Source organism: Pseudomonas kilonensis (genome assembly GCF_001269885.1).
Classification (GTDB): domain Bacteria; phylum Pseudomonadota; class Gammaproteobacteria; order Pseudomonadales; family Pseudomonadaceae; genus Aquipseudomonas; species Aquipseudomonas kilonensis.
In genome coordinates this window covers 55,522-158,577 of record NZ_LHVH01000026.1, presented here as the reverse complement: position 1 = coordinate 158,577, position 103,056 = coordinate 55,522, and the positions used below count along the sequence as shown (strand labels likewise).

Genomic DNA, 103,056 nt, shown 5'->3' with positions numbered 1-103,056 from the left:
GTGCCTCGCCTAGGCTCGGCATGCCCTCACTCCGGCATTGCTCCGTGGGCCCGCCGCGAAGGGCCATCCATGGCCCAGCGCGGCTACCTCGGCATCCATGCCGAGGTGCCCACTGCGCAATGCCTGCGTTCGGCCATCGTGGTTAACGGGGCGCCGAGATCAACGTCCACCGCGAGGCGGCCTAGTAGCCGACCTGGCTCTCCCGGTTGTACACCTCATCAGATCTGTGGGGACCATCAGATATGTGGGAGCAAAGCTTGCTCGCGAGGCGGCCTAGTAGCCGACCTGGCTCTCCCGGTTGTACACCTCATCAGATCTGTGGGGACCATCAGATATGTGGGAGCAAAGCTTGCTCGCGAGGCGGCCTRGTAGCCGACCTGGCTCTCCCGGTTGTACACCTCATCAGATCTGTGGGGACCATCAGATATGTGGGAGCAAAGCTTGCTCGCGAGGCGGCCTAGTAGCCGACCTGGCTCTCCCGGTTGTACACCTCATCAGATCTGTGGGGACCATCAGATATGTGGGAGCAAAGCTTGCTCGCGAGGCGGCCTAGTAGCCGACCTGGCTCTCCCGGTTGTACACCTCATCAGATCTGTGGGGACCATCAGATATGTGGGAGCAAAGCTTGCTCGCGAGGCGGCCTAGTAGCCGACCTGGCTCTCCCGGTTGTACACCTCATCAGATCTGTGGGAACCATCAGATATGTGGGAGCAAAGCTTGCTCGCGAGGCGGCCTAGTAGCCGACCTGGCTCTCCCGGTTGTACACCTCATCAGATCTGTGGGGACCATCAGATATGTGGGAGCAAAGCTTGCTCGCGAGGCGGCCTGACAGCCGACCTGGCTCTCCCGGTCGTACCCCGATCCAATTAATGTGGGAGCGAGCTTGCTCGCGATAGCGGTGGGTCAGTTTGCATGGATGTTGGATATGAAGGCCCCTTCGCGAGCAAGCTCGCTCCCACAGGTGATCTTGGGTGTTCATGGGTCTTGTGTTCACCCCAGGCCCATTGTGGGAGCGAGCCTGCTCGCGATAGCGGTGTGACAGTCAATGAAGGTGCTGAGTGTGCGACCGACATCGCGAGCAAGCTTGCTCCCCCAGGTTTTTTCGGCGGTCAGCCAAAAGACCGCAGCCCCCGGCAGTTCCTACATCGGATCAAATGTAGGCGCTGTCGAGGGCTGCGGTCTTTTCGTTTCCAGCGTGCTTCATTTGCTGCTGGTGATTTCTCCTGCCGAGTCCTGGTCAAAGAATTCCGGGATCGGGTAGTTGAAGCTGTTGAGCCAACGCTGCATGGCCATCTCGCGTTCGGCGGCAGAGGCGGTTTGCAGGTTGGTGGAGGCCACTACGCCGCGAATCTGCAGTTGCATCCAGCTCTCGGTGCCTTGCTGTGCTGGCGAAGAGGGGCCAGGCTCAATGGCCCAGGCGCCGCTGGAAAGGCTCACCATGCACACGATCATCAATTGTTTGGTCATCATTTCTTGAACTCCTCGTAACGCTCTACTTGACCGCGCCGGTTGAAGCATCGACGACCTCGGTCAGGCGGTTGGCGGGCGACTTCACTGCGTTAGGAGCCGAACCCCTGATTTTTTCCGCACGGGCTTGGGCATCTGCCACTTGCTGGGGGCTCAGCTTGGCCATGTTGGCGAGCTCGGCGGCCTGCTTCCAGTTGTCCTGGTAGATCAGCAGGGTCACCATGTTGAGCGCGGCCAGCGTGTCTGACTGCTGGAGCTCCATGGCGGTCATGAACTCGAAACGGGCTTCTGAAACGCGTCGTTGATTGAGGTAGACAACCCCCAGGTCATTGCGGATCTTGCCGTCGGTCGGGGCCATTTTCGCTGCGCGTTCGAGGTATTGGGTGGCGGCGGCATTGTCATTTTTGGCAGCCGCCAACTGGCCAAGGCCATGTTCACCGTCTGCGGCCAGGCACGTCCCGAGCAGGCTTTGGTACAACGGAGTGGCCTCGTTGCGCCCCATCAGGCGCAGCACCCGGGCCTTGCGCAGACGGACCTGGACCAAGTCCTCAGGCAAGCGTTCGAGGTTCGCCAGGCTGGCGTACAAACGACCCTCGTTGGCCATGTCTTCCGCCATGTTCAAGGCTAGCTCCTGGTCGGCCCCGGGCTTGGCGCAATCGGCCGAGCGAGAAACCACCACGCCATTGCTGGCACAACCAGCGAGCATCAAGGTTGCCGCTAATGCGATCACTGCTTTCATTGAATACCCCTTGGCAAACCGTTGGACACCGGACGCCTTGCACATCAGGCGCCGGCTCATTGGGAAAGCCCGCTGCGGTTGTCAAACTCGCCATGTTCAAGGAAGTACATGCGGTAGAAATTCGGGTCGTAATTGCGCAGCTGTTCACCCGGCAAGGTCGGCAGTTGCGCGTCGGCCGCCAACGGTTGGACCAGGTGCGGTGTGACGATCATCAGCAGTTCGCGCTCTTCGCGGTTGATGGAATTGTCACGAAAGAACGCGCCGAGAATCGGCACATCGCCCAGCCCAGGAAACTTGTTTACCTGGGAGCTGTTGCGGGTGCTGATCAGGCCACTGATGACAAAACTTTCGCCATCGGCCAGGGCGATGCTGGTATCGGTACGGCGCACCGTGAGTGCTGGCACCAATGTCCCGGCGATGTTCACCGCGTTGGTGAAATCCAGCTCACTGACTTCCGGTGCCACCTTCAAGACGATGCGATTCTTGCCGATGACGGTGGGGGTCAGGGTCAGGCGAATACCGAACTCCTTGTACTCGATGGACACGTTGTCGCTGCCGGCACTGGGCACCGGGATCGGCACTTCGCCCCCGGCCAGGAAACTCGCGCTCTGCCCGCTGAGGGCCACCAGGCTCGGCCGCGCCAGGGTATAGGCAAAACCGCTGCCTTCCAGGGCGTTGATCATCAACAGGGTCTTACCGGTGGCGAAAGACAGGTTGAACATGTCGTTGTTGACCGGCAATGAAGGCCGGACAACACCGCCGATGGTGGGCAAGGTCCTTGGTGAGCCGAACAGGAAATTGCCACGGCTGCCGAAAATCGACGTCGAGGCTTCCTTGAGCTTGGTCCGGCTGACTTCGACGAAACGAATGTCAGTCTGCACCTGGGCGAGCAGCATCGGGTCTTCGGAAGGCATGTTCGCAGCGCCCGTCAGCGCCTCAGTGGCCCGGCCTTTGACAAACACCATGCTCTGGCGCGGTATCTTCGAACAGTCGGTCCAGACCATCAGGCTGGTGGCGCCGGGCGCCAGGCCTGTGAGGATGAAGGCATCGCTGCCACTGGGCTGCACATCGGCAATTTTCGGGTCGCCGACTGCCAACTTCGTCACGGGGGCGAGGATGCGCAGTTCGCTCTGGAGCCCTTGGCCGACCTCGAAGGTTGCCGGCAAACTGTCCAGTTGCGAACAGTTTGCCGCTGCGGCCTGGGCCGCCTCCAAGCCAAGACCCATCCAGAACAGGCCATGAATGAAATGTTTTAAAACGGGTGCAGTGCGCTGGGTCATGAAGTGATCCTCGATGAAGAGACCATCCCTAGGCTTAACTATTTGCCTCGGATCACTTAAGAGGCCCGGGCTGCCCCTTTCCATCTCGCCTGACCGTTCATTGATGCCGGTTTCAGGCCTCGTCGCTATAAGCAAACGGGCGCATTTCACCGGCCTGACTGAACGACAGGCTGCTTGCAAACAACGTTTCGGTACCCGGGATCTCCGGGATTTTCGAAGGCAGTGACGGTGTCGATCAAGTCGCTTCAGGAGCGTTTTACCGACCCCGTCCTTGCTTCTGTTTGACGGTAGTTCAAGCATGGCAAAGCGCCACGCCAGGAATCAAAAAAATGACTAAAAAGTGACGGAAGGAAAAAGTTCGCTCAAGCAGGCGTCAATAATTTGTCTTTTTGTGTTGTGAAGGGGGATTCGCAGGAGCAAATCTGTCTGCGGGAGGCGAGGCCTGCGAGCCATTCCTGGTCGCAGGGGCTGGCGGATATCAGGTCAAGTGGTAGTGCACTGACAGTGTTCCTTTCTTTTGCGAAAGCGAGGTGATGGTGACAGCGCCAAGTTCCTGCAGGCGCGGCACGTGAGTGCCACCGCAACCGTAGGCGGCCAGTTCACCGAAACCGACTTCGCGCAGGCCTTCGCGTAACGTGATCAGGCGCGGCAGGTCGTCGGCAATCCATTCGTCGATGCCTTGCTGAATGATCGAGATGTCCAGTTCCTTAGGATTTTCCCCCGGCTGGAACTGCACGCGGCTTTCGCCGGGCCAATGATGGGCCTTGATCGGCGTCCAGCCACGGGTCTCGGCGAAATGGCCGATCAGGTGCCCAGCCGAATGCAGGCGCGCATTCAACTGTCGGCGCTGCGCCTCCACGCGGATCTCAGCCATGCCCAAGGCCACCGGGCAGTCGACGTAATGAACGATTTGTGGCCCATCCTGGACCACGCGCAGCACTTGGCTTTCACCGATCCATCCGGTGTCGCAGGGCTGCCCGCCACCCTGGGGGTGGAACAGGGTGGCGTGCAGCACCACGGCAAACTCATGTTCCCGGGGGCTGCAATCCAGGACTTCCACGTTGGCCTTGAGGTCATCGCTATGGAAAAAGAGGCGAAGCGTCATGTGCCATATCCACATCAGAAATTGTGACGGGATTATAGGGAGGGCGTAAAAGGGTGATAATCCGTTCAAATTTCAAAGGACTGTTGCGCCATGAGCACAAATCTACCGTTGCCGTTGCTGGCCGAAATGGCCATCTTCGTCAAGGTCGTGGAGACCGGCAGCTTCTCCGAGGCGGCCCGCCAGTCAGGCTCATCCCCGTCGGCCATCAGCCGCAGTATTTCTCGCCTGGAGAAAGCCCTGGCGACCCGCTTGCTGCAACGCACCACCCGCAAGTTGCGTTTGAGCGATGGCGGGGAAGAGGTGTTCAAGCGCTGTCAGGAAATGGTCGCCGCCGCTCGGTCGGTGATGGAAATCAGTGGGCAGTTCACTCAGGAGGCTGAAGGCCGCATCCGCGTCAGCGTGCCCAAGGCGGTGGGGCGTTTCGTGATTCATCCGCACATGCCCGAATTCTTGCGTCGTTATCCGAAGGTCGATGTGGAGTTGTTTCTGGAAGATCGGCAGGTTGACCTGATCGACGATCATGTCGACCTGGCCATCCGGATTACCGATCAACCTCCGGTCGGGCTGGTGGGGCGTCAGTTGCTGACCATTGATCACCTGCTCTGCGCCACGCCGCAATACCTGGCCGAACACGGTACGCCCACGCATCCTCACGACCTGTTGGAACACAGCTGCATTTACCTGGGGGCAACCCCGAACGATGCGCGCTGGAAATTCAAGAAAGGCAGCAAGCCCGTCACTGTCGGCGTGCATGGGCGCTACGCGGCCAATCACACGGGCGTGCGGTTGGGGGCCGTCTTGCAGCACATCGGCATTGGCAGCCTGCCGTACTTCACCGCCCGTCATGCCTTGGAACAAGGCTTGATCGTGCAGGTATTGGCCGACTGGACGTTCCTGGCTTCCTACCACGGTGGCTTGTGGTTGCTGCATTCACCGACCCGCTACCTGCCGCCCAAGCTGCGGGTGTTCATTGATTATCTGGTGGCGTGCCTGGAGAAGGAGCCGACCTTGAGCACGGTGGGCGGCGAGAGTGGCCCCAGCAAGGTCGCGCCAGGTTATGAGTTGCCGGAGAGTGATGGGTTGTTTTGACCGGCCCCATCGCGAGCAAGCTCGCTCCCACAGAAGCCGCTGCGTACATGAATTTTATGATCAACCACAAACCAGTGGGGAGCTTGCTCGCGATGGCGGGGTGTCAGTCGACATGGATTTTGTTGACCAGGTACATATCCGTTGCTGCGGTAACGGCTACTTAGGGTTCCGCCCTTACGGCGGCTCACTTTTTTCAGACGCCAAAAAAGTAAGCAAAAAAGGCTTGCCCCACCACTCGGTGCCTCGCCTAGGCTCGGCATGCCCTCTCTCCGGCATTGCTCCGTGGGCCCGCCGCGAAGGGCCATCCATGGCCCAGCGCGGCTATCCCGGCATCCATGCCGGGTTGCCCACTCCACAATGCCTGCGTTCGGCCATCGTGGTTAACGGGGCCTCCAGATCAAAAGCAAAAGTGAGGCGGCCTGATAGCCGACCTGGCTCTTGCGGTCGTATACCCTTCCGATCTGTGGGAGCAAAGCTTGCTCGCGATGAGGCCCGTCCAGGCGACACACGTTGGCTAGGCAAAAAAAAAGCCCGCCGGGTTAACCGTGCGGGCCTTTGCATGACGGATCGCAATCAGTGCTTGCTGTCCTGCTCCGACATCGCCAGCAATTGTTTTTCCTGGTTCCAGTCGAAAGGCTCGTCGTTTTGCTCGGCTTCGAAACGACGCTCCTCCAGGGCCTGGTACAGGGCGATTTCTTCGTCGGGCATGTAGTGCAGGCAGTCGCCGGCGAAGTACCAGAGCAGGTCGCGAGGCACCAGGTGGGCGATCTGTGGATAACGGACGATCACCTGGCAGAGGAGGTCCTGGCCCAGGTACTGGCTTTCGATCGGGTCGACGGGCAGTTGCGCGCGCAACTCGTCGAAGCGCTCCAGAAACAGGGCATGGCTTTCTTCGGGCACCTGTTCGGCCTCACCCACGGCGACCAGGATGCTGCGCAAGTGGTCAAGCAAGACAAGGTGATCGGCAACGACATTGGACACGAGATAAGTCCTCAAGAGCAAAACGGGCGCAGGAGTATAAAGCCCTTGCGCCTGCTTTTATAGGTGAAGAGCTATAGGTGACCAGCTATAGGTGACCAGCTATAGGTGACGGCGTACCTCGCCGTCACGATCAACGGACCTTGTCCTGCGCCAGCGTCAACTCCTCCTTATCGAAGTCATCCACATCGATGACCTTGCGCCGCGCCGCCTCGGCCGCGCGTAAGGTCTGCGCTTCACCGGCTTGCAGCACACCCGCTTCCAGGGCCGCGTCGATGAGGGGCTCGCCCGGCGCCGGGTTGAGCTGACCCTGCTTGAGCGCGACGTGCAGTTTCTTGTGCAGCGGATGGGCGGCGGCCAGCAGGTCGGCGGCGTGTTGCAGGGCGCCCACCGGGTCGTCGATCGATTGCGGGCGATAGCAGCCCTGCAGCAACTCTTCGAGGGTCGGGTCACCCTTGGGCCGGCCGATGACCGCCGCCACCTCGGCGTCGAGTTTGTCGCTCGGGCCCTTGTGACGACGACCGAAGGGGAACACCACCAGCCGCAACAGGCAACCCAGCACCCGGTTCGGAAAGTTGCTCAGCAGTTCATCCAGCGCACGCTCCGACTGGCCCAGGCTTTCCTCCATGGCCCAGGTGAACAGCGGCTTCATGTGGTCCGGCGAGTCCAGGTCGTGATAGCGCTTGAGCGCGGCGGACGCCAGGTACAGGTTGCTCAAGACGTCGCCCAGGCGGGCCGACAAGCGTTCACGGCGTTTGAGTTCACCCCCCAGCAGCATCATGCTCAAGTCCGCCAGCAGGGCAAATGCCGCTGCCTGCCGGTTGAGGGCGCGGAAATATCCCTGGCTCAAGGCATTGCCGGGGGCCTTCTCGAAATGCCCCAGGCCCAGGTTGAGCACCAGGGTGCTGGCGGCGTTACTCACGGCAAAACCAATGTGCTTGAGCAACAAGGCGTCGAACTCGACCAGCGCCTGGTCCTTGTCTTCACGGCTTGCCAGGGCCATTTCCTTGAGCACGAACGGATGGCAGCGAATGGCGCCCTGGCCAAAGATCATCAGGTTGCGCGACAGGATGTTCGCGCCTTCGACCGTGATGAAGATCGGCGCACCTTGCCAGCTGCGACCCAGGTAATTGTTCGGGCCCATGATGATGCCCTTGCCGCCATGCACGTCCATGGCGTGGCTGATGCATTCGCGGCCGCGTTCGGTCAGGTGGTACTTGAGAATGGCCGACAGCACCGAAGGCTTTTCCCCCAGGTCTACCGCGTTGGCGGTCAGCATGCGTGCAGCATCCATCATCCAGGCGTTGCCACCGATGCGCGCCATGGCCTCCTGGATACCTTCGAACGCCGACAACGGTACATTGAATTGCTCGCGCACCTGGGCGTACTGGCCCGTTACCAGGCTGGTGAACTTCGCGGCACCGGTGCCCACCGCCGGCAGGGAAATCGAGCGCCCGACCGACAGGCAGTTCATCAGCATCATCCAGCCCTTGCCGAGCATGTCCTGGCCGCCAATGAGGAAGTCCAGCGGGATGAATACGTCCTTGCCCCAGTTCGGCCCATTCATGAACGCGGCGCCAAGGGGCAGGTGACGGCGGCCGATATGCACGCCAGGGGTGTCGGTGGGAATCAAGGCGAGGCTGATGCCCAGGTCTTCTTCCTCACCTAGCAGGTGGTCGGGGTCATACGCCTTGAAGGCCAGGCCGAGGAGGGTGGCCACCGGGCCAAGGGTGATGTAGCGCTTTTCCCAGTTCAGGCGCAGGCCCAATGTTTCCTGGCCTTCCCATTCACCCTTGCAGATGATGCCGGTGTCGGGCATCGCCCCGGCGTCGGAGCCGGCCAACGGCCCGGTCAGGGCGAAGCAGGGAATGTCGTCGCCACGGGCCAGTCGCGGCAGGTAATGGTCGCGTTGTTCATCGGTGCCATAGTGCAGCAGCAGTTCTGCCGGGCCGAGGGAGTTGGGGACCATCACGGTGGAGGCCAGGTCGCCGCTGCGCGTGGCCAGTTTCATCGCCACCTGGGAGTGGGCATAGGCGGAGAACCCCTTGCCGCCGTATTCCTTGGGAATGATCAGCGCGAAGAACCCGTGCTCCTTTATATGAGCCCAGGCTTCCGGCGGCAGGTCCATGGCCTGGCCGATCTGCCAGTCGCTGACCATTGCGCAGAGGGCTTCGGTGGGGCCGTCGAGGAACGCCTGCTCTTCCTCGGTCAGTTGCACCTTGGGGTAGGCCAGCAGCAAGTCCCAATCCGGGCGACCGCTAAACAGTTCGCCGTCCCACCACACCGTGCCGGCATCGATGGCGTCGCGCTCGGTCTCGGACATGGGCGGCAGGGTTTTCTGGAACCAGTCGAACATCGGCGCGCTGAAATACTTGCGGCGCAGGTCCGGTAGCAGCAGCGGGGCCGCGACGGCGGCGAGTACCACCCAGAGGATCAGCAGCAGCCAGCCGGGCGCATGGCTGAAAATGCCCATGGCCAACAGATAGACCGAGACGATCCCCAGCGCGGGCAGCGGGTCGGTGCGCCGGTGCGCCAGCCAGGCGATCCCGACGACCAGGACCAGTATCCACAACAACAGCATATGTAATCCTCCGTGAACCAAGGCAAAACCGACCTTCAGAGCTTAGACGGCATCTGCAAAACCGGCGGTCAGCGCGATGTGATTGATTTCGTGGGAAACCCTGGGTGCATTGCGCCAGTCTGGTTGGCAACAGCCGTGGGAAATCGTTCGTTAACAAGGTGAGAAAACGCCATTGTTTGGCCGGAATGCCGTTATCGCTGGCCGGGGGCTGCGGATAAACTCGAGGCAAGCCCCCCGTAGGAGCTGCCGAAGGCTGCGATCTTTTGATCTTGCTCTTTGATCTTGCTCTGTCGGTCTTTCGCTCAGGATGCAATTGTCTGGGGAAAGATCGCAGCCTCGTTGCACTCGACAGCTCCTACACAGCTCCTACATAGCTCCTACGGGTGGTGATGTTTTTTGAGAGGTCTTCCTTTTATGCAGCAATACCTGAACCCCGGCCCCTTCATCGACAGCGATCACCCTGCGGTCATCGCGTTCACCGAAACCCACCGTGGCACCGACCGCGACCCGCTGGCCCAGGCGGTCAGCCTGTATTACGCCGTGCGCGAGGCGGTGCGCTACAACCCCTATACCTTCAGTCGCGACCCGGCGACCCTGCGCGGCAGCTACGCGCTGGCCGCAGGCGAAAGTTACTGCGTGCCCAAGGCTACCTTGCTGGCCGGCTGCGCCCGGCATTGCGGCATCCCGGCGCGCATCGGCCTGGCGGATGTGCGCAATCACCTGTCTACGCCGCGCCTGCTGGAATTGCTCAAGAGCGACGTGTTCGCCATGCACGGTTATACCGAGCTGTACCTGAACGACCGCTGGGTCAAGGCCACGCCGGCATTCAACCAGGGGCTGTGCGAGTTGTTCGACGTGGCCCCGCTGGAATTCGACGGTCGCCACGACAGCGTTTTCCACCCGTTCAATCGACAAGGGGCAAAGCTGATGGAGTACGTTACCGACCACGGCCCATTCGCCGATGTGCCCGAGGCGTTCTTCTTCGAACACCTGGAGAAATGCTACCCGCACCTGTTCGGCGAGCAGGTGCCACTCTTGCTCGGCGACATGCAGGGCGATTTGAGTCGTGCCTGATCCGGCGTATGCTGCTGCGGCATTTATCCATCGAGGACGCCGTGATGCTGAAGATATGGGGCCGGAAAAATTCATCGAATGTGCGCAAGGCGTTGTGGTGCGCAGAAGAGTTGGCGCTGGCCTACGAGGCCATTGATGCGGGCGGGGCATTCGGTGTGGTGGATACGCCCGAGTACCGTGCGAAAAACCCCAATGGCCGAGTCCCGATGATCGAGGATGACGGCTTCGTGCTCTGGGAATCCAACACCATCGTGCGTTACCTGGCAGCTCGCCATGCGTCGGGTTCGGCCTGGTATCCCGCTGACGTACAGGCACGGGCCCAGGCTGAAAAGTGGATGGACTGGACCACTTCCAGTTTTGCCGCACCGTTTCGCACCGTGTTCTGGGGCGTCTTGCGCACCCCGACCGAGCAACAGGACTGGGCGGCCATCAACGCGGCGATCAAGGAGTGCAACGACTTGCTGGCGATGGTCGAGCAGACCTTGAGTGAGCAGCCCTACCTGTCGGGTAATGAAATCGGCATGGGTGACATTCCCCTGGGCAGTTTCATTTATGCCTGGTTCGAGATGCCCATCCAGCGCGCCGAGCTGCCCGCTGTGCAGGCCTGGTACGCGCGGTTGCAGGAGCGTGCGGCCTACCGCAAGGCTGTCATGAGCGCGTTGACTTAATACTTACTATCGACACACTTGACTGTACTTGTGCGGCGACGCCAAGCACCATTGCCTTCGTGCGCCGTGGTTGTATTGCTCGCCGCCCGCCCTTATCTATTCTTTTCTTCCCTCCCTTCTTGGTGCGTAATCCGATATGAGTTCCGCTCTGTCCATCCGGCAGCTAACCAAAACCTACGGCAACGGTTTCCAGGCCTTGAGTGGTATCGATCTGGACGTCGCCGAAGGTGACTTTTTTGCCTTGCTCGGCCCCAATGGCGCCGGCAAATCCACCACCATTGGTATTCTTTCCACGCTGGTGAACAAGACCAGCGGCACGGTGAACATCTTCGGTCATGACCTGGACCGCGAGCCCGCCGCTCTCAAGCGTTGCATCGGCGTGGTGCCCCAGGAATTCAACTTCAACCAGTTCGAAAAGACCTTCGACATCGTTGTGACCCAGGCGGGTTACTATGGCATCCCGCCGAAGATCGCCAACGAGCGCGCCGAGCAGTACCTGACCCAACTGGGCCTGTGGGACAAGCGCGATGTGCCGTCCCGTTCACTGTCCGGCGGCATGAAGCGGCGCCTGATGATTGCCCGCGCGCTGGTGCATGAGCCGCGCCTGCTGATCCTCGACGAACCGACCGCCGGCGTGGACATCGAACTGCGTCGTTCGATGTGGAGTTTCCTGACCGAGCTGAACCAGAAAGGCATCACCATCATCCTCACCACCCATTACCTGGAAGAGGCTGAGCAGTTGTGCCGCAACATCGGCATCATCGACCACGGCACCATCGTCGAGAACACCAGCATGCGCCAGTTGCTCAGCCAACTGCATGTGGAAACCTTCCTGCTGGATTTGAAAAATGATCTGCAAGTGGTCCCGCAGCTCATTGGCTATCCGGCTCGCCTGGTGGACAGTCACACCCTGGAAGTCCAGGTGGACAAAGCCGTGGGTATCACCGGGCTGTTCGCCCAGTTGGCCCTGCAGAACATTGAAGTGCAGAGCCTGCGCAACAAAACCAATCGCCTCGAGGAGTTGTTCGTGTCCCTGGTGGAGAAAAATCTGGCGAAGGTGGCGGTATGAGCATGAGTTCCGAGCTGCGCCCCAACCTCATCGCCCTCAATACCATCGTTTACCGTGAGGTTCGGCGCTTCATGCGGATCTGGCCGCAGACGCTGCTGCCACCGGCCATCACCATGGTCTTGTACTTCGTGATCTTCGGTAACCTGATCGGCCGGCAGATCGGCGATATGGGCGGCTTCACGTACATGGACTACATCGTGCCGGGGCTGATCATGATGTCCGTGATCACCAACTCCTACGGCAACGTGGTGTCGAGCTTCTTCGGCAGCAAATTCCAGCGCTCGATCGAAGAGCTGATGGTCTCGCCGGTGTCGCCCCATACGATCCTCATCGGCTATACCCTGGGCGGTGTGCTGCGCGGCCTGGCGGTGGGCCTGATCGTGACCCTGCTGTCGTTGTTCTTCACCGATTTGCAGGTGCATCACCTGGGGGTAACGGTATTGGTGGTGGTGTTCACGGCCACGATCTTTTCGCTGCTGGGTTTCATCAACGCCGTGTTTGCGCGCAACTTCGATGACATCTCCATCATCCCGACATTCGTGCTCACGCCGCTGACCTACCTGGGCGGGGTGTTCTACTCGATCTCCTTGCTGCCACCGTTCTGGCAGACCGTGTCCCTGGCCAACCCGGTGCTGCACATGGTCAACGCCTTTCGCTACGGCATCCTCGGGGTATCGGACATCAAGATCAGCATCGCGATTACCTTCATGCTGGTGGCGACCGTGGTGCTTTACCTCGGTTGCGCGCGGTTGCTGGTCAGCGGGCGCGGGATGCGTACCTGACAAGACCGCGTCGCCTTCTTCGCGAGCAAGCCCGCTCCCACACTCGATATTCAGTGAACGCAAGATTAGCGTTCGACATAGATCAGTGTGGGAGCGGGCTTGCTCGCGAAGAGGCCAGTAAGAACACCACAAAAAAAGGCCTCCATTCCCAGGAGGCCTTTTTGCATCTCACATCCGGCTTTTCTTGCGCCGCCTCCACTGTCGGGCTACCCACCAGCGCCAGTAACTCATGGTGACGAAGTAGGCGAGGGCGCCGAGTACCAGGCCGGTTACAACCGAACCGAGCAGGAACGGCTGCCACAAGGTGGACAGTTGGCCGCTGATCCATTCCCAGGTCAGTTCTTCGGGCAGTGTCCGGGCGGGCACGTCCATCAGCCAGGCGCCGGTCTGATAAGTGCAGAAGAACACCGCCGGCATGGTGATCGGATTGGTCAGCCACACCAGGCTCACCGCAATCGGCATGTTGCCGCGCACCGTGATGGCCAGTGCGGCGGCCAGCAGCATTTGCAACGGGATCGGCAAGAACGCGGCAAACAGACCGACGGCCATTGCCCGGGCCACAGAGTGTCGATTGAGGTGCCAAAGGTTGGGGTCGTGCAGCAGGGTGCCGAGAAAACGTAAGGATTTATGTTCCCGAATGCTCTCTGGGTCTGGCATGTAACGTTTGAATAGGCGCCGGGGCATAAGGCTTCTCGGTCGGTTCAACGCAGTAAGGCCGCAAGTATGTCTGGATTCTACGGCTGACAGATTCAGACTTTGTGACAATTGATAACGCCAGCGGTGCCGCTGACCGTCTATGCCTGAACAGGGCACTCTCAAGGACGGGTTATGCGCACAGGATTAGTCGCGTTTGCACTGGGGCTGTTGGCCCCGATTTTTTTACCGGCACTGCCGCCGCTGTGGCTGATTGCAGTCATGCCGGTGCTGGCGCTGATGGCGTTGCCGTTTCGAAGCTACCCGCTGGGTTTTTTCCTGTTCGGGCTGGCCTGGGCCTGCCTGTCGGCGCAGTGTGCGCTGGACGATCGGTTGCCCGCCGCGCTCGACGGCGAAACCCGCTGGGTCGAGGGGCGCGTCGTCGGTTTGCCGCAACAGGGCGATGGCGTGGTGCGCTTCGAACTGGCCGATGCCCATTCACGTCGTACCCGATTACCGACAACGCTGCGCCTCGCCTGGTTCGGTGGCCCGCCCATCAATAGCGGCGAACGCTGGCGATTGGCGGTGAAGCTCAAACGGCCCGCCGGGCTGCTGAACCCACACGGCTTCGACTATGCCGCCTGGTTGTTGAGCCGAGGTATCGGCGCGACCGGTACGATCAAGGACGGTCGTCTCCTGCAAGCGGCCCGGGGCGCCTGGCGCGACGAGGTGCGCCAGGCGCTGGCACAGGTCGATGCCCACGGCCGCTCCGGTGCGCTGGCGGCGCTGGTCCTGGGCGACGGCGGTGGGCTGAGTCGCGAGGATTGGCAGGTGCTGCAAGACACCGGCACCGTCCACTTGCTGGTGATCTCCGGGCAACACATCGGCTTGCTCGCCGGCCTGGTGTACCTGTTGGTGGCCGGTGCGGCGCGTTATGGCCTGTGGCCGGTCGGTCTGGCCTGGTTGCCTTGGGCCTGTGCGCTGGCCTTCTGCGCCGCCCTGGGCTACGGCTTGCTCGCCGGCTTCGAGGTGCCGGTGCGGCGAGCCTGCGCGATGATCGGCCTGGTGCTGTTGTGGCGCTTGCGTTTCAAACAGCCAGATCCGTGGTGGGCCTGGCTGCTGGCCTTCGTCGGGGTGCTGGTGTTCGACCCGCTTGCCAGCCTGCGGCCGGGGTTCTGGTTGTCGTTTGCGGCCGTCGCCATCTTGATGTTCACCTTTGGCGGCCGCCTGGGGCCGTGGCGCTGGTGGCAAACCTGGACCCGTGCCCAGTGGCTGGTCGCGGTCGGCCTGTGTCCGTTGTTGTTGATCGTAGGCTTGCCGGTCAGCCTCAGCGGGCCGCTGGTGAACCTGGTCGCGGTGCCCTGGATCAGCCTGTTGGTCTTGCCGCCGGCGTTGCTCGGCACGGCGTTGTTGCCGGTGCCGCTCTTGGGCGAAGGCCTGTTGTGGATCGCTGGCGGGCTGCTTGATCTGCTGTTCAAGGGGCTGACGCTGGTTGCCGGACGAATGCCGGCCTGGGTCCCTGCTGCGGTCCCGCCCTGGGTCTTGGCTATCGCGGCCTTCGGTGCTTTTTTGCTGCTGCTACCCAAAGGTGTGCCGCTACGTGTACTGGGGTGGCCAATGGTGTTGCTGATGGTGTTTCCACCGCGAGAGCACCTGCCCCAACGGCACGCCGAGATCTGGCAACTGGACGTGGGACAAGGGCTGGCGGTGCTGGTACGGACCCGGCATCACAGCCTGCTTTACGACGCCGGGCCGCGCTTTGGCGAAGCTGATGTGGGCGAACGCGTCGTATTGCCGACGTTGCGCAAACTGGGGGTGCGCGATTTGGACCTGATGCTGCTCAGCCATGCCGACGCCGATCACGCTGGTGGGGCCCGCGCCGTGCGCAATGGGCTGCCGACGATGGAAGTCATCAGCGGCGATCCCGACGCGCTGCCCGCCGAGCTGCTGGCCGGACCTTGTGAAAGCGGTCGGCGTTGGGAATGGGACGGGGTCAGGTTCGAGCTGTGGCGGTGGGCCTCTGCCGTTGAAAGCAACCAGAAGTCCTGCGTCCTGCTGGTGGAGGCCGGCGGCGAACGCCTGCTGCTGACTGGCGATATCGACACCCATGCCGAGCGGGCCTTGCTCGACGAGTCCCTGGCGGTGCCGATCCAGTGGCTGGCCGCGCCGCATCACGGTAGCCGCAGTTCGTCGTCGATGGCGTTGCTGTCACGTCTCCAGCCGCATTCGGTATTGATCTCCCGAGGGCAGGGCAACGCGTTCGGCCACCCTCATCCCCAGGTGATGGCCCGGTATCGACGCTCGGGCCTGGCGGTCTACGACAGCGCCGAGCAGGGCGCCATTCGTCTGCAACTGGGGGCTTTCGAGCTGCCGCGCACCGAGGCCGGGCACCGCCGCTACTGGCGCGATCCGCCAGCCGTCGGGCCACCGGGGCAATATTGACCCAGCGCAACCGGGTGATGCGCTTATCGGTGGGGCGGGTCTGCAAGGCGAGTCTGTGTGATAAAGTGGCGCACTTTTTCGAGGGGGCAGTCACTGTGTGGGAATTGGTCAAATCCGGCGGCTGGATGATGTTGCCGATCATTCTGAGTTCCATCGCGGCACTGGGTATCGTTGCCGAACGCCTGTGGACCCTGCGGGCCAGCCGCGTGACCCCGGAGCATCTGCTCGGGCAGGTCTGGGTCTGGATCAAGGACAAGCAGCTGAACAAGGACAAGCTCAAGGAGCTGCGAGCCAGTTCACCGCTGGGGGAAGTCCTCGCCGCCGGCCTGGCGAACTCCAAGCATGGTCGCGAGATCATGAAGGAGTGCATCGAGGAAGCTGCCGCCCGGGTCATCCATGAGCTGGAGCGCTACATCAATACCCTGGGCACTATCGCCGCCATGTCCCCGCTGCTGGGCCTGCTGGGTACGGTGCTGGGCATGATCGACATCTTCAGTGCGTTTACCGGCTCCGGCATGACCACTAACGCCGCGGTACTGGCAGGGGGCATTTCCAAGGCCCTGATCACCACCGCCGCCGGCCTGATGGTGGGTATTCCGGCCGTGTTCTTCCATCGGTTCCTGCAACGCCGCGTCGACGAGTTGGTGGTGGGCATGGAGCAGGAAGCGATCAAGCTGGTCGAGGTGGTGCAAGGTGACCGTGACGTGGACCTGGCTGGGGGCAAGAAGTGAAATTCCGCCGCAAGCCACGGGAAAACATCGAGATCAACCTCGCGTCGCTGATCGACGTGGTGTTCATCCTGCTGCTGTTTTTCGTCGTGACCACCACGTTCACCCGGGAAACCCAGCTCAAGGTTGAATTACCGCAGGCCATCAGCGGCTCGCCGGCTGAAGACCAGCAACTGAAGAACCTGGAAATCACCATCAGCGCCGAAGGGGCGTTCTCGGTGAATAACCAATTGCTGCCCAAGAGCGACCTGGCGAGCCTGATCGAGGCCCTGCAGAAAGAGTCTGGCGGCGACACCAACCTGCCGCTGTCCATCAGCGCCGACGGCAAGACCCCTCATCAATCAGTGATTACCGCCATGGACGCGGCCGGCAAGCTCGGTTTCAGCCATCTGCGCATGACCACGGTCGAGGCGGCCCCCGCACCCTGATGGCCATGTCCGATCGATTGCTTGCCGCGTGGTACGAAGGCCACCCGGCCCTGACCCTGCTGCGGCCGCTGGAGTGGTTGTACCGCCGGGTGGTGGTGGGCAAGCGCGAGCGTTTCCTGGCGGGTGAGGGCCAGATCTACCAGCCCCCCGTGCCGTTGGTGGTGGTCGGCAATATTACGGTTGGCGGTACCGGCAAGACGCCGTTGATCCTGTGGATGATCCAGCACTGCCAGCGCAGTGGCCTGCGGGTCGGGGTGGTCAGCCGGGGTTACGGCGCCAAGCCGCCGCAACTGCCTTGGCGGGTAACGGCCGAGCAGGGCGCCGACGTCGCGGGTGATGAACCGCTGTTGATCGTCCAGCGCACCGGTGTGCCGTTGATGATCGACCCCGATCGCAGTCGCGCGGTCCAGGCGCTGCTGGAGGCCGAACCGCTGGACCTGATACTGTCCGACGACGGCATGCAGCATTATCGAATGGCCCGGGACCTTGAACTGGTGCTGATCGACAACGCCCGCGGCCTGGGCAACCGCCGTTGCCTGCCCGCCGGGCCGTTGCGCGAGCCGGTCGAGCGCCTGCAATCGGTCGACGCCGTGCTATACAACGGCGCCAGTGCCGACCGCGAAGACGGCTTTGCCTTCCAATTGCGCCCCACCGAGCTGGTGAACCTGGTCAGCGGCGAACGGCGCCCCCTCGACCATTTTCCACCCGGCCAGGCCCTGCATGCCGTGGCCGGCATCGGCAATCCCCAGCGTTTCTTCAAGACCCTCGAAACGCTACACTGGCGGCCAATACCGCACTGGTTTGCCGACCACGCCGAATACAGTGCCCAGGCCTTGAATTTCACGCCATCGCTGCCGGTGGTCATGACGGAAAAAGACGCGGTCAAATGCCGTGCCTTCGCCGCCTCCGACTGGTGGTACCTGGCGGTAGACGCCGCGCCGTCACCGGCCTTCGCGGCCTGGTTCGATACGCAGTTGATGCGCCTGTTGCCGGATCGGCTCTTGTCTTAAAACCTTTTATCCAGGGGAATTCCATGGACACCAAACTGCTCGACATTCTGGCCTGCCCGGTCTGCAAAGGCCCGCTCAAGCTCAGCGCCGACAAGACCGAACTGATCAGCAAGGGCGCCGGCCTGGCCTACCCGATTCGCGACGGCATCCCGGTGATGCTCGAAAGCGAAGCCCGCACCCTGACCACCGACGAGCGCCTGGATAAATGACCGCAGCCTTTACCGTTGTCATTCCGTCGCGTTTCGCTTCGACGCGGCTGCCCGGCAAGCCGTTGCTGTCGATTGCCGGCAAGCCGATGATCCAGCACGTCTGGGAGCAGGCTTGCAAAAGCAGCGCCCAGCGAGTGGTGGTGGCGACTGACGATGCGCGCATCGTCGAGGCCTGCAAAGGCTTTGGCGCCGAAGTCGTCCTGACCCGTGAAGACCATAATTCCGGCACTGACCGCCTGGCGGAGGTCGCGGCGAAACTCGGTCTTGCCGCCGACGCGATCGTCGTCAATGTGCAAGGTGACGAGCCGTTGATCCCGCCGAGCGTGATCGATCAGGTCGCCGCCAACCTCGCGGCCCACACCGAGGCGCGCATGGCCACCCTGGCCGAGCCGATCGAGGATGTGCAGACGCTGTTCAACCCCAACGTGGTCAAGGTGGTCAGCGACCTCAATGGCCTGGCGTTGACCTTCAGTCGCGCGACGTTGCCCTGGGCGCGGGACGCATTCGCCCAAAGCCGTGACGTGATGCCGGAAGGCGTGCCATACCGCCGCCACATCGGCATCTATGCCTACCGCGCCGGCTTCCTCCAGGACTTCGTCGCCTGGGGCCCGTGCTGGCTGGAAAACACTGAAGCCCTGGAACAGCTGCGTGCCCTGTGGCACGGCGTGCGGATCCACGTCGCCGATGCGCTGATCGCCCCGCCGACCGGTGTCGACACCGCCGAAGACCTCGAGCGCGTTCGTCGCCTGCTGGAGGCTTGATGCGGGTCCTGTTCGTCTGCCTCGGCAACATCTGCCGCTCGCCCACCGCCGAAGGCATCCTGCGCCACAAGTTGCGTGAGGCCGGGCTGGCCGGCCAGGTGGAAGTCGCTTCCGCCGGCACTGGTGACTGGCACGTCGGCAAGGCTCCTGACAAGCGCAGCCAGGCGGCGGCCCTGAAGCGTGGCTACGACTTGTCGGCCCAACGCGCGCAACAGGTGACCCGCGCTGATTTCGCCGCCTATGACCTGATCCTGGCGATGGACAGCAGCAATCTGCGTAATCTCAAGGCCCTGCAACCGGCCAATGGCAGGGCCGAGCTGGACCTGTTCCTGCGGCGCTACGAAGCCGAGCTCGACGATGTGCCGGACCCGTACTACGACGGCGAACAAGGCTTCGAGCAAGTGCTGGACCTGATCGAGCGCGCTACCGATCGCCTGGTGATCGAATTGAAGGGGCGGTTATGACCTTGCAGGTGCGGGCGGGCGTCAGCCTCAAGCCCTTCAACAGTTTCGGTGTGGACGTCAGCGCCCGGCTGTTCGCCGAAGCCCACAGCGATGGCGATGTTCGCCAGGCGCTGTCCTATGCCACCGAGCATGCCGTGCCATTGTTGGTCATCGGCGGCGGCAGCAACCTGCTGCTGACCGGCGACATCGACGCGCTGGTGCTGCGCATGGCCAGCCACGGTATTCGCCTGCTCAGCGATGACGGCGAACGCGTAGTGGTCGAAGCCGAAGCAGGGGAGCCGTGGCACCCGTTCGTCCAGCACACACTGGCGCAGGGCTGGTCCGGGTTGGAGAACCTCAGCCTGATCCCCGGCACTGTGGGCGCGGCACCGATGCAAAACATCGGCGCCTACGGTGTGGAGATCAAGGACGTCTTCGCCGGCCTCACCGCGCTGGATCGCCAGACCGGTGAACTGCGCGATTTCAGCCTTGAAGACTGTCGGTTCGCTTATCGTGACAGCCTGTTCAAACAGCAAGCGGGTCGCTGGTTGATCCTGCGGGTGCGTTTTGCCCTCAGCCGCGCCGCGCACTTGCATCTGGAGTACGGTCCGGTTCGCCAGCGATTGACCGAGCAGGGCATCGAGCAGGCAACACCCACCGATGTGAGCCGGGCCATTTGCAGCATCCGCAGCGAAAAACTCCCGGACCCGGCGGTGCTGGGCAATGCCGGCAGCTTCTTCAAGAACCCGCTGGTGCCGGCCACGCATGTGGCGCACTTAAAGCTGCAATACCCTGACCTGGTGGCTTATCCACAGCCTGAAGGGCAGATGAAAATCGCTGCCGGCTGGCTGATCGAACGGGCCGGCTGGAAGGGCTTTCGCGAAGGTGATGCCGGGGTGCACAAGTTGCAGGCGTTGGTGCTGGTCAACTACGGCAACGCCACGGGCCCGCAACTTCTGGACCTGGCCCTGCGCATCCAGAAAGACATTGCCGAACGTTTCCAGGTCGAGCTGGAAATGGAACCCAATCGGTACTGAGCGACTTTCACGCAAGCGCCTGAAAAACGCTCTGCACACCCTGCACACAAGCATTTGTGCAGGATTGTGCAGGGCGTTTTGCGTGATCCTGGGTTAATTTAGCCTCCTAACGATGCGACCATCGCATCCTAAAGGCCCGATGCAGACGCCTGCGTGCGCCGGCATAAGAGAGCCCGATCAGCCTGAGTCAGTCTGCGACAACCGAACCGTCAACCCGGCGGCAGATTGCTCGACCCCATAACTCGATCACTATGCGGGCGTGCCCATGATTACCCTGAAACTCAATGGAAAAGACCATCAACTGGATGTGACAGAGGACATGCCGCTGCTGTGGGCTATCCGGGATGTGGCCGGTTACAACGGCACCAAATTCGGCTGCGGCATGGGCCTGTGCGGCGCCTGCACCATCCACATCGACGGCGCCCCGGCGCGCAGTTGCATCACGCCCATCGGCTCGGTGAAGGGGCAGGACATCAGCACCATCGACGGGCTGCACACTGACCCGGTCGGGCAGGTCGTCCAGAAGGCCTGGCTCGAGACTGCCGTGGCCCAGTGCGGTTACTGCCAGGGCGGGCAGATCATGTCCGCCACCGCTTTGCTCAAGACCAACCCCAACCCCAGCGATGAGCAGATCGAAGAAGCCATGGTCGGCAACCTTTGCCGCTGCGGCACCTACAACCGGATCAAGACCGCGATCCGCCAAGCCTCCACCCACCTGAAGGAGGCCAAGGCATGAGCCGCTTGCCCGATGATTTCGTGCTGAGCAACCTCAGCCGCCGTGGCTTCCTCAAGGGCGCGAGCGCCACCGGTGTGCTGGTGCTGGCGGCCACTTGGGGCCTGCCGGAGGCCTTTGCCGAGGAAAAGAAATTCGGCGCCGAGGGCATGCCCCATGGCGCGGTCGACGACCCGAAGGTGTACGTCAGCATTGCCGCCGATGGCAGCGTGACCGTGATCTGCAACCGTTCGGAAATGGGCCAGGGTGTGCGCACCAGCCTGAGCATGGTCGTGGCCGATGAGCTGGAGGCCGACTGGGCGCGTGTGAAGGTGCAACAGGCGCCGGCCGATGAGGCGCGCTTCGGCAACCAGGACACCGACGGCTCGCGCAGCATGCGTCATTGGTACGAGCCGATGCGCCGTTGCGGTGCCGCTGCGCGGACCCTGCTGGAACTGGCCGCCGCTGCGCAGTGGAAGGTGCCGGTGAGTGAATGCCGTGCGCAACTGCACAAAGTGCTGCACCAGCCTTCGGGGCGTGAACTGGGCTATGGCGAGTTGGCCGCTGCTGCCAGTACCTTGCCGGTGCCGGGGCGTGACAGCTTGCGCCTCAAGTCGCCTTCGGAGTTCCGCTACATCGGCAAGGAGGCGAGCCGGGCCATCGATGGCGCAGACATCGTCAACGGTCGTGCCGTGTTTGGTGCCGATGTGCATTTCGACGGCATGCTCTACGCCGTCATCGCGCGTCCGCCGGTCTATGGTGGCAAGGTCAAGAGCGTGGACAGCAGCGCGGCGCTCAAGGTACCGGGCGTGGTCAAGGTGGTGCAGATCGAAGGGCGCCCGCTGCCCTCGGAATTCCAGCCGTTGGGCGGCGTGGCGGTGGTGGCGAAGAACACCTGGGCGGCGATCAAGGGCCGCGAAGCGTTGAAAATCCAATGGGACGATGGCCCGAATGCCGGTTATGACTCCATTGCCTATCGCAAGGAGCTGGAAGCGGCGGCCCTCAAGCCCGGAAAAGTCGTGCGCAGCAGCGGCGATCTCGACGACGCGCTGGCCAAGGCTGATTCGACGTTGGAAGCATCGTATTACTTGCCGCACCTGTCCCAATCACCGATGGAGCCGATGGTTGCCGTTGCCCGGTTCAAGGACGGCCACTGCGAGGCCTGGGCACCGAGCCAGGCCCCGCAGGTGACCCGTGAACGTGTCGCTGAACGCCTGGGCATTCCTTTCGAGAAGGTCACGGTGAACATCACGTTGCTGGGCGGCGGTTTCGGACGCAAGTCCAAACCCGACTTTGTCGTCGAAGCGGCCGTGCTCGCCAAGGAATTTCCCGGCCAGGCTGTACGGGTGCAATGGACCCGCGAGGACGACATCCATCATTCGTATTTCCACACCGTGTCGGCCGAATACCTCAAGGCCGGCCTGAACCAGGACGGTATGCCGTCCGGCTGGTTGCACCGCACCGTAGCGCCGAGCATCACCGCACTGTTTGCGCCGGGCATGACCCACGAGGCGCCGTTCGAAATAGGCATGGGCGTGACCAACATGGCCTATGCCATCCCGAACCTGCGCTTGGAGAATCCCGAAGCGGTGGCCCATGCCCGGGTGGGTTGGTATCGCTCGGTGTCGAACATCCCCCACGGTTTCGCGATCCAGAGTTTCATCGATGAATTGGCCCACAAGGCCGGCCAGGATCCGCTGAAGTACCAGGTCAAATTGCTCGGGCCGGACCGTAAGATCGATCCGCGTACCTTGAGCGAAGAATGGAACTATGGCGAATCCCCCGAGCGTTATCCGATTGATACCGCGCGGATTCGCACGGTGCTGGAAACCGCTGCCAAGGCCGCCGGTTGGGGGCGGGAGCTGCCCAAGGGCCGTGGTCTGGGGTTGGCGGTGCACTACAGCTTCGTCACTTACGTGGCGGCGGTGATCGAAGTGGAGGTCAAGGACGACGGCACGGTGATCGTGCACAAGGCGGACATCGCCGTGGATTGCGGCCCGCAGATCAACCCCGAACGCATCCGCTCCCAGTTCGAAGGCGCCTGCGTCATGGGCCTGGGCAATGCCATGGTCGGTGAAATCAGCTTCAAGGACGGCAAGGTGCAGCAGGACAATTTCCATATGTACGAAGTGGCGCGCATGTCCCTGGCGCCCAAGGAAGTGGCGGTGCATCTGGTCACGCCGCCAGGTGAGGTGCCGTTGGGCGGTGTTGGCGAGCCAGGCGTGCCGCCGATTGCGCCGGCGCTGTGCAACGCGATTTTCGCCGCCACCGGTAAGCGTATTCGTAGCCTGCCCGTGCGCTATCAGCTGCAGGGCTGGCAGCAGGCGAAGGCCTGATGGACAGCGTTGATCTGAACGTCCTGCGCAGCGTGCTTGAGTGGCGCCGCGCCGGGCAGCGGGTGGTGCTGTTCACTGTGGTCCAGACCTGGGGCACCGCGCCAAGGCCGCCGGGGGCGATGCTGGCCCTGCGCGAAGATGGCGTGGTGATTGGTTCGGTGTCGGGCGGTTGTGTCGAGGATGACCTGATCGCTCGGCTGCACGACGGTCGCATTCCGGCGGACGGTCCGCCGGTGCAACTGATCACCTATGGCGTCACCCGCGAAGAGGCGGCGCGCTTCGGCCTGCCGTGCGGTGGCACCCTGCGTCTGACCGAAGAGCGGGTGGGCGACCCACACTGGGTCGCGCAATTGCTGGAACGCTGCGAGGCCCATGAAATCGTCGCCCGTGAGCTGACAGTCGCCAGCGGCAACGTGGTCCTGACCCGGGCCAGCAAGACCGACGCCCTGGTGTTCGATGGGCAGGTCCTGCGGGCCATATACGGTCCGCGTTGGCGGCTGCTGCTGATCGGCGCCGGGCAACTGTCGCGCTACGTGGCGGAAATGGCCCGGTTGCTGGACTTCGAAGTGCTGATCTGCGATCCGCGCAAGGAGTTTGTCTATGGTTGGGAAGAGCAGCACGGCCGCTTCGTCTCGGGGATGCCCGACGAAGCGGTGTTGAGCATCCAGACCGACGAGCGCACCGCCATTGTGGCCTTGACCCATGACCCACGCCTGGACGACATGGCGCTGCTCACGGCCCTGGATTCCAAGGCTTTTTATGTCGGCGCCCTGGGCTCGCGAGTCAACAGCCAGAAGCGTCGGGATAACCTGGCTCAGCTAGGCTTGTCAGCAGAGGCCATTGAACGCTTGCATGGCCCCATCGGCTTGCACATCGGCAGCCACACCCCGGCGGAAATCGCCTTGTCGCTGCTGGCCGAAATCGTGGCCATCAAGAATGGCGTTGAACTGCGGCAGAAAAAGTCGCTGTAAGCCGTGGGCAAGGAGGGCGTATGAGCGAGTCGATTGGCGTGATCATTCTGGCGGCCGGATCGGGCAGCCGTTTCCGCCGGATTGCAGGCCCGGACAAGGATAAATTGCTGGCTGATTGCACCGGGCGTGACGGTGCCGTGCGGTCGGTGATCGAGCAGGTGCTGGTGAATCTGCCAGCCGCCCTGGAAAAGCGCGTGCTGGTGACGAGCAAGGAGCGGCCGCAAGCCATTCGCATGGCCCAGGCCTATGGCTGCGATTTCGTGGAACTGGACTCACCCGGCCTGGGCGACAGCATTGCCGCAGGCGTCCAGGCCTGCCCGGATCTTGATGGCTGGCTGATGGTGTTGGGCGACATGCCCTTTATCCTGCCGTCGAGCATCGAACAGGTGGTGGCAGGGATCCGTGCGGATGGCATCAGTGTGCCGGTCCTTGCGGGTGAGTACGGGCATCCGGTGGGGTTCGGTCGTGGGTTTGGGCCGAAACTGATGGCATTGACCGGCGATCGGGGGGCCAAGGTATTGTTTGCCGGGGCGCAAGTGGTCGAAGTGCCGGTGGATGACCCAGGCGTGACCTGGGATGTCGATGTGCCAGAGGCACTGGCCTTTAAATAACAAACGACGCCGAACCCTGTGTGGGAGCGAGCTTGCTCGCGAAAGCGGTCTGACATTCACTATCGATGCAAGCTGACCCGGCGCCATCGCGAGCAAGCTCGGCTCCCACATTGGATCTTCAGCGGTGCATAAATCTTGTACCCGACCCCAGTCCCTTGTGGGAGCGGGCTTGCTCGCGATAGCGGCCTGGCATTCAGCATTGAGGCAAGCTGACCCACCGCCATCGCGAGCAAGCTCGGCTCCCACATTGGATCTTCAGTGGTGCATAAATCTTGTACCCGACCCCAGTCCCCTGTGGGAGCGAGCTTGCTCGCGATAGCGGTCTGGCATTCAGCATTAATGCAAGCTGAGCCGACGCCATCGCGAGCAAGCTCGGCTCCCACATTGGATTTTCAGTTGGCATAAGTCTTGTGCCTGGCCCCAGACCCACTGTGGATAAGTATGAAGGCATAAAAAAACCCCGCCTGGCATGACCAGGCGGGGCTTTTTACTGGGCGGTGGAATCAGGCGTGAGGTTTAGGCTCGTGCTCTTTTTCCAGGGCTTCAGTGTGACGCGGCGCGACTTCTTCAGCAGTTTGCTGAGGTTCGTCGAATGCCGGAGCCGATTCAGTCGGGGTCTCGGCGACCGGGGCAGGGGCTGCCTCGGCGACTTCTTCCACGACTGGAGCTGGCTCGGCAGCAGGCGCTTGAGCGGCGGCTTGTTCGGCTTCCTTCTGCAGACGCTCGGCTTCACGCTTGCGACGGCGCACTTCACGCGGATCGTTCGGCGCGCGGCCATTCTCGGTCAGGGCGCTGGCAGGTGCTGGCTCTTCAACCGGGGCAGGTGCTTCGACAACCACTGGAGCAGGTTCGACCACTTCTGGCTCGACCGCTTTCACGGGCTCTGGTGTCGGTTCAGGCTCGACAACAGGTGCCGGTGCGGCTGGCTCGGCGGTCCAGTTGAACGCAGTCTGCTCCTCGCGGGCAGGCTCTGGTGCCTTTTCCTCGGCCGGTGCTTCGAAGGCTGGCTCAGCGGCTACCACTGGCTGCTCGACGACCGGTGCAGGCTCGGCGACCACTTCAGTTTCAGCAACCTGGGCTTCACGGACCGGGGCGACTTCCACTTCTGGCGAAGCAGTGGCTTCTACCGGGGTAGTGGCTTCGACCACAGGCGCTTCAACCGGCGTGCTTTCCACGGCAGCGGTAGCGCGTTCGGCTTGTTCGTGAGCCTCTGCTTCGGCCGGGGCGCTGATCGCGCTGCTGGCTACGGCCGCAGTCACGGCCAGGCCGGCGGCCAGGTCGGCAGCGCTTGGCGCTTCGGCGTTTTCGGAGGACTCGGACTCTTCCGAACCTTCGATCACGTTGCCGTTGGCATCGCGCTGACGCTCACGACGGTTGCTGCGACGACGCTGGCCACGGGAGCGGCGGCGTGGACGATCGCCTTCGGCGGTGTCCTGGCCGTCTTCCTGCAACTGCTCTTCGGTGTTCAGTACTTCTTCTTCACTGGCAGCGGCGGCTGCCTGCTCGGCGCGTGGCTGGCGCTCTTCACGTGGAGGACGCGGTGCACGTTCTTCACGAGGCTGGCGGGCCGGACGCTCTTCAGCGGTGGCGGCGGCAGCAGCCGGGGCGGCATCCAGTGGCTCGCGCAGTTCGCGAACACGTTCTTCACGCTCGCCACGTGGCTTGCGATCTTCACGCGGTGCGCGCGGCTGGCGTTCTTCACGCGGCGGACGCGGTGCGCGTTCTTCGCGGGCTACGGCTGGCGCTTCCTCACGGGCTTCGCGCGGCTGACGCTCTTCACGCGGCTCACGTGGCGCACGCTCTTCACGCGGAGCACGTTCTTCGCGAGGTTTGCGTTCTTCGTCGCGACGACCGTTGCGGTTGCGGGTCTGTTGGCGACCGTTACGGCGTTCTTCGTTGCGGGCAGGACGCTCGGTGGTGGCAGGCTTGGCGACGACGGCTGGGGTAGCAGGTTCTTCCTTGGTGGCGAACAGGCTGACCAGCGACTTCACCAGGCCTTTGAACAGGCTTGGCTCTGGTGCAGCGGCCAGGGCGGCAACCGGAGCGGCCACTTCGGTCGGAACCGGAGCATTGGCGCGGGCCGGAGCGGTCTTGACCGCGGCTTCCTGGCGAACCAGGGTACGAGTGGCGGCGGCGGCCGGCTGGACTTCTTCCACTTCGGCAGCGGCAGCAGCGATTTCGTAGCTGGACTGGTTGGTGTGGGCTTCCGGGCTGTCATCGCGCAGGCGCTGCACTTCGAAGTGCGGCGTCTCGAGGTGATCGTTCGGCAGGATGACGATGCGGGCGCGGGTACGCAGTTCGATCTTGGTGATCGAGTTGCGTTTTTCGTTGAGCAGGAACGCGGCCACCGGGATCGGCACTTGGGCGCGAACTTCGGCGGTGCGGTCTTTCAGGGCTTCTTCTTCGATCAGGCGCAGGATCGCCAGCGACAGCGACTCGACGTCACGGATGATGCCGGTGCCGTTGCAACGCGGGCAAACGATACCGCTGCTTTCGCCCAGGGATGGACGCAGGCGCTGACGGGACATTTCCAGCAGGCCGAAGCGCGAGATGCGACCGACCTGTACGCGGGCGCGGTCGGCTTCCAGGCATTCACGGACCTTTTCTTCCACGGCGCGCTGGTTCTTGGCCGGGGTCATGTCGATGAAGTCGATGACGATCAGGCCGCCGATGTCGCGCAGGCGCAACTGACGGGCAATTTCTTCGGCCGCTTCAAGGTTGGTCTGCAGGGCGGTTTCTTCGATGTCGCTGCCTTTGGTGGCGCGCGCCGAGTTGATGTCGATGGACACCAGGGCTTCGGTCGGGTCGATGACGATGGAGCCGCCGGACGGCAGTTCGACGACGCGCTGGAAAGCGGTCTCGATCTGGCTTTCGATCTGGAAACGGTTGAACAGCGGAACGCTGTCTTCGTAGAGCTTGATCTTGCTGGCGTACTGCGGCATCACCTGGCGAATGAAGGTCAGGGCTTCGTCCTGGGCTTCGACGCTGTCGATCAGCACTTCGCCGATGTCCTGGCGCAGGTAATCGCGGATGGCGCGGATGATCACGTTGCTTTCCTGGTAGATCAGGAACGGCGCGGAGCGATCCAGCGAGGCTTCTTTGATGGCGGTCCACAGTTGCAGCAGGTAATCGAGGTCCCACTGCATTTCTTCGCTGCTGCGGCCCAGGCCGGCAGTGCGCACGATCAGGCCCATGTCGGCAGGTGCGACCAAGCCATTGAGGGCTTCACGCAGTTCGTTGCGCTCTTCGCCTTCGATGCGGCGGGAGATGCCGCCGGCACGCGGGTTGTTCGGCATCAGGACCAGGTAACGGCCAGCCAGGCTGATGAAGGTGGTCAGGGCGGCGCCCTTGTTGCCACGTTCTTCTTTTTCGACCTGAACGATGACTTCCTGGCCTTCGCTCAGGACGTCCTTGATGTTGACGCGGCCTTCAGGGGCCTTCTTGAAGTATTCGCGGGAGATTTCTTTGAGGGGCAGGAAGCCGTGGCGCTCGGAGCCGAAATCGACAAAGGCAGCCTCAAGGCTTGGTTCGATGCGAGTAATCCGGCCTTTATAGATGTTGGCCTTCTTCTGCTCGCGTGCACCGGATTCGATATCCAGGTCGTAGAGGCGCTGGCCATCTACCAGTGCAACACGCAACTCTTCGGGTTGAGTTGCGTTAATCAGCATTCTTTTCATGTAGTACCGTCGGTTTCCGGGCTGCCGGAAACGGCGTTCGGCACACACGACTTCTCACGGTCGGTGTCAGGTGCGTCCTGGAGATGGCAAGGCCACTCCAGTGTCCAGCGAGTTCGACCCAATGATGGCGAAGTCGCGACGGACGCGTCCTGCTTGCTGGTACTCAAGCACTCAGTCAGGAGGAGGAATCAACCGGCGCCTGTGGACGAGATGAAGCGTCTAAATATAAGCCTAGTGCTACACAGTCCGACGGTTGTACATCTCCACCCTACACGTATCCCTGATAATTCGGGTGCTGCCGCGCGCAGAATCCGCAGCGGGTTGGCATTTACCGTGAGCTCCGGAAGGGGAGGTCACGCATCATGGCTAATTTAGGCGTTGTTTCCGAAGCATTCGCTCGGGGTCGTTCGCAGCTGACTGCACTTTGTGAACTGGCCGTGAATGTGGCGCGCAAGGCGAGTCAAAACTCTGCTTTGCGGCGTATTTCAGGCCTCATGTCACCTGCGCTCGTTACACCTGAAAACTCTACCGTTACGTAGCGAAAGCCCCGTAGGACGGCCTCTCGTCCTCGTGAATTGCGTTGGTCAGGGCCGGTTTTTGACCGTTAGTCCACTGTCCAGCCACTTTTGGCGGCGTTCGCGACTATAGCAGCAATGATTAAGTGCTTCAATTCCATAAAAAATTGTTATGATCGCCGCCATGACAACTACTGCCCCTTCGACCCCAGCCGTTCAACTGCTCGAGGTCTCGCCGGAATATGCCGGCCAACGAATCGATAATTTCCTGCTGGCCCGGCTCAAAGGCGTGCCCAAGACCTTGATCTACCGCATTTTGCGCAAAGGCGAAGTGCGGGTGAACAAAGGTCGGATCAAGCCCGAATACAAGCTCCAGGCCGGTGACATCGTGCGCCTGCCGCCGGTTCGCGTGCCCGAGCGCGATGAGCCGGTGCCCCTGGCCCAGGGTCTTCTGCAGCGCCTTGAAGCATCGATTGTCTATGAAGACAAAGCCCTGATCGTGATCAACAAGCCTGCGGGCATTGCGGTTCACGGCGGCAGCGGCCTGAATTTCGGTGTGATCGAAGCCTTTCGTCAGTTGCGTCCGGACGCCAAGGAGCTGGAACTGGTCCATCGCCTCGACCGCGACACCTCCGGCCTGCTGATGATCGCCAAGAAGCGCAGCATGTTGCGTCACCTGCACGAGCAATTGCGCGGCGACGGCGTCGACAAGCGCTACATGGCGCTGGTGCGTGGCCGCTGGGAAACGTCCATCAAGCAAGTCCGGGCGCCGTTGCTCAAGAGCAACCTGCGTTCCGGCGAGCGCATGGTCGAAGTCAACGAGGAGGGCAAGGAGGCGCTGACGGTGTTCAAGGTGCTGCGTCGCTTCGACGACTTTGCCACCCTGATCGAGGCCAAGCCCGTGACTGGGCGTACCCACCAGATCCGTGTCCACACCTTGCACGCCGGGCATTGCATTGCCGGTGACAGTAAATATGGCGATGACGATTTCACCAAGGAAATCCGCGACCTGGGCGGTAAGCGCCTGTTCCTCCATGCTTATATGCTGACCGTGCCGCTGCCCGATGGTGGCGAACTGAAGTTGCAGGCTCCGGTGGATGACATGTGGGCCAAGACCGTGGAGCGGTTGAGTGCATCCTGACTACAAGTTGCTGATCTTCGATTGGGACGGCACTCTGGCCAACTCCATTGGTCGGATCGTGGAGGCGATGCATGTCGCTTCGGACCGCATGGCGTTTGCCCGATGCGACGACTTGGCGGTGAAAGGCATCATCGGTCTCGGATTGCCAGAAGCCATTCGCAGCCTGTACCCGGACATTGACGACAATGAGCTGGTGGTTTTCCGCCAGCATTACGCTGATCACTACATCGCGCTGGACGCCGAGCCTTCACCATTGTTCGATGGCGTGGCGGTTACGCTGGAGGCTCTGCGGGCCGAGGGCTATCACCTGGCTGTCGCGACCGGCAAGGCTCGTCGCGGACTGGATCGAGTGCTCAAGTCCTATGGTTGGGAGGATTATTTCGATATCACCCGTGCCGCAGACGAAACCGCCAGCAAGCCGCATCCGTTGATGCTCAAGCAGATCCTGACGCACTGCAACGTGCGACCGGATCAGGCGCTGATGGTGGGGGATTCGTCATTCGACCTGCAGATGGCGCGCAACGCCGGCATGGGTTCGGTGGCGGTCAGCTACGGGGCGCAAACGATCGAGGCGCTACGGGCGTTCGAGCCGCGACTGGCCATTGATCATTTTCCTGAGTTGCACGCCTGGCTGAGCCGGCGGGCCCTTTAAGTTTCGCTGGGGATTCACGCATGACCGATGAATGGAAAGCACCCGTCAAGGCGAGCGCCGAGAGCGAGGATGGCAAAAGCTGGAAGCTGTTGGAAAAAACCTTGCTCGCCAGCGTGCAGGAACAACGTCGCTCCCGTCGCTGGGGCATCTTCTTCAAGTTGCTGACCTTTACTTATCTCTTTGTTGCGTTGGCGCTGTTCACGCCGCTGATGGATATGGAAAAAAGCGCTGTCGCCGGCTCGGCGTACACCGCCTTGATCAATATCGAAGGCATGATCGCTGACAAAGAGCCTGCCAGTGCCGACAACATTGTCGGTAGCCTGCGGGCCGCCTTCGAGGACTCGAAGGTCAAGGGCGTGGTGCTGCGCATCAACAGTCCAGGCGGTAGCCCGGTGCAGTCGGGGTACGTTTACGACGAGATCGTTCGCTTGCGCGCATTGCACCCCAATACCAAGGTGTATGCGGTCATTTCCGACCTCGGTGCTTCCGGTGCCTATTACATTGCCAGTGCGGCGGACCAGATCTATGCCGACAAGGCCAGCCTGGTGGGCTCCATCGGTGTGACGGCGGCCGGCTATGGCTTTGTCGGGACCATGGAGAAGTTGGGTGTGGAGCGTCGGGTGTATACCTCCGGCGAGCATAAATCCTTCCTTGATCCGTTCCAGCCGCAAAAGCCTGAAGAGGCCGCTTTTTGGCAGAGCGTGCTCGACACGACCCACAAGCAGTTCATTGCCAGCGTCAAGAAGGGGCGGGGCGAGCGCCTGAAGGACAAGGAGCATCCGGAGTTGTTCTCCGGGCTGGTCTGGTCGGGGGAGCAGGCATTGCCGCTGGGCCTGATCGACGGCTTGGGCAGTGCCAGTTCGGTGGCGCGGGATGTGATCGGTCAGAAGGACCTGGTGGACTTCACGATCGAAGAGTCACCGTTCGATCGTTTCTCGAAAAAGCTGGGGGCAAGCATTGCCGAGCATCTGGCGATGTGGATGGGTTTCCAGGGGCCTGCACTGCGCTAGCTCCTTGTTTCGCGCGATCTTCTGTGGCGGGGAAATTTGCTGTGGGAGCAAAGCTTGCTCGCGATGAACGATAACTCGGCTGGCCTGCACCATCGCAGCGCCTGCATCGCGGGCAAGCCTTGCTCCCACAAATAGCCCCCCTCGCCACATGTTGTATGTTGGCTCAGGGAACCTGCACGCCCTCGGCCAGCAACATATCCACAAGACGAATCAGTGGCAGGCCGATCAGGCTGGTGGCGTCCGGCCCTTCGGTGCTCTGGAACAGGCTCACGCCAAGTCCCTCGGCCTTGAAACTGCCGGCGCAGTCGTAAGGTTGCTCGGCCCGCAGGTAGCGCTCGACGCGCTCTGGGTCCAGGGTACGCATGTTGACGGTAAACGGAATGCAGTCGACCTGGCAGGCGCCGGTCTGGCTGTTGAGCAGTGCCAGGCCGGTCAGGAACGTGACCTTGGTGCCGCTGGCAGCCAGCAGTTGCTCGCGAGCGTTCTCGAAGGTGTGAGGCTTGCCCAGGATGCGTTCGCCGAGCACGGCGACCTGGTCTGAACCGATGATCAGGTGTGCCGGGTGGCTGTCGGCCAGTGCCAGGGCTTTTTCCCGGGCCAGGCGCTTGACCAGTTCAAGGGCGGGCTCGCCGGGGCGATGGCTTTCGTCGATGTCGGGTGAGCTGCAGACGAACGGCAGTCCCAATCGGGCAAGCAATTCCCGGCGATAGACCGAGCTTGAGGCAAGTAATAAAGGCAGCATGGGCGGCTCCAAAAGGCAGGGGCGAATTCTAGCGAGGCGCGCAAGTGACGGACAGGGCTGAATTTCCTTTGACATGGCCGGGGGCATCCCTATAATGCTGCGCCTATGTTGAATGACCCGATTCCACCTCACGTTGACCCGCGCAAATTGGCTGACCGTGGCACCACCCTTCAAGGTGAACTGCTGCTGGCCAATTTGAAGAGACTCTGCGACCCGCTTTCCGACGATGTCGGTACGGTCCAGGCCAAATTCGTTTTTGAACGAGATGAACGTAAATCTGTGGTAATCCACAGCTTTATCGACACTGAAGTCAAAATGGTTTGCCAGCGTTGTCTTGAGCTGGTCACCCTGCCGATCCACAGCGAATGCAGTTACGCCGTGGTGAAGGAGGGTGCGAATACCCAGTCGTTGCCGAAAGGTTATGACGTGCTGGAACTGGGCGAAGATCCATTGGATCTGCAGTCACTGATCGAGGAGGAGCTTCTGCTCGCCTTGCCCATTGTGCCTGCTCATCATCCGGAAGAATGCCAGCAGCCGGCGGGAGCAGATGAGCCCGAACCGAGCGAGGACGAGGTAACGCGGTCCAACCCGTTCAGTGTATTGGCGCAGTTAAAGCGTGACCCAAACGTTTAGGAGTTAATCAATTATGGCTGTTCAGCAGAACAAAAAATCCCGCTCTGCCCGTGACATGCGCCGTTCGCACGACGCTCTCGAGGCTAGCACCCTGTCCGTAGAAAAAACCACTGGTGAAGTTCACCTGCGTCACCACGTATCGCCAGAAGGCGTATACCGTGGCCGTAAAGTGATCGACAAGGGCGCCGACGAGTAATCACTTGTCCGCTCAAGTCATCGCGATTGACGCAATGGGCGGGGACTTCGGTCCCCGCAGCATTGTTCAGGCCAGCCTTGCTTGTCTGAATGCTACACCCTCGCTGCACCTGACCCTCGTCGGTCAACCCTCCCTCCTGGAAGAAATGCTCAGCGGCCAATCGGCTGTCGATCGCGCGCGCCTGACGATTGCCCCGGCGTCCGAAATCATCACCATGGACGAAAAACCGGCCCAGGTCCTGCGTGGCAAACCTGACGCCTCGATGCGGGTGGCCCTTGAGCTGCTGCGCGATGGCAAGGTCCAGGCATGTGTCAGTGCCGGCAATACCGGTGCGCTGATGGCGCTGTCGCGCTACGTACTCAAGACCTTGCCGGGGATCGACCGACCCGCGATGGTGGCGGCGATTCCGACTCAGCGTGGGTTTTGCCAGTTGCTCGACCTGGGGGCCAACGTCGATTGCAGTGCCGAGCATTTGCTGCAATTTGCGGTGATGGGCTCGGTCGCGGCGCAAACCCTGGGCATCGTGCGCCCTCGTGTGGCGTTGCTGAACATCGGCACCGAAGACATCAAGGGCAACCAGCAGGTCAAGCTGGCGGCCACGCTGCTGCAGGGCGCGCGCGGCATCAACTACATCGGCTTCGTCGAAGGCGATGGCTTGTACCGTGGCGAGGCCGATGTGGTGGTGTGCGATGGCTTCGTTGGCAATATCCTGCTCAAGTCCAGCGAAGGCCTGGCGACCATGATCGGCCAGCGCATCGAGGCCTTGTTCAAGCAGGGCTTCGCCTCGCGGGTAGTTGGCGCCCTGGCACTGCCGTTGATGCGTCGGTTGCAGGCCGACCTGGCGCCGGCGCGGCACAACGGTGCGAGTTTTCTCGGGTTGCAGGGAATCGTGATCAAGAGCCACGGTTCGGCGGGCGTGCAGGGGTTCCAGAGCGCGATCAACCGGGCAGTGATCGAGATCCAGGAAAACCTGCCGGAGCGCTTGCGTGGTCGCCTCGAGGATTTGTTAACTTAGGCGTTTTCGTCCGACAATGCTTAAATGTGACCGGTCGGTTCAAGCCGCCATCCAACTTTCAGTTTGCTAACGCCCCCAGGGGCGTCAATTTTTGACGACAAGATCATTAGGGGCTTTGTTTTCATGTCTGCTTCCCTCGCATTCGTCTTTCCAGGACAGGGCTCGCAGTCCCTCGGCATGCTGGCCGAGCTGGGCGCGCAATACCCGCTGATCCTCGAAACATTCAAAGAAGCTTCCGCTGCGCTCGGCTATGACCTCTGGGCACTGACCCAGCAAGGGCCGGAAGAGCGCCTCAATCAAACCGATAAAACCCAACCAGCCATTCTGACCGCCTCGATCGCATTGTGGCGCCTGTGGCTGGCTGAAGGCGGCGCGCGCCCGGCATTCGTTGCCGGTCACAGCCTGGGCGAATACAGCGCCCTCGTAGCCGCTGGCAGCCTGAGCCTGGGCGACGCGGTGAAACTGGTGGAGCGTCGTGGCCAGTTGATGCAGGAAGCGGTTCCGGCCGGGCAGGGCGGCATGGCCGCGATCCTCGGCCTGGAAGACGCCGATGTGCTGGCCGCCTGTGCCGAAGCGGCGCAAGGCGATGTGGTCAGTGCGGTGAACTTCAACTCCCCGGGCCAAGTGGTCATCGCCGGCGCCAAGGCCGCTGTCGAGCGTGCCATCGAGGGCTGCAAGGCCCGTGGTGCCAAGCGCGCCATGCCGTTGCCGGTCAGCGTGCCGTCGCACTGCGAGCTGATGCGTCCGGCTGCCGAGCGCTTTGCCGAATCCATCGCCGCCATCGACTGGAAGGCCCCGCAGATCCCTGTGGTGCAGAACGTCAGTGCCAGCGTGGCGCCGGATCTCGAGACCCTCAAGCGTGATCTGCTGGAGCAACTCTACAAGCCGGTTCGCTGGGTCGAATCGGTGCAGACCCTGGCGGCCAAGGGCGCGACCGAGCTGGTCGAATGCGGCCCTGGCAAAGTGCTGGCAGGCCTGAACAAACGCTGCGCCGAAGGCGTGTCGACTTCCAACCTCAACACCCCAGACGCCTTCGCTGCCGCCCGTGCAGCGCAGGCCTGAACAGGAGAAGCTTGCATGAGTCTGCAAGGTAAAGTTGCACTGGTGACCGGTGCAAGCCGTGGCATCGGCCAGGCCATCGCCCTGGAACTGGGTCGTCAAGGCGCCATCGTTATCGGCACCGCGACGTCCGCTTCGGGCGCCGAGCGTATCGCTGCGACCCTGAAGGAAAACGGCATCCAAGGCACCGGCCTTGAGCTGAACGTCACCAGCGACGAATCCGTTGCGGCGGTGCTGGCAAGCATTCAGGAGCAGTTCGGTGCGCCGGCGATCCTGGTCAATAATGCCGGTATCACCCGCGATAACCTGATGATGCGCATGAAAGATGACGAATGGTTCGACGTCGTCGACACCAACCTGAACAGTCTGTATCGGCTGTCCAAGGGCGTTTTGCGTGGCATGACCAAGGCTCGCTGGGGTCGAATTATCAGTATCGGTTCGGTTGTGGGTGCCATGGGCAACGCAGGCCAAGTAAACTATGCTGCGGCGAAGGCCGGTCTGGAAGGTTTCAGCCGTGCGCTGGCGCGTGAAGTGGGTTCGCGCTCGATTACGGTAAACTCGGTTGCACCGGGTTTCATCGACACCGACATGACCCGTGAACTGCCAGAAGCACAGCGTGAAGCCTTGTTGACGCAGATTCCGCTGGGTCGTCTGGGGCAAGCTCAAGAAATCGCGTCCGTGGTCGCTTTTCTTGCGTCGGACGGTGCGGCATACGTGACCGGGGCTACAATCCCGGTAAACGGCGGGATGTACATGAGTTAAATGTGACGGATTGCTTCAAAAAAATGTCATACGAGCTGTCTAAAATCCGTTATAAAGCTGCAATCAATTTATAGACGGCGGGCCGCAGGGTTTGAGGAGTGAAGCTTTCGGTTGAAAAACCGAAAAGTTCTTCTATACACTTACCCACTGGCCAGCTGCCTGAATTTGTCCATTAGGAGTGAAAACAAGGTATGAGCACCATCGAAGAGCGCGTCAAGAAAATCGTTGCCGAGCAACTGGGCGTTAAAGAAGAAGAAGTTGTGAACACCGCTTCCTTCGTTGAAGACCTGGGTGCCGACTCCCTTGACACTGTTGAGCTGGTGATGGCTCTGGAAGAGGAATTCGAGACCGAGATTCCTGACGAAGAAGCTGAGAAGATCACTACTGTACAAGCTGCTATCGACTACGTTACCAGCCACCAGGCGTAATCGTTTTTAGTCGTCGCTAGCTGTCATGGAAAAACCGCACTGCCATCACGGCGTGCGGTTTTTTCTTTAGGCCTGATGCAAAGTCGTCATTAGAAAAAGGAGAGTGCTGTGTCGCGTAGACGCGTCGTAGTCACCGGTATGGGTATGTTGTCGCCACTGGGCACGGATGTGCCGAGCAGTTGGCAGGGCATTCTGGCTGGCCGCAGTGGCATTGGTCTGATCGAACACACCGACCTTTCTGCCTATTCCACCCGTTTTGGCGGCTCGGTAAAGGGCTTCAATGTCGAGGAATACCTGTCGGTCAAGGAAGCTCGCAAGCTTGACCTGTTCATTCAATACGGCTTGGCAGCCGGTTTCCAGGCAGTGCGCAACGCCGGGCTGGAAGTCACCGACGCCAACCGTGAACGCATCGGCGTGGCCATGGGTTCGGGTATTGGCGGCTTGACCAATATCGAAGAAACCAGCCGCACGCTGCACGAATCGGGGCCGCGACGGATTTCTCCGTTCTTCGTGCCGGGCTCGATCATCAACATGATTTCCGGTTTCCTGTCCATCCACCTGGGTGCCCAGGGACCCAACTACGCCATTGCCACGGCGTGCACCACCGGTACCCACTGCATCGGCATGGCCGCGCGCAACATCATGTACGACGAAGCCGACGTGATGATCGCCGGTGGCGCCGAGATGGCGGCTTGCGGCCTGGGCATGGGTGGCTTTGGCGCTTCCCGCGCGCTGTCGACCCGCAACGATGAGCCCGCCCGCGCGAGCCGGCCGTGGGACAAGGGCCGCGATGGCTTCGTACTGTCCGACGGTGCCGGTGCGCTGGTGCTCGAGGAGCTGGAGCACGCCAAGGCGCGCGGCGCGACCATCTATGCCGAGCTGATCGGCTTTGGCACCAGTGGCGATGCGTACCACATGACGTCGCCACCGGCCGATGGCGCCGGTGCTGCCCGTTGCATCGCCAACGCCTTGCGTGATGCGAAACTCAACGGCGAGCAGGTGCAGTACATCAACGCCCACGGCACTTCGACCCCGGCCGGCGACCTGGCCGAAGCCCAGGCGATCAAGACCGTGTTCGGCGAGCACGCGTACAAGCTGGCGGTCAGCTCGACCAAGTCCATGACCGGTCACCTGCTGGGTGCGGCAGGGGCGGTGGAAGCGATCTTCAGCGTCCTGGCGATCAACAGCCAGACAGCGCCGCCGACCATCAACCTCGATGAGCCGGACGAAGGCTGCGACCTGGACTTCGTGCCGCACACTGCCCGCAGCATGGACATCGATGTGGTGCTGTCCAACTCCTTCGGCTTTGGCGGGACCAACGGTTCGCTGGTGTTCCGCCGGTTCGCCGGTTGATGGAAAGCTGGGTCGACGGTCAGCCGGCCGACGTCCTGTCGCTGAAAGATCGCGGCCTGGCTTACGGCGATGGGTTGTTCGAGACCCTCGCCGTGCACGATGGCGCGCCAGTGTTGCTGGAGCGTCACCTGCAACGCCTGGAAACCGGTTGCCGGCGGTTGGCGATCAACGTCGACATGAGCGCGTTGAGCGCCGAGCTGAATACCTATGCCCGGTGCCTGGACGCCGGCGTGCTGAAGCTGATCGTGACCCGTGGCGACAGTCTGCGCGGTTATGCCGCAGATCCCTCGACCCCGGCCCGGCGCATCCTGCAAGGGAACCCACCAGCCGCTTATCCCGCCGCCCATGCCGAACAAGGCGTTCTGCTGTTTCCTTGCAGCGTGCGGTTGTCCGAGCAGCCCTTGCTCGCCGGCCTCAAGCACCTCAATCGCCTGGAACAAGTGCTGGCTCGTGCCGAATGGAGCGATGGGCAGTACGCCGAAGGCCTGATTCTGGATACCTCCGGGCGGGTGATCGAAGGTGTGTTCAGCAACCTGTTCCTGGTGCGCGATGGCGTGTTGTTCACGGCGGACCTGAGCCGTTGCGGCGTGGCCGGCGTGATGCGCGCAGAATTATTGTTTCAAGCCAAGTCCCTGGGCATCGCCACGCAAATCACGGACATCAGTCTCGAACAGCTGCACCAGGCTGATGAAGTCTTCGTCTGCAACAGCGTTTATGGCGTGTGGCCGGTACGCGGATGCGGTTCGGCGCGCTGGTCGGTTGGCCCGCTCACCCGTAAACTGCAAACCCTTGCCCGTGCGCTATTGGATGTTTGATTCGTGAGACGTAAATTCTTGCTGCTGCTGGAGACCGGACTGGTTCTGGCAGGGCTGTTGTTGGGCGCTTCGGCCTGGAAGATTCATTCGGCGCTGCAACAGCCGCTGAACATCACCCAGGAAGAATTGCTGGACGTGCCCAACGGGACCACCCCGACCGGAACCCTCAAGCGCCTCGAAGCCGATGGCCTGATCAAGGACGCTTTCTGGCTGCGGATCTATTGGCGCTTCAATCTCGCTGGCCAGCCGTTGCACTCCGGTGAATATCGGATGGTGCCGGGCATGACCATGGAAGGTCTGATCGGTGTCTGGAAGCGCGGCGAAGTGGTGCAGTACAGCGTAACGCTGGTGGAGGGCTGGAACTTCCGCCAGGTGCGCGCCGCACTGGCCAAGGATGAAAAGCTCCAGCAGACCCTCACCGGCCTGAGCGACAGCCAGGTCATGGACCGTCTTGGTCACTCCGGGATATTTCCCGAAGGCCGGTTCTTCCCGGACACCTATCGCTTCGTGCGCGGCACCTCGGATGTCGACCTGCTGCAAAAAGCCTACGACCGCCTGGAAGACGTGCTCGCCAAAGAGTGGGCGCAACGTGCCGCCGATGTGCCTTACACCCAGCCATATCAGGCGCTGATCATGGCGTCCCTGGTGGAGAAGGAAACCGGTGTGCCCCAGGAACGCGGGCAGATTGCCGGCGTCTTTGTGCGGCGCATGCGCCTGGGCATGCTGCTGCAGACCGACCCCACGGTGATCTATGGCCTGGGCGAGCGCTACACCGGCAAACTCACCCGCGCCCATCTGAAAGAAGAGAACCCCTATAACACCTACTTGATCCCGGGCTTGCCGCCGACGCCGATTGCGATGGTGGGGCGCGAAGCGATTCATGCGGCATTGAACCCGGTGTCGGGCAACAGCCTTTACTTCGTCGCGCGCGGTGACGGCAGCCACGTGTTTTCCGATGACCTGGAGTCGCACAACAACGCGGTGCGTGAATTCCAACTCAAGCGCCGTGCCGATTACCGCTCCAGCCCGGCCCCGGCAACGCCGGACGAACAGGCACCCATTCCCGCGGCGTCACCCGACACGGCGCCCGACGCTGTACCCCAGGTGCCGCCCCAAGTGCCTGCTCCCGAACCGGATGCCAGCGAGCCGCCGAGCCCGTAATGACTTTGATTAAGGATCGCCTGTGACTGGCTTGTTTATAACGCTGGAAGGCCCGGAAGGCGCCGGCAAGAGCACTAACCGCGAATACCTGGCCGAACGCCTGCGGGCTGCCGGCATCGAGGTGGTGTTGACCCGCGAGCCGGGCGGTACGCCGCTGGCCGAGCGAATTCGCGAGGTGCTGCTGGCACCCATTGAAGAGGTCATGAACCCCGACACCGAGCTGTTGCTGGTGTTCGCGGCCAGGGCACAGCATCTGGCCGAGGTGATTCGCCCGGCGCTGGCCCGCGGCGCGGTGGTGCTCTGCGATCGTTTTACCGATTCGACCTATGCCTACCAGGGCGGCGGCCGGGGCTTGTCCGTGGAGCGCATCGCCGCGTTGGAAACCTTCGTCCAGGGTGACCTGCGACCAGACCTGACCCTGGTGTTCGACCTGCCGGTGGAAATCGGCCTGGCCCGCGCCAGTGCCCGTGGCCGGCTGGATCGTTTCGAGCTTGAGGGCCAGGCTTTCTTCAACGCCGTGCGCAGTGCCTTCCTGAGTCGCGCCAAGGCCGCCCCGGCGCGTTACCTGCTGATCGATGCGGCGCAACCGCTGGCTCAGGTCCAACAGTCCCTGGACGGCTTGCTGCCGCGTTTGCTGGAGCGTGTCCGTGGCTGAAGCCTATCCCTGGCAAGACAGCCTCTGGCAGCAACTGGCCGGTCGTGCCCAGCATGCCCATGCCTATCTGTTGCATGGCCCGGCCGGCATCGGCAAGCGGGCACTGGCCGAGCGCCTGATGGCCAGCCTGCTGTGCCAGCGTCCGGGTGTCTCGAACGCCTGTGGCGAGTGCAAGTCCTGCCTGCTGCTCAGGGCCGGCAGCCATCCCGACAATTATGTGCTGGAACCGGAAGAGGCGGACAAGGCGATCAAGGTCGACCAGGTTCGGGACCTGGTCAGCTTCGTGGTCCAGACCTCACAGATGGGCGGGCGCAAGGTGGTGCTGATCGAGCCCGTCGAGTCGATGAACATCAACGCTGCCAACGCCTTGCTTAAAAGTCTCGAAGAACCTTCTGGCGACACCGTGCTGTTGCTGGTCAGCCACCAGCCGAGTCGCTTGCTGCCGACCATCAAGAGTCGCTGCGTGCAACAGGCCTGCCCGCTGCCGAGCGAGGCGATGAGCTTGCAGTGGCTGGCCCAGGCCTTGCCCGACAGCAGCGACGAAGAGCGTGTCGAGCTGCTGACCCTGGCGGCCGGCTCGCCCCTGGCGGCTGTCAGCCTTCAGGCCCAGGGCGTGCGTGAGCAGCGGGCCTTGGTGGTGGACGGGGTCAAGAAACTGCTCAAGCAGCAACAATCCCCCACGCAATTGGCCGAGGGCTGGAACGCCATCCCGTTACTCCTGCTGTTTGACTGGTTCTGCGACTGGTCGAGCCTGATCCTGCGTTACCAGTTGACCGAGGACGAGGCCGGCCTGGGGTTGGCGGACATGCGCAAGGTGATCCAGTACCTGGCGCAAAAAAGCAGCCAGGATAAAATCTTGAACATTCAGGACTGGATTCTTGCCCAACGTCAGAAGGTGTTGGGCAAAGCGAACCTCAATCGGGTGCTGTTGCTCGAGGCGCTGTTGGTGCAGTGGGCGAGTTTGCCTGGTCGAAACTGACAGGTACCGCCTAAACTCAGCTCAATCGCAGCGGAGATCAGCATGAACGAACCTGTCAGTCCCGGGCCACGCAACGGCATCCTGTCCCTGACCATCAAGGACAAATCGGTGCTTTACGCCGCCTACATGCCCTTCATCAAGAACGGCGGCCTGTTCATTCCGACCAACAAAAGTTATCGCTTGGGCGATGAAGTGTTCATGCTCTTGAGCCTGATGGATGAATCGGAAAAGATCCCGGTCGCCGGCAAGGTGATCTGGATAACTCCCAAAGGCGCCCAGGGCAACCGGGCCGCCGGCGTCGGTGTGCAATTCAGCGACGGCGACAATTCCGCCCGCAATCAGATCGAAACCCACTTGGCCGGCTCCCTGAAGTCCGACCGTCCCACCCATACGATGTAGCCCGGCCTTTTATGCTTGTAGATTCCCATTGTCACCTTGACCGTCTCGACCTCGCTGCCCATGGCGGCTCCCTGGATGCTGCGCTGGACGCGGCCCGTGAACGGGGTGTCGGTCATTTCCTGTGCATTGGCGTCAGCGTCGACAACGCCGCCGACGTCAAGGCGCTGGCCGAACGTTATGCCGATGTCGATTGCTCGGTCGGTGTCCACCCGCTGGATGTCCAGCCCGACGCCGCGCCGGCGCTCGATTGGCTGTTGCGTGAGCTGGACCATCCACGGGTAGTCGCCATCGGCGAAACCGGCCTGGACTATCACTACGAACCGGAAGCCGCCGACGTGCAGCAGGCGTCGTTCCGGCTGCACCTGGAGGCCGCCCGGCAAACCGGCAAGCCGGTGATCATCCACACCCGTGGCGCCCGGGCCGACACCCTGGCCTTGCTGCGTGACGCCGCGCTGCCCCAGGCCGGGGTGCTGCATTGCTTCACCGAAGACTGGGACATGGCCAAGGCCGCCCTGGACATGGGCTATTACATTTCCTTGTCCGGGATTGTCACGTTCCGCAATGCCGATGCATTGCGCGACGTTGCCAGCAAGGTGCCGGCTGATCGGCTGTTGGTGGAGACCGACTCGCCTTACCTGGCGCCCATTCCCTATCGTGGCAAGCCGAACCTTCCGCAATACGTACGGGAAGTGGCAGAGTTTCTGGCGATGCTGCGCGGTGAGTCCTACGAACGGTTTGCCGAGCAGACGACGGAAAATTTTAAGCAATTGTTTCCGCTGGCTCATGTGCGTCCGGCGCAAGCCTGAATTCCATGCAAAAAAAACCCGGGTTCTGGGGGGTGAATCCGGGTTAAGACCATTAGGAGTAAAACAAAGGTACGCGGTCCGTTGGTACCTTCATCAGCGCGTCACTTGGGGGAGATGTCGCGCCGACAGTTCAAGTATTGATCAGTATGCCAACCCGTCCAGTCTGGCCGGGGCGGTTTTTAAACAAATTTGGAATACGCTCGCTTCGGATAAGTTCTCACTGTCGCCAAAGCTCGCAGGCGCGGCGCATTGGCGTGAGAAACGGCGAGCCGGGTGGGTACGGTTTTGTGAAGAACAGTGGCCGAGAACGGATGATCCGTGCATTTTTGCGTAAGTTAGGCATAATACCCGGCTTCGAATTTTGACCCTTCAGACCTTTTTCTTATGCACAAAGAACCCCGTAAGGTCCGTGAGTTTCGCCGCCGCGAGCAGGAAATTCTCGACACCGCGCTCAAGTTGTTCCTCGACCAGGGTGAAGACAGTGTCACCGTCGAGATGATTGCGGATGCCGTGGGTATCGGCAAAGGCACGATTTATAAACATTTCAAATCCAAGGCGGAGATCTACCTGCGCCTGATGCTCGACTACGAACGCGATTTGAACGAGCTGCTGCACTCGGCCGATGTGGACAAGGACAAGGAGGCCCTGTCCCGGGCCTACTTCGAGTTCCGCATGCGCGACCCGCAGCGCTACCGCTTGTTCGATCGCCTGGAAGAGAAGGTGGTCAAGGGCAACCAGGTGCCGGAAATGGTCGAGGAGCTGCACAAGATCCGCGCCTCGAACTTCGAACGCCTGACCCTGCTGATCAAGGGCCGGATCAGCGAAGGCAAGCTCGAAGACGTGCCGCCTTATTTCCATTACTGCGCTGCCTGGGCGCTGGTGCACGGTGCGGTGGCGCTGTATCACTCGCCGTTCTGGAGCAACGTGCTGGAAGACCAGGAAGGTTTCTTCCAGTTCCTGATGGACATCGGCGTGCGCATGGGCAACAAGCGCAAGCGCGATACCGACGTCCCGAGCAGCTAAGGCCGCACAGGCCAAGACATTCAGCTGTCTTATTGCGCCATGTCCGCTTACATGGCGCAGTGTCCCAGTAATATACTCAGGCTTGGGTCTTGCGGAATCTTGATTTCTAGGTCAATTTTCGCGAGTCCGATTTTTCTCGTGCCGGAGTGATCCATGATCGTTGACCGTCAAGGCAGGCGTTTCCGTAATCTGCGGATAAGCCTGACCTCCGCCTGCAATTACGCCTGTACCTACTGCGTGCCTGACGGCAAGCGGTTGGTGGCTGCGCAGGATGAACTGTCGGCCGAGGCCATGGCGCGTGGCGTAGCCTATTTGATCGAGGCCGCCGGCATCGAGCGGCTGCGCATCACTGGCGGCGAACCGTTGGTCAGCCCCAAGCTCGAGCGTTTCATGACGGCGGTGGGGCAGATGGGGCTGGAGGACATCAGCCTGACCACCAATGGCCAGTTGCTGGCGAAAAAGCTGCCGTTGCTGGTAGACGCCGGTATCCGTCGTATCAATGTTTCCCTCGACACCCTGGACCCTGCCGCGTTTCGCAGTATCGCCCGTGGCGGCGACCTGGCGACCGTGCTTGATGGTATGGAGCAGGCCCGGGCCACCGGGATGAAGATCAAGGTCAACATGGTGCCGTTGCGCGGGCAGAACCTGGACCAGGTGATGCCTTTGCTCGAATACTGCCTGGAACGTGGCTATGAGTTGCGTTTCATCGAGTTGATGCGCATGGGCCATCTGGCCAGCGATTCCAACGCATTTTTGCAGCAGTTCGTCAGCCTTCAACAGTTGCTGAGCCTGATTGGCGATCAATACGAATACCTGCAAGCCGACGCCCCGGTGGATGCCACGGCGGTGCGCTATGAGATACCGGGGCTGGGTCACTTTGGCGTGATCGCCAACGAAAGCGTGCCGTTTTGCCGTACCTGTTCGCGCCTGCGGTTGTCTTCCACGGGCTGGCTGCACGGCTGCCTGTCGTCGAGTAACCGTCACTTCGTCGGCGACCTGCTGGACAAGCCCCGTCACCAGGCCTTGCCGGCGCTTCAGCGCTTGCTGGTCAAGGCGTTGGGGGACAAGCAGGAAGTGGCATTCTCCGGCGGCGCGACCATCATGAAAATCATCGGCGGCTGATCTATTGCTATCGCGGGCAAGCCTTGCTCCCACAAGTACGACGCTTACCATGTGGGAGCAAGGCTTGCCCGCGATAGCAATTTTCCATTCACTTGGATACATCTGCCCCCCATCTCGATGAGCTGGCGCAAAAGCTGCATCCCACGACCATTCGCCGGTTTTCCGACACCGGTTTTTGGAGGGTAGGATGCGTAGCCTGGTTTTGCTGCTGGCCGTTTTGGCGCTTGGTGGCTGCATGAATGTCAGCGACATGGGAGAGGGTGTTCGTTACCACATGAGCGACGCTGGCCTGCTGGACCATAGCGACAGCCGTCGTGTGAACAACCTGCGTATTCAGCCAGACTCGTTCATCTACATTGCCCAGGGCGCCTTTGCTCCGCCAGGCAGTGCCTATCCGCGTCCCAACGTCGTGGCCGAGGAAGCCTTCAATGGCTTCATCGAATATTTCCCCATGGTCCGTCGCGCCCGTGTTCCCGAAGGCCTCGACCAGGCCATGGGCGAAGCCCGTTCCGCCGGCGCCCATTATTTGCTGTACACCCGCTTCGCCAAGGCCGACAACCGCATTGGCAACACTGACGAATGGCAGGATGAAGAAGCCGTGGATCGTCTGGGCGTCGATACCAGCGTGATTCAAATCATGTTGATCGAGACCAGCACCCAGTATTTGATTGATACTGCACGGATCAAGAGTCGTGGCGGTTTACTGACGTTGCACGACAAGCAGCCACAAGACCTCATCGCCCCGCCTTTGCGTGAATATGCCCGCAGCCTGCTGGGGATGAGCAACGAATAAATGTAAGGAGTCACCATGAGCGGACCGCAAAAAGCCAATGACTTGCTGGGGCAGATCCCCAAGACCAAAGGCCTGCCGCCGGTCCACTTGTGGAACCCCGACTTCTGCGGCGACATCGACATGCGCATCGCCCGGGACGGCACCTGGTATTACCTGGGCACGCCCATCGGGCGCAAGCCGATGGTCAAGCTGTTCTCCACCATCATCCGCCGCGACGGCGATGATTACTTCCTGATTACCCCTGTGGAAAAAGTCGGCATCAAGGTCGATGACGCGCCGTTCGTGGCCGTGACCCTTGAGGTCGAAGGGCAGGGGGAAGGGCAGTTGTTGCGCTTCACCACCAATGTCGAGGAAACCACTGAGGCCGGTGCCGAGCATCCGCTGCGGGTGGTGATCGATCCCCAGACCCAGGAACCCGCGCCCTACGTGCATGTGCGCAGCAATCTCGAAGCACTGATCCATCGTAATGTGTTCTACCAACTGGTGGAGCTGGCGGTCAGCCGCGAGATCGACGGACAGCGCTGGTTGGGCGTGTGGAGCGGCGGCGAGTTTTTCCCTATCGGCCTGGAGCCCTGACCCCTTGCGGGAGTGATGGTTGACCCAACATCTGTGTCGGCTGGACGACTGCTATCGCGAGCAAGCTCGCTCCCACAGGGGTATGCAAAATTCAAATTGACACCCAATCATATGATGATTAGCGTGGGTCTCCAATAAGAGTGGCCCGCGGGGTTTTCATGTCCAGCAGTTTTCATGCATCGACCGTCGATTGGCTGGGGGGCTGGATAGCCGCCGGCCAGGTCAAGCCTGGGCAAACCATCAAGGTCGAAGCGGACTTGGGCGAGCAACTGGGCGTCAGTCGCACGGTGATTCGCGAGGCGATCAAGACCCTGGTGGCCAAAGGCATGCTGGAAGTCGGGCCGAAAGTCGGCACGCGGGTGTTGCCGGTGCGGCGCTGGAACCTGTTCGACCCTCAAGTGGTGGGCTGGCTGTCACGCAGCGGCCTGCCGGAAAACTTTGTCGACGACTTGCTGGACCTGCGTCGCACCATCGAGCCGATGGCGGTGCGCTGGGCCTGCGAGCGGGCCACGGCCGATCAGGTGCAGGCGATTCGCCTGGCCTACCATGCGCTGGAGCGAGCTGTGGACAGCGGCGCCGATTACAACCGTGCCGACCAGTTTTTCCATGAGTGCATCCTCGCTGCCAGCCATAATCAGTTCATCGAGCAAATGGTTCCGGCCCTGGGGGCGCTGCTGGCGGTGTCGTTCGAAGTATCGGCGGCCGACCCGGATGAGCTGCGCCGCACCTTGCCCATCCACAAGGACATCGCCGACGCCATCGCCGCCCGTGACGCGGCGCGGGGCGTCTGGGCCTGCATGACCCTGATCGATAACGCTGACCTGGCCATCAAACGCTTTTACCCCAATGTCATGGCCGGTCGAACAGACGCTGCCGGGCAAGCCGGGAACGGGAGATTTCAATGAAGTGGACGGCTGTGACGGAACACCGGGCGAAGTTGGGCGAGGGGCCCTTCTGGGACGAGCCGACCCAGGCGTTGTATTGGGTCGATATCGCCGGCAAGCAGGCACTGCGGTTGATTGGCGCCAACGTACAGATCTGGCAGATGCCCGAGCATGTGTCCGCTTTCATTCCGACCCAGAGTGGCGACGCCTTGGTGACCCTGAGCAGTGGGGTCTACCGCCTTGATCTCGATTCTCCGGGCCTGGAACCGCGCCTGACGCTGCTGTGCATGGCCGATCCCCAGCCAGGCAATCGTCCCAACGAGGCCCGTTGCGACGCCCAGGGTCAACTCTGGCTCGGCACCATGCAGAACAACATCGGTGACGAAGGCGAGGACTTGCCCATCGAGCGGCGCTCCGGCGGACTGTTTCGCGTCGCCGGTGATGGCCGGGTCATGCCCTTGTTGCGCGGGCTGGGTATTCCGAACACGTTGCTCTGGAGCCCCGACGGCACCACGGTGTATTTCGGCGACAGCCTGGATGGCACGTTGTATCGGCACTTTATCTACCCGGAAGGCAACCTGGCGCCTGCCGAAGTCTGGTTCGGCCCCCATCCCCGTGGCGGCCCGGATGGTTCGGCGATGGATGCCCGGGGCTATATCTGGAACGCCCGCTGGGACGGCAGTTGCTTGTTGCGGCTGAATCCGGACGGGCAGGTCGATCGGGTGATCGAACTGCCCGTCAGCCGCCCGACCAGTTGTGTGTTCGGCGGCGAAGACCTCAAGACGTTGTACATCACCAGCGCGGCGAGCCCATTGGGTCATCCGCTGGACGGTGCCGTGCTGTCGATGCGTGTCGACGTGCCTGGCGTGGCGTGTACAAGGTTTGCAGGCTGAATCCCAAAATATGGGATGTAAATATATATATTGAGATTATTTGGCGGCCGGGTTTATAGTCGGCTCCATCGGCAATACGCACTCACACTAAAAAAACAAAACAGGTGAAGTGATGCAACGATCTTTCCCCGTACGCCCCGGCGGCGTACGCCGGCCACTGTTCTTTCAAGCGCCTTTGCGCCGGTCATCCGTGGATGCCCGGTTTTTCTCGTGCCCGCGCGCAGGAGGCTTGAACCATGGCTGAGCCCTTGGTCTTGCCCCCCGTGCCGGAGCCACCGAAGGGCGAGCGCCTGAAAGACAAGGTCGTGCTGTTGACCGGTGCCGCCCAGGGCATTGGCGAGGCCATCGTCGCGGCGTTCGCGTCGCAACAGGCCCGGTTGGTGATCAGTGATATCCAGGCGCAGAAGGTTGAGGCGGTGGCCGCCCATTGGCGTGAACGCGGGGCCGATGTGCAAGCGCTGCAGGCCGATGTGTCGAAGCAGCAGGACTTGCAGGCCATGGCCCGGCGCGCGGTCGAGCTGCACGGTCGTATCGATGTGTTGGTCAACTGCGCTGGCGTCAATGTCTTCCGTGACCCGCTGGAAATGACCGAGGAGGACTGGCGTCGCTGCTTCGCCATCGATCTGGACGGCGCCTGGTACGGTTGCAAGGCCGTGTTGCCACAGATGATCGAGCAGGGCGTGGGCAGCATTATCAACATTGCCTCGGTCCATTCGTCCCACATCATTCCCGGCTGTTTCCCTTACCCGGTGGCCAAGCATGGCCTGCTCGGCCTGACTCGCGCCCTGGGCATCGAATACGCGCCAAAAGGGGTACGCGTCAACGCCATCGCCCCGGGTTATATCGAAACCCAACTGAACGTCGACTACTGGAACGGCTTTGCCGATCCCCATGCCGAACGCCAGCGTGCGCTGGATCTGCACCCGCCACGGCGCGTCGGGCAACCGATTGAAGTGGCAATGACGGCCGTGTTCCTGGCCAGTGACGAAGCACCGTTTATCAATGCCTCATGTATCACCATCGATGGGGGACGTTCGGTCATGTACCACGACTGAATATTCTTGGATTGCAGTGGGAAACTTCGCCTGTAATTCAATCATCATACGATATGACTATTCAGGCCTATGCTGTGTAGCAACTTGATGTAACCGCCCAGCCTGCGCATTTCCACCGACGGTGGAGCAGAACCCTGGACGTTTGGCTTTCAATAAAAAAAACAAGGAGTCAACTATGAAACATCGTCGTGGGATCCGTTCCCTGTGTCGCGCCGCCCTGGCGGTTACCGCGGTCAGTCTCAGCAGTCACTTGCTGGCGGCCGATGCGGTAAAAATTGGTTTCCTGGTCAAGCAGGCCGAGGAGCCTTGGTTCCAGACCGAATGGGCGTTTGCCGAGAAGGCGGCCAAGGATAAAGGCTTCCAGTTGATCAAGATCGCCGTGCCCGACGGCGAGAAAACCCTCTCGGCCATCGACAGCCTGGCCGCCAACGGGGCCAAGGGCTTCGTGATCTGCCCGCCGGACGTGTCCCTCGGCCCGGCCATCATGGCCAAGGCCAAGCTCAACGATCTCAAGGTGATTGCCGTGGACGACCGTTTCGTCGACGCCAGCGGCAAGTTCATGGAAGACGTGCCGTACCTGGGCATGGCCGCGTTCGAGGTGGGCCAGAAGCAGGGCGCCGCCATGGCCGCTGAAGCGAAAAAACGCGGCTGGGATTGGAAGGACACCTACGCGGTGATCAACACCTACAACGAATTGGACACTGGCAAGAAGCGCACCGACGGTTCGATAAAGTCTCTTGAAGATGCCGGTATGCCGAAAGATCACATCCTTACAGCCGCCCTGAAAACCCTCGACGTACCCGGCAGCATGGACTCCACTAACTCGGCCCTGGTGAAACTGCCAAGCGCCGCGAAAAACCTGATCATCGGTGGCATGAATGACAACACCGTGCTGGGCGGCGTGCGCGCCACCGAAGCCGCCGGGTTCAAGGCGGCCAATGTGATCGGCATCGGCATCAACGGCACTGACGCCATCGGTGAGTTGAAAAAACCCAACAGCGGCTTCTTCGGTTCGATGCTGCCTAGCCCGCACCTCGAAGGCTACAACACCGCCGCGATGATGTACGAGTGGATCACCACCGGCAAGGAGCCGCCGAAGTACACCGCCATGGACGAGGTGACGCTGATCACCCGGGAGAACTTCAAGCAAGAGCTGGAAAAGATCGGCCTGTGGAACTGACGGCCGGTTGATTCAAAAGCGGCCCTGGTCACTTGAGTGGCGGGGTCGCTTGATCTCTGTAAGTTCGAGGTGGTTATGCAAGCGCAAACAGCGACACGGCAACACAACATCGGCGGCAGCTTGCGATTCAACGGGATCGGCAAGTCCTTTCCCGGCGTGCAGGCGCTGGCCAATATCAGTTTCGTTGCCCATCCGGGGCAGGTCCATGCCTTGATGGGTGAAAACGGCGCCGGCAAGTCCACGCTGCTCAAGATTCTGGGCGGTGCCTACATCCCGAGCAGCGGCGACTTGCAGATCGGCGAGCAGACGATGGCGTTCAAGGGCACTGCCGACAGCATCGCCAGCGGTGTGGCGGTGATTCACCAGGAGCTGCACCTGGTGCCGGAAATGACCGTCGCTGAAAACCTGTTTCTCGGCCATTTGCCGGCGCGTTTCGGCCTGGTCAATCGTGGCGTGTTGCGCCAGCAGGCGCTGATGCTGCTCAAGGGCCTGGCCGACGAAATCGACCCGCAGGAAAAAGTCGGTCGCCTGTCCCTCGGCCAGCGCCAATTGGTGGAAATCGCCAAGGCCTTGTCCCGTGGTGCCCACGTCATTGCTTTCGACGAACCCACCAGTAGCCTGTCGGCCCGTGAAATCGACCGTTTGATGGCGATCATCGCCCGCCTGCGGGACGAGGGCAAAGTGGTGCTGTACGTCAGTCACCGCATGGAGGAGGTGTTCCGTATCTGTAACGCGGTGACGGTGTTCAAGGACGGTCGTTACGTGCGGACCTTCGAGAACATGAGCGAGTTGACCCATGATCAACTCGTCACGTGCATGGTCGGTCGCGATATCCAGGACATCTATGACTACCGTCCTCGGGAGCGCGGCGATGTGGCGCTGCAAGTGAAGGGCCTGTTGGGGCCGGGCTTGCGCGAACCAGTGAGTTTCCAGGTGCACAAGGGCGAGATCCTCGGCTTGTTCGGGCTGGTCGGCGCCGGTCGTACCGAGCTTTTTCGCTTGCTCAGTGGCCTGGAGCGTCAGCGCGAGGGCAGTCTCGTCTTGCACGGCAAGGAACTGAAATTGCGTTCACCAAGGGATGCCATCGCCGCGGGCGTGCTGCTCTGCCCGGAAGATCGCAAGAAGGAAGGCATCATTCCGTTGGGCAGCGTGGGCGAGAACATCAACATCAGTGCGCGCTCGTCTCATTCCACGCTCGGCTGCCTGTTGCGTGGCGACTGGGAGCGGGGCAATGCCGACAAGCAGATCAAGTCGCTGAAAGTGAAGACCCCGGCGGCCAGCCAGAAAATCATGTACCTGTCCGGCGGCAACCAGCAGAAGGCGATTCTCGGTCGCTGGCTGTCGATGCCGATGAAAGTCCTGCTGCTGGACGAGCCCACTCGCGGCATCGACATCGGCGCCAAGGCGGAGATCTACCAGATCATCCACAACCTGGCGGCCGACGGCATCGCGGTAATTGTGGTGTCCAGCGACCTGATGGAAGTGATGGGCATTTCCGACCGAATCCTGGTGCTCTGCGAAGGGGCCATGCGCGGCGAGCTGTCGCGTGACCAGGCCAACGAATCCAACCTGCTGCAACTGGCGCTGCCGCGCCAACGCGTTGCCGACGCGGCGAACTGAGAGGTAAATCATGACCATTCAAAACAATGCACTGCCAACGGCACGCAAACCCCTGGACCTGCGCCGTTTCCTGGATGACTGGGTCATGCTGCTGGCGGCCGTCGGCATCTTCGTGCTCTGCACCCTGATGATCGACAACTTCCTGTCGCCGTTGAATATGCGCGGCCTGGGCCTGGCGATTTCCACCACCGGCATCGCGGCCTGCACCATGTTGTATTGCCTGGCGTCCGGGCACTTCGACCTGTCGGTCGGTTCGGTGATTGCCTGTGCCGGCGTCGTCGCGGCGGTGGTGATGCGCGACACCAACAGCGTGTTCCTCGGCGTCAGCGCGGCGCTGGTGATGGGGCTGATCGTTGGCCTGATCAACGGCATCGTCATCGCCAAGCTGCGGGTCAACGCGTTGATCACCACCCTGGCAACGATGCAGATCGTCCGCGGCCTGGCCTACATCTTTGCCAACGGCAAAGCGGTGGGTGTGTCGCAGGAATCGTTCTTCGTGTTCGGCAATGGCCAATTGTTCGGCGTACCGGTGCCGATCCTGATCACCATCGCCTGCTTCCTGTTTTTCGGTTGGCTGCTGAATTACACCACCTACGGGCGCAACACCATGGCCATCGGTGGCAACCAGGAAGCGGCGTTGTTGGCGGGGGTGAACGTTGATCGCACCAAGATCATCATCTTCGCCGTGCATGGCGTGATCGGCGCCCTGGCTGGGGTGATCCTGGCATCGCGCATGACCTCCGGCCAACCGATGATCGGCCAAGGCTTCGAACTGACCGTGATCTCGGCTTGCGTGCTGGGTGGCGTGTCGTTGAGCGGTGGTATCGGCATGATCCGCCACGTCATCGCCGGCGTGCTGATTTTGGCGATCATCGAAAACGCGATGAACCTGAAGAACATCGACACCTTCTACCAATACGTCATCCGCGGCTCGATCCTGCTGCTGGCGGTGGTGATTGACCGCTTGAAACAACGCTAGACGGCAGGATTACTGGCGACTGATCTACCGCCATCGCGAGCAAGCTCGCTCCCACAGGTTTTTGTGCCAGGGCGCAGAACCCCGGCACAGGCACAGAGCCAGTGTGGGAGCGGGCTTGCTCGCGAAGGCGTCGGCACATCCAACACCTCCTTCGCTGACCCACCGCTTTCGCGAGCAAGCCCGCTCCCACAGGTGTCGTGCCAGGCGCAGAAACTTCGGCACGGCGCAGATCCAATGTGGGAGGCTCAGACCCCCTGCACACCGCAGATCCCCTGTGGGAGCGAGCCTGCTCGCGAAGGCGTCCACCCAGACGCCGACAATCACCCCGCCTTGCGCAACGCCTCCACCAACTCCTGCTTACGCATCCTCGAGCGCCCGGGAATGTTTTTCGCCCGGGCCTCCTTCATCAGGCTGTCCACTGTCTGGGTTCCATGGGAGGCTTTGCTGGTGCGCGGGTGACCTTCGCGGGTCTTGGCGGCGCGGCGGGCCGATTCCTTGCGGTCGGTTTTCTTGGCCGCCGCCGGCTTTTCCTGGCCTGAACCACCGGAGCGTTCGCCGCCACCGGACTGCTTGTTCACGGTCGCCCAGGCGCGTGCCTCGGCTTCGTTCTCGGACACACCTTTTTTCTCGTAGCTTTTTTCAATGTGTGCGGCCTTGCGCTTTTGTTCGGCGGTGTATTTGTCTTTGCTTCCACGAGGCATGGGAAGTTCCTCCTCAAATGTCCGGGCAGAGGCTATTGGCTGGCGGCGCCACCTTCGGAGCCCGACCCACCGGTCGTGGTCTTTGAGCCCACCCCGGTCTCGGCGTTATCAGGCGCTGTCGAGTCCGGTGTATTCATCCCACCCTGGCGCCCCGTGTCATTACCCTGCACACGCGGATCGGTGCCGGTGGCGGGTGGCTGGCCATTGTTCAGGCCGCCGCCAGTACCGTCGGTGTTCAATTTGGGCAGGCCTTGGGTTGCGGGAGAGTTGGGTGCTTGCACAGGATCGGTCGGCCCGGTGCCGGAGGTGGAAGCTGCGAAGGCCACCGAGGACAGCAACGCGGCGAAGGTGAATGCGGTCAGCCTTGAAGTGATCATGGGTGTCGCCTCCATTTTTCAGAATGCTTACCTGATCTTGGGCCTCGCTGGATTTGGGTTGGTGCCTCGGGTGCGACGAATGGTCTAGCCGTCGAGTCCGGCTTCTTCGATGAATTGCTCCATGAAGTTTTTTAGTTTTTCGTGACGGGTCAGCGCCATGTGTTGCCCGGTGGCAGTCTGGAAACCGTTGGCCAGGTGCAACAATTTGGTCTGGAAATGATCGAGGCAGAAACGTCGATCATCGTAATCCCGGGACTTGGCCTGCGGATCCTGAGGGTCATAGAGTGCGCTGCCCATGCGTCCGGCCACATAGAATGTGCGCGCCACCCCGAGCAGGCCCAATGAGTCTAGGCGGTCGGCGTCCTGGAGAATTTTGGCTTCGAGTGTGATCGCTGCGATATTGGCCGAAAAACTGTGAGCCTCGATGGCATGGGCAACGGCGCTGATTTTTTCGTTTGGCCAGTTCAGTGTCGACAACAGTGTCGATGCCTTATCCGCTGCCAAGCGGGAGGCCTGGGCGCGCAGCGGTGAATTTTTTTCCACCGCCACGCAGTCATGCAGCAATGTTGCCGCCAGCAGGATAAGCAGGTCACCGCCTTCATGACGGTGGAGCAAGCGTACGTTGTGCCAGACCCGTTGCAGGTGTGACAGATCGTGAGCGCCATCCTCCGATGGCTCCAATGTATGAGGCAGCAACTGGGCTGCGACGGTTTGAAAAGGTGCAAAGGCGGCAGCGGTCATGACAGATCCTTTGTATGTCAGTACTTCGAGGGTTCGTGGATGATGTTCATTTTCATATGTGACGAGCGCCCCGTGGCGGCTTAGTATGGCGCTTTCAATTGGCTACAAGGCCTGTTCATGTCCATCGAGATCCGTCCTGCGCAACCCAGCGATGCGCCTCAAATCCTTGCCTTCATCACTGAGCTTGCCGATTACGAAAAGGCCCGCCACGAAGTCATCGCCAGTGTGGCGGACATCGAGCGCAGCCTGTTCAGCGAAGGCGCAACGGCCCACGGGTTGATCTGCCTGCGTGATGGCGTGCCGATCGGTTTCGCGGTGTTTTTCTTCAGTTATTCCACCTGGCTGGGCAGCAACTGCCTGTACCTCGAAGACTTGTACATCACGCCTGACCAGCGCGGTGGCGGGGCGGGCAAGACGTTGCTGCGCCATTTGGCGAAAGTTGCCTGTGACAACGATTGCGGGCGTTTCGAATGGAGTGTGCTGGACTGGAACACGCCGGCCATCGAGTTCTACAAATCCCTCGGCGCGCAACCCCAGGAAGAGTGGGTGCGCTACCGAATGGACGGCAAGGTGCTACGGGATTTCGCTAACGGCAACTGAGCACTTCATGAGTGCGCGGCGGATGCGTACTCGGCAAACCCCGGTCGCTGTTCGAGGCGTTTGCAGTAGGCTGCCACGGCCGGATAGTCGGGACGCTCCATGGGCGCCTGGCGCCAGCGGTGCACCGACAGGCCGATAAGCACATCCGCAAGGGAAAACGCCGTACCGGCCACGTAGGCGCCGGTGCGGTTCAACTGCTGCTCCAGCAACCCCATCTTCTCGTTCCAGCCTTTGACGCCGGCGGCGATGCGCTGTGGGTCCTGGAAGTCCGGATTCTTGCGTACCAGGGCGTGGAATGCGTAGCCCCATGACGGGTTGAGCTCTGTGGCTTGCCAGTCCATCCACTGTTCAATGCGCGCCCGGGCGGCAGGCTCGACAGGCAGCAGATCGTTGCGCCCATGCTTGCCCACCAGATAGCGGCAAATGGTGTTCGACTCCCAGAGCACACCGTTCTCATCAATGATCACCGGCACCTGGGCATTGGGATTCAAGGCCAGGAAATCCGGGTCTTGGGTCGAAGAAAAACCAATGCCCCAGTCTTCGCGCTCGTAGGCGATTTCCAGTTCCTGGCAGGTCCACAACACTTTCCTGACATTGATCGAGGAAGTGCGGCCGAGGATTTTCAGCTGTTGTCCCATCACTTTTTCCCTGAGTTGTTTGGCGTCCGCTCAGAAACGTAGCAGGGTCTTGGACGGATGGCGATTGGCTTTGTGGTTGACCTATGAAGTCCCAATATATGGGAGTGATATTTATATATTGAGATTTTGTCGCGCCCAGGTTTATAGTCCGTTCCACTCACTGCCAAAAAACAGAACAGGTGAAGCGGATGCAGGCGCAATTGATCGCGCTCGATTGGGGGACCACCTCATTACGGGCTTACAAACTCGCAGCCGATGGCGAGGTGCTCGAGCAGCGTTCGCTGTCATCGGGGATCATGCAGTTGCCTTCCGGGCCGCGAACCGTGGCCGGCCGGGTGTGCATCGACGGTTTCGAACTGGCCTTCGACGAGGCCTGCGGCGACTGGCTCGATGCTCAGCCAGGCTTGCCTGTGATCGCCTGTGGCATGGTCGGCAGTGCTCAGGGCTGGCGTGAAGCGCCTTACTGCGACACACCCGCCAACGTCGCCAATCTCGGACATTCCCTACGAACCGTTCGCAGCCTTCGCGGTGTCGATGTGCACATCGTGCCCGGCGTGATTCAGCGTTCACGCTTGCCCAATGTCATGCGCGGTGAAGAAACCCAGGTGCTCGGCGCCTTGCACAGCCTACCGGACGAAGCGGTGCTGATCGGCTTGCCCGGCAGTCATTCGAAATGGGTGGAAGTGGCCGATGGCTGCATCGTGCATTTCGACACCTTCATGACCGGCGAGATCTTCGCCGTGCTCAGTGACCACAGCATTCTCGGTCGCACCCAGCAACGGAGTACGACCTTCGATGGCGTGGCCTTTGATCGTGGCGTACAGGTGGCGTTGTCGGTGGACGGCCAGATCGGTCCGTTGTCCACGGTGTTCAGCGCTCGCAGCCTGGGCTTGACCGGTGAACTGGAGGCCAGCGCCCAGGCCGATTACCTCTCGGGCCTGCTGATCGGCCATGAGCTGACGGCGCTGGCCGAGGTGCAGCGTCGGCGACGCGACAGCCTCCATCTGCCGACGGTGGTGCTGATCGGCAACTCCCAACTCTGTGTCCGTTATCAACGGGCCCTCGACGCCTGCGGCTTCTCCCGGGTGGTCCTGGCCGAACAGGCCACCGAACGCGGTTTGTGGCAACTGGCCGTAGCGGCCGGGTTGCTCGATTCCACCGCCCCCTGAACCTGACTGGAGGTCTGACATGCTCACACAAGCACTGGCGCACAACGGGCTGATCGCGATCCTGCGTGGTCTGCGTCCCGAAGAGGCAGCAGCCATCGGCGAAGTCCTGTACAGCGCCGGATTTCGCGTCATCGAAGTACCGCTCAATTCCCCCGAGCCGTACGAAAGCATCCGCATCCTGCGCAGTACCTTGCCCGCCGATTGCCTGATCGGTGCCGGTACCGTGCTCACGCCGGAACAGGTCGAGCAGGTGAAAGCCGCTGGCGGCCAAGTGATCGTCATGCCCCACAGCGATCCGAAGGTGCTGCGCGCGGCGAAAGCGGCGGGCTTGTACCTGTCGCCAGGCGTCGCCACGCCCACCGAAGCCTTTGCCGCGCTGGACGAAGGCGCCCATGTACTGAAGATGTTCCCCGCCGAGCAAATGGGCCCGGCGGTGGTCAAGGCCTGGCTTGCGGTACTGCCGGCCGGGACCGTGCTGGTGCCGGTGGGCGGGATTACCCCGGACAACATGGCGGTGTTCCTCGAAGCCGGCGTCAAGGGTTTCGGCCTCGGTTCCGGGCTGTTCAAGCCGGGCCTGACAGCGGATGAAGTGGCGGTGCGCGCCAAGGCCTACGTGGCCGCATGGAACGCCTTGAACTGAAGACTTTTCCAGCGCCCCGTGCGCTGCATCTGACAAGAGAGACAACAAGATGAAAATCACCAAGCTGACCACGTTTATCGTTCCGCCGCGCTGGTGCTTCCTCAAGGTCGAAACCGACGAGGGCGTGACCGGTTGGGGCGAGCCCGTGGTCGAAGGCCGTGCCCACACGGTGGCGGCAGCTGTCGAGGAATTGTCCGACTACCTGATCGGCAAAGACCCACGCAACATCGAAGACATCTGGACCGTGCTCTATCGCGGCGGCTTCTACCGCGGCGGGGCCATTCACATGAGCGCCCTGGCCGGCATCGACCAAGCGTTGTGGGACATCAAGGGCAAGGCCCTGGGCGTGTCGGTCAGCGACCTGCTGGGCGGCCAGGTGCGCGACAAGATCCGTGTGTATTCGTGGATCGGCGGCGACCGGCCGGCGGACACCGCTCGCGCGGCGAAAGAAGCCGTGGCACGGGGCTTCACCGCTGTGAAGATGAACGGCACCGAAGAGCTGCAGTTTCTCGACACCTTTGAAAAAGTCGACCTGGCCCTGGCCAATGTCGCGGCGGTGCGCGATGCGGTAGGACCGAACGTCGGCATTGGCGTGGACTTCCACGGCCGCGTGCACAAGCCGATGGCCAAGGTGTTGATGAAGGAACTCGACCCCTACAAGCTGATGTTCATCGAGGAGCCGGTGCTCAGCGAAAACTACGAAGCCCTCAAGGAATTGGCGCCGCTGACCAGCACCCCGATCGCCCTGGGCGAGCGCTTGTTCTCGCGCTGGGACTTCAAACGTGTACTCAGCGAAGGCTACGTGGACATCATCCAGCCGGATGCATCCCACGCCGGCGGCATCACCGAGACCCGCAAGATCGCCAACATGGCCGAGGCCTATGACGTGGCGCTGGCATTGCACTGCCCGTTGGGCCCGATCGCCCTGGCGGCGTGCCTGCAACTGGACGCGGTCTGCTACAACGCCTTCATCCAGGAACAGAGCCTGGGCATCCACTACAACGAGAGCAACGACCTGCTGGATTACATCAAGGATCCGCAGGTGTTCGACTATGACAAGGGCTTCGTGAAAATCCCCAATGGCCCGGGCCTGGGCATTGAGATCAACGAGGAATACGTCATCGAACGCGCGGCCATCGGCCACCGCTGGCGCAACCCGATCTGGCGGCATGCCGATGGCAGTTTTGCCGAGTGGTGATTTGCGGCTGATCACTGCGCAGGAGCAAAAGAATCTTGTGGGAGCAAGGCCCTGTGGGAGTAAGGGGTTCTGTGGGAGCAAGGCTTGCCCGCGATGAACGATGACGCGGTTTGACTGGAAAACGCATCGTCTGCATCGCGGGCAAGCCTTGCTCCCACAGAACCCCTTGCTCCCACAGGTCTTGCTCCCACAGGGTCTTGCTCAATCCTTGCCGTATTCGACAAACATAAAAAGAGGCACCTCACATGCAAGCGCACACCCTGAGCGCGCAGGCGTCGTTGGTGACGCCCAGCCGCAAGCGTTTTTTCATCATGGTCCTGCTGTTCATCACCGTGGTGATCAATTACCTGGACCGCAGCAACCTCTCGATCGCCGCCCCCGCATTGACCAGCGACCTGGGCATCGATCCGATCCATGTCGGGCTGATTTTCTCGGCGTTCGGCTGGACCTACGCCGCCATGCAGATCCCCGGTGGCTGGCTGGTGGACCGGGTGCCGCCGCGCATTCTGTATAGCGTGGCGTTGCTGTTGTGGTCGGTGGCCACGGTAATGCTGGGTTTTGCCGCCAGTTTCATCGCGCTGTTCGTGCTGCGCATGGCGGTCGGTGCCCTGGAAGCGCCGGCTTATCCGATCAACAGCCGCGTGGTCACCACCTGGTTTCCTGAGCGCGAGCGGGCCACGGCCATCGGTTTCTATACCTCCGGACAATTTGTCGGGCTGGCCTTCCTGACCCCGGTATTGGCCTGGCTGCAACACGCCTTCGGTTGGCACATGGTGTTCGTCGCCACGGGCGCGGTGGGCATTCTCTGGGCGGCGATCTGGTACGCGGTGTATCGCGAGCCACGGGATTTCAAAGGCGCCAACGCCGCTGAAATCGAACTGATCCGCGAAGGCGGTGGGCTGGTGGATATCCAGGCCGATACCGCCAAGGGCAAGGCGAAATTCAGCTGGACCGACCTGGGCATCGTCCTGACGCAACGCAAGTTGTGGGGCATTTACCTGGGGCAGTTCTGCCTCAACTCCACGTTGTGGTTTTTCCTGACGTGGTTCCCGACCTACCTGGTGAAATATCGCGGCATGGACTTCATCAAGTCTGGCCTACTGGCGTCCCTGCCATTTCTCGCGGCGTTTGTCGGCGTGCTGTGCTCCGGGTTCTTCTCCGACTGGCTGATTCGCCGCGGCGCCACCGTGGGGTTTGCGCGCAAGCTGCCGATCATTGGCGGGTTGCTGATCTCGACCTCGATCATCGGCGCCAACTTCGTCGAGTCGACGCCGCTGGTGATCGCCTTCCTGGCCTTGGCGTTCTTCGGCAATGGCCTGGCGTCGATCACCTGGTCGCTGGTCTCCACACTGGCGCCGGCGCGACTGCTCGGGTTGACCGGAGGGGTGTTCAACTTCATCGGCAACCTGGCGGCCATCGCCACGCCGATCGTGATTGGCTTCCTCGCCAGCGGCGATTCGTTTGCCCCGGCCATCACCTATATCTCTGTCCTGGCACTGGCTGGCGCGCTGTCCTACATCCTGCTGGTCGGGAAGGTCGAGCGCATCGAGTTGTAGTCCGACGGGGCGGGCGACCATAATGCCGCCCGTTCCCCGCTCACTGTTGAAGGCCGGCTATGCTGCAAGACGATCCAAAAATCACCAAGGACGCCGCGCCCACAGGCACGCAGACATTGTTGCGTGGCTTGGGTGTGGTCCAGGCGGTCGCCAGCGGCGCCCGTGACTTGAAGGAAATCGCCCGGCTGATCGGCACCACCCGCAGCACCACCCATCGCCTGGCCAGTTGCCTGGTGGATGAACGTTACCTGCGCGTGGTGCCGCAAGTGGGCTACCTGCTGGGGCCGAAATTGATTGAGTTGGGCTTTCAGGCCCGGGAAGAGTTGCCACTGGTGAGCCTGGCGGGGCCTTACCTGGACGAGCTGTCGGCGCTCACCGGGGACACCGTGCACTTGGCGATTCGTGAAGGTGACGAAGTCTTGTACCTGCTGAAGAATCCAGGGCGCAACGGCCCGGAAATGCGCTCGCGCGTAGGCCATCGCATGCCGTTGGCGCGCACTGGGATCGGCAAGGCGCTGATGCTTGATGACTCGCAGGAACAATGGAAGCGGCTGTATGAAATCAGCCTGCCAGCGGGTGGGAAGAATCAGTTCTGGCCCCAGCATCAGGAGCAATCCTGGGAACAGTTCCAGCAACGGATGGTGGAGTATGTGGCGGGAGGCTATGCCTTCGACCTGGAAGACAACGAACCGTCGATTCGCTGTGTGGCGGCGCCGATCCGTGACGCCGGCAAGCGCATTGTTGCCGGTATCAGCATCGCCAGCACCGTGCCGTACATGCCGCTGGAAAAAATGGCCGAGCTGATTCCCCTGGTCAAAGGGGTCACTGCCCGGCTGTCGGCGGAACTGGGCGCCAAGGTTTGACGAACGTCAGGCCTTGAGCGTGGCCATGTCGATGACGAAGCGGTACTTCACATCCCCGGCGATCATGCGGCTGTAGGCCTCGTTGATCTGGCGGATGTCGAGCATTTCAATGTCGCAGCTGATGTGGTGTTCGGCGCAGAAGTCCAGCACCTCTTGGGTTTCTGCGACACCGCCGATCAGCGAGCCGGCGAGGACACGACGACCCATGATCAGTTTTGCCGCGTGTACCGGCGGATCGATCGGCTCGACCAGACCCACGATGATGTGCACGCCGTCGAAACGCAGCGTGTCGAGGTAGGGATTGAGGTCGTGCTGCACCGGAATGGTGTCCAGCAGGAAGTGGAATCGTCCCGCTGCGGCGGCCATCTGTTCGGCGTCGGTGGACACGATCACATGGTCCGCGCCCTGGCGACGGGCTTCTTCGGCCTTGCTCGCCGAGCGGGTGAACAACGTGACTTCTGCGCCCATGGCCTTGGCGAACTTGATGCCCATGTGGCCCAGGCCGCCCATGCCCAGCACGCCAACCTTGTCGCCAGCCTTCACGCCATAGTGCTTGAGGGGCGAGTAGGTGGTGATGCCAGCGCAGAGAAGTGGCGCGGCGCTGGCCGGGTCGAGTGCTGCCGGAATGCGCAGCACAAAGTGCTCGCTGACCACGATGCTGTTGGAGTAACCGCCCATGGTGTGGCCGCCACTCACGCGGTCCGGGCTGGCGTAGGTCTGAGTCATGCCTTCCAGGCAGTATTGCTCCAGGTCAGCGCGGCAAGCTTCGCACTCGCGGCAAGAGTCGACCATGCAGCCGACACCGACCAAATCGCCTGCTTTATAGCGGGTGACATTCGCGCCGACGGCGGTGACTTTGCCGATGATTTCATGGCCGGGCATCAGCGGGTAAACGGCGATGCCCCATTCATTGCGGGCCTGGTGGATGTCGGAGTGGCAGACGCCGCAGTAGAGAATGTCGATCGCCACGTCGTCGGCTCGCGGGCTGCGACGCTCGAACTTCATGGGGGCGAGGGGAGTGGTGGCCGACTGGGCGGCATATCCGATGGCTGTGTACATGATGGACCTCGCTAAGCAGTGAACGGTGAGGGGTTCCATTCTGGGAGTCCTGGCGGCCGGCGGCGATGGCGATTCCTCCGCCTGTCATGCCTAATCCTCCGGTCTTGGCCAGGATCTGATCCTATGTGACGCCAGACCTGCGATGATGGTTTCATCCCATTTTTCGTGAAGTTTTCGCCCATGTTGTTGACCCGCCATCTCGATGCCAACGCCACGCTGGTTTCATTGATAGAACCCCTGGCGACCCGCGACGGCTTCGTCCCGACGCCACTGCCTGGCGTACATGCGCTTCGGGCCAGCCAGGACGTCGCCCGTGGCCCGCAGCTCTACGAGCCGAGCCTGGTGATCATCGCCCAGGGCAGCAAATTGGCGTACCTGGGACCTCGCACGCTGGAATATGGCGCCGGGAATTATCTGATCCAGGCCTTGCCGGTGCCATTCGAATGCGAAACCTACGCCATGCCCAATGCTCCGCTGCTTGGGGTTTCCGTTGCAATCGATCGGGCGATGCTGGGGGAGTTGGTACTGGCCATGGGGCTGGTGCCGGGACGGAACCTGGCGCCGCAGACGCCGGAGTCGATGACCTGCGCCGTGCTCGATGACGCCATGCGTGGGTGCGTCGAACGCTTGTTGCGTTGCTTGCACGACCCACTGGAATGCCAGGTCATGGGCCAGGCGCGGCTGCGGGAGTTGCTGTTCGTCGCGTTGCGCGGGCCCCAGGCCGATGTGCTGCGGGCGCTGGTGGAGCAGCAAGGCCAATTCGCCCGGATTGCCGCGGCCCTGAGCCATTTGCATGCGCACTTCACTGAGCCGCTGAACGTCGAGACCTTGGCCGGTTGCGCGAACATGAGCGCCTCGACCTTCCATGAGCATTTCAAGCGCAGCACGTTGCTGTCGCCCGTGCAGTACCTCAAGCGCTTGCGCCTGCTCAAGGCCCAGCGACTGCTGCTCACCGAGGGCATGGGCGTGGCCCAGGTCGCGCACCAGGTGGGGTATCAGAGCTCGTCGCAGTTCAGTCGGGAGTACAAGCGCTACTTTGAACGCAACCCCGGGGAAGAGCGCGCTGCCTGAGTCTTTGAAAATCCCTTGTGGGAGCGGGCTTGCTCGCGAAAGCGGCATATCTGCCGGTATTTTTGTCGACTGACACACCGCTTTCGCGAGCAAGCCCGCTCCCACATTTGGACTGTTGTGTTGCTTGAATCGGAGGCAACAAAAAGGCCCCCATTACGGGAGCCTTGATGTTCAGCGCAACGGCTTACATGTTCGGGTAAGTCGGTCCGCCAGCGCCTTCCGGCGATACCCAGGTGATGTTCTGCGAAGGGTCCTTGATGTCACAGGTCTTGCAGTGCACGCAGTTCTGGGCGTTGATCTGGAAGCGCTTCTCACCGTCTTCCTTGGTCACCACTTCGTACACGCCGGCCGGGCAGTAGCGCTGGGCCGGTTCGTCGTACAGTGGCAGGTTCTTGCTGATCGGGATGCTCGGGTCGGTCAGCTTCAGGTGGCAGGGCTGTTCTTCCTCGTGGTTGGTACCGGAGATGAACACCGAGCTGAGTTTGTCGAAGCTGATCTTGCCGTCCGGTTTCGGGTAGTCGATTTTCTTGCAATCGGCTGCCAGCTTGAGGCAGGCGTAGTCGGGTTTGGTGTCGTGCAGGGTGAACGGCATTTTGCCGCCAAGGATGTTCTGGTCGAACCAGTTGAAGCCGGCACCGATGATCGGGCCGAACTTGTGCATCGCCGGGCCGAAGTTGCGGCTGGCGAACAGTTCTTCATAGAGCCAGCTGGCTTTGAAGCGGTCGACGTAGCTGGTCAGTTCATCACCGCCTTCGCCGCCGGATAGCAACGCTTCAGCCACCGATTCGGCGGCGAGCATGCCGGATTTCATGGCGGTGTGGCTGCCCTTGATCTTGGCCACGTTCATGGTGCCCAGGTCGCAGCCGATCAATGCGCCACCCTTGAAGACCATTTTCGGCAGCGAATTGATACCACCCTTGGCCAATGCACGGGCGCCATAGCTAATACGCTTGCCACCTTCCAGGTACTGCTTGAGCACCGGGTGATGCTTGAGGCGCTGGAATTCGTCGAACGGCGACAGGAAGGTGTTGCTGTAGGAAAGATCGACGATCAGGCCGACCACCACCTGGTTGTTTTCCAGGTGATAGAGGAAGGAGCCACCGGTGTTCTCGGTGCCCATGATGTCCAGCGGCCAGCCGGCGGTGTGCACCACCAGGCCGGGTTGATGCTTGGCCGGGTCGATTTCCCAGATTTCCTTCAGGCCGATGCCGTAGTGCTGGGCGTCAGCCTCGCTGTCCAGGTTGAAGCGCTTGATCAGTTGCTTGCCGATGTGGCCACGGCAGCCTTCGGCGAACAGCGTGTACTTGCCACGCAGTTCCATGCCAGGGGTGTAGAGGCCTTCCTTCGGATTGCCTTCGCGGTCGACACCCAGATCGCCGGTGATGATCCCGCGCACCACGCCGTTCTCGTCGAACAGCGCTTCCTGGGCGGCGAAACCCGGGTAGATTTCCACGCCCAGGTTCTCGGCCTGCTGGGCCAGCCAGCGGCACAAGTTGCCCAGGGAAATAATATAGTTGCCTTCGTTGTGCATGGTCTTGGGCACAAAGAAGTCAGGGATTTTGCTCGCGGCCTCGGCGTTTCTCAGGACATAAATGTCATCGCGCACGACGGGCGTGTTCAACGGGGCGCCGAGTTCTTTCCAGTCCGGGAACAGTTCGTTCAGGGCGCGGGGCTCGAACACCGCACCGGAGAGGATGTGCGCACCGACCTCGGAGCCTTTTTCGACCACGCAGACGCTGATTTCCTTACCGGCTTCGGCGGCCTTCTGTTTCAGTCGGCAAGCGGCAGACAGGCCAGCGGGGCCGGCACCGACGATGACCACGTCGAATTCCATGTATTCGCGTTCCACAGGGCTATCTCCTACTCAAGGCTCACAGTTTTTTCTAATTGGAGGTTTGGCGTTGCATCCGTTGTTTCCTTCGCGAAAAGCGACGAAAGCGGCAATGGATGAAACGCGTGTCTCTCTTAAGCGGCGCATTATATCTACACCACTCTCAGGGTCCAATACAAACGTTTGTTTGAAATTGCCGCAGCCCAGATAAATCACTGACGTACGGCTTATGACTGACCATTTTGCCGTATTGACCGGAATAGGCGTTCCGGTCAAGATACGGGCGGTTTTGCGCTCGCCGTAGGCTGACTGTTGGTTTCAAGAGCACCTCTAAAGACAGGGCGAAGGCAGCACAAAGTGACGCATTGCGTGGTTCAGACGCGCAGTTTACACGCCGCGATAATGAATGACTCATCGGTCATCACTGACGAATGGTCTTCACTCCCGTGAGCTGGGTCATGTGTGGTTCATGCCGGCGTTTTTAGAGGTGCCCTTGCGCCCATGAGCATCAACCGCCAGGTTCGCCTAGGCGACTTTTTTTCACCGGAGAGTAACGAGGAATCCATGAAGGTTCTTGTAGCTGTCAAACGAGTGGTCGACTATAACGTCAAGGTTCGCGTCAAGGCGGACAACTCCGGCGTCGACCTCGCCAACGTCAAGATGTCGATGAACCCTTTCTGCGAAATCGCCGTAGAAGAAGCCGTACGCCTGAAAGAAAAAGGCGTGGCGACTGAGATCGTCGTCGTCTCCATCGGCCCGACCACCGCCCAGGAACAACTGCGCACCGCGCTGGCACTGGGTGCCGATCGCGCCATCCTCGTCGAATCCGCCGAAGACCTGACCTCGCTGGCCGTGGCCAAGCTGCTCAAGGCCGTTGTCGACAAGGAACAGCCATCGCTGGTGATCCTCGGCAAACAAGCCATCGACAGCGACAACAACCAGACCGGCCAGATGCTCGCGGCATTGAGCGGCTACGGTCAGGGCACCTTCGCGTCCAAGGTCGAAGTGTCCGGTGACAGCGTTGCCGTGACCCGCGAGATCGACGGCGGCGCGCAGACCGTTTCCCTGAAACTGCCGGCCATCGTCACTACCGACCTGCGTTTGAACGAGCCGCGCTATGCGTCGCTGCCAAACATCATGAAAGCCAAGAAGAAGCCGCTTGAAGTGCTGACGCCTGACGCTTTGGGCGTTTCCACCGCCTCCACCAACAAGACCCTCAAGGTCGAAGCGCCGGCTGCACGCAGCGCGGGCATCAAGGTCAAGTCGGTGGCTGAACTGGTCGAGAAACTGAAAAACGAAGCGAAGGTGATCTGATCATGACTCTCCTCGTAATCGCCGAACACGATAACAAGGCGCTGGCTCCGGCCACGCTGAACACCGTTGCTGCCGCTGCCAAAATCGGTGGTGATGTCCACGTCCTGGTGGCCGGGCAGGGCGCTGGCGCCGTGGCCGAAGCCGCTGCGAAAATTGCTGGCGTGGCAAAAGTACTGTTGGCCGACAACGCCGCCTACGCGCATCAGTTGCCGGAAAACGTTGCTCCGCTCGTCGCCGAGCTGGGCAAGGGCTACAGCCACATCCTGGCTGCCGCCACCTCCAACGGCAAAAACATCCTGCCGCGCGTGGCCGCTGCGCTGGACGTCGACCAGATCTCCGAAATCATCTCGGTAGAAAGCGCCGACACCTTCAAGCGTCCGATCTACGCCGGCAACGCCATTGCCACCGTGCAATCGACTGCTGCGGTCAAGGTCATCACCGTTCGCGCCACCGGTTTCGACCCGGTTGCCGCCGAAGGTGGCTCGGCTGCCGTTGAAGCCGTAGGCGCTGCCCACGACGCCGGCATTTCCAGCTTCGTCGGCGAAGAACTGGCCAAGTCCGATCGTCCGGAACTGACCGCTGCCAAGATCGTCGTTTCCGGCGGGCGTGGCATGCAGAACGGTGACAACTTCAAGCACCTGTACGCCCTGGCCGACAAGCTCGGCGCTGCCGTCGGTGCTTCCCGCGCCGCGGTCGACGCCGGTTTCGTACCCAACGACATGCAGGTCGGCCAGACCGGCAAGATCGTTGCGCCACAGCTGTACATCGCCGTCGGTATCTCCGGCGCGATCCAGCACCTGGCGGGCATGAAAGACTCCAAAGTGATCGTTGCGATCAACAAGGACGAAGAAGCACCGATCTTCCAGGTGGCCGACTATGGCCTGGTCGCGGACTTGTTCGAAGCCATCCCTGAGCTGGAGAAGCTGGTCTAATCCGGCGTCTTCACTTATAAAGAGCCCGGCCCTTTGGCCGGGCTTTTTATTTCCGCATCAGAGGAGCGTATTGCCATGGATCTGCGCCGTTTGGCTGGCTGGTCGTTGCTGTGGACGTTGGCGCTCGTGCCAGGCCTGTCTGTCGCCGCCGGCAAATGTGAACGACTGATCGCCACCGGCAGCCCGGATGCGCCGCCCTATCTCTGGCAAGACCCTCAGGACCCCAAGCACTTGATTGGCGCCGGTGCCGACCTGTTGGCGCACGTCGCGCAAGAATTGGGGATCAAGATCGAACTCTTGTATGCCGGCAAGCGCGCCCAGGCGTTGGACGAAGTGCGCAGTGGCCGCATGGACCTGCTCACCGACGCTCCGCTGACCGTTACCGGGCTTGAAGTGCTGGACTACGTTCATCCGCCCTTGCTCGAAAACGATTACCTGGTCTGGACCCGCAACGACTCGACGCTGGTCATCAACCAGCCCGGAGACCTTCACGGTCATCCCGGGGCCTTGTCGGAAAAGGCCTCAATGACCCAGGGATTCGGCGTCTTTGCCGAGCAGCAATTGTCCCTGGTGCGCACGCCCAACCTGACCCAGGCCTTTCAGAAATTGCTGCTGGGCGAGGTGGAATATGTCCTGGCGGGGCGCTACTCGGGCCTGGCAATGGCGCAGACACTGGGAATGGCCAACGACCTGCAAGCCGCACCGCAACCGGTGGACAAACCGGGGTTGTTTCTCGCGATCTCTCATAACTCCGCCTGCAATGACCCATGGTTACGCGGACAGCTGGCGCAAAAGATGACAGAATTGGCCGCGTCCGGTCTGACGGAGGCTGTGTTGCAGCGCAATCTCGAGCGCTGGAGAACACAGTTGCAGCTACCTGTCAGTGCCCCAAAACAGTAGGGAACATTAGTGACTATTCGACCTCTTTTCGCTGCCCTGGCCGTTCTGGCTCTGGCGGGCTGCGCAGCCGATCCGGCGCCGAATGAACAGATCCGCCTGACCGAACAGGCACTGAACCAAGCCCGGGCCGTTGGCGCCACTGCCGACGAAGTGCCCGAATTGAAACTGGCTGAAGAAAAGTTCGCCCGCGCCAAATCCAACATGGCCGACGAATCCTACAAGAAGGCGCGCATGCGGGCCGAACAGGCCGAACTCGACGCCCGCCTGGCCGAAGCGAACGTGCTGACCCTCAAGAGCCAGGAGCAACTGAACGTGCTCGACACCCGCATCAAGCGCTTGCGCAAACAGTTGCGGGAGGATGCACAATGAAGCACTCCCACGTATTGGGCGGTCTGGTCCTCGCCGGCCTGGCCAGCTTGTATGGCTGCGCCGGCCAGCGCAGCGAAGCGGCGCTCGAGCAGGCCAGCACCGACTTTCAGAAGGTCAAGGAGGACGCCAACGTCCTGCGTGCCGCCCCCCGGGACGTGATCCGCGCGGGTGAGTCCCTGGCCCGTGCCGATCGGTTATCCAGCTACTGGGGCAGCGGCGAAGATGTGCAGCATTACGCCTACCTGAGCCAGCGCTACAGTGCCATCGCCCGGGAGCACAGCAACCAGGTGCTCAACGAAGAGCGCGCGGCGAAGCTCGAACTGGAGCGCCAGCGCCTGCAATTGGCCCTGCGTGAATCCAAGTTGTTGAGTGTGCAGCAGCAGGGCAAATGGCTCGAAGAACAGATCATGGCAATGGCGACCACACAAACCGATCGCGGCTTGGTGATGACCCTCGGTGACGTGCTGTTCGACACCGGCGAAGCGGAACTGAAAAACTCGGCCAACCGGGTCGTGCTCAAGATCGTGCAGTTCTTGCAGCTCAACCCCAAGCGCGTGGTGCGTATCGAGGGGTACACCGACAGCACCGGCGGCAAGCAGGAAAACCTCAAGCTGTCTCGTGACCGCGCGCAAGCGGTAGCGGATGTGCTGGTGGACCTGGGGATCGACGAAAAGCGTATCCAGGTCGAAGGCTACGGTGATGGATACCCTGTGGACGTCAACGCTTCCGAGCGTGGCCGGGCACAGAACCGTCGCGTTGAAATTGTGTTCTCCGACGAAAAAGGCCAGCTCGGCGCCGCCCGCTGAGGGCTGCGTCACTGGAAAACCCGGCCCCTGTAAAAGGCGCCGGGTTTTTTTGGCCCTGCAATCGATGCACGATGAGTACAGTTAGAGCTGTCACTCCACTGTACTGTCGAGTAATCTGGCAACTGTCCCAGTACACTTCTAAACTGTTCCGGTATCGTTTCCGACAAGAATAAAATGCCCGTGAAATCGAGTGCTGCGTCATGACCAACCTTCTGCTCTATCAACGTATTGCTCAACAGCTGGCTGAAGACATCCGGCGCGGTGTGTATCAGCCTGGTGAGCGCGTGCCGTCGGTGCGCAAGATGAGCTCGCAGCTCAACGTCAGCCATGCCACGGTGCTGCAGGCCTACGCCAACCTTGAAGACCAGGGGCTGATCCGCGCGCGGCCGCAGTCGGGCTACTACGTGCACCAGACGCCGGCCCTGACGGCACCGACGCCGGACATTGCCCGGGTCGAGCGTCCGGGGCTGGTGACGCGCAGCAGCATCATCCAGCAAGTATTGGTCGAGTCGCGCCGCGAAGGGGTGTTTCCCCTGGGCGCTGCGGTGCCGAGCGTCGACTATCTGCCGGTCCGGGCCCTGCATCAGCAATTGGCCAAGGTCACGCGTTTCCACAGCCCACGGGCGTTCAGCTACATGTTCAGCCCGGGTTTCGAGCCATTGCGCCGTCAAGTGGCGATTCGCATGCGCGATGCCGGCGTCGTGGTAGACCCTTCCGAGGTGGTGATCACCCACGGGTGCGTCGATGCACTGCAAATGTCCTTGCGAGTGCTGACGCGGCCGGGGGACTTGATCGCCGCCGAGTCGCCGACCTATTACGGCTTGCTGCAACTGGCGGATCTGTTGGGCCTCAAGGTCATCGAAATCCCCAGCGACCCGGTCACCGGGATGAGCCTGGAGGCCTTGCAGTTGGCGGCCAACCAATGGTCGATCAAGGCGTTGGTGCTGACCACGCGCCTGAGCAATCCTTTGGGCGGCACCATGCCTGAAGAGCGGCAAAAGCAATTGCTGCGCCTGGCTTCGGACTTCGACATCCAGATCGTCGAGGACGATATCTATGGCGAGTTGATGTTCGAACAGGGGCGCACCAAGGCCCTCAAGGCCTACGACCGGCTGGACCGGGTCATCTACTGTTCGAGTTTTTCCAAGACGTTGTCGCCGGGCGTGCGCATCGGCTGGATGATCGCGGGTAAATTCCAGCAGGAAATCCAGCGACTCCAGACCTTCAGCACCCACTCCGCGTGCAGCGTCACGCAGATGGGCATCGCCGCGTACCTGGAAAACGGCGGCTATGACCGGCACTTGCGCTATATCCGCCAGGAGTACCGCAAGAACCTCAGCGCCTTTCAACTGGCGGTGCAGCAGTACTTCCCCGAAGGCACGCAGATGAGTCGTCCCACTGGAGGCTTCATCCTGTGGGTCAGCCTGCCGGGGCGGGTCAATACCCAGGAGTTGCATGTGCGGGCGTTGCAACAAGGCATCAGCATCGCGCCAGGGCTGATTTTCAGTAACACCGAGCAGTTCAACCACTGCATTCGCTTGAACTGTGGCACTCCCTGGAACCGTGAGGCGGAGCGGGCCTTGATGACACTGGGGATGTTGGCCACTCAATTGTGCCAAGAGACGGCCAACGGATTTCTTTAGGCGCCAGTGGCTTAGCTCGATGTGCTTGTCAGCGCCTCATTATCAGGCGAGCATGGGGGTCCCTGTCGTCAGTGCCGTTGTGTCTATGAAAGCCATTGTTCCTGCTGCCTGGGTTTTGATCGGCCTGTTGAGCGCCTTCCACATGGGAGGCGTCGTCGCGGCAACTCCAGCGCAGGAAAAACCGGCCGCCAGTGCCACGAAAGATACGCCGAAAAAAACGGCAGTGACCAAGAAGCCTTCCACTAAAAAGGCAGCTCCCGCGAAGAAAAAGCGCGCGCCCATCGCTTCCAAGAGCAAATCCGCCCGCGAGGTCGCCAAGACCCCATTGCCGCCGGCCAAGCTCGATCTGAGCCTGCCTCGTGAGATGGTCGAGGAACTGCAACCACCGGGTAAGGTGGTGCAGTCCAAGCGTGAGCCGCTCTTGCCGTCGATGTTCGGCGAGAAACCCGGGCCGTTTCAGCTCAATGGCCGTTTGTTGAGCAATGAAATGCAGCTGCCACTGCGCAACCAGGAGCGCAATGAGGTGGAAGGCGCGGCGCTGGACTTCGAATTCAAGCAATAAACCTTCGACAGGCCTGCAGTTCGTCGTTGACCATTCGGTCATCCCGCCATGGGCAAAAAAACACGCAGACGGTAATTTAAAACGAGTGTTTTAGCCGGTACTCTGTGTTCTGTTACTAACCATTACTGTCGTGAGGATGTCGCCGTCATGAAATGCCGTGAAGGCTGTGGCGCCTGTTGCATCGCCCCTTCCATCAGCTCATCGATCCCTGGCATGCCTCAAGGCAAACCGGCGGGAGAACGTTGCGTGCAATTGTCAGTCGATAACCTGTGCCGGATCTTCGGCCAGCCGGAACGTCCGGCAGTGTGCTCGGCGTTCGACGCCGACATCGAGGTGTGCGGCAGCAGCAGTGAAGAGGCCATCCGGCTGATCGGTTGGTGGGAGCAAGTCACGGCAGCGTAATGATTCCATGAATGGATCCTAACTGAACGAACTTGGACAATAAGGAAAAGAACTATGGGTTCGCTGCATCGTATGGCTGTGTTGTGTGGGTTGACCGTATTGCTGGCAACGGCCACCGCTCAGGCAGAGGACTGGCAGGTTGCCAAGGAGAAGGACGGTATCAAGGTTTCCCTCAGTGAGGTGACGGGCTCCAAATACAAGGCCTACCGTGGCGTGACGGTGATGAAAACCACCATGGCCAAGCTGCGGGCCCTGCAGGAAGACGTTCCCGGTGCTTGCGCATGGATTCATGAATGCAAGAGCCAGAAACTGCTCAAGCACGAAGGCGACAAGAGCTGGACCTATACTCAATTCAACACACCATGGCCGGTCACGCCCCGGGACTCGGTGCTGGAAGTCACCACCGAGGAGGGCGCCGATGGCAGCCTGACCCGCAGGCTCAAGGGGGTGCCGAAATACGCGCCTGACGAGCAAGGTTTTGTGCGAGTAACCCAGGTCGACGGTTTCTGGACGTTCACGCCAAAAGGCGCGGGCCAGATCGAAGTCGTTTATCAGGTCCACACCGAACCGGGTGGTGACGTGCCGTCCTGGTTGGCGAACAAGTTCGTGGTGGATGCGCCGTTCAACACCTTGAAAGCCCTGAAGGAACGCGCCGAAAACTGATCGGCCACGGCTTTACAGCAAGAGACCGCCCCAGAGGCGGTCTTTTCATGTGTGCCGTCCGCCCGCCCAGTGGAACGATTGTCCGGCCCTCAATGTCGAGATAGAGGTAAGCCAGGCCCTGAATTGATCAAGGAGACACTGATGCAAAAGTGGGAAATCACTTTCGTGGATGATCATGGCGAAGCCATCGCCGAGCAGTTCGACTACGAGCAGGAGCCTACGATGGAGCAGGCTGCACAACTGATTCGTAAAAAAATGCTGCCCGTTTCCGACCTACTGGACCTCAACGACCTGGAAGGTCGCACTGAAGATCCCACCGTCAAGAACCTCAAGTCCCAGCACAGCATTGAAATCCTCAGCATTAAACCGATTTCATGAAACGTTGCCTGGTCTCGCTTGGCAGTGGCCACCACTTACGGCTACTCTGCAATTGAGATCAGCGAAAGGATCGCCAAGGTCCGGTCTTGTCAGCTACATGCTTGTGTCCCGACGGCCATTTGATGCCGTACCGCTTGCAGCCTGAGGGCTTCACGCACGGGAAGACGGAAAGTCTATCCATTGGTTTCAGGAGGACGTTTCATGAGCACAGCCTATCAAGAAGACATCAGCACCAGCGTATTGCGCCGCATGAAAGAAGGCGGTTTCGATTTTTCCCGATTCCATCCCATTGAGTTCTACGCCATTTTCCCGGACGAGGAGCGGGCGCGCAGGGCGGCAGGTCATTTTCGGGGAGAGTCGCTGAACGCGCAGATCAGTGCACGGGACGACGGGGCTTGGTCATTGGAACTGAGCCGGGTGATGTACGCCACTTACGATGACATAGGAGACTTCGAGCAAGACTTTGAGGCAGTCGTCGAACCCTTGGGTGGTGTTATCGAGGGCTGGGGCGTCAAGCAAGAGATCCGGCGCCTGCAGGCCTGACAGTTACTCACCGCAACCACAGCAACGGCTGACCTTTGTGTCGGCCGTTTTCATGTCTGTGAACTACCCGAACATTGAACATTACTGTGGGATTTGTGGCGGACGCCGAATAGGTGAGCATGTCCCCTGCCAACACCACAACCGCCAGGTTTTGTACCTAACTGTATCCAGATCAAGCCGCGTCGTTTTTCCAGGGCTATGCTCAGCAGAGCGACGCCCCTGCGTCGCAATGAAGCGGGGGGCAGCGGGGTGGGGGTATTTGCTGCACTAGAAAAGTGCACGGCCTGTCAGAGGAGAATCCAACCCGTTGATCATAAAGCGTTTATGCCGATGGCACGGGGCTTGCGAAGCCTTGCTGCCAGGGTGACAAGGAGTACGGCATGATCCGCAGCGGTTTTGATGAAATGTACGATGCCAACGGCCAGGTCCGTCCGCATTACCAGGCGTTTGCCCGCTGGCTGGCTGAAACGCCTGACGAGCTGCTGGCGCAACGCAGGCGCGAAGCCGACCTGTTGTTTCATCGTGCTGGCATTACGTTCACGCTCTACGGCGACGAGCAGGGGACCGAGCGCCTGATCCCTTTCGACACGATCCCGCGCAGCATCCCGGCCAGTGAATGGCGGGTGGTCGAACGTGGCTGCATCCAGCGGGTCAAGGCGCTGAATATGTTCCTGGCCGACCTCTACCACGAACAACGGATCATCCGCGCCGGCATCATTCCCGCCGAGCAGGTGCTGGCCAACGAGCAATACCAACTGGCGATGCAGGGGCTGGACCTGCACCGTGACATCTATGCCCACATTTGTGGTGTCGATCTGGTGCGCGACGGTGACGGCACGTACTACGTGCTCGAAGACAACCTTCGTACGCCCAGCGGCGTCAGCTACATGCTCGAAGACCGCAAGATGATGATGCGCCTGTTCCCCGAACTGTTCGCCGCCCAGCGCATCGCCCCCATCGACCATTATCCGAACCTGCTGCTCGACACCCTGAAAAGCTCCAGCCCGCTGGACGATCCCAGTGTCGTGGTGCTCACGCCGGGGCGTTTCAACAGCGCGTTCTTCGAGCACGCGTTCCTGGCCCGGGAGATGGGCGTGGAGTTGGTGGAAGGCGCCGACCTGTTCGTACGCGATGACAAAGTGTTCATGCGCACCACCGACGGCCCGAAAGCCGTGGATGTGATCTACCGTCGCCTCGACGACGCGTTCCTCGATCCACTGGCCTTCAATCCGGATTCGATGCTCGGCGTACCGGGCCTGTTGTCGTCCTACCGTTCCGGCAACGTGGTGCTGGCCAATGCCATCGGCACGGGCGTGGCGGACGACAAATCGGTGTACCCGTTCGTCACCGACATGATCCGTTTTTACCTGGACGAAGAGCCGATCCTGAAGAACGTTCCTACATGGCAATGCCGTAATCCCGCCGAGCTTTCCCACGTGCTGGCGAATCTTCCCGATCTGGTGGTCAAGGAAACCCAGGGCTCCGGCGGTTATGGAATGCTGGTGGGGCCGGCCGCGACGACAGCGCAGATCGATGCCTTTCGCGAGCGGATCAAGGCCAAGCCGCACGCCTACATCGCCCAGCCGACGCTGTCGCTCTCGACCTGTCCGACCTTTGTCGAAAACGGCATCGCCCCGCGCCACATCGATTTGCGGCCGTTTGTGCTGTCCGGCCGCGAGACCCGCGTGGTGCCTGGCGGGCTGACACGGGTGGCGCTGCGCGAAGGCTCCCTGGTGGTGAATTCATCCCAGGGCGGTGGGACCAAGGACACTTGGGTGGTCGAGGATTGAGGAGCTGCCATGCTGAGTAGAACCGCCTCGGACCTGTACTGGATGTCGCGCTACCTGGAGCGTGCGGAAAACCTCGCACGGATGCTCGATGTCAGTTATTCATTGTCGCTGATGCCCCAGGACGGGCGTGGCGATGGCCTGCACGAGTTGGCCATGCCATTGCTGATCACCGGCACGCTGGATGATTACCGGGAGCGACACGGCGAGCTGCACGCCGAGCGCCTGCTGCATTTCTTTGCCCTGGAAGCGGCCAACCCGGCCAGCATCTACAGTTGCCTCGGCGCCGCGCGAGCCAGTGCCCACGCGGTACGTGGGCGAATCACCGCCGACATGTGGGAGAACATCAACGCCACCTGGCTGGAAATTCGCGGTATCGCCGAGCAAGGCTTGAATCGCTACGGCATGAGCCGTTTCTGTGAGTGGATCAAGGAGCGATCCCACCTGTTTCGTGGCGCAACCTACGGCACCATCATGCGCAACGACGCATTCCGCTTCATTCGCTTGGGAACCTTCATCGAAAGGGCCGACAACACCCTGCGCTTGCTCGACGCCCGCTACGAAATGGCCGGCGACCAGGCCGACACGGTCAGCGATGGCACGGCCCACGCGTATTACCAATGGAGCGCCTTGTTGCGGGCCTTGTCGTCCTTTGAGGCCTACACCGAGATCTACCGTGACGCCCCGGGCGCTCGCCATGTGGCCGAGTTGCTGCTGTTGCGCGCCGACGTACCGCGTTCGCTGCGCGCCTGTACCGAAGAAATCAACCAGATCCTCGCGAGCCTGCCGGGCACCAACGGCCGGCAGGCACAACGGCTGGCGGCGGAAATGGACGCACGCCTGCGCTACACCGGCATCAACGAAATCCTCGACGGGGGCCTGCATGCCTGGCTCACCGAATTCATCCCACTGGTCCGTGAACTGGGCAATGCCATTCACAGTTCCTACCTGGAGGTCATATGAGACTCTCGATCAGCCACGAAACGGCCTACCACTATGAAGATCAGGTGCGCGCCAGCATCCAGTACCTGCGCCTGACGCCCCACGACAGCGAACGCCAGCATGTGCTGAGCTGGCAACTGGATCTGCCACGGCCGGTGCGGGCGCAGCTGGATCCGTTCGGCAACATCCTTCATGTACTGACCCTGGACGAACCCCACGAAACGGTCATCATCGGCGCCCGCGGACAGGTGGATATCGATCCGTCGCGTGAAGCCGAGCACGAGAGCCAGTCAGCGCTGCCGTTCCTGCGCTTCACCCGGCTGACCGAGGCGGACGAGGCCCTTCGAGCCTTCGCTGCGCAGCAGTGCCAGCAGCGTCGCGATCGCACGGCGCTGATCGACCTGATGCACGGGCTGAACCAGCACATGATCTACACCCCTGGCACCACTGAAGTGGAGACCAGTGCGGCCCAGGCTTTTGCCGGTCGTAGCGGGGTGTGCCAGGATCACACCCACGCCTTCCTGGCCTGCGCCCGCAGCCTGGGAGTGCCGGCGCGGTATGTGTCGGGGTACCTGTTCAGCGAAGCGAGCGAACACCTGGCAAGCCATGCCTGGGCAGAAGCCTGGCTTGACGACGCCTGGTACAGTTTCGACGTGACCAACCAATTGGCCCGTCCGGAGCGCCACCTGAAGCTGGCCGTAGGCCTGGATTACCTGGACGCCTGCCCGGTGCGTGGCATGCGGCGTGGCGGTGGTTGCGAGCAGATGCATGCCAAGCTGGTCGTGCCACCGGCGCCAGTGATCACGGTGCAACAACAATAACCGCTTGGTGAGCGAGCTTTTGTGGCGAGGGAGCTTGCTCCCGCTCGAGTGCGAAGCGCTCGCAAGCTTTATTAAGGGGCTGCTGCGCAGCCCAGCGGGAGCAAGCTCCCTCGCCACAAAAAAAGCAATCTCACGGGGCCAATGGCTGCTTGCGTCCCGCCATATGCTTCAAATAACCCACCAGCAAATCCAGCTCCGAATCCGGCAGCACCGCAGCCGAGAACCCGGGCATCTTGCCCTGGGGCCAGCGACGCAGCGCTTGCGGGTCGCGAATGTAGCGCTTGAGGAAATCCCCGGAGAAGTATTCGGTCGGGTTGAAGGGAATGTTCAGGTCAGGGCCGAACTGCGCGTCGCCTGCGCCATTGAGCCGATGACACGCGAGGCAGTTTTTCTGGAACAGCTCGAAACCTTTATTGATCGGGTCGTCCTTGGTCAGGCTGGGCGCCGGCAGCAGGGCGGGGAAGCGTTCGGCCACGGCCGACAGGCGCTTGATGGTCGCCACCGCGTAGGGCCATTGCTCCGGGCTGATGTGGCCAGCCTGCGGATCGGTCCAGACCAGGTAGAAAGGCCCGGCACTGTGCTTGCCTTCCCCCAGCGACGGCCAGGGCTTGGCCGGGTCCTCGATCGCCAGCCAGGCCCGGGCCCCACTCTTGTTGAGTAACGGCGCCGCAGGCATTTCGGCAGCGAAGCCGTCCAGGGCAACGGCTTGCAGGTGGTCCTCCGCTTGGACGCCCGTCAATAGTGCCGTCAGCGGCACGGCTCGATAGCTCATCGGTTTCTTGTAGGAAACGTCATCAGCGATCTGGACCGTTTGAGCGTCCGGGCGCTTGAGCAGTTCTTCGGTTTGCCAGGTGCGCGTATCCGCGCCCAACTCCAGCACCAGTTGCGCGGCGTAAAGGGGCGTGCTGAGCAGCAACGCCCCGAACACAATAAGAGCTTTCAAGTCGATCGCCTTCCATGTCGAGGGGGGCCGCAAAGGTTGGCACAGCCATCGCGGCTCGAACAGAGAACCCGTCACATTTTTTGGCGACACAACTAATGAATGATGCAGATGCCCTCGCGCAGGATTCAGCCAATCACCTTGGTGATATTCGGCAAAATCAACAGCAGCGTCGTGGCAAAGAGAATGAGTCCGGCTTGGCGAACTTTCGAATGTTTGAACATGGCTGACCCGCCTTTATTGTTATTTCCTAAAAGCCAGCCTGCATATCCATGGCGGCTGGCGTTGCACTTCCTGTCCGACAAGCGCCTCGGCAAAACCCGACGACTTTCTTGTACAAGGATTACATTAGGGGCCGCGGCGGCCTTGGCTTAGATCCAATTCATATCAGCTTGGTACAGGCTGCTCTAAAAAAGGCATGAGGCCTATTGCCACCTTCCTGCCGGCCCTTTTGCTAGACAGCTTGCCCTCCTGAATCGGTTAACCCGATAGCTCGCTACCGTTCGTCTGAGCGTGGCCGTCAACGCCATTGAGCGCTGTGGTCATTGAATCCGGCGCCACTGGGCTTATGGTTGAAGGCATCGCATTACCCCGTGGTTTCGAGGACGTCATGACCCAAGCTTTGATTTTCGACGCATTACGCACGCCCCGTGGCAAGGGCAAGGCCGATGGTGCCTTGCACAGCGTCAAGCCGGTAAATCTGATGGGTGGCCTGCTCAGCGTCTTGCAACAGCGTATGGATCTGGACACCAGCCAAGTCGATGACATCGTGCTCGGTTGCGTGACCCCGGTGGGTGAACAGGGGGCCGATATCGCCAAGACCGCTGCGCTGGTGGCCAATTGGGATGTCAGCGTGGCCGGTGTGCAACTCAATCGGTTTTGCGCCTCGGGCCTGGAGGCGGTGAACCTGGCGGCCATGAAAGTGCGTTCCGGCTTCGAAGACCTGGTGGTGGCCGGCGGCGTCGAATCCATGTCCCGGGTGCCCATGGGCAGCGATGGCGGCGCGTGGGCGCTGGACCCGCAATCCAACCTGCACGGCCACTTCGTTCCCCAGGGCATCGGCGCCGACCTGATCGCCACGCTGGAAGGCTTTAGCCGTGAGGATGTCGACGGCTATGCGCTGCATTCCCAGCAAAAAGCGGCGCGTGCCCGGGCTGACGGTTCGTTCAATAAATCCCTGGTCGCCGTGCGGGACCAGAATGGCATCGTGCTGCTGGACCACGACGAATTCATCCGCGCCGACTCCACGCTCGAAGGCCTGGGCAAGCTCAAGCCAAGCTTCGAGGCCATGGGCCAGATGGGCTTCGATGGCACGGCGCTGCGCGTTTATAGCCATGTCGAACGAATCCATCACGTGCACACGCCGGGCAACAGTTCCGGCATCGTCGACGGTGCGGCACTGATGTTGATCGGTTCCGAAGCCAAGGGGCGCGCCATGGGCCTGCAACCCCGGGCGCGGATCGTCGCCACCGCAGTCACCAGTACCGACCCGACCATCATGCTCACCGGCCCGGCGCCGGCTACCCGCAAGGCCCTGGCCAAGGCCGGGTTGCGGGTGGAGGACATCGACCTGTTCGAAGTCAACGAGGCCTTCGCCTCGGTGGTGCTCAAGTTCATCAAGGACATGGCCATCGACCCGGCCAAGGTCAACGTCAACGGTGGCTCCATCGCCATGGGGCATCCCTTGGGCGCCACGGGGTGCGCGATTCTCGGCACGTTGCTCGACGAATTGGAGGTGCGTCGCCTGCGTTATGGCCTGGCGACCCTCTGTGTCGGCGGCGGTATGGGCATTGCCACCGTCATTGAACGCCTCTGAGCCCCGACTTCAAGGAACACTTTTTCATGACCGATGCCATTCGTTACGAAACTGGCCAGGACCGGATCGTCGTCCTGACCCTGGACATGCCGGGCCAGAGCGCCAATACCATGAACGCGGTGTACCGTGAGGCCATGGCCGCCTGCGTCGCCCGTTTGCAGGCTGAAAAGGACTCGATTGCCGGTGTGATCATCACCTCGGCCAAGCACACCTTCTTCGCCGGCGGTGACCTCAACGAATTGATCAAGGTCGGCAAGCCCGAGGCCAAGGCTTTCTACGACATGGTCCTGCGGCTTAAAGCGCAACTGCGAGCCTTGGAGACCTTGGGCAAACCCGTGGTGGCGGCCATCAATGGCGCGGCCCTCGGCGGTGGTTGGGAAATCTGCCTGGCCTGCCATCATCGCGTGGCCCTGGACCTGCCGTCGGTGCAGCTCGGCTTGCCGGAGGTCACGCTTGGCCTGTTGCCGGGCGGTGGCGGGGTGGTGCGGATGGTGCGCCTGCTCGGTTTGGAAAAGGCCTTGCCGTATCTGCTCGAGGGCAAGAAGGTCAATGCGCAACAAGCGCTGCAGGCCGGTTTGATCGATGAGCTGGCGAAGGATCGTGACGAACTGCTGGCCAAATCCCGAGCCTGGATTCTTGCCAACCCCAGCGTCATCCAACCCTGGGATGCAAAGGACTATCGACTGCCGGGCGGCACGCCGTCTGACCCGAAAGTTGCGCAAATGCTGGCTATCGCCCCTTCGATCCTGCGCAACAAGACCCAGGGTTGCCTGCCAGCACCGGAGAAAATCCTCTGCGCAGCGGTGGAGGGTGCCCAGGTAGATTTCGACACCGCGCACCTGATCGAAACCCGTTACTTCACCGAACTGACCACCGGCCAGGTGGCGAAGAATCTGATGGGTACCTTCTGGTTCCAGCTCAACGAGATCAAGGCCGGTGGTTCTCGCCCACAGGGTTTTGCGCCTTATCTGACGAAAAAAGTCGGCGTGCTCGGCGCGGGCATGATGGGGGCGGGTATCGCCTATGTCAGCGCCGTGGCCGGCATCGCAGTGGTACTCAAGGATGTCGATCTGGCGGCGGCCGAGAAGGGCAAGGCCCGTTCGGCGGCGTTGCTGGATAAAAAGATCGCCCGCGGTCAACTCACCGCCGAGCAGCGCGAAGCCACGCTGGCGCGGATTCACACGACCGACAGCAACGCCGACCTGGCCGGCTGCGACCTGATCATCGAAGCGGTGTTTGAAGATCGCGCCCTGAAAGCCAGAGTGTCGGCCGCCGCCCAGGCGGTGGTGGGCGATGATGCGGTGATCGCTTCCAACACCTCGACCTTGCCCATCACCGGCCTGGCCATGGCTGTGCCAGACCCGACGAAGTTCATCGGCCTGCACTTCTTCAGCCCGGTGGAAAAAATGCCCCTGGTGGAGATCATCAAGGGCGCGCGCACCAGTGACGCGACCCTGGCCCGGGGGTTCGATTTTGTCCTGCAGATCAACAAGACGCCGATTGTGGTCAACGACAGTCGCGGTTTCTTCACGTCGCGGGTATTCGGCACCTTTACCAATGAGGGCATCGCCATGCTCGGCGAGGGCGTGAGTGCGCCGATGATCGAGACCGAAGCGCGCAAGGCCGGCATACCGGTCGGGCCTCTGGCGATCTCTGACGAAGTTTCCCTCAGCTTGATGAGCCATATCCGCGCGCAAACCACCAAGGACCTGCGTGCAGAAGGGAAAGCGCCGATTGAGCACCCGGCGTTCGCTGTGATTGACTTGTTGCTCAACGAATACAAGCGCCCGGGCAAGGCCGCCGGTGCCGGTTTCTATGAATACCCGGCCGATGGGCAAAAGTACCTGTGGCCGGCGCTCAAAAGCCGCTTCGAGAAAGCCGACGGGCAGATTTCCCCGCAGGATATCCGTGATCGCCTGCTGTTCATCCAGGCCCTGGAAACCGTGCGCTGCGTGGAGGAGGGGGTGCTGACTTCGACGGCCGACGCCAACGTCGGCTCGATCTTCGGTATTGGCTTCGCCGCCTGGACCGGTGGTGCGCTGCAGTTCATCAACCAATACGGCCTGCCGGACTTTATAGGTCGCGCCCAGTATCTGGCCGAGCAATATGGCGAGCGCTTCTCACCGCCGGCCTTGTTGTTGGAGAAGGCCGCCCGCCACGAACTGTTCTGACAGACCCGGGAAGGGGCTTGCCTTGGGACGGTGTTTCAGGGCAGGCTCTGGGGTGTGCAATATTCCCATCATCGTGTCAGGTATTTTTTATGTCGCTACGCATCTGCATTCTGGAAACCGATATCCTGCGTCCGGAACTGGTCGACCAATATCAGGGTTACGGGCAGATGTTCCAGCGCCTGTTTTCGCAGCAGCCCATCGCGGCCGAATTCGTCGTGTACAACGTGATGGCGGGGCATTACCCCGGCGCTGAGGAGGCATTCGACGCTTATCTGGTGACCGGCAGCAAGGCTGATTCCTTCGGCACCGACCCCTGGATTCAAACCCTCAAGACTTACCTGCTGGAGCGCTATCAGCGCGGCGATAAATTGCTCGGTGTGTGCTTTGGTCACCAGCTGTTGGCGTTGTTGCTGGGCGGTAAGACTGAACGCGCCACCCAAGGTTGGGGCGTCGGCACCCATCGCTACAAACTCGCCGCCAAGGCGCCTTGGATGAGCCCGGTGATGGAAGAATTGACCTTGCTGATCAGCCATCAAGACCAGGTCACCGAACTGCCCGAAAGCGCGACCGTCATCGCCTCCAGCGATTTCTGCCCATTCGCCGCCTACCACATCAACGACCAGGTGCTGTGCTTCCAGGGGCACCCAGAGTTCATCCACGATTATTCCCGGGCCTTGCTGGAGATTCGCCAGCAGCACCTCGGCGAGCAGATCTATAGCCAGGGTGTGGCGAGCCTTGCCCACGAGCACCACGGCACCACGGTGGCGGAGTGGATGATGCGCTTCGTCGCTCACAAGCCGCAGGCTGAAGCCACCCAAGGCTAAAGTTCACCACTCATGTGGGAGCGAGCTTGCTCCGGGCGGCGTTCCGACGATGAATCTCACACTAATTCCACTGTTCGCCTACAACCACCCCGATCGCTTGAAGCTCCACCACAGCGACGAGCAGCCCACCGCAATAACCCCCAGCACCGCGAAATACCCGTATTGCCAACTCAACTCCGGCATGTCCTGGAAGTTCATCCCATAGATCCCGGCCACGGCTGTGGGAAACGCCAGGATCGCCGCCCAAGCCGCGAACTTGCGCTGCACCACGCTCTGGCGCGACGCTTCGAGCAGCACGCCGACTTCGATGGTCTGGCTGGCGATGTCGGCCAGGGTGGCCAGGTCTTCCATTTGCCGCGTGACATGAATCTGCACATCGCGGAAATACGGGCTCATGTTCTTGTCGATAAAGGGGAAGTCGAGTTTCTGCAACTCTTCACTGATCTCCACCATTGGCGCCGCGTAACGGCGCAGGCGCAATACGTCGCGGCGCAAGCTGTGCAGGTTCTGGATGTCCCGTTCGTTCAGGGAGCTGCACATGACATTGTGTTCCAGCTCATCGATTTCGGCGTGAATGGCCTCACCCATTGGCTGGTAGTTTTCAATCACGAAATCAAGGATGGCGTAGAGGACGAAATCTTCCCCATGTTTCAGCAAAAGCGGACGTGCCTCACAGCGCTGCCGGACGTGGGCGTAGGACGCGGAGTGGCCGTTGCGAGCCGTGATGATGTAGCCCTTGCCAGCAAAGATATGGGTTTCGATGAACAGCAGTTTGCCGTCCTTGCGTATCGGCGAATACGTGACGATAAACAGCGCATCGCCAAAGGTCTCCAGCTTGGGCCGGCTGTGTTTCTCCATGGCGTCTTCGATCGCCAATTCGTGCAGGTTGAATTGACGCTGCAGGTTGGTCAGCTCCAGGGCGCTGGGCTCTTCGAGACCGATCCATACAAAATGACCAGGTTTGGCAGCCCAGGCACTGCCTTCGTCGAGGGTGATATTGGTGACTTTCTTACCGGCGCTGTAGACCGCAGCAGCAACGACTCTACCCATAATGGTGGTTCACTTCTTATTGGAAAATGGCAGTGGCAGGCAGCGTTCAGCTTAGCGCGCCCTGTAGCTTGAGAGTCAGCAAAATCTGCGGAGTTCGGCGGTAAAAGAAAACCCGCCGAGGGGGCGGGTTTTCCATTCAGGCGGTTTGCAGCTGCCGGTCCATTGTCGCGATGCACTCGCGCATCTGCTCACGGCATTGGGCAATGAGCCGGGGCATGTCATCCATGCTCAACCCGGCTGTAGGAATCGCCGGCAATGAGCGTATGAGGATGTCACCGCTGCGCCAGCGATTGAGGCGCATATGCTTGATGTAGCTGCTGACGCACACCGGAACAATCGGCACCCCGGCGGCTATTGCCATCTGGAAGGCGCCTTTCTTGAACGGCAGCAGGTCCTCACCGAGATTGCGCGTGCCCTCCGGGAAAACCCAGATCGAGGTGTCCTCGTGCTGCAAGGTATGGGTGGTGGTCAGCATCGACTGTCGCGCCTTGATCGCATTGCCGCGGTCGATCAACACGTTGCCCGCCAGCCAGAACAATTGCCCGAACAGCGGCACCCATTTCAGGCTCTTCTTGCCGATACACACGGTACGGCGCGGCACCACGTTGCCGAACATGAACAGGTCATAGTTGGATTGGTGGTTGGCGATGATGACGCAGCCGTTGGGCTTATTCACCAGCGTGTCGACTTGCGTCCGGACCCGCAGGCGCAAAATGCACATCGCCGGCAATGCGTAAAATCGTGCGCATAAACGGCTGTTGTCCGGGTTGAACGGCCGGCACAGGCCCAGAATCACCCCGAGCACGCCAGCCAATACAAAATGCAGGCCCATCAACAACATACGCAGTACAAACAGCATCTACAGGCCCCATCGGGACAAAAGGTGGCGCAGTGTACGGATGTGCACTGTTTTCGGCAATTGCCCCTATAGAGGTAGGAAATGGACGATGTTTAAGCGCATGTTTCCACATGGCGTGACAGAAGCGGTGTAGAGCGGTTGCGGACTTTTAAGCGACGCGCGTAGGAAAAAGCCCGACTCCAGGTGAGGGCTCGCTCTCTCTGGGCCCGTAGGAGCTGACGAGCGGAGCGAGGCTGCGATCTTTCCATTACCAATTGAGTCCGGAGCGAAGGATCAAAAGATCGCAGTCTCGCTCCGCTCGACAGCTCCTACAAGCCTCAGCCCATATGCTCCTGATCCAGCAGAATCGCGCTGTCCAGCGTTTCCAGCAGGGCTTTGCGCACTTTCAGCTTGGTGTTCTTGTGGGCGGACATGTTTATCTTCTTCAACTGACGCGCCGCTTCCAGGGCCGCGCCCTGCAGTTCTTCGGCCGACACCACCTTGTCGAGGAAGCCGGCATCCACAGCGCCCTGTGGGTTAAACATCTCGGCATTGATTACCGAGCGGTGGAACGCCGACTTGCGCAGGCGATCACGGGCCAGCTCGATACCGGCGTGGTGCATGGTCATGCCGATCTGCACTTCGTTCAGGCCGATGCTGAACGGCCCTTCCACCCCGATGCGATAATCCGCCGAGAGCAGCAGGAACGCACCCTTGGCCACCGCATGCCCCGGGCAAGCGACAACGACAGGGAAGGGGTGCGACAACAAGCGACGGGCCAGGGTCGAGCCGGCCGTGACCAGGCCCACCGCTTCCTTGGGACCGGCGGTCATCACCTTCAGATCGTAACCACCCGACAAAATCCCCGGTTGCCCGGTAATGATCACCACCGCCCGATCCGCCGTCGCCTGGTCCAGCGCAGCGTTGAACGCGGCAATCACATCCGGCGAGATGGCATTGACCTTGCCGTTGTTCAAGGTCAGGGTCGCGATACCGTCTTCGAGATGGTAGGCAATCAAGTCGCTCATGACGCTATTCCTTGTAAGAGAAGTGACGCAGACGTTACTCACCGCCGCAGGCCAGGTAAAGCGCCGTGACTGACTCACCGGTCAGCTCCAAGCCCCGCAAACAGCCTGTCCCGCCCATCCCGCTTCGCCTTCATCTATAGAGCAGCGCCTGCATAGTCCCGAAGATTGGCCGGTTTGCCATGCCTAAGTGCGTTTGAAATGCCCGACCAAGCTTAACCGCATGAAAATTCTGAAAAAAACCTTTGCCATCGGAAAAGCTTTCGACTACATTAGCGCGCCTCGACAGACTGAACAGTTTGCCGAGATACGGTGAAGTGTCCGAGTGGCTTAAGGAGCACGCCTGGAAAGTGTGTATACAGGAAACTGTATCGAGAGTTCGAATCTCTCCTTCACCGCCACATTCTACAAACGCAAGCCCCTGATTTTCCTAGAGAAAGTCGGGGGTTTGTGGTTTTTGGTGTCCAAGAAACGCTCCCATGGGACCACCGTGGGACTGGATCCCTGGAAACTGGTGCGCGGTGGACGAACCCGGTTGCGCCGTCGATCTGCAATGGATCTCGGAACGGGGCGAGTCGACGGTTTCAGGGGCACATCAAAAGGCTATCGGAGTGGCAACATCAACGTAATAGGCGAAAGCTCAGGACACGGAATAAATCCTGCGTGTTTGGCATAAAAGTCTGACAGACGCTGGTTAAGCGGGTGAACAATCATTGCAGTAGAACCGATGGTTTCAGACGCGATAATTGCTCGTTCAACCGCATCCTGAAGCAAGCCGATAGCGAAGCCCTGGCCCTGTGCTGTTTCAGTGATGCCCATGCGTCCCAACAAGGTCACTGGGTGCACACTCGGAGAATTGCGCTGACGGCTTTTCGGAACGACATTCTCTCGAGCGATCGATCCACTCGACAGGGTGTAATAACCCATGACGACCGATGTGTCCTTGCGACAGACAACGTACACAATGGCTTGCTTGGCGGCTTGAGCTTTACGTGCTGTTTTTTGAAGATAATCGTTGATCGACGCCACGCCTGAATCGAATTCGTCCAGGACGTGGTCGTCGTTCAACTTTTCTGGAGCTCTCAGCTCCACGGTTTGGGCCTTTCGAGAAGTTGAAGTAGACATTTGTTACCTCGAATCGGATTGGCTTCCATGGCCTGTTCAAATGCGTCAAATGCAACGTCGTCGAGAAGGAACAGCCGCTTATCAAGGATGACTTCCTCTGCTTTCTGACAAGCAGCTTCCAAGATAAAGCTGGTTCGATCACGACCGGACATGGCAGCTGCCAGATCGATCAGGTTCCGTTTTTTTTCATCCGCCCTCATGTTGATGGGAACGGGCTTGGATCTTTCAATACTTACGGTCATGTTGATTCCCGCCTTGGAGATGCCTCAGTGCTTCGCTTATGTGATCAGTCGTTGGAAATATCTATCGATTGAGATTCAAGGCCGTTGAGTCGGCTTCGTGATTAACACTATATCAATGTATAGCTGTTGTATATGCGCGTATATCGATTAGCTATACGGTGGCGTCCCCGTCAACCCTAGCCCAACCCAGTCCGGGTGAGCGACGAAAGTGGTACCGCTCATAGCGATCTAGGACCCGGCTTTGTGCCGAAGCGCTCAGGCATGTCGCGCCAGGCAGCGTCAGAACAAAGCCCCCAAATGATGGATGCAGACTCTACTCAATCTCGGCGCGTGTGTAATTCAAATTGGTTTCGGCTGATTTCATAGAACCAAGTGCCCCACAGATTCCATGGAACTGCCATGGGAACGCTTGCGCGCAAACTATCACTCTGATACCCGTGTAAACCGGGACCTTACTCGCCGAAAACGCAATCGGGTGGTTTTTAGTCTCTCCTTCACCGCCAAATTCGATACACACAAAACCCCTGGTTCTCCAAGAAAACCAGGGGTTTTGTGGTTTCTGCCGTCTTAAAAAAATGACGATAGGGGCAATGGCACCCAGGTGATACGCCGTCAGCGCAAAAGGTGCGAATTTCCTAACCTTGACTCCGCCACCCAAATGACTATCCCCGCATGTAGCCGTGCTACAAAAAGACCTGTTCAACGCGTGGAAAAATTCCGATGCCACCGCTCTCCAACGGCAGGCCCTCCAATCGTTTCGACCTGTTTTGTGTAGCCAGTTTTCTGCTGTCCATTTCTTATGGCGCCACTTTCCTGGTCTCGCTGCTGGTGTCCTCCCTGGGGGGAACTGAGCGCGATGCTGGGCAAGTCTTTGCCGTTGCCATGATCAGTACCCTGGTCGCGGTGGTCGCCTCGGGGCATTTGATGCAGCGCGTAGGTGCTGCATCGTGCATGGCCCTAGGCGCTGTATTTCTGGTGATTGCGTCCATGGGGTTTGCGCTGCTATCGGGCCTGGGCATCGGTTTATTGGCCTGCGGTTTGATGCTGGGGATCGGGTGGGGATTGTTTTACACGGTTGGGCCCATCATGGTCGCAGCGATGGTCGAGCCAGCCAGGCGGACTCATTGCTTCGCGCTTTTGTCGGGCAGCATGTTGACGGGGATCGGTAGCGGCCCTCTTTCAGGCAAGTTGGCCAGCTCTGTTGGGTTACCCATCCAGACAGCTTTCTTCGTTGCCGCCGCTGCGGCATTGCTGGGTGGGCTGTATTTTTGGTGGCTGAGAACGGGCTTTGCCGAAGTGGAGCGCCGTTCTGGCGATAAGGCTCGGATGGGGCTGAAATCGGCGGCGGGTGTGCTGCGCTCGCGTTCAGCGTTGTCCATTTTGATGGTGGGGCTGGGAGGCGCGATCTTCGGCGGCTTGGGCAGTTTCCAGACCAGTTATGCAGCCAGTCAGGGGCTTGACTACTCCCTGTTTTTCGTCGGTTTCATGGGGGCGGCTATCGCTTGTCGGTTGCTGATTGCCGGGTGGGTGGTCAGCCGTGACCCTTTCGCGACCTCTTGCCTGTTGACCACCCTGATGTTGGTCGCCGTAACGGGGTTCGGTGTGTGGGTCCATGACAGTCTGAGTTATGGGTTGACCGCCGCCTTGCTTGGGGTCGGTTACGGTCTCAACTATTCGGTCATTAATGGCTTGGCTGCCAACGAGGCGCCACCTGGACTGACCGCCCAGGCACTTTTGCTTTTCAGCCTGTCCTACTTCATTGGCGTGTTCGGTTTTCCCTTTATTGCCGGCAAACTCATCAGCAGCATGGGCGTGAATGGGATGCTGCTTAGTGTCGGATTGATCGCTCTGTTTGCCTGGGCCTTGAGTGTCAGTCGCTGGCTGGCCGGGCGATTCTGGAAACCAGCCTCTCTCTCGGAATGAAAAATTCTCCCCTGGCGGGCGATAGCTTCCCGGTGAGAGTGGGAGTTTGAACACTGGGGCAAGAAGGTCGCTAAGACTGAAGGCAGAAAGGCACGGTAAATTGCTTGATGAACGGCTGCTCGTGGAGCCTCGCCACTGAATAGCATCAGGCAACCTCACAGCAGTATCGGGCAAAGGTTTCTGGGCACATGCCGTTAAGGTTCTCCTGGAAGAGCGTCTTATCAACTGCATTGCTGTGAGAGAACATCATGACCAGATGGGTGAATTTCGCTTGGCGCGTCCAGGCGCTTGCACTGTCTTTAATATTTTTTACGAACAACGTCTGGGCTTCGGAAAACACCCAGCACGCGAATGCGACTCTGGTCCGCCAGGCGTTCACTCACTGGCAGCAGGGCAAAGGCACGGTGTTCGATCTGCTGGCGCCCAATGCGAAATGGACCGTGGCCGGGACGAGTCCTGTTTCCGGTGTCTATAACAGCAAGGCTGAGCTGGCCCAAGTTGTGCGGCCGATTACTGCGCGACTGGCAACACCGATTGTCCCCACGGTGCAGAGCATCGTTGCTCAGAATGATGTCGTGGTTGTTCTGTGGAACGGAACCGCCACGGCGCTTGATCACAAACCCTACAACAACACCTACCTGTGGCACATGACCTTCAAGAATGGTCAGATCATTGAAGTCACAGCCTTCCTGGACACCTACGTGTTGAACGATCTTATGCGGCGCGTAAAACCCCCACAGTAGTGGCTGGGCTATCTTGTTGGCTGTGAAGCAGTTCGCTTTTGCGTAGCGTGCTCTTCAAAAGGTTGACTCGATTCAGAACAAAAACCGGAAATGCGTGGTCTTTGTCAGTACCCCAAGTTCGTCTCTCCCTGAGGTCGCACAATGAGTCTGATCGATTGCCCTGAATGCGCTTCCCGAATTTCCGACAAGGCCTACGCCTGCCCACATTGCGGCAATCCTTTCCGGGAGCCGAGTTTCCGCCTGACCGAAAAGAACGTGGGGCAGATTGCCGGGGTGACCGGCGTCTGGCTCACCGCGCCCTGGATCGCGCGGATGGTCTTTGGTGTTGTGGCCGTGATTGCGGTGGCCGCGGTGTTGATTCTGCGGTGACTGTGTCGATTGGCTAGCTAGCCGGGCCCGTCGTGCCGCTCTGCCGAACATAATAGTTGTCGAACTCGCTGCTTTCGACGAATTGGAAGCCATGGCGGATGTAAAAGCGATTCGACGCGCTTTCCTTAAGGGCGCCGACCCTGAGCGGGAGCGCGGCCGCATCCGCTTCGTTGAAAATATGATCGAGAACAGCAGCGCCTATTCCTGATCCTTGCGCGCAGGGCCTTATATACAAGTGGTCAAGCAAGAGTTCATGGCTGAAAGGCTTGACCACAACGAACCCGACCCTCTTTCCCGACACCTCGATGTGGCGTGTATGGCAGGGTTGGAAACCACCAAGAAACCGCTCGCGCGCCCGCACCGGATCAAATCGCCCCACACGCTCAAGGCTTTCGCGCATGGCCTCGATTCGAATGCCGGCCAGATCCTCCGAGTCGCTTTGTTGAGTGGGGACCAGAATGACGGGAGGGTTTTGCTTGGGGGTGAGGGCCATTGTTCACGCTCTGATTTTCATCCGGGAAGCCAGTATAGATAACCTGACGATGCCGGCTCATCGCGTCGGAAGTACCTAGCCATTGTTCAACGGCAACTGCGGACTGTCCGGATTCAACTGCTGGCGCCTGAACTGCCCCGGCGGCTGTCCATGTATCTGGCGAAAACGCCTGGAAAAATATGCCTCGTCGGCAAACCCGCATAACCTCGCCACTTCGCCCACTGGCCGTGTTCCATTGAGCAAGTAATTTCGCGCCGCATGCATCCGGCGTTCGAGCACCAGTTCGGTGAAGGTCTTGCCGATTTCCTTGCGCAGCCAGTGGGTCAGGTACGTCGGCGACAAGTAAGTCGCCGCGGCCACTTTGATCAGGTTGAGGTCAGGGTCGGCGATGTTCTTGCGCAGGTACTCGGACATCCGGCCCAGCGCATCGCGTCGGCTGACTTCGGCGGCGTTCTCTTCGGCCAAGCGCTTGAGCGGCTCGGCGTACAAGGCGCAAACGCTGCCGATCAGTTGCAGCAACAAGCCCTTGAGCATCTCGCGGGTGCCGAACTGACGGTTCTGGTCCAGGCCACGCATCTGCTCGATCAGCGCGCAGGCTTCGGCGAAATCCTCATCCCCCAGAATGAAGTCCAGGTGTTCCTGGAAACGGAACGGCGACAGTTCCGGCGCCAGCAGAATCGAGACCTCTTCCAGGTCCATCGGATCGCACTGCAGATGCGGCAGCAGGAACGTCTGGGAAAAATTGATCACCATGAAGTTGCTCTCGGCCGGGTGCGGAATCACGTGCACGCGGTGGGGCAGGATGAAGGCCAGGGTGTTGCGCGGAAACGGACGTTCGACGTTGCCAATGTGTTGCACGGTGTCGCCGCCAAGGTTGATCTGGATCTGGAAGTATTCGTGGCGGTGCGGGCTGGTTTCGGCGCGCCGGCCCTTTTTGTCGCGGATGTAGAAATCCGTCAATTCGCTGCGTTGCTGCATGACGTAGGTGGGGACTCGGCTCGGTGATGACATCTCCTGGGAATCCTTTGCGGTGCATGACGGTGATGACGATTGTGACGGTGCATCTGGATGATTTTCAAGAAGTCATACGATGACAAAGCTGTTGGCGTGAATTTTCTGCCTCTCGACAATGGAGGGCGCTTGTCCAAAAAACGATAAGTTCTAGTTTGTTAATTTGTGTTTTAAAAACAAATAGTTAAGTTGATCTTATAAAGATTCTGAAAAAATTCACCAATCTGATTTTTTTGGACAGGTTCCTTGGACGCGGTTTTAAACGGGAAAAATGATCTAACAGTTCAGTTGATTTTGAGTTGTTGTACGACCACTGTTGAGCCACGCAACCCGACCCTCCATCCAAAAACAATCAAAAGGTGCGCACGTCATGAACCTGTTCCTGCTTCACGCTGACCCTCCCGACCGCTCCTGCAACAGATCCTGTTGCAAGGCGTCTTCGAACACCTGACACCGGCTGTTCGTACCTCTCATTCCAGTAGCGATTGTTCTGCCCCGGCATCGAGGGCATTGATTTCGGCTGCTCGTAAACATTTCGACGCTTCTAACAATAACGAGGTCCACTCATGTCGAATTCCCATACCTCCCAGACCGCCGCCGCACCGGTGGTTGCCGGCGCCCGGGACGCCGCAGTGCCAGAGCGTCTGCCGTCGCGGCGGCGTTGGTTCATGCTGTCGTTGCTGTTGATCGCGACGATCATCAACTACATCGACCGGGTGAATATCTCGATTGCCGCGCCGTTCCTCGCCAAGGACCTGGGCCTGGACAAGATCGAGATGGGCCTGATTTTTTCCGCGTTTGCCTGGACTTACGCGATCGCGCTGGTGCCGGCCGGCTTCATCGCCGATCGCTTCGGTTCCCGGTTCACCTACGGGGTATCGCTGATCAGTTGGTCGACTGTCACCGTGTGCCAGGGCTTGGCCACGGGCTTCGCTTCACTGTTCGGTCTGCGCCTGGCCGTCGGCGCGATGGAAGCGCCGGCGTTTCCGGCCAACAGCCGGGCGGTCACGGTGTGGTTCCCGGCGCGGGAGCGGGGCCTGGCCAGTAGCATTTATGTCTGCGGCCAGTACTTGGGCACGGCGCTGTTTACCGGAGCGCTGCTTTGGCTGGCCACCACCTATGACTGGCGCCATGTGTTCTACAGCACCGGCGCACTCGGCATCGTCTTCGGTGTGGCCTGGCTGTTCTTGTATCGCGACCCGATGAACTGCAAGAAAGTCAGCAAGGAAGAACTCAAGTACATCGAAGCCGGGGGAGGGCTGGTCAAGAGCAGTCAGGAGCGCACCCGCTTCAACTGGCGGCAGATCGCCGAGCTGTTCAGCTATCGGCAGGTCTGGGCGATTTGCATCGGCAAGTTCGCCAGCACGTCGGCGCTGTACTTCTTTCTCACCTGGTTCCCCACGTACCTGATCGAAGAGCGTCAACTGACCATGATCAAGGCCGGGATCTTCGCCGTGCTGCCGTTCGTGGGTGCGACGGTGGGCATCCTGCTCGCCGGGATCGTGTCCGACCTGCTGATCCGTCGCGGCTACTCGCTGTCCTTCGCCCGCAAGTTGCCGTTGGTGGTCGGGTCGATGCTGGGCATGTCCATCGTCCTGGTGAATTTCACCGATTCGAACGTGATCTGCATCGCCGTGCTGACGATTGCCTTTTTCGCCCAGGGCATCGCTTCGTCCTCGTGGGCGGCGGTATCGGAAGTGGCGCCAAAGGAGCTGATCGGACTGACCGGCGGGATCACCAGCCTGGCGGCCAACATCGGCGGGATTGTCACCCCCATCGTGATTGGCGCAATCGTCCACAAGACCGGTTCATTCGCCTTGGCCTTCTGGTTCATCGGCGGCGTGGCGCTGATCGGCACCTTGTCCTATTCGTTGCTGCTTGGCCGTTTGTATCGCATTGAACTCAAGGTGCGCTGAACTCGGAAAAAACCGTTTTTCTCCAACACGAGGCGGCATTCCTCCAACTTCGCCAGGGATTGCCGCCGTACGCTGACGCTTCCAACAGGACTTTTACCAGGATGAACATGCCCGAGTATGTCTTTACCCCGGACCTGCCAGTGACCTTGCCGGTTGTCGGCACCCCGCAGCGTTTTCCCGTCGGCCGGGTCTTTTGCGTGGGTCGCAACTATCCCTGGCCCGATACCCAGGGTGAATCCCGAGTGCCACCGGTGTTTTTCATGAAGCCTGCCAACTGCGTGGTGGAAGCGGCCGGTGAGGTGACGTTTCCATCGGTGACCGAGGAGTTCGCCCACGAAATCGAATTGGTCGTGGCCATCGGTGAGGGCGGCGCCAACATCCCTGAGAGCCAGGCGTTGGCTTATGTGTGGGGCTACGCGGCGGGTCTGGATCTAACCCGGCGTGATGTCCAGCGCATGGCCAAGCGCAACGGTTTGCCATGGGAGGGCGCCAAGGTGTTCGACGGCGCCGCGCCAATGACCGCCATCGTGCCGGTCTCGCGGGCGGGGCACCCCGATGGCGAGTTGTGGTTGAACGTGAACGGCCAGGAGCGCCAGCGCGACAGCCTCGACAGCCATATCTGGTCGGTCAGTGAAGTGATCGCCCGCATCTCCCAATCGGTGGCGCTGCGGGCCGGCGATCTGATCATGACCGGCAGTCCGGCAGGCGTCGATGTGTTGCAGCCGGGTGATGTCATCACGGCTGGCATCGATGGCGTTGGCGAATTGGAAATGCGCGTCGGTCCGCGTTTGTCTTACTGATTTCGAGAAAGGAGAACCCACATGTCCAACACATTGAAAGTGGCTTTGGTGACTGGCGCTGGCAGCGGGATTGGCCGTGCGGTGGCCTTGGGCCTGATGGAAGACGGCTACACGTTGGTGTTGGCCGGTCGCCGGCCAGAGCCCTTGCAGGCATTGGCCGAGTTGGCGGCCAGCCAGGGTCGCGAAGCTTTGGCGGTGCCCACTGATGTACGCGATCCGGTCAGTGTCGATGGGTTGTTTGCAACCATCGCCGAGGTCTACGGGCGCCTGGACGTCGTGTTCAACAACGCCGGAGTCAACGCGCCCGCCGTGCCACTGGATGAGCTGACGTTCGAGCAGTGGCGAAACGTGATCGACACTAATCTCAACGGCGTTTTCCTTTGCGCCTGTGGCGCCTTCGGCCTGATGCGCCGGCAGCGGCCCCAGGGTGGACGGATCATCAACAACGGTTCGATCTCGGCCCACACCCCACGACCGTTCAGCAGCGCCTACACCGCCAGCAAACACGCGGTGCTGGGGCTGACCAAATCCCTGGCCCTGGACGGACGTGAATACAACATCGCCTGCAGCCAGATCGACATCGGCAACGCCCTCACCGAGATGTCCGTGCGCATGACCAAGGGCGTACGCCAGGCCAACGGCAGCATCGCGGTGGAGCCGATGGTGGACGTCAAGCACGTCGCCGACGCGGTGCGCTACATCGCCGGCCTGCCGTTATCGGCCAACGTCCTGAACATGACCGTCATGGCCACGGCCATGCCGTTTGCCGGTCGTGGTTGAGCCAGTCTTTTTAATTCTGTTACGAGGTCTACATGAAGCCAGAAGTCTTGCAACTCAGCCCGATCCTGATCCCTGAAATCAACGCCCGGCTCAACGAGCTGTTCACGGTGCGGCGCTATTTCGAGCAGGCCGACAAACAAGCCTATCTGCAAGAACACGGTGCCAATATTCGCGGTGTGATCACTGGAGGGCATACCGGCATCAGCCAGGCGCTCATGGCCCAGCTGCCCAAGCTGGAAGTGGTGGCAGTCAACGGCGTAGGCACCGATGCCGTGGACCTGGCCTACGCCAGGGATCGCGGAATCCGCGTGACGGCCACCATCGGCGCGCTGACCGAAGATGTCGCCGACCTCGCGATTGGCCTATTGATTGCCGTGTGTCGCGGGCTGTGCACCGGTGACCGTTACGTGCGCTCCGGCCAATGGCCCCAGAGCCCGACGCCACTGGCCCCGCTGCCATTGGCCCGGCAGGTGTCCGGCATGCGCATCGGCATCGTCGGCATGGGCCGGGTCGGTCGCGCCGTGGCAATCCGCGCCGCCGCGTTCGGTTGCCCGATCAGCTACACCGACCTGCAACCCATGAGCGACGTGAACCACACCTTCGTCGCCGACCTCAAGCAACTGGCCCGCGACAGCGACGCGCTGATCCTCGCGGCCGCCGCGGACAAGGCTGAAGCCATCATCGATGCCGAGGTGCTGCGCGCCTTGGGCCAGGGCGGGTATCTGATCAATGTGGCCCGGGGCAAACTGGTCAACGAGGCCGACCTGGTCGCGGCGCTGACCGCTGGTGAAATCGCCGGTGCGGCGCTGGATGTGTTTGTCGATGAGCCGCATGTGCCTGAGGCATTGTTTGGCAATGAACAGGTGGTGCTGCAACCCCACCGCGCGAGCGCGACGTTGCAGACCCGCACGCGAATGGGGGAGATGGTGGTGGCGAGTCTGGTGGATAGTTTTGCTGGGAAGGTGCCGCAGGGTGGTGTGACGGGGTGAGGCGCAAGAGTTGCGGCGTTGCGGTCAAATTGATGGATGTGCTCTGTTGAGCTAGGGGGCGGCAGGTAGGTCTCAGGTGTGCGATGGCTGTGCTTGCTCGATCAGTCAATAAAGACCAAATAACGACCTATTTAAGCGGGAGCCGCCTCCATGCAAATCGTTTTGGCTGATGTGGCCGTCAGCGTATCCGAACTCAAAAAAAACCCATCATCCGTCCTTAACGGCGCCAACGGCGCGCCGGTGGCGGTGTTGAACCATAACCGGGTCATGGGCTACATGGTCCCGGCTAGTGTCTACGAGGCGATGGTTGATCGCTTGGAAGAACTGGAATTGGCGCAAGTGGTCAAGGCACGCATCGAGGCCAACGAAACACCTGTTCGGGTGTCTTTTGACGAGCTTATTGGCGAGGCTGAGGCTGATATCGTCAATGGGCGTTGATTACGATGTCGAATGGGATCCGAAGGCACTCAAGGAGCTTAGAAAAGTTGATGGTGCTATCCGTCTGCAGCTTCTGCGGTTTGCGATGGAGCCGAGTGCTTTCTTGACCGCGGCCTCAGCAAAGGTGACGGCTCATATCGAAACTGTCCCTCTTTCCGTTAGTAACACTTCAGCTCATTACGTTTTGCACGAGGGCTCTCCGGTCGCATATTCAGTTGAAGAGGCCGGTGCCAGTGAATACAACGTGGTGACGTCGAACGGCCGCAGAAAGATAGCCAAAGAGCCGGATAAGGGGTAGGGCAATCATCTGCTGATCAAGGGGCGGGGTTGGTTGTCGATTCACGGAAGTTCAGGATGACACGCGCCCCGATACATCGGCCATTGCAGTCAATCCCCGAACCCTCTATAAAATCTCGCGCTGACATCGCGTTCCTCTCGACCGTCGTTGGCCCTGGATATCTGACCCGCATGGAGCATCATCGTGAGCCAATCGCCACGCCCCCTCAACGCCCAAACTGACATTAACCCGCGCACGACGTCCCGCGTCCTGCGACATGCCTGGAACTTCACTTTACTGACCCTGCTCACCGGCTGCGGAGCGCTGTCGGATGTCCGTTCTTTCTCCACCCCTTACTCAACGCCTGACGGTGGCGAGACCGCGCGCTTGCGGGTGATCAGCGATGGCATGGTCAGGGCCGTACCCAAGTCCGATTGCGTGGACTTCCGCCTGCCGGGCGCGGGCGTCATGGTGGCGTACCGCGATGGCTACGCCAATCGCAACGGCGAAAGCCTGGGCATGCCAGATGACGACAAACACTCATCCTCCACGGTGATGACTGAGTTGCTGGTGCCTGCCGGGCAGCCCATTGCTTTTCATTACATCGGTGCTCAATGCTACAACATGTTCAGTTTTGTCCCTAAGGCAGGGGAGGATTACCAACTGGACGCTGCGGGGCGTTATGAGTGTGGGGTGAGGCTCAAGCAACTGCCCACGGCAACGACGCAACTTCCCCGTTCATTCTTGAAGGACAGCAAACTGTGCAGGGCGACGGATAACTTTTAGCGTGGAGGGTTTTCCAAGGACGCCATAACGTTGAAAAAGGAGTTTCATCATGAACCCCATCCCCACGTTCCAAACCCACCGCCTCATCCTCACACCCCTTGAGCTGACGGATGCACCGGCGATCCAACAGCTATTTCCCCATTGGGAAGTGGTCCGTTACCTGGACAGCCGCGTGCCCTGGCCTTACCCGGATGACGGCGCGCTGACGTACGTGCGCGATCATGCACTCCCGGCTATTGCAGCCGGACGCGAGTGGCACTGGATGATCCGTATTGCCGAAGAGCCGACACAGAGCATCGGCAGCATCAGCCTCTACGACCAGCCTGGCAACAACCGGGGTTTCTGGTTGTCGCCGCAGTGGCAGGGGAAAGGCTACATGCGCGAAGCGTGCGAGGCGATCAACATCTATTGGTTTGAAACCCTGGGGCGCCCCGTCATGCAGGTGCCCAAGGCGGTGGGCAACGAGGCTTCGCGCAAAGTTTCGGAGCATGAAGGCATGCGCCTGATTGCGACGCAGCAGGGGGAGTTTGTCTGTGGGAAGTTGCTTAAGGAAATCTGGGAAATGACGCGTGGGAATTGGCTTGAGAAAAAGGCCGCGTTGGAATCGAATTGAGCAGAGTCAAATGGGTCAAGTCGCCTGTGAACGACAATTCACCACGGTCGTCGCCAGGATCTATCTGTCGGGTTAACGGGTAAAGGAATGTGAAATGGATATTCCACAGGGTTTCAGGCCGTTATTTCGTAGCAGCCCTTTTCTTGACTTACTCGGTCCCTTTTATTATCGGGAAAACTCCGAAGGTTTTACCGTTGGGATTCGGGTGGAAGAGAAACACACCAATGCGCGTGGACTCGCTCACGGAGGATTGTTCATGGCGCTGGCTGATATCGCGCTGGGCTACAGCGCTGCGTTCTCGAAAGATCCGCCCCTTAAGCTCGTGACGACCACGATGACTACTGATTTCGCTGGCTCCGCTAAGATCGGCGATTGGTTGGAGGCTGCCGTAGATATTCAAAAAACCGGTAGTCGATTGGTGTTTGCCAATACCTATATCAGCGCTGGAGAGGAGCGCGTGGTTCGAGCCAGTGCATCTTTTCTGGTGCTCAGCTAGGGGGATGCTGAACTGGCCCAGATGCGTCAGGGAGATCCGAAAGCGGTGCTCGTTGATTGGCCTTGAGCTGTAATCGTCCTCTGCGGTGCGTTGCTTAAGGAGGTGGGTAATCATGAGTACCTGTCACCGGCGATTGACGTCCAAATCCGTTAACGACGATGTACAACAGTGGACCGATTGATACGAAGATGGCCGTGATCACGAGGTAAGGCAGCAGCGATGTGAGCGACCTACCTTTCGCACGGGTGTCCCGGTACATCCAGATGCACGCCATGCAAGCGAGCAAATAGAGATCAATGACTACCTGCGCGGTGTCTGGGCGGGACATGAGCCCGAGGCCGAACGCCAGGAGCGATTGCTCGGCGAGAAACAAAGTACTCGCCGTGTACACGGAAAAAAACAACAGCGTGACAAGTGCGATGTAAGGTTTCTTCACGTTGCCTCCTTGGACAAGTTCATTGATCAGTGGAGGTAGGCTAGTGATTTGACCGTCATGGTTTCAATGACCTCAGAGGTCATCGACGCCGCTCCCCCGCAATGCCAGAGTCAACGGATGACCAGTCGACCTTTTTCTCGAACAACGCCACCAACCTCAGCCGGTGCGCAACTGCGTCACTTGCGCCAACAGGCCGGACTGAGTCAGTTGGACTGTGCACTGATCACGGGGATCTCTCAGCGTCATCTTAGTTGCATCGAGACGGGGCGCGCCAAGCCAAGCCCCGGCACTCTGCATAACTTATTGACTGCCCTGGATGTACCTTTGGAGCGATGCAACGACATCTTCATCGCCAGTGGCTATGCCCCTCGCTACGAAACGACGCCGCTCACGTCTTCGTCAATGGAAGTGGTACGTGATGCCATTAATCATGTACTTCACGCCAATAACCCCGCTCCGGCGATTGTTCTGGGTGCCCAATGGGACATCCTGGCAGCCAACACCAGCGCGGGTGTTCTGTTCGATCTGGTGGGTCTTGCCAGGGATGCAGCCGATGGGCTCAACCTCTTGGTGACACTGCTGCAACCCGGTGGCTTGGGCGATCATTTGAGTAACGCCGAGGAAATAAGATTAGTGGCCTGGCAACGGGCCTCTCGGGAAGCCTTGAGTAATCCCGCGTTGGCTGAGATTCTGAAGAGCCTGCCGGCCCCATACAGCTCTGCAGCGCTGGTTAACGAGCTGCCTCCGCTGTTGCTGACGCGAGTCGAGTCTCCCCATGGGGAGCTGAAGTTCATGTCAACGTTCACCACCTTCGGCATGCCGCTCGACATCACGATGAGCTCATTGCGTATCGAGCATCTGATTCCTGCCGACGCGAAGACCTGGGGGGTGATGACTAAGGCATATGAGCAGGCGCAACACCAATAATGATCAAGGAAGAACACATGCAACCGTCACTCAATCGAATCATGTTGTATGTCCGGGACGTTCAAGCGACCTGCGATTTTTATGAGCGTCATTTCAGTTTTACCAGTGAAAGAAAAGTCGATGACCGCGTCACCGAATTGAGCCCTGCAAACGGTGGCGCGATCCTGATGGTTCACCCGGCAGGGAAGGCCGTTAAAACAGGGCAAGTCACCGTGAAGCTTGTCTTTGATCTTCAGGACGTTGAGGGTTTCAAGGCCAAGTGCCTGGCCCAAGGCCTGAGGTTTGGTGCTACGCACAGGGCGGATGGTTATTCTTTTTCCAACGCCAAAGACCCCGACGGTAATTCCATTTCCATCTCCAGCAGGGCGTTTGCATGCAGCTGAACTTTCAAAAGATGCATGCCAATGGCGATGACTTCGTTATTGTCGATTCGCGACATTCGGCCAACCCGGTGACGAGCGCCATGGCCCAGCGAATGGGGGATCGGAACTGGGGTGTGGGCTTCAACCAACTCGCGGTGTTGCTCGATTGCGACGATGCCGATGCGCGCGTGATGTTCTGGAACGCGGATGGCTCCGCGCTGGATGTTTGCGGCAGCGCGACGCGGGGGGCGGCGGATATGCTGATGCGCGAAGCAAATGTTGCTTCGGTTGCGTTGCGCACTAACCGCGGTCTGCTGACGTGCAAACGTACTCCGACGGGCGACATTTCCGTCGATATGGGAATGCCGCTTTTTGGCTGGTCGGACATTCCTTTGGCGCACGCATTGGACACCGCCGCCTTGCCACTGGCCGGCAGTCCAGCCGCGTGCAGCATGGGAAATCCGCACTGCACCTATTTTGTCGATGATCTGGCAACCGTTGATATCGCGACGATTGCCCCGGCTATTGAAACCAACGCGTTATTTCCGCTCAAGACCAACGTTCATTTCGTCCAGATAATTGATCGCACGCATATTCGGTTGCGCATCTGGGAACGCGGTGCGGGTATTGCTCTGGGTTCAGGTTCTTGCTCGTGTGGCGCGGTTGTTAATGGGATTCGTCGTGGTTTGTTGGACAGCACCGTCGAGGTTGAATGTGATGGTGGAAGTGTGACGGTTCAATGGGATGGCGTGGGCGCGGTCTTTCTTATCGGGCCGGTGGAGGCGAGTTTTTCGGGGGCGATGAGTCAAGGCTGAGTCGGTAGGTGTTTCAATCCTGGAGCAGGGATTTGCAGGACATTCAGTGCGTCAAGAAAGTCTTCATTTGAGTCAGTTTGCGGATTTCTCTTAGCTCGCAGCAGCTTTTAACGCGTTCAGGCTGCGCTTCACAGAACGGGTACCCACCGCCAATCTCCTGTGGGAGCGAGCTTGCTCGCGAAGGCGGCAGCAAGTTACAACATGGTTTGAATAGATACACACTCCGTGGCGAGGGAGCTTGCTCCCTCGCCACAGGACTATGGAGATTTGCATCATTTCTCGATGATCCTGAGCCACGGCCAGCGAGCTTGATCACTTTTCGCGCACCAAGTGCATAGATCTCAAGGACGCCCAATGCAATTGCAAAGCAGGCCAGTGATGGCTGATGACATCAAGACCCTCTGTAGCTTTGCGCAGGACGCTCGGGAACTGTTCTATATGTTCCCGAAAGCCCAATACCCTCTGACTGAGGCTCAGCTGTCTGAGGCTATCGCTCAACGATTCGATTCGACGGTCATCGAGGCTGGGAACCGTGTCGTTGGTTTTGCTAACTTCTATCGGGCTGAAACGGGCGGGGTTTGCTGTATCGGTAATGTCATCGTTGCCCAAGAGGCTCGAGGTAAAGGCGTTGCCAGTTTTCTCGTGGAAACGATGACGGCCCTGGCGTTCGACCGCTATGACGCCACTGAGGTGCAGGTATCGTGTTTCAATGAAAACACGGCAGGCTTGCTGCTTTATCCAAAGCTGGGCTTTTTGCCCTTTGCTATAGAAGAGCGAGTTTCTCCAGATAATCGGAGAACCGCACTCATCCATATGCGTCGTGTTAGATCGGGCCGCCTCTAGATTTTTTTGAGCGGCCACCCCCAGAAATGCCTGAAAACCCAAGCCCAGCCCAACGCGACTGATTTACAATGCCGTTCCTTCGACAGAGACCGGCCTTTCGTGGATGCGTTTTCCCTTGTCTATCAACACCTGAGCGCATGGGTAATCGCACCCGTCACCCAGCAGTTCCTCGGCATTTTCAACCTGAACGGCCGCCTCGGGATCCTGTTTCTCTGCGCTTCCTACA

The 103,056-nt window shown here is 60.6% G+C and carries 108 protein-coding genes and 1 tRNA gene (1 of these 109 only partly in view); 85 read left to right on the top strand and 24 right to left on the bottom strand.

Annotated features, from left to right (window positions below):
* Positions 1-1,200 precede the first annotated feature (1,200 nt).
* The 4 genes from AD662_RS20525 to AD662_RS20510 all read right to left on the bottom strand — a co-directional run bounded on the left by AD662_RS20525 (position 1,201) and on the right by AD662_RS20510 (position 4,591).
* The gene (locus tag AD662_RS20525) at positions 1,201-1,470 is read right to left on the bottom strand and encodes a DUF3613 domain-containing protein (protein WP_018604132.1); all 270 of its coding nucleotides are present in this window, start codon (positions 1,468-1,470) and stop codon (positions 1,201-1,203) included.
* 22 nt (positions 1,471-1,492) lie between these two features.
* Positions 1,493-2,206 (bottom strand): tetratricopeptide repeat protein, encoded by a 714-nt coding sequence (locus tag AD662_RS20520; protein ID WP_053181003.1) that lies wholly within the window; start codon positions 2,204-2,206, stop codon positions 1,493-1,495.
* Between the two features lie 56 nt (positions 2,207-2,262).
* A complete protein-coding gene (locus tag AD662_RS20515) occupies positions 2,263-3,486 on the bottom strand; it encodes a type II and III secretion system protein family protein (protein WP_018604128.1) in 1,224 nt (407 codons plus the stop codon).
* A gap of 478 nt (positions 3,487-3,964) precedes the next feature.
* Positions 3,965-4,591 carry a serine-tRNA(Ala) deacylase AlaX gene (locus AD662_RS20510; RefSeq protein WP_053189640.1) on the bottom strand — a complete coding sequence of 209 codons (627 nt, stop codon included), beginning with the start codon at positions 4,589-4,591 and terminating at the stop codon, positions 3,965-3,967.
* Between the two features lie 90 nt (positions 4,592-4,681).
* Here AD662_RS20510 and AD662_RS20505 point away from each other — a divergent pair, with 90 nt between their 5' ends.
* Complete coding sequence (locus tag AD662_RS20505; RefSeq protein ID WP_053189639.1) at positions 4,682-5,680, top strand: LysR family transcriptional regulator; 999 nt, start codon at positions 4,682-4,684, stop codon at positions 5,678-5,680.
* A gap of 573 nt (positions 5,681-6,253) precedes the next feature.
* On the opposite strand, the gene AD662_RS20500 is transcribed toward AD662_RS20505, so the two are convergent.
* Complete coding sequence (locus AD662_RS20500) at positions 6,254-6,661, bottom strand: PA2817 family protein (RefSeq protein ID WP_018604120.1); 408 nt, start codon at positions 6,659-6,661, stop codon at positions 6,254-6,256.
* 130 nt (positions 6,662-6,791) lie between these two features.
* The gene (locus AD662_RS20495; RefSeq protein WP_053189638.1) at positions 6,792-9,239 is read right to left on the bottom strand and encodes an acyl-CoA dehydrogenase; all 2,448 of its coding nucleotides are present in this window, start codon (positions 9,237-9,239) and stop codon (positions 6,792-6,794) included.
* A gap of 414 nt (positions 9,240-9,653) precedes the next feature.
* On the opposite strand from AD662_RS20495, the gene AD662_RS20490 reads away from it, so the two are divergent.
* The 4 genes from AD662_RS20490 to AD662_RS20475 all read left to right on the top strand — a co-directional run bounded on the left by AD662_RS20490 (position 9,654) and on the right by AD662_RS20475 (position 12,832).
* Positions 9,654-10,313 (top strand): transglutaminase-like domain-containing protein, encoded by a 660-nt coding sequence (locus AD662_RS20490; RefSeq protein ID WP_053189637.1) that lies wholly within the window; start codon positions 9,654-9,656, stop codon positions 10,311-10,313.
* A gap of 44 nt (positions 10,314-10,357) precedes the next feature.
* On the top strand, positions 10,358-10,981 hold the full coding sequence (locus AD662_RS20485; RefSeq protein WP_053189646.1) for a glutathione S-transferase family protein: 624 nt from the start codon (positions 10,358-10,360) through the stop codon (positions 10,979-10,981).
* A 136-nt stretch (positions 10,982-11,117) separates the two neighbouring features.
* Positions 11,118-12,050: an ABC transporter ATP-binding protein gene (locus tag AD662_RS20480; RefSeq protein ID WP_024616890.1), complete on the top strand. Its 933-nt coding sequence runs from the start codon at positions 11,118-11,120 to the stop codon at positions 12,048-12,050.
* 2 nt (positions 12,051-12,052) lie between these two features.
* Positions 12,053-12,832 (top strand): ABC transporter permease, encoded by a 780-nt coding sequence (locus AD662_RS20475; protein ID WP_024616891.1) that lies wholly within the window; start codon positions 12,053-12,055, stop codon positions 12,830-12,832.
* Positions 12,833-13,000: 168 nt separating this feature from the next.
* On the opposite strand, the gene AD662_RS20470 is transcribed toward AD662_RS20475, so the two are convergent.
* Positions 13,001-13,516, bottom strand: coding sequence for a DUF2062 domain-containing protein (locus AD662_RS20470; RefSeq protein WP_033062539.1), 516 nt, complete (start codon positions 13,514-13,516; stop codon positions 13,001-13,003).
* A gap of 144 nt (positions 13,517-13,660) precedes the next feature.
* Here AD662_RS20470 and AD662_RS20465 point away from each other — a divergent pair, with 144 nt between their 5' ends.
* The 12 genes from AD662_RS20465 to AD662_RS20410 all read left to right on the top strand — a co-directional run bounded on the left by AD662_RS20465 (position 13,661) and on the right by AD662_RS20410 (position 25,153).
* Positions 13,661-15,907, top strand: a complete 2,247-nt coding sequence (locus tag AD662_RS20465) for a DNA internalization-related competence protein ComEC/Rec2 (RefSeq protein WP_053189636.1) — start codon at positions 13,661-13,663, stop codon at positions 15,905-15,907.
* 95 nt (positions 15,908-16,002) lie between these two features.
* Positions 16,003-16,638, top strand: coding sequence for a MotA/TolQ/ExbB proton channel family protein (locus AD662_RS20460; protein ID WP_024616893.1), 636 nt, complete (start codon positions 16,003-16,005; stop codon positions 16,636-16,638).
* Positions 16,635-17,063 carry an ExbD/TolR family protein gene (locus tag AD662_RS20455; RefSeq protein WP_024616894.1) on the top strand — a complete coding sequence of 143 codons (429 nt, stop codon included), beginning with the start codon at positions 16,635-16,637 and terminating at the stop codon, positions 17,061-17,063. The genes AD662_RS20460 and AD662_RS20455 overlap by 4 nt, the downstream gene beginning before the upstream one ends.
* Positions 17,063-18,073, top strand: coding sequence for a tetraacyldisaccharide 4'-kinase (lpxK, locus tag AD662_RS20450; RefSeq protein ID WP_053189635.1), 1,011 nt, complete (start codon positions 17,063-17,065; stop codon positions 18,071-18,073). Before AD662_RS20455 ends, lpxK begins: the two co-directional genes overlap by 1 nt.
* 23 nt (positions 18,074-18,096) lie before the next feature.
* Positions 18,097-18,282, top strand: a complete 186-nt coding sequence (locus tag AD662_RS20445) for a Trm112 family protein (RefSeq protein WP_003179363.1) — start codon at positions 18,097-18,099, stop codon at positions 18,280-18,282.
* Complete coding sequence (gene kdsB / locus AD662_RS20440) at positions 18,279-19,043, top strand: 3-deoxy-manno-octulosonate cytidylyltransferase (protein ID WP_053189634.1); 765 nt, start codon at positions 18,279-18,281, stop codon at positions 19,041-19,043. The genes AD662_RS20445 and kdsB overlap by 4 nt, the downstream gene beginning before the upstream one ends.
* Positions 19,043-19,507, top strand: coding sequence for a low molecular weight protein-tyrosine-phosphatase (locus AD662_RS20435; protein ID WP_014339516.1), 465 nt, complete (start codon positions 19,043-19,045; stop codon positions 19,505-19,507). Before kdsB ends, AD662_RS20435 begins: the two co-directional genes overlap by 1 nt.
* On the top strand, positions 19,504-20,523 hold the full coding sequence (murB, locus tag AD662_RS20430) for a UDP-N-acetylmuramate dehydrogenase (protein ID WP_053189633.1): 1,020 nt from the start codon (positions 19,504-19,506) through the stop codon (positions 20,521-20,523). The genes AD662_RS20435 and murB overlap by 4 nt, the downstream gene beginning before the upstream one ends.
* A 265-nt stretch (positions 20,524-20,788) precedes the next feature.
* Positions 20,789-21,259, top strand: coding sequence for a (2Fe-2S)-binding protein (locus tag AD662_RS20425; protein ID WP_046063676.1), 471 nt, complete (start codon positions 20,789-20,791; stop codon positions 21,257-21,259).
* A complete protein-coding gene (locus tag AD662_RS20420) occupies positions 21,256-23,571 on the top strand; it encodes a xanthine dehydrogenase family protein molybdopterin-binding subunit (RefSeq protein WP_053189632.1) in 2,316 nt (771 codons plus the stop codon). The genes AD662_RS20425 and AD662_RS20420 overlap by 4 nt, the downstream gene beginning before the upstream one ends.
* On the top strand, positions 23,571-24,542 hold the full coding sequence (locus AD662_RS20415; protein ID WP_053180968.1) for an XdhC family protein: 972 nt from the start codon (positions 23,571-23,573) through the stop codon (positions 24,540-24,542). Before AD662_RS20420 ends, AD662_RS20415 begins: the two co-directional genes overlap by 1 nt.
* Before the next feature lie 20 nt (positions 24,543-24,562).
* Positions 24,563-25,153, top strand: coding sequence for a nucleotidyltransferase family protein (locus tag AD662_RS20410; protein WP_053189631.1), 591 nt, complete (start codon positions 24,563-24,565; stop codon positions 25,151-25,153).
* Positions 25,154-25,656: 503 nt separating this feature from the next.
* Here the strand turns inward: AD662_RS20410 and rne are convergent.
* Positions 25,657-28,830 carry a ribonuclease E gene (gene rne, locus AD662_RS20405; RefSeq protein ID WP_053189630.1) on the bottom strand — a complete coding sequence of 1,058 codons (3,174 nt, stop codon included), beginning with the start codon at positions 28,828-28,830 and terminating at the stop codon, positions 25,657-25,659.
* A 699-nt stretch (positions 28,831-29,529) separates the two neighbouring features.
* On the opposite strand from rne, the gene rluC reads away from it, so the two are divergent.
* Genes rluC through sppA form a run of 3 tightly spaced genes read left to right on the top strand, consistent with a single transcriptional unit; the run spans position 29,530 to position 32,148 of the window.
* Positions 29,530-30,486: a 23S rRNA pseudouridine(955/2504/2580) synthase RluC gene (rluC, locus tag AD662_RS20400; protein WP_053189645.1), complete on the top strand. Its 957-nt coding sequence runs from the start codon at positions 29,530-29,532 to the stop codon at positions 30,484-30,486.
* On the top strand, positions 30,476-31,138 hold the full coding sequence (locus AD662_RS20395) for an HAD-IA family hydrolase (RefSeq protein ID WP_053189629.1): 663 nt from the start codon (positions 30,476-30,478) through the stop codon (positions 31,136-31,138). Before rluC ends, AD662_RS20395 begins: the two co-directional genes overlap by 11 nt.
* A 20-nt stretch (positions 31,139-31,158) precedes the next feature.
* Positions 31,159-32,148 (top strand): signal peptide peptidase SppA, encoded by a 990-nt coding sequence (sppA, locus tag AD662_RS20390; RefSeq protein WP_018613523.1) that lies wholly within the window; start codon positions 31,159-31,161, stop codon positions 32,146-32,148.
* Between the two features lie 163 nt (positions 32,149-32,311).
* Here sppA and AD662_RS20385 read toward each other — a convergent pair whose 3' ends face one another.
* The gene (locus tag AD662_RS20385) at positions 32,312-32,890 is read right to left on the bottom strand and encodes a Maf family protein (RefSeq protein ID WP_018613524.1); all 579 of its coding nucleotides are present in this window, start codon (positions 32,888-32,890) and stop codon (positions 32,312-32,314) included.
* 105 nt (positions 32,891-32,995) lie between these two features.
* Between AD662_RS20385 and AD662_RS20380 the strand changes: the two genes are divergently transcribed.
* The 23 genes from AD662_RS20380 (at position 32,996) to araH (ending at position 53,276) form a co-directional block, all read left to right on the top strand.
* Positions 32,996-33,523 carry a YceD family protein gene (locus tag AD662_RS20380; protein ID WP_018613526.1) on the top strand — a complete coding sequence of 176 codons (528 nt, stop codon included), beginning with the start codon at positions 32,996-32,998 and terminating at the stop codon, positions 33,521-33,523.
* Positions 33,524-33,536: 13 nt separating this feature from the next.
* Positions 33,537-33,719, top strand: a complete 183-nt coding sequence (rpmF, locus tag AD662_RS20375; RefSeq protein ID WP_003179396.1) for a 50S ribosomal protein L32 — start codon at positions 33,537-33,539, stop codon at positions 33,717-33,719.
* Positions 33,720-33,723: 4 nt separating this feature from the next.
* Positions 33,724-34,734 carry a phosphate acyltransferase PlsX gene (gene plsX / locus AD662_RS20370; RefSeq protein WP_074849429.1) on the top strand — a complete coding sequence of 337 codons (1,011 nt, stop codon included), beginning with the start codon at positions 33,724-33,726 and terminating at the stop codon, positions 34,732-34,734.
* A 123-nt stretch (positions 34,735-34,857) separates the two neighbouring features.
* Positions 34,858-35,796 (top strand): ACP S-malonyltransferase, encoded by a 939-nt coding sequence (fabD, locus tag AD662_RS20365; protein WP_033062931.1) that lies wholly within the window; start codon positions 34,858-34,860, stop codon positions 35,794-35,796.
* 15 nt (positions 35,797-35,811) lie between these two features.
* Positions 35,812-36,555 (top strand): 3-oxoacyl-ACP reductase FabG, encoded by a 744-nt coding sequence (fabG, locus tag AD662_RS20360; protein ID WP_018613558.1) that lies wholly within the window; start codon positions 35,812-35,814, stop codon positions 36,553-36,555.
* A gap of 191 nt (positions 36,556-36,746) precedes the next feature.
* Positions 36,747-36,983: an acyl carrier protein gene (acpP, locus tag AD662_RS20355; RefSeq protein ID WP_003175607.1), complete on the top strand. Its 237-nt coding sequence runs from the start codon at positions 36,747-36,749 to the stop codon at positions 36,981-36,983.
* A gap of 108 nt (positions 36,984-37,091) precedes the next feature.
* Entirely contained in the window at positions 37,092-38,336 is a 1,245-nt protein-coding gene (fabF, locus tag AD662_RS20350; protein ID WP_018613569.1) for a beta-ketoacyl-ACP synthase II, read from the top strand.
* Positions 38,336-39,151: an aminodeoxychorismate lyase gene (gene pabC, locus AD662_RS20345; RefSeq protein ID WP_053189628.1), complete on the top strand. Its 816-nt coding sequence runs from the start codon at positions 38,336-38,338 to the stop codon at positions 39,149-39,151. Before fabF ends, pabC begins: the two co-directional genes overlap by 1 nt.
* 3 nt (positions 39,152-39,154) lie before the next feature.
* A complete protein-coding gene (mltG, locus tag AD662_RS20340) occupies positions 39,155-40,312 on the top strand; it encodes an endolytic transglycosylase MltG (protein ID WP_053189627.1) in 1,158 nt (385 codons plus the stop codon).
* A 22-nt stretch (positions 40,313-40,334) separates the two neighbouring features.
* Positions 40,335-40,967 carry a dTMP kinase gene (gene tmk / locus AD662_RS20335; protein WP_053189626.1) on the top strand — a complete coding sequence of 211 codons (633 nt, stop codon included), beginning with the start codon at positions 40,335-40,337 and terminating at the stop codon, positions 40,965-40,967.
* The gene (locus AD662_RS20330; protein ID WP_053180949.1) at positions 40,960-41,946 is read left to right on the top strand and encodes a DNA polymerase III subunit delta'; all 987 of its coding nucleotides are present in this window, start codon (positions 40,960-40,962) and stop codon (positions 41,944-41,946) included. Before tmk ends, AD662_RS20330 begins: the two co-directional genes overlap by 8 nt.
* Before the next feature lie 42 nt (positions 41,947-41,988).
* Positions 41,989-42,345: a PilZ domain-containing protein gene (locus AD662_RS20325; RefSeq protein ID WP_018613579.1), complete on the top strand. Its 357-nt coding sequence runs from the start codon at positions 41,989-41,991 to the stop codon at positions 42,343-42,345.
* A gap of 11 nt (positions 42,346-42,356) precedes the next feature.
* Positions 42,357-43,151, top strand: a complete 795-nt coding sequence (locus AD662_RS20320; protein ID WP_018613583.1) for a TatD family hydrolase — start codon at positions 42,357-42,359, stop codon at positions 43,149-43,151.
* 384 nt (positions 43,152-43,535) lie between these two features.
* Positions 43,536-44,174 (top strand): TetR/AcrR family transcriptional regulator, encoded by a 639-nt coding sequence (locus tag AD662_RS20315; RefSeq protein ID WP_003204240.1) that lies wholly within the window; start codon positions 43,536-43,538, stop codon positions 44,172-44,174.
* A 153-nt stretch (positions 44,175-44,327) separates the two neighbouring features.
* Positions 44,328-45,296 (top strand): GTP 3',8-cyclase MoaA, encoded by a 969-nt coding sequence (locus AD662_RS20310; RefSeq protein ID WP_014339493.1) that lies wholly within the window; start codon positions 44,328-44,330, stop codon positions 45,294-45,296.
* Positions 45,297-45,483: 187 nt separating this feature from the next.
* Entirely contained in the window at positions 45,484-46,089 is a 606-nt protein-coding gene (locus AD662_RS20305) for a DUF4823 domain-containing protein (RefSeq protein WP_018613586.1), read from the top strand.
* Positions 46,090-46,104: 15 nt separating this feature from the next.
* Positions 46,105-46,665, top strand: coding sequence for a DUF1285 domain-containing protein (locus AD662_RS20300; RefSeq protein ID WP_013693990.1), 561 nt, complete (start codon positions 46,105-46,107; stop codon positions 46,663-46,665).
* A 158-nt stretch (positions 46,666-46,823) separates the two neighbouring features.
* Complete coding sequence (locus AD662_RS20295) at positions 46,824-47,570, top strand: FadR/GntR family transcriptional regulator (RefSeq protein ID WP_003204233.1); 747 nt, start codon at positions 46,824-46,826, stop codon at positions 47,568-47,570.
* Positions 47,567-48,442: an SMP-30/gluconolactonase/LRE family protein gene (locus AD662_RS20290; protein WP_053189625.1), complete on the top strand. Its 876-nt coding sequence runs from the start codon at positions 47,567-47,569 to the stop codon at positions 48,440-48,442. Before AD662_RS20295 ends, AD662_RS20290 begins: the two co-directional genes overlap by 4 nt.
* Positions 48,443-48,678: 236 nt before the next feature.
* Positions 48,679-49,497: an SDR family oxidoreductase gene (locus tag AD662_RS20285; RefSeq protein ID WP_053186253.1), complete on the top strand. Its 819-nt coding sequence runs from the start codon at positions 48,679-48,681 to the stop codon at positions 49,495-49,497.
* A 175-nt stretch (positions 49,498-49,672) separates the two neighbouring features.
* Positions 49,673-50,677, top strand: coding sequence for a substrate-binding domain-containing protein (locus AD662_RS20280; protein ID WP_018613591.1), 1,005 nt, complete (start codon positions 49,673-49,675; stop codon positions 50,675-50,677).
* Positions 50,678-50,752: 75 nt separating this feature from the next.
* Entirely contained in the window at positions 50,753-52,297 is a 1,545-nt protein-coding gene (araG, locus tag AD662_RS20275) for an L-arabinose ABC transporter ATP-binding protein AraG (protein WP_018613592.1), read from the top strand.
* A gap of 10 nt (positions 52,298-52,307) precedes the next feature.
* A complete protein-coding gene (gene araH / locus AD662_RS20270) occupies positions 52,308-53,276 on the top strand; it encodes an L-arabinose ABC transporter permease AraH (protein WP_053180931.1) in 969 nt (322 codons plus the stop codon).
* A gap of 320 nt (positions 53,277-53,596) precedes the next feature.
* On the opposite strand, the gene AD662_RS20265 is transcribed toward araH, so the two are convergent.
* From AD662_RS20265 to AD662_RS20255, 3 genes are all read right to left on the bottom strand, one after another.
* Positions 53,597-53,977 (bottom strand): Rho termination factor N-terminal domain-containing protein, encoded by a 381-nt coding sequence (locus tag AD662_RS20265; protein ID WP_053189624.1) that lies wholly within the window; start codon positions 53,975-53,977, stop codon positions 53,597-53,599.
* Positions 53,978-54,009: 32 nt separating this feature from the next.
* A complete protein-coding gene (locus AD662_RS20260) occupies positions 54,010-54,354 on the bottom strand; it encodes a hypothetical protein (RefSeq protein WP_018613594.1) in 345 nt (114 codons plus the stop codon).
* Positions 54,355-54,438: 84 nt separating this feature from the next.
* Positions 54,439-55,095, bottom strand: coding sequence for an HD domain-containing protein (locus AD662_RS20255; protein ID WP_053189623.1), 657 nt, complete (start codon positions 55,093-55,095; stop codon positions 54,439-54,441).
* Positions 55,096-55,212: 117 nt separating this feature from the next.
* On the opposite strand from AD662_RS20255, the gene AD662_RS20250 reads away from it, so the two are divergent.
* Positions 55,213-55,695: a GNAT family N-acetyltransferase gene (locus AD662_RS20250; RefSeq protein WP_003204214.1), complete on the top strand. Its 483-nt coding sequence runs from the start codon at positions 55,213-55,215 to the stop codon at positions 55,693-55,695.
* 5 nt (positions 55,696-55,700) lie between these two features.
* On the opposite strand, the gene AD662_RS20245 is transcribed toward AD662_RS20250, so the two are convergent.
* Complete coding sequence (locus tag AD662_RS20245; RefSeq protein ID WP_053189622.1) at positions 55,701-56,333, bottom strand: glutathione S-transferase family protein; 633 nt, start codon at positions 56,331-56,333, stop codon at positions 55,701-55,703.
* A gap of 188 nt (positions 56,334-56,521) precedes the next feature.
* Between AD662_RS20245 and AD662_RS20240 the strand changes: the two genes are divergently transcribed.
* The 5 genes from AD662_RS20240 to AD662_RS20220 all read left to right on the top strand — a co-directional run bounded on the left by AD662_RS20240 (position 56,522) and on the right by AD662_RS20220 (position 61,759).
* Complete coding sequence (locus AD662_RS20240) at positions 56,522-57,502, top strand: 2-dehydro-3-deoxygalactonokinase (protein WP_053189621.1); 981 nt, start codon at positions 56,522-56,524, stop codon at positions 57,500-57,502.
* A gap of 19 nt (positions 57,503-57,521) precedes the next feature.
* Positions 57,522-58,142, top strand: coding sequence for a 2-dehydro-3-deoxy-6-phosphogalactonate aldolase (locus AD662_RS20235; RefSeq protein ID WP_014339482.1), 621 nt, complete (start codon positions 57,522-57,524; stop codon positions 58,140-58,142).
* Between the two features lie 49 nt (positions 58,143-58,191).
* Positions 58,192-59,340 carry a galactonate dehydratase gene (gene dgoD, locus AD662_RS20230; protein ID WP_003179439.1) on the top strand — a complete coding sequence of 383 codons (1,149 nt, stop codon included), beginning with the start codon at positions 58,192-58,194 and terminating at the stop codon, positions 59,338-59,340.
* Between the two features lie 245 nt (positions 59,341-59,585).
* On the top strand, positions 59,586-60,896 hold the full coding sequence (locus tag AD662_RS20225; protein ID WP_018613611.1) for an MFS transporter: 1,311 nt from the start codon (positions 59,586-59,588) through the stop codon (positions 60,894-60,896).
* Between the two features lie 59 nt (positions 60,897-60,955).
* Positions 60,956-61,759, top strand: a complete 804-nt coding sequence (locus AD662_RS20220) for an IclR family transcriptional regulator (RefSeq protein ID WP_053189620.1) — start codon at positions 60,956-60,958, stop codon at positions 61,757-61,759.
* A gap of 6 nt (positions 61,760-61,765) precedes the next feature.
* On the opposite strand, the gene AD662_RS20215 is transcribed toward AD662_RS20220, so the two are convergent.
* Positions 61,766-62,818, bottom strand: coding sequence for an NAD(P)-dependent alcohol dehydrogenase (locus AD662_RS20215; protein WP_018613613.1), 1,053 nt, complete (start codon positions 62,816-62,818; stop codon positions 61,766-61,768).
* A gap of 180 nt (positions 62,819-62,998) precedes the next feature.
* Here AD662_RS20215 and AD662_RS20210 point away from each other — a divergent pair, with 180 nt between their 5' ends.
* On the top strand, positions 62,999-63,889 hold the full coding sequence (locus AD662_RS20210) for an AraC family transcriptional regulator (RefSeq protein WP_018613618.1): 891 nt from the start codon (positions 62,999-63,001) through the stop codon (positions 63,887-63,889).
* 184 nt (positions 63,890-64,073) lie between these two features.
* Here AD662_RS20210 and AD662_RS20205 read toward each other — a convergent pair whose 3' ends face one another.
* Positions 64,074-65,738, bottom strand: coding sequence for an electron transfer flavoprotein-ubiquinone oxidoreductase (locus AD662_RS20205; protein WP_053189619.1), 1,665 nt, complete (start codon positions 65,736-65,738; stop codon positions 64,074-64,076).
* 546 nt (positions 65,739-66,284) lie between these two features.
* Between AD662_RS20205 and AD662_RS20200 the strand changes: the two genes are divergently transcribed.
* The 14 genes from AD662_RS20200 to AD662_RS20135 all read left to right on the top strand — a co-directional run bounded on the left by AD662_RS20200 (position 66,285) and on the right by AD662_RS20135 (position 77,782).
* The gene (locus AD662_RS20200; RefSeq protein ID WP_014339477.1) at positions 66,285-67,034 is read left to right on the top strand and encodes an electron transfer flavoprotein subunit beta/FixA family protein; all 750 of its coding nucleotides are present in this window, start codon (positions 66,285-66,287) and stop codon (positions 67,032-67,034) included.
* A gap of 2 nt (positions 67,035-67,036) precedes the next feature.
* Entirely contained in the window at positions 67,037-67,966 is a 930-nt protein-coding gene (locus tag AD662_RS20195) for an electron transfer flavoprotein subunit alpha/FixB family protein (protein WP_053189618.1), read from the top strand.
* A 75-nt stretch (positions 67,967-68,041) separates the two neighbouring features.
* On the top strand, positions 68,042-68,866 hold the full coding sequence (locus tag AD662_RS20190; RefSeq protein WP_053189617.1) for a substrate-binding periplasmic protein: 825 nt from the start codon (positions 68,042-68,044) through the stop codon (positions 68,864-68,866).
* Between the two features lie 9 nt (positions 68,867-68,875).
* Complete coding sequence (locus tag AD662_RS20185; RefSeq protein WP_018613625.1) at positions 68,876-69,235, top strand: DUF4398 domain-containing protein; 360 nt, start codon at positions 68,876-68,878, stop codon at positions 69,233-69,235.
* Positions 69,232-70,041 carry an OmpA family protein gene (locus AD662_RS20180; RefSeq protein ID WP_018613626.1) on the top strand — a complete coding sequence of 270 codons (810 nt, stop codon included), beginning with the start codon at positions 69,232-69,234 and terminating at the stop codon, positions 70,039-70,041. The genes AD662_RS20185 and AD662_RS20180 overlap by 4 nt, the downstream gene beginning before the upstream one ends.
* Before the next feature lie 200 nt (positions 70,042-70,241).
* Positions 70,242-71,684 (top strand): aminotransferase-like domain-containing protein, encoded by a 1,443-nt coding sequence (locus tag AD662_RS20175; protein WP_018613628.1) that lies wholly within the window; start codon positions 70,242-70,244, stop codon positions 71,682-71,684.
* A gap of 85 nt (positions 71,685-71,769) precedes the next feature.
* Positions 71,770-72,246 carry a hypothetical protein gene (locus tag AD662_RS20170; protein ID WP_018613631.1) on the top strand — a complete coding sequence of 159 codons (477 nt, stop codon included), beginning with the start codon at positions 71,770-71,772 and terminating at the stop codon, positions 72,244-72,246.
* Between the two features lie 147 nt (positions 72,247-72,393).
* On the top strand, positions 72,394-72,648 hold the full coding sequence (locus tag AD662_RS20165) for a zinc/iron-chelating domain-containing protein (protein WP_018613632.1): 255 nt from the start codon (positions 72,394-72,396) through the stop codon (positions 72,646-72,648).
* Positions 72,649-72,702: 54 nt separating this feature from the next.
* Positions 72,703-73,311: an START domain-containing protein gene (locus AD662_RS20160; RefSeq protein ID WP_018613634.1), complete on the top strand. Its 609-nt coding sequence runs from the start codon at positions 72,703-72,705 to the stop codon at positions 73,309-73,311.
* A 141-nt stretch (positions 73,312-73,452) separates the two neighbouring features.
* The gene (locus AD662_RS20155) at positions 73,453-73,689 is read left to right on the top strand and encodes a hypothetical protein (protein WP_018613636.1); all 237 of its coding nucleotides are present in this window, start codon (positions 73,453-73,455) and stop codon (positions 73,687-73,689) included.
* A 201-nt stretch (positions 73,690-73,890) separates the two neighbouring features.
* Positions 73,891-74,232, top strand: a complete 342-nt coding sequence (locus AD662_RS20150; RefSeq protein WP_003179463.1) for a ribonuclease E inhibitor RraB — start codon at positions 73,891-73,893, stop codon at positions 74,230-74,232.
* A 380-nt stretch (positions 74,233-74,612) separates the two neighbouring features.
* Positions 74,613-76,022, top strand: a complete 1,410-nt coding sequence (locus AD662_RS20145) for a circularly permuted type 2 ATP-grasp protein (RefSeq protein ID WP_014339467.1) — start codon at positions 74,613-74,615, stop codon at positions 76,020-76,022.
* A 9-nt stretch (positions 76,023-76,031) separates the two neighbouring features.
* Positions 76,032-76,982 carry an alpha-E domain-containing protein gene (locus AD662_RS20140; protein WP_003204175.1) on the top strand — a complete coding sequence of 317 codons (951 nt, stop codon included), beginning with the start codon at positions 76,032-76,034 and terminating at the stop codon, positions 76,980-76,982.
* Positions 76,979-77,782: a transglutaminase family protein gene (locus AD662_RS20135; RefSeq protein WP_018613642.1), complete on the top strand. Its 804-nt coding sequence runs from the start codon at positions 76,979-76,981 to the stop codon at positions 77,780-77,782. The genes AD662_RS20140 and AD662_RS20135 overlap by 4 nt, the downstream gene beginning before the upstream one ends.
* 130 nt (positions 77,783-77,912) lie before the next feature.
* Here AD662_RS20135 and AD662_RS20130 read toward each other — a convergent pair whose 3' ends face one another.
* On the bottom strand, positions 77,913-78,725 hold the full coding sequence (locus AD662_RS20130; RefSeq protein ID WP_053189616.1) for a c-type cytochrome: 813 nt from the start codon (positions 78,723-78,725) through the stop codon (positions 77,913-77,915).
* Positions 78,726-79,332: 607 nt separating this feature from the next.
* Here AD662_RS20130 and AD662_RS20125 point away from each other — a divergent pair.
* The 3 genes from AD662_RS20125 (at position 79,333) to AD662_RS20115 (ending at position 83,533) form a co-directional block, all read left to right on the top strand.
* Positions 79,333-80,538: an acetyl-CoA C-acetyltransferase gene (locus AD662_RS20125; protein WP_053189644.1), complete on the top strand. Its 1,206-nt coding sequence runs from the start codon at positions 79,333-79,335 to the stop codon at positions 80,536-80,538.
* A gap of 26 nt (positions 80,539-80,564) precedes the next feature.
* On the top strand, positions 80,565-82,709 hold the full coding sequence (locus tag AD662_RS20120; RefSeq protein ID WP_053189615.1) for a 3-hydroxyacyl-CoA dehydrogenase NAD-binding domain-containing protein: 2,145 nt from the start codon (positions 80,565-80,567) through the stop codon (positions 82,707-82,709).
* A gap of 89 nt (positions 82,710-82,798) precedes the next feature.
* Positions 82,799-83,533: an amidotransferase gene (locus AD662_RS20115; protein ID WP_053189614.1), complete on the top strand. Its 735-nt coding sequence runs from the start codon at positions 82,799-82,801 to the stop codon at positions 83,531-83,533.
* Positions 83,534-83,611: 78 nt separating this feature from the next.
* Here the strand turns inward: AD662_RS20115 and AD662_RS20110 are convergent, their stop codons facing one another.
* The 3 genes from AD662_RS20110 to AD662_RS20100 form a co-directional block, all read right to left on the bottom strand.
* On the bottom strand, positions 83,612-84,583 hold the full coding sequence (locus AD662_RS20110) for a magnesium and cobalt transport protein CorA (RefSeq protein ID WP_053189613.1): 972 nt from the start codon (positions 84,581-84,583) through the stop codon (positions 83,612-83,614).
* A gap of 136 nt (positions 84,584-84,719) precedes the next feature.
* Entirely contained in the window at positions 84,720-85,442 is a 723-nt protein-coding gene (locus tag AD662_RS20105; protein WP_018613656.1) for a 1-acylglycerol-3-phosphate O-acyltransferase, read from the bottom strand.
* Positions 85,443-85,759: 317 nt separating this feature from the next.
* Entirely contained in the window at positions 85,760-86,449 is a 690-nt protein-coding gene (locus AD662_RS20100; protein ID WP_018613658.1) for a crotonase/enoyl-CoA hydratase family protein, read from the bottom strand.
* Positions 86,450-86,757: 308 nt separating this feature from the next.
* On the opposite strand from AD662_RS20100, the gene AD662_RS20095 reads away from it, so the two are divergent.
* Positions 86,758-86,847, top strand: a tRNA-Ser gene (locus AD662_RS20095).
* 202 nt (positions 86,848-87,049) lie between these two features.
* On the opposite strand, the gene AD662_RS20090 is transcribed toward AD662_RS20095, so the two are convergent.
* Together AD662_RS20090 and AD662_RS20085 are read right to left on the bottom strand one after the other, a co-directional pair.
* The gene (locus tag AD662_RS20090) at positions 87,050-87,571 is read right to left on the bottom strand and encodes a hypothetical protein (protein ID WP_053189612.1); all 522 of its coding nucleotides are present in this window, start codon (positions 87,569-87,571) and stop codon (positions 87,050-87,052) included.
* Positions 87,529-87,813 (bottom strand): type II toxin-antitoxin system TacA family antitoxin, encoded by a 285-nt coding sequence (locus AD662_RS20085; RefSeq protein ID WP_053189611.1) that lies wholly within the window; start codon positions 87,811-87,813, stop codon positions 87,529-87,531. The genes AD662_RS20090 and AD662_RS20085 overlap by 43 nt, the downstream gene beginning before the upstream one ends.
* A gap of 720 nt (positions 87,814-88,533) precedes the next feature.
* Between AD662_RS20085 and AD662_RS20080 the strand changes: the two genes are divergently transcribed.
* The 3 genes from AD662_RS20080 to AD662_RS20070 all read left to right on the top strand — a co-directional run bounded on the left by AD662_RS20080 (position 88,534) and on the right by AD662_RS20070 (position 90,848).
* On the top strand, positions 88,534-89,736 hold the full coding sequence (locus AD662_RS20080) for an MFS transporter (RefSeq protein ID WP_053189610.1): 1,203 nt from the start codon (positions 88,534-88,536) through the stop codon (positions 89,734-89,736).
* A gap of 260 nt (positions 89,737-89,996) precedes the next feature.
* Positions 89,997-90,479, top strand: coding sequence for a nuclear transport factor 2 family protein (locus AD662_RS20075; RefSeq protein ID WP_082308769.1), 483 nt, complete (start codon positions 89,997-89,999; stop codon positions 90,477-90,479).
* A gap of 141 nt (positions 90,480-90,620) precedes the next feature.
* Positions 90,621-90,848 carry an integrase gene (locus AD662_RS20070; RefSeq protein WP_003204158.1) on the top strand — a complete coding sequence of 76 codons (228 nt, stop codon included), beginning with the start codon at positions 90,621-90,623 and terminating at the stop codon, positions 90,846-90,848.
* 13 nt (positions 90,849-90,861) lie between these two features.
* Here the strand turns inward: AD662_RS20070 and AD662_RS20065 are convergent, their stop codons facing one another.
* Positions 90,862-91,341 (bottom strand): GNAT family N-acetyltransferase, encoded by a 480-nt coding sequence (locus tag AD662_RS20065; protein ID WP_053189608.1) that lies wholly within the window; start codon positions 91,339-91,341, stop codon positions 90,862-90,864.
* 75 nt (positions 91,342-91,416) lie between these two features.
* Positions 91,417-92,352: a helix-turn-helix transcriptional regulator gene (locus tag AD662_RS20060; RefSeq protein WP_053189607.1), complete on the bottom strand. Its 936-nt coding sequence runs from the start codon at positions 92,350-92,352 to the stop codon at positions 91,417-91,419.
* A gap of 566 nt (positions 92,353-92,918) precedes the next feature.
* Here AD662_RS20060 and AD662_RS20055 point away from each other — a divergent pair.
* The 9 genes from AD662_RS20055 (at position 92,919) to AD662_RS20015 (ending at position 99,447) form a co-directional block, all read left to right on the top strand.
* Complete coding sequence (locus AD662_RS20055) at positions 92,919-94,268, top strand: MFS transporter (protein WP_053189606.1); 1,350 nt, start codon at positions 92,919-92,921, stop codon at positions 94,266-94,268.
* 101 nt (positions 94,269-94,369) lie between these two features.
* Entirely contained in the window at positions 94,370-95,068 is a 699-nt protein-coding gene (locus AD662_RS20050) for a fumarylacetoacetate hydrolase family protein (protein WP_053189605.1), read from the top strand.
* Between the two features lie 21 nt (positions 95,069-95,089).
* Positions 95,090-95,848 (top strand): SDR family oxidoreductase, encoded by a 759-nt coding sequence (locus AD662_RS20045; protein WP_053189604.1) that lies wholly within the window; start codon positions 95,090-95,092, stop codon positions 95,846-95,848.
* Positions 95,849-95,880: 32 nt separating this feature from the next.
* Positions 95,881-96,837, top strand: a complete 957-nt coding sequence (locus AD662_RS20040; RefSeq protein WP_053189603.1) for a 2-hydroxyacid dehydrogenase — start codon at positions 95,881-95,883, stop codon at positions 96,835-96,837.
* Between the two features lie 150 nt (positions 96,838-96,987).
* Entirely contained in the window at positions 96,988-97,275 is a 288-nt protein-coding gene (locus AD662_RS20035; RefSeq protein ID WP_053189602.1) for a type II toxin-antitoxin system Phd/YefM family antitoxin, read from the top strand.
* Entirely contained in the window at positions 97,265-97,573 is a 309-nt protein-coding gene (locus tag AD662_RS20030) for a type II toxin-antitoxin system RelE family toxin (RefSeq protein WP_235862363.1), read from the top strand. The genes AD662_RS20035 and AD662_RS20030 overlap by 11 nt, the downstream gene beginning before the upstream one ends.
* 183 nt (positions 97,574-97,756) lie before the next feature.
* Positions 97,757-98,338: a hypothetical protein gene (locus AD662_RS20025; RefSeq protein ID WP_139212998.1), complete on the top strand. Its 582-nt coding sequence runs from the start codon at positions 97,757-97,759 to the stop codon at positions 98,336-98,338.
* A 49-nt stretch (positions 98,339-98,387) separates the two neighbouring features.
* Complete coding sequence (locus AD662_RS20020; protein ID WP_053180843.1) at positions 98,388-98,951, top strand: GNAT family N-acetyltransferase; 564 nt, start codon at positions 98,388-98,390, stop codon at positions 98,949-98,951.
* 94 nt (positions 98,952-99,045) lie between these two features.
* Positions 99,046-99,447 carry a PaaI family thioesterase gene (locus tag AD662_RS20015; RefSeq protein WP_053180840.1) on the top strand — a complete coding sequence of 134 codons (402 nt, stop codon included), beginning with the start codon at positions 99,046-99,048 and terminating at the stop codon, positions 99,445-99,447.
* A gap of 94 nt (positions 99,448-99,541) precedes the next feature.
* Here AD662_RS20015 and AD662_RS20010 read toward each other — a convergent pair whose 3' ends face one another.
* A complete protein-coding gene (locus AD662_RS20010) occupies positions 99,542-99,883 on the bottom strand; it encodes a hypothetical protein (RefSeq protein ID WP_053180837.1) in 342 nt (113 codons plus the stop codon).
* A 117-nt stretch (positions 99,884-100,000) separates the two neighbouring features.
* Here AD662_RS20010 and AD662_RS20005 point away from each other — a divergent pair, with 117 nt between their 5' ends.
* The 5 genes from AD662_RS20005 to AD662_RS19985 all read left to right on the top strand — a co-directional run.
* Positions 100,001-100,810 carry a helix-turn-helix domain-containing protein gene (locus tag AD662_RS20005; protein ID WP_053189642.1) on the top strand — a complete coding sequence of 270 codons (810 nt, stop codon included), beginning with the start codon at positions 100,001-100,003 and terminating at the stop codon, positions 100,808-100,810.
* Positions 100,811-100,827: 17 nt separating this feature from the next.
* On the top strand, positions 100,828-101,193 hold the full coding sequence (locus AD662_RS20000) for a VOC family protein (protein WP_018613677.1): 366 nt from the start codon (positions 100,828-100,830) through the stop codon (positions 101,191-101,193).
* Positions 101,184-101,987 (top strand): diaminopimelate epimerase, encoded by an 804-nt coding sequence (gene dapF, locus AD662_RS19995; protein ID WP_053189601.1) that lies wholly within the window; start codon positions 101,184-101,186, stop codon positions 101,985-101,987. The genes AD662_RS20000 and dapF overlap by 10 nt, the downstream gene beginning before the upstream one ends.
* A 354-nt stretch (positions 101,988-102,341) precedes the next feature.
* The gene (locus AD662_RS19990) at positions 102,342-102,830 is read left to right on the top strand and encodes a GNAT family N-acetyltransferase (RefSeq protein WP_053189600.1); all 489 of its coding nucleotides are present in this window, start codon (positions 102,342-102,344) and stop codon (positions 102,828-102,830) included.
* Positions 102,831-102,929: 99 nt separating this feature from the next.
* Positions 102,930-103,056, top strand: partial view of a sterol desaturase family protein gene (locus tag AD662_RS19985; protein ID WP_053189599.1) — the 5' end (the start) only. 971 nt of this gene lie beyond the right edge of the window; only the first 127 of its 1,098 coding nucleotides appear in the window; its start codon is at positions 102,930-102,932; its stop codon lies beyond the right edge, outside the window.

Bases quoted from the DNA above. Each gene is read 5' to 3' on its own strand.
- AD662_RS20525 (WP_018604132.1), bottom strand. From the start codon at position 1,470: ATGATGACCAAACAATTGATGATCGTGTGCATGGTGAGCCTTTCCAGC.
- AD662_RS20520 (WP_053181003.1), bottom strand. From the start codon at position 2,206: ATGAAAGCAGTGATCGCATTAGCGGCAACCTTGATGCTCGCTGGTTGT.
- AD662_RS20515 (WP_018604128.1), bottom strand. From the start codon at position 3,486: ATGACCCAGCGCACTGCACCCGTTTTAAAACATTTCATTCATGGCCTG.
- AD662_RS20510 (WP_053189640.1), bottom strand. From the start codon at position 4,591: ATGACGCTTCGCCTCTTTTTCCATAGCGATGACCTCAAGGCCAACGTG.
- AD662_RS20505 (WP_053189639.1), top strand. From the start codon at position 4,682: ATGAGCACAAATCTACCGTTGCCGTTGCTGGCCGAAATGGCCATCTTC.
- AD662_RS20495 (WP_053189638.1), bottom strand. From the start codon at position 9,239: ATGCTGTTGTTGTGGATACTGGTCCTGGTCGTCGGGATCGCCTGGCTG.
- AD662_RS20490 (WP_053189637.1), top strand. From the start codon at position 9,654: ATGCAGCAATACCTGAACCCCGGCCCCTTCATCGACAGCGATCACCCT.
- AD662_RS20485 (WP_053189646.1), top strand. From the start codon at position 10,358: ATGCTGAAGATATGGGGCCGGAAAAATTCATCGAATGTGCGCAAGGCG.
- AD662_RS20480 (WP_024616890.1), top strand. From the start codon at position 11,118: ATGAGTTCCGCTCTGTCCATCCGGCAGCTAACCAAAACCTACGGCAAC.
- AD662_RS20475 (WP_024616891.1), top strand. From the start codon at position 12,053: ATGAGTTCCGAGCTGCGCCCCAACCTCATCGCCCTCAATACCATCGTT.
- AD662_RS20470 (WP_033062539.1), bottom strand. From the start codon at position 13,516: ATGCCCCGGCGCCTATTCAAACGTTACATGCCAGACCCAGAGAGCATT.
- AD662_RS20465 (WP_053189636.1), top strand. From the start codon at position 13,661: ATGCGCACAGGATTAGTCGCGTTTGCACTGGGGCTGTTGGCCCCGATT.
- lpxK (WP_053189635.1), top strand. From the start codon at position 17,063: ATGGCCATGTCCGATCGATTGCTTGCCGCGTGGTACGAAGGCCACCCG.
- AD662_RS20445 (WP_003179363.1), top strand. From the start codon at position 18,097: ATGGACACCAAACTGCTCGACATTCTGGCCTGCCCGGTCTGCAAAGGC.
- kdsB (WP_053189634.1), top strand. From the start codon at position 18,279: ATGACCGCAGCCTTTACCGTTGTCATTCCGTCGCGTTTCGCTTCGACG.
- AD662_RS20435 (WP_014339516.1), top strand. From the start codon at position 19,043: ATGCGGGTCCTGTTCGTCTGCCTCGGCAACATCTGCCGCTCGCCCACC.
- murB (WP_053189633.1), top strand. From the start codon at position 19,504: ATGACCTTGCAGGTGCGGGCGGGCGTCAGCCTCAAGCCCTTCAACAGT.
- AD662_RS20425 (WP_046063676.1), top strand. From the start codon at position 20,789: ATGATTACCCTGAAACTCAATGGAAAAGACCATCAACTGGATGTGACA.
- AD662_RS20420 (WP_053189632.1), top strand. From the start codon at position 21,256: ATGAGCCGCTTGCCCGATGATTTCGTGCTGAGCAACCTCAGCCGCCGT.
- AD662_RS20415 (WP_053180968.1), top strand. From the start codon at position 23,571: ATGGACAGCGTTGATCTGAACGTCCTGCGCAGCGTGCTTGAGTGGCGC.
- AD662_RS20410 (WP_053189631.1), top strand. From the start codon at position 24,563: ATGAGCGAGTCGATTGGCGTGATCATTCTGGCGGCCGGATCGGGCAGC.
- rne (WP_053189630.1), bottom strand. From the start codon at position 28,830: ATGAAAAGAATGCTGATTAACGCAACTCAACCCGAAGAGTTGCGTGTT.
- rluC (WP_053189645.1), top strand. From the start codon at position 29,530: ATGACAACTACTGCCCCTTCGACCCCAGCCGTTCAACTGCTCGAGGTC.
- sppA (WP_018613523.1), top strand. From the start codon at position 31,159: ATGACCGATGAATGGAAAGCACCCGTCAAGGCGAGCGCCGAGAGCGAG.
- AD662_RS20385 (WP_018613524.1), bottom strand. From the start codon at position 32,890: ATGCTGCCTTTATTACTTGCCTCAAGCTCGGTCTATCGCCGGGAATTG.
- AD662_RS20380 (WP_018613526.1), top strand. From the start codon at position 32,996: ATGTTGAATGACCCGATTCCACCTCACGTTGACCCGCGCAAATTGGCT.
- rpmF (WP_003179396.1), top strand. From the start codon at position 33,537: ATGGCTGTTCAGCAGAACAAAAAATCCCGCTCTGCCCGTGACATGCGC.
- fabD (WP_033062931.1), top strand. From the start codon at position 34,858: ATGTCTGCTTCCCTCGCATTCGTCTTTCCAGGACAGGGCTCGCAGTCC.
- fabG (WP_018613558.1), top strand. From the start codon at position 35,812: ATGAGTCTGCAAGGTAAAGTTGCACTGGTGACCGGTGCAAGCCGTGGC.
- acpP (WP_003175607.1), top strand. From the start codon at position 36,747: ATGAGCACCATCGAAGAGCGCGTCAAGAAAATCGTTGCCGAGCAACTG.
- pabC (WP_053189628.1), top strand. From the start codon at position 38,336: ATGGAAAGCTGGGTCGACGGTCAGCCGGCCGACGTCCTGTCGCTGAAA.
- AD662_RS20325 (WP_018613579.1), top strand. From the start codon at position 41,989: ATGAACGAACCTGTCAGTCCCGGGCCACGCAACGGCATCCTGTCCCTG.
- AD662_RS20320 (WP_018613583.1), top strand. From the start codon at position 42,357: ATGCTTGTAGATTCCCATTGTCACCTTGACCGTCTCGACCTCGCTGCC.
- AD662_RS20315 (WP_003204240.1), top strand. From the start codon at position 43,536: ATGCACAAAGAACCCCGTAAGGTCCGTGAGTTTCGCCGCCGCGAGCAG.
- AD662_RS20310 (WP_014339493.1), top strand. From the start codon at position 44,328: ATGATCGTTGACCGTCAAGGCAGGCGTTTCCGTAATCTGCGGATAAGC.
- AD662_RS20305 (WP_018613586.1), top strand. From the start codon at position 45,484: ATGCGTAGCCTGGTTTTGCTGCTGGCCGTTTTGGCGCTTGGTGGCTGC.
- AD662_RS20300 (WP_013693990.1), top strand. From the start codon at position 46,105: ATGAGCGGACCGCAAAAAGCCAATGACTTGCTGGGGCAGATCCCCAAG.
- AD662_RS20295 (WP_003204233.1), top strand. From the start codon at position 46,824: ATGTCCAGCAGTTTTCATGCATCGACCGTCGATTGGCTGGGGGGCTGG.
- AD662_RS20290 (WP_053189625.1), top strand. From the start codon at position 47,567: ATGAAGTGGACGGCTGTGACGGAACACCGGGCGAAGTTGGGCGAGGGG.
- AD662_RS20285 (WP_053186253.1), top strand. From the start codon at position 48,679: ATGGCTGAGCCCTTGGTCTTGCCCCCCGTGCCGGAGCCACCGAAGGGC.
- AD662_RS20280 (WP_018613591.1), top strand. From the start codon at position 49,673: ATGAAACATCGTCGTGGGATCCGTTCCCTGTGTCGCGCCGCCCTGGCG.
- araG (WP_018613592.1), top strand. From the start codon at position 50,753: ATGCAAGCGCAAACAGCGACACGGCAACACAACATCGGCGGCAGCTTG.
- araH (WP_053180931.1), top strand. From the start codon at position 52,308: ATGACCATTCAAAACAATGCACTGCCAACGGCACGCAAACCCCTGGAC.
- AD662_RS20265 (WP_053189624.1), bottom strand. From the start codon at position 53,977: ATGCCTCGTGGAAGCAAAGACAAATACACCGCCGAACAAAAGCGCAAG.
- AD662_RS20260 (WP_018613594.1), bottom strand. From the start codon at position 54,354: ATGATCACTTCAAGGCTGACCGCATTCACCTTCGCCGCGTTGCTGTCC.
- AD662_RS20255 (WP_053189623.1), bottom strand. From the start codon at position 55,095: ATGACCGCTGCCGCCTTTGCACCTTTTCAAACCGTCGCAGCCCAGTTG.
- AD662_RS20250 (WP_003204214.1), top strand. From the start codon at position 55,213: ATGTCCATCGAGATCCGTCCTGCGCAACCCAGCGATGCGCCTCAAATC.
- AD662_RS20245 (WP_053189622.1), bottom strand. From the start codon at position 56,333: ATGGGACAACAGCTGAAAATCCTCGGCCGCACTTCCTCGATCAATGTC.
- AD662_RS20240 (WP_053189621.1), top strand. From the start codon at position 56,522: ATGCAGGCGCAATTGATCGCGCTCGATTGGGGGACCACCTCATTACGG.
- AD662_RS20235 (WP_014339482.1), top strand. From the start codon at position 57,522: ATGCTCACACAAGCACTGGCGCACAACGGGCTGATCGCGATCCTGCGT.
- dgoD (WP_003179439.1), top strand. From the start codon at position 58,192: ATGAAAATCACCAAGCTGACCACGTTTATCGTTCCGCCGCGCTGGTGC.
- AD662_RS20225 (WP_018613611.1), top strand. From the start codon at position 59,586: ATGCAAGCGCACACCCTGAGCGCGCAGGCGTCGTTGGTGACGCCCAGC.
- AD662_RS20220 (WP_053189620.1), top strand. From the start codon at position 60,956: ATGCTGCAAGACGATCCAAAAATCACCAAGGACGCCGCGCCCACAGGC.
- AD662_RS20215 (WP_018613613.1), bottom strand. From the start codon at position 62,818: ATGTACACAGCCATCGGATATGCCGCCCAGTCGGCCACCACTCCCCTC.
- AD662_RS20210 (WP_018613618.1), top strand. From the start codon at position 62,999: ATGTTGTTGACCCGCCATCTCGATGCCAACGCCACGCTGGTTTCATTG.
- AD662_RS20200 (WP_014339477.1), top strand. From the start codon at position 66,285: ATGAAGGTTCTTGTAGCTGTCAAACGAGTGGTCGACTATAACGTCAAG.
- AD662_RS20195 (WP_053189618.1), top strand. From the start codon at position 67,037: ATGACTCTCCTCGTAATCGCCGAACACGATAACAAGGCGCTGGCTCCG.
- AD662_RS20190 (WP_053189617.1), top strand. From the start codon at position 68,042: ATGGATCTGCGCCGTTTGGCTGGCTGGTCGTTGCTGTGGACGTTGGCG.
- AD662_RS20180 (WP_018613626.1), top strand. From the start codon at position 69,232: ATGAAGCACTCCCACGTATTGGGCGGTCTGGTCCTCGCCGGCCTGGCC.
- AD662_RS20175 (WP_018613628.1), top strand. From the start codon at position 70,242: ATGACCAACCTTCTGCTCTATCAACGTATTGCTCAACAGCTGGCTGAA.
- AD662_RS20170 (WP_018613631.1), top strand. From the start codon at position 71,770: ATGAAAGCCATTGTTCCTGCTGCCTGGGTTTTGATCGGCCTGTTGAGC.
- AD662_RS20165 (WP_018613632.1), top strand. From the start codon at position 72,394: ATGAAATGCCGTGAAGGCTGTGGCGCCTGTTGCATCGCCCCTTCCATC.
- AD662_RS20160 (WP_018613634.1), top strand. From the start codon at position 72,703: ATGGGTTCGCTGCATCGTATGGCTGTGTTGTGTGGGTTGACCGTATTG.
- AD662_RS20155 (WP_018613636.1), top strand. From the start codon at position 73,453: ATGCAAAAGTGGGAAATCACTTTCGTGGATGATCATGGCGAAGCCATC.
- AD662_RS20150 (WP_003179463.1), top strand. From the start codon at position 73,891: ATGAGCACAGCCTATCAAGAAGACATCAGCACCAGCGTATTGCGCCGC.
- AD662_RS20145 (WP_014339467.1), top strand. From the start codon at position 74,613: ATGATCCGCAGCGGTTTTGATGAAATGTACGATGCCAACGGCCAGGTC.
- AD662_RS20140 (WP_003204175.1), top strand. From the start codon at position 76,032: ATGCTGAGTAGAACCGCCTCGGACCTGTACTGGATGTCGCGCTACCTG.
- AD662_RS20135 (WP_018613642.1), top strand. From the start codon at position 76,979: ATGAGACTCTCGATCAGCCACGAAACGGCCTACCACTATGAAGATCAG.
- AD662_RS20125 (WP_053189644.1), top strand. From the start codon at position 79,333: ATGACCCAAGCTTTGATTTTCGACGCATTACGCACGCCCCGTGGCAAG.
- AD662_RS20120 (WP_053189615.1), top strand. From the start codon at position 80,565: ATGACCGATGCCATTCGTTACGAAACTGGCCAGGACCGGATCGTCGTC.
- AD662_RS20115 (WP_053189614.1), top strand. From the start codon at position 82,799: ATGTCGCTACGCATCTGCATTCTGGAAACCGATATCCTGCGTCCGGAA.
- AD662_RS20110 (WP_053189613.1), bottom strand. From the start codon at position 84,583: ATGGGTAGAGTCGTTGCTGCTGCGGTCTACAGCGCCGGTAAGAAAGTC.
- AD662_RS20105 (WP_018613656.1), bottom strand. From the start codon at position 85,442: ATGCTGTTTGTACTGCGTATGTTGTTGATGGGCCTGCATTTTGTATTG.
- AD662_RS20100 (WP_018613658.1), bottom strand. From the start codon at position 86,449: ATGAGCGACTTGATTGCCTACCATCTCGAAGACGGTATCGCGACCCTG.
- AD662_RS20090 (WP_053189612.1), bottom strand. From the start codon at position 87,571: ATGTCTACTTCAACTTCTCGAAAGGCCCAAACCGTGGAGCTGAGAGCT.
- AD662_RS20085 (WP_053189611.1), bottom strand. From the start codon at position 87,813: ATGACCGTAAGTATTGAAAGATCCAAGCCCGTTCCCATCAACATGAGG.
- AD662_RS20080 (WP_053189610.1), top strand. From the start codon at position 88,534: ATGCCACCGCTCTCCAACGGCAGGCCCTCCAATCGTTTCGACCTGTTT.
- AD662_RS20070 (WP_003204158.1), top strand. From the start codon at position 90,621: ATGAGTCTGATCGATTGCCCTGAATGCGCTTCCCGAATTTCCGACAAG.
- AD662_RS20065 (WP_053189608.1), bottom strand. From the start codon at position 91,341: ATGGCCCTCACCCCCAAGCAAAACCCTCCCGTCATTCTGGTCCCCACT.
- AD662_RS20060 (WP_053189607.1), bottom strand. From the start codon at position 92,352: ATGTCATCACCGAGCCGAGTCCCCACCTACGTCATGCAGCAACGCAGC.
- AD662_RS20055 (WP_053189606.1), top strand. From the start codon at position 92,919: ATGTCGAATTCCCATACCTCCCAGACCGCCGCCGCACCGGTGGTTGCC.
- AD662_RS20050 (WP_053189605.1), top strand. From the start codon at position 94,370: ATGAACATGCCCGAGTATGTCTTTACCCCGGACCTGCCAGTGACCTTG.
- AD662_RS20045 (WP_053189604.1), top strand. From the start codon at position 95,090: ATGTCCAACACATTGAAAGTGGCTTTGGTGACTGGCGCTGGCAGCGGG.
- AD662_RS20040 (WP_053189603.1), top strand. From the start codon at position 95,881: ATGAAGCCAGAAGTCTTGCAACTCAGCCCGATCCTGATCCCTGAAATC.
- AD662_RS20035 (WP_053189602.1), top strand. From the start codon at position 96,988: ATGCAAATCGTTTTGGCTGATGTGGCCGTCAGCGTATCCGAACTCAAA.
- AD662_RS20030 (WP_235862363.1), top strand. From the start codon at position 97,265: ATGGGCGTTGATTACGATGTCGAATGGGATCCGAAGGCACTCAAGGAG.
- AD662_RS20020 (WP_053180843.1), top strand. From the start codon at position 98,388: ATGAACCCCATCCCCACGTTCCAAACCCACCGCCTCATCCTCACACCC.
- AD662_RS20015 (WP_053180840.1), top strand. From the start codon at position 99,046: ATGGATATTCCACAGGGTTTCAGGCCGTTATTTCGTAGCAGCCCTTTT.
- AD662_RS20005 (WP_053189642.1), top strand. From the start codon at position 100,001: ATGACCAGTCGACCTTTTTCTCGAACAACGCCACCAACCTCAGCCGGT.
- AD662_RS20000 (WP_018613677.1), top strand. From the start codon at position 100,828: ATGCAACCGTCACTCAATCGAATCATGTTGTATGTCCGGGACGTTCAA.
- dapF (WP_053189601.1), top strand. From the start codon at position 101,184: ATGCAGCTGAACTTTCAAAAGATGCATGCCAATGGCGATGACTTCGTT.
- AD662_RS19990 (WP_053189600.1), top strand. From the start codon at position 102,342: ATGCAATTGCAAAGCAGGCCAGTGATGGCTGATGACATCAAGACCCTC.